Genomic DNA, 115,343 nt, shown 5'->3' on the forward strand with positions numbered 1-115,343 from the left:
TGCTCATTGCTTCAGCAATTAAAGCGCCGATAACCTCATCGTTATTTGCTGAGATAGATGCAACTTGTTTAATTTTATTGTTGTCATCACCAACCGCCTGCGATTGAGATTTTAAGTTTTCTACAACTGCAGCAACTGCTTTGTCGATACCACGTTTTAAATCCATTGGATTTGCACCGGCAGCAACGTTTTTAATACCTGTTGTAATAATTGCCTGAGCTAAAACGGTTGCAGTAGTTGTACCATCACCAGCAATATCGGCTGTTTTTGAAGCTACTTCTTTAACCATTTGAGCACCCATGTTTTCAACCGCATCTTTCAATTCGATTTCTTTAGCAACTGTAACACCATCCTTAGTAATGGCTGGAGAACCGAATTTTTTATCAATAATTACGTTACGTCCTTTTGGACCTAAAGTTACTTTTACTGCATTCGCAAGAATATCTACACCTCTTTTCAGGGCGTCACGAGCTTCTACGTTATATTTTACTTGTTTTGACATTTTTAAGGAATTATTTTAAAGTTTTCATGTTGGAAAGCTGAAACATTTCAACCCTCCGCTTTATATTATTGCAACGTTTAAGGTTACAACATTAGATTTTTACCCAACGATTGCGTAAATATCAGTTTCACGCATAATTAAGTAATCTTTACCTTCGATAGGAAGTTCTGTACCACCGTATTTACCATATAAAACTACGTCACCAACTTTAACACTTGGTTTTTTTCCTTCAGAATCTTCTTCAGAAACAGAAACTACAGTTCCTTTAGATGGTTTTTCTTTAGCAGTATCAGGAATATACAAACCTGATGCAGTTTTTTCTTCTGCCGCAGCCGGCTCCACTATTACTCTGTTCGAACTGCCAGCAATTGGTTTAAGGTTTAACGCCATAACTTTTATTATTTTTTATTTTGATTTGAGTTTTTTACTAAACATACAATTAACACATTTTATGCCAAGTGCTTTTCAGGGACAAATTTGCACCTGTACTGTCAATTTTATAAACAAACCAAGAATCTTATTAAAAAATGGTGTCAGCTTGGCAGGCAGGATTTTGGTTTTTCGCCAGCACCAACCAAAATCAGTGTTTACGCCTGGAATAAGTGATTGCTCAAAATTTGCAGAAACTGCATATACTTTGGGGTTTAAACAAAAAAAGCTTTCCCTTTTGAGGAAAGCTTTTCAATACCGACTGGGTATAATTATTTTTTAGTTGTATCTGTTGTTGCCGGAGCAGGTGCTGCCGGTTTAGTGTTGTTTAAAGAACCGCCACCAATTGCAGATGGTGTAGGTGTTTTATTTAAACGCTCCTGAATTTCAGTATTACCTACCGCAGCAGAACCGCCAGTTTTAGCAATTGTAGTAATTGATAAGGTTAATACAACAATTGCCGCTAACAATACCCACGATCCTTTTTCTAAAACATCGCCTGTACGTTGTACGCCAAACATATTGCTACCGCCGCCGCCTGTTGCCAAACCACCACCTTTAGGATTTTGTATCAACACAAATAAGCCCAAGGCTACACATACAATAATTAATAAAATGATTAAAAAGGTTATCATGGTTAAATATATTTTAAAATTTCTTTTCTATAGATTGGATAAGGTCGGCAAAGTAACGGCTTTTTTCTGGATATTTCAAACTTAATTTTTTATAAGTATCTATGGCTTTGTGGTAAAGCATTTGCTCGATATAAATTTTAGCTAAAGTTTCCGAAACAAGGTCGTAATGATCTTCTGCACTCTTTTTGGCTTTATTTTCGTTATCAATCTGCTCTGGTTTAGGTGGCTTAATGGTTGGGTCTTCTTTTAAAAACTTATCAATAATCTCTGCTCCCTTTGCATCTTTCAGTTCTGCTGTTGGATATTCGGCTAAATGATCGGCAACTTCAAATGGCGTTTGAATGTGAAAAATATGCTCTACATACTGTTGTTGAAACTCAGCGCCTCCGCTTTGTTTTTGTACAGGTGGTTGCTGTTTTTCTAAACCTGGTTTTGGTTGCGCATAAGGCTGAAAAATTTGTTCATGCTCTTTGCGGGTTTTGGCCAGCCACCATAAAAAAGTATACGGAAGCTGATCGTCATCGTACCTGGAAACAAAATTTATTTCAGGTTCATCTGGTACAACCGTTTCAATTTCCGGTGCTTCAGCAATTACATCTGTGCTTAATTTTTGTTCAAAAGCAAAGAAATCCGTTGCCACTACACTTTCTACAAACGTATCTTCCAGAGGAGGACTATCCATTAAATGCTGGTCTGTTCCCGGCAAATTGTTGGGTGTTTCGATATGGATATTTCGAGTGAGGTCAGTTTTAGCTACCGAAGGCTCAATAATATCCTGATCAAGTTCTCTTATTTCTTCAAAAACCTCCTCTTCATTATTTTCTTCAACCAAAATATCTTCCTGCTCTGAAACATCGCTGTCAGCAGTAGTTTGAAGAATGGAATATAAAATGTTTCGGTTGCTGTATAAAGCAGCTTTGGAAATAAACTGAGCATCGGCTTTAGCCAAAAGCACATGTATTACCTGTGCATAAGGATATTGCACCAGCATTTCCTGCAACATAGGCACATGCTCCGGCCTTACCTTTTCAGGTTTTGCTATTAAATTTGCCAGTAGCTGTTTGTTATCCATTATTGAGGTTTGCTGCTAAGTTAGAAATGTAAGTGGTTTTTTCCAAAAGTTTCTACCTTGATGAGGATGCTATCCTAAGCATCAGGCTGTAAGTTTTTCTCTAAATAAATTTCAGACGAAGAATTATTCCTTTAAAAAATTGCAACCCTACCATTGTGCAAAGGCACGGTTAAACACATCGTCCGTTAGTTGCTTGTTAATGGTTTCTATTGCGGCAGGCAATAAGGATTGAATAGGTGCACCGTTAAGGAAATCATAATAACGGGTAAAACTTTCTTCAAAGCTTTCTTTCTCATGATCTTTAATGGTATTGGTATATTTGACAGAAACCGTAATGGTTAACCTGTTGGCCGCAGCTGTTGGGGTGCTGTTTGATTGTAATGCAGTAGGTTTAATTTCATAACCGGTAATACGTCCTTCAAATATAGCCTGACCTTCGGTTGGTACAATACTTAAACGGGTTTGGTTACGGATTTTGGTTTTTACAGCTTCGGTAAACTGATTGCTCAGTCCCGGCACCACCAATGGCGCATTATTTTCGAAAACTCTAACGGTTACCGTTTTCATATCCGGAGGGATAGACGCCCCGCTAAATTTATAAGAACAAGAATAACTTAGAGCAGCAATAATCAGTAATCCAAATAGTTTAATCTTCATAATGATAAAGGAAATTTTCGTAGTTAAACGACCTTATAAATTTAATTCTTTAATTTTTCTGTAGAGGGTACGTTCAGATATTCCCAATTCCTGAGCGGCAAATTTACGCTTGCCTTTATGCTTTTTCAATGCTTTTTTTATCAGATCGGATTCTTTATCAACCAATGACAATGATTCTTCCACTTCTTCTGCATCATGCGCATAATTGTAATCCGCATTATTATTGCTGTTGTTATTCGGCGTTGCATGCTGAATGGTAAAGGCGTGTTCCTGTCCGGCGGGTAACTCCACATCTCTGTAAAGCTGGTTAATATATTGAGGATTATCAGCCAAAACTGTTGCGGTGTTTCCCCCATGCTGAATAATTTCGGCAACCAGTTTTTTAAGTTCTACCATATCCTTTTTCATATCAAACAAAACTTTATACAAAATATCTCTTTCTGTAAAATCTTCTTTTGATGATGAATTAATCGCCATTGGCAAATTGCTGCCGGCTTCGTTCGGAATATAGTTTAAGATGGCTTGTCCGGTTACGTTACGATCTTTTTCAAGCACACAAATTTGCTCAGCAATATTTTTTAACTGGCGCACATTACCCGGCCAGCTGTAGTTTGTTAAAATCTGTATGGCTTCTGGTTCCAGGTTTAACCCCGGACTCCGGTATTTATCGCTAAAATCGGCAGAAAATTTCCTGAATAACAGGTAAATATCTTCTTTACGTTCTTTTAACGCCGGAATACGCAAAGGAACTGTATTTAACCTGTAGTATAAATCTTCGCGAAACTTCCCGCTTTTTACGCGGTTATATACATCAACGTTGGTTGCTGCAATAATACGAACATCCGTTTTTTGAACTTTAGAAGAGCCTACACGCAGGTATTCGCCACTTTCTAAAATCCTCAGTAAACGGGCCTGGGTACCCAATGGTAATTCTGCTACCTCATCTAAAAATATTGTTCCACCGTTTGCAACTTCAAAATAACCTTTACGTGCTTCATGTGCACCGGTAAACGACCCTTTTTCGTGTCCAAACAATTCAGAATCAATTGTTCCTTCAGGAATGGCACCGCAATTTACTGCAATAAAAGCACCATGTTTGCGGGCACTTAACTGATGAATAATTTGCGAGAAAACTTCTTTACCGCTACCACTTTCGCCTGTAATTAACACCGACATATCTGTTGGCGCTACCTGACCGGCAATATCTATAGCGCGGTTAAGCAATGGCGAATTACCAATAATGCCGAACCGCTGTTTAATATTTTGTGTATCCATTTATTCCGTTTTCAATAGGTAAAGTGTTTAGCAATCCTAATGTTTTCTACTATACAATCTTTCCGATCAGCGTGGCTGAAGTACATTTTTCTATGTAAACATTTGCATACTGACCAGGTTTTACGCCATCAATTACAGGAAAAATGGCCATCGCACCACTATCTCCCCTTCCGCAATAATCTTTATCTGACTTTTTTGATGTTCCTTCAATTAAAACTCTAACCGTTTTACCTACCCACTCCTTCAAACGCATTAATGAGTGGGCTTGTTGTTTAGCTAAAATTTCGGCTAAACGACGTTTTTTAACTTCTTCAGGAATATCATCTTCCAGTTTTCTGGCTGCTAAAGTTCCGGGTCTTTCCGAATAAGTGAAATTATAAGCAAAGTCATATTGTACATAATCCATCATGCTTAATGTTTCTTCGTGTTCTTCTTCTGTTTCGGTGCAAAAACCCGCAATAATATCGGTAGAAATGGCGCAACCCGGGATAATTTTACGGATGGCATCAATGCGGTTGATGTACCACTCTCGGGTGTAAGTACGGTTCATGAGTTCCAATACACGGGTATTACCTGATTGAACCGGTAAGTGAATGTAATTACAAATGTTATCGTATTTTGCTATGGTATATAAAACCTCATCGGTAATATCTTTAGGATGTGAAGTAGAGAAACGTACACGCAAATCAGGGCTAACCAAAGCGGTTTGTTCTAATAAATGGGCAAAATTTACGGTTTCTGTACCATCTTCTGATGTCCAGGTGTAAGAATCTACATTTTGACCTAAAAGTGTAACCTCACGGTAACCGGCATCAAATAAACTCTGAGCTTCTGCAATAATTGAATGTGCATCTCTGCTGCGCTCGCGACCACGGGTAAAGGGCACTACACAGAAAGAACACATGTTGTTGCAGCCACGGGTAATGGAAATAAATGCAGTAATTCCGTTGCTGTTTAAACGAACGGGGCTAATATCTGCATAAGTTTCTTCACGTGATAAAAGTACATTTACCGCTTTATGTCCGGTTTCTACCTGTTCAATTAAGTTAGGTAAATCCCGGTAAGCATCCGGACCCACTACCACATCAACCAAACGTTCTTCTTCTAAAAATTTAGATTTTAAACGTTCTGCCATACAACCCAAAACTCCAACGATTAATTTAGGATTACGCCGTTTTTCAACCCCAAACTGCGATAGGCGATTTCTAACCCGTGTTTCTGCATTCTCGCGAATGGAGCATGTATTGATAAAAATAACATCAGCCTGATGATAATCATTGGTGGTTTCAAATCCTGTTTCTGATAGAATGGAGGCTACAATTTCGCTATCCGCAAAATTCATCGCACAACCATAACTCTCAATATATAATTTACGTCCATCGGCTTTTTCCGGGGTATCTAAAATTAAAGCTTCACCCTGCCGAGCCTCATCGTGTGTCTTATCCTGTACTTGTAAATCAATCATTATTTAAAAAGATTTTGGGATTGCAAAAATACATAAATAAAATTAAAAATGACAGTTTGACATGTTTGGGCCTGATCATTACTTAAAACTGACGATTAACTTTGTTTTTCGGAGAAAATTGTTTTAAAAACCTTTTCTACCAGAATCTGTTTTATAGCGATAAACAAATCAGACAAATGACAAATAAGAGAAAAAAATTATGGCTTTGGATTACCGGAATAACAGGTGCTTTAATTTTAATTGTCTCGGTAGCGGCCATAATTTTATCTGCTACATGGAAACCATTACTGACTGAAAAAATTAAGGCTGGTGTTTACAATGGCTCTCACCATCTTTATAAAATTGATTTCAAAAATATTAACCTGAATATAATTACCGGAAGTTTAGCCTTGCACGAGGTTACGCTTACACCCGACTCTGCAGTATTTGACAGTTTAAAAATGAAAGGGTTAGCGCCACCTAATCTTTTTCTGCTCAAGCTTAAAAAGTTACAGATTTCACGTGTGGGTATTTTAACCGCTTATTTTAAAAAACATGCTGAAGTGGGTTCTATTGTACTGGAAAAACCCTCCATAAACATGATTTTTAACAAAGTACCCAAGAAACCGGATGCTGTTGAACCTGAAAAAACATTATACGATCAAATATCCGGTACATTAAAAGCCATCCACGTTAAAAATATAAAAATTGTAGATGCTGATTTCGACTACATCAATAAAAGTACTTCAAAAACGACTATCAATTCTATAAAGCATCTTAATGTAAACATCAAAGATTTTCTGCTGGATTCTCTTTCTCAAAGCGATACCACCCGATTTTATTACACGAAGGATATTTCTTTTGAAATTGCAGGATATAAGTCTTTAACCAAGGATAAAATGTACACCATGAAAGTAGATACCATTAGTGGTTCTGCTGCTTCAAAAAAGATTAATATCAAGGGGTTTAAATTAATTCCGATGTATCCGGAGTTAGCTTTTGCCCGGAAATATAACGTGCAGAAAGACCGTTATAATTTAGCTTTTGACCGGATTGAATTTGCAGGTGTAGATTTTACAGGCCTTAGTAATGATCAAAAAATATATGCCAAATCGTTAAAAATTGGTCCGGCTAAAGTAGAAGTATTCATGAGCAGGGAGTCTCCTCCGCCACCAGGTTTGGATAAAGGCCGGAATTTTCCGCACATGGCCTTAAAAAGATTAAACATTCAAACTTTAATAGATACGGTTAAAATTAGAAACATTGATGTTAAATATGGCGAATACAATCCGGCAAGTAAGAAAATTGGTTCCGTAGAATTTAAAAATCTAACGGGTAATATTCTCAATGTAACTAACGACAGTACCCAGCTGACTAAAAACAATTATGCCCATGCAGATTTAAATAGTTTGCTGATGGGATCGGGTAAGTTGAATGTAAAAATAGATTTTAATTTAACGGCAAATAATGGCGCCTTCGGTTATAGCGGAAGTTTGGGCGCTTTTAATTTCAAACAGTTAAATCCATTATCGGTTGCATTGGGTCTTGTGGAAATAGAAAGCGGCCAGGTACAACATATAGATTTTAAAGCCAATGGAAATTTACACAGTGCAACAGGTTCGATAAATATGCTTTACACCAATTTAAAGGTTAAACTCCTGTCGGATAATATTGATGGCGAAGGCACCAAAGAAAAAGGTTTATTGTCATTCCTTGCAAATTCTATTTTGGTAAAAGATCAGAATCCGACCAGGGGTGAGGCACCAAGAACAGCCACAATGACCAATACAAGGATCAATTCGGCCTCTTTCTTTAATTTGATGTGGAAGACTATTTTTACCGGCATCAGAGACATTACCGGTGTTGGAATTGTTCCGGTAAAAGATCCGGTAAAACAGCAAAAGGTAATTGCTAAAAAAATAAGGGAACAAAAAAGAGCCGATAGAAAAGCAGCAAGGCAGGCAAAAAGAGATAAAAACTAGCAACACATCTTTAACAAATACGTTTATAAATGTATATTGCTAATCAAATCCCATACTTTTTAAATGCCAGAGAAAAAAAGATACCGATATAAAGTAATAAAATGGATTGGAGCTGTGCTACTAATCCTTTTTATCATACTGGCCGGGATAGCATGGTATTTAAATTATAAATCTAAACCTGCCATCAGCGAACAAATTAAATCTTTGATTTACAAATCAACTGATCGTTTGTATACCATTAGTTTTACCAATATTACAACCAATATTTTAACAGGGCATGCGGTATTAAGAAATGTAAAAATAACACCTGATACCAATCGTTATCACCAGCTGATAGCCTTAAAAAGAGCACCCAATAACTTATACGAGGTTTCGCTAAAGAAATTGGTAATCAAAAATTTCCACCCTTTTACTGTATACCGTGAGCATAAGCTACAAATTGACGAAGTACTTTTTGATAAGCCCGATGTTTCCATGATGAACAAGCAGTTCGATTTTAATGAAAACCGTCCGCCGAGACCCATACAATCGCCTTATACTTTCATTAGTAAACTGCTTAAAGAATTCAGCATTCAAACCATATTATTTAAAGATGCCAGCTTTAAATACATCAATAAAAACCTGCCCAAGGCAGAAATATTTTCTATAAAAGACCTCAACATCACACTAACTGATTTATTAATCGATTCTACTTCAGCGCAGGATCCTAAACGTTTATACCTGTTAAAAGATGTGCTGATTAATTTAAACGATTATACCTATCCTACTCCGGATAAAATGTACGATATTAAGTTAAGCCAGCTGGATTTCAGGGCCTCGACAGGAAAATTAAGGATCAAAAAATTTGCTTTAGTGCCCTTATATGATGAAATGAAATTTGGATCTGTTGCAGGCTATGCGAAAGATCGTTTCAACATCCAAATGAGCGATATTCTTTTAAACGGTATAGATTTACCTTTATACATTAAAAAACAGGAATTAAGGGCTAAGGAAATGGCTATTGCCAACGGCTTTGTATCTGTTTTTAATAACCGCAACCTTCCAAAACGGGAAAAAGAAAATAGAATCGGCCGCTTTCCACACCAACTTCTTCAAAAGTTGGAAGCCCCAATCTTGGTCGAAAAAATCATTTTAAAAGAAATAAATATAAATTACTCTGTATTTGATGACCAAAGCAAACAAAAAGGAAGAATTTCGTTCGATCATACCTCAGGTACCATTACCAATGCCACCAATATAGAAAAGGTGAAGGCAGTACAGCCAATTATGGAATCTAAACTGAGTACCTATTTAATGGGACAGGGCAAGCTGGATGTTGATTTTAAGTTTGATTTGCAGGCAAAAAATGGAGCTTTCTCTTACGCAGGCGTATTGCACAGCACCAATGCCAGAACGCTAAACCAAATTACCAGACCACTGGGCCTGGTACAAATTAACCGGGGCTATGTAGATAAACTTGATTTTAATTTCAGCGCAAATGATTCTACCTCAAAGGGAAAGGTAAATTTTTCATACTACGATCTTTCTGTTGCCTTAATGCGAAATGACCCTGAAAAAGGTCATTTGGTTAAACGTGGCTTTCTTTCCTTTTTAGCAAATGCTTTAATTATTAATTCGGAGAATCCTGACCGGAACGGCAAATTTATTTCTGCTGATGTAGTGTACAGTCGTCCTGCAAATACCTCATTTTTTAATCTGATCTGGAGAAGTCTTTTTATTGGCATTAAGCATAGTGTTGGCCTTACCGAAGAAAAGCAGAATGAAGTACGGGAGCATATTGCAAAGTTTAAAGCCATAAAAGCGAGTCGTAAAGAACGGAAGCAAAAAAGGATCGAACGCAGAAGACAAAGAGCGCAGGAAGAAAGAGAAGAAAAGCGTTAGGCTTAATTAATTACTTTATTATATTTACCTAACTATATTAAACTCACATTATGATCATTGCCATCGTTATTATCGGACTCCTTTTCATCATTGGTATTGTTATCTATAACTCGCTTATTGGTAAGAAAAACCAGGTAACCAACGCCTTTTCTGCCATAGATGTAATGCTTAAAAAGCGTTTCGATTTAATTCCAAATCTTGTAGAAGTGGTCAAACAATACACCACTTACGAACAGAGTACCCTGACTAAAATTGTAGAACTGAGGGCAAAAGCAACCTCAGGAAACATTAGCGATACCGAACGTGCTACACTTGATGCACAATTAAGCAGCAGCATTAAAGGTTTAATGGTTAATGTTGAGAATTATCCGGATTTAAAAGCAAACGAGAATTTTATTAACCTGCAAAGTACCTGGACAGAAAGCGAAGAGCAAATTGCAGCGGCAAGAAGAGCCTACAATGCTTCGGTTACCGATTACAATAATGCAATTATGATGTTTCCTGGAAGTATTTTTGCCGGAATGTTAAATTTTCAGCCGGTAACGGTACTTGCTACGGCAGAAGAAGAACGTAAAAACATTAGTGCGAAGGATCTTTTTAACAGTTAATGCAGGCTGAATTTGAAAATAACGCCGCCTTTCAAAGTGTACTGGCAACGTTAGAAGTTGAGCGCAAAAAAATTGCTTCTACAAAAACCAAAGGTTATATTTTTATTGGAAGTGGAATAGCATTTGGGATTCTGGGTGCAGTATTAGGTATTCCAATGCCCTCCATACTGATTGGTTTGGGCGGTGTTATTTATGGAGGAATTTTACTTTACCGCATCACGGAGCAATCGCGGGCCTACGCAGGTGCTTTTAAGCGTGATGTGATTGGCTCTGCATTAAAATCTTTAGATCAAAGCCTCACCATTGAACCATATAGCGGAATAGTGGATGATGAATTTGTTTCTTCACAGCTTTTTACAACTAATCCTGACCGTTATCATACTGAAGACCTGGTTAGTGGACAGGCCGGGAAAACCAGATTTTATTTTGCCGAGGTGCACGCGGAATATAAAACAGAAGAACAAACCAAAGACGGTCGTCGTGTAAACTGGCACGAAATATTCAAGGGAATTATTTTTGTAGCCGATTTTAACAAAAATTTTAACGGTGTAACGGTTGTTAGGCCTAAAGGAATTACTGCGGCCTTTGGTGTGTGGTTTTCTAAAAACATCTTTTCCTTTGGTGATAAGGATGCGATCTTACTCGAAAACCCCGAGTTTAACAAAACGTTTGTAACTTATGGTAATGATCAGGTAGAGGCCCGCTATATTTTAACCCCGGCTATGATGGACAGAATATTTTCTCTGAACCGAAAAAGCGCAAGTGCGATTTCATTATCCTTTATAAACTCACGAATGTATATTGCATTCCCGCTGCAAAGGAATTATTTTGAAGCGCCTGTTTTCAAAACTTTATTAAATCCGGCACTTTTAAATGAAGATATTTCTGTAATCCGGTTTATGTATGATATTGTAAATGAGCTGGATTTAAATACCCGCATTTGGGGTAAAAATTAAAATGAAATAATAGCTAGCTCAGGTGTTTTTTCACAATTTCTTCCAGGGCCGAAATATCAAATGGTTTAGACAGGTAGCTATCTGCACCGGCTTCGCTGGCAAGTGATGAAATATCATTATTTGCTGAAAAATAAATAACAGGAATGTGTTTTAAGTCGGGGTGCCTTTTAAGTGCTTTTGTAGCCTGAATACCACCTAAATCGGGTAGCCAGTTATCCATAAAAATAATATCAGGCATATATTCTGCCACTTGCTGCTCAATATTTTTGGCGCTTTCAGAGGTTTTAATTTCATACCCTGCATCTTCCAGAATGAAGGTACAAAGATCCAGGATATCCTTATTATCATCAAAAATAAATATTCTCTTAGTTACCATTTCCATTTAATTTTGAAGGGCAGTTGTAAGCCTAATCAATTAATTTATTTATAAAATCTGCCATTTCAGTGGCATCCAAAACAACACTGTCTTCAATGTTTGTTACGGCTTGTAATGGCATATAAGGCATCAGCGCTGTATCCGGGTTTTGTATAACCACTTTCCCCCCAAAATTGTTTACCGCTTTTAAGCCTTCTACCCCATCAGCGTTAGAACCTGATAATAAAATACAAACCAGGCCGCTTTTAAAAACCTCAGCTGCAGATTGAAAGGTTACATCTATTGACGGGCGGGAGTAATTAATTTTTTCAGAGTAATCTAAAGAAAAGGTTTTGTCTTCTTCAATCAATAAATGATAATCAGCGGGTGCAATATAAACCTTACCTGCCAGTATCCTTTCTTTTTCTTCTACTTCTGCAACCCTCAGCGTTGTTCTGCTTTGTAATAAATCACTTAGTAAAGATTCATTTCCTGATTTACGATGGGTAACTAAAATAATCGGAAAATTAAGGTCAGCATTAAGCCCGGGAAAAATTTCCAGCAAAACGTCTAAACTACCGGCCGAACCACCAATAATTAAGGCATTGCACTTAGCTGACGTTATAGTTTCCGCCATATTTTCTCTGTTTTAATTCGCCTGTATTCTTTTGCTCTTGGCCAAAAATCCAAACTTTCCTTGCTTCCCAAAGCCAAATAGCCTAGTTTTTCGATGCTGCTATCAAATAAATTAAATACTTTATGCTGCAAATCCTTATCAAAATAAATCAGTACGTTTCTGCACAATATAAGCTGAAATTCATTAAATGAGTGATCGGATACCAGATTATGTGTAGAAAAAATCATTTTTCCGCTTAAAGACTCATCAAATTTAGCCAAAGAATAGTTGGCGGTATAATAAGTAGAAAAATCTTTAGACCCGTCTGATTGCAAATAGTTTTCTGAATATTGTTTAAGGTAATTTAACGGGAACATCCCTTTTTTTGCTTTCTCCAAAACCAAAGGGTTAATATCTGTTGCATAAATCAATGATTTGTGCAACAGGTTAAGTTCTTTTAATACAATAGCAAGCGAATAAGCCTCTTCTCCGGTTGAGCAGCCTGCAACCCAGATCCTGATAAACGGATACGTGCCTAATACCGGCAAAACCTCATTACGTAAAGCCCGGTAAAAAGAAGGGTCGCGAAACATCTCCGTCACATTAACCGTAATTTCTTCTAAAAAACGTTTAAAATATTGTTTATCTGATTTTATTGTATACCTAAACTCCGCAAAGCTTACAAAATTATCCAAAGCATAGAGCCTGGATATTCTGCGTTTGATAGAGGCATGTGAATATTCCAGAAAATCATAACCATGATTTTCTAAAACATCGTTAAGCAGTATCTCCAGCTGTTCGTTATCTATTGCTTCGTTAATCACTTCTATGTTGTAACTTCTTCTATCTGAACCAATAATTCATCCACATTTATAGGCTTAGATACATACCCGGAAGCTCCAGCGCTTAAACATCTTTCTTTATCGCCAACCATAGCCTGCGCAGTAACCGCAAGCACCGGAATATTTTGCATTTTTTCTGATTTTTTCATAACCGAAATCGCCTGATAGCCATCCATATCCGGCATCATCATATCCATTAAAACAACAGCAATTGCGGCGTTTTCTTCCAGAATGGCAAATCCATCCTTTGCACTGGTTGAAGATAAACAATCGAAACCCTTTGCTTTTAAAACAGCTTTAAGTGCGAAAATGTTTCGATTATCATCATCTATAATAAGTATTGTTTTTTTTAACATGTTAATTTAAGGGCATTAAGATTTATGATGATTTTCGTATAACCAAACACGTAAAAGAGAAACCAGCTGATCCATATCTACCGGTTTGCTGATGTAATCAGATGCACCCGCAGCAATACACTTTTCGCGGTCGCCCATCATGGCTTTAGCGGTTACAGCTAAAATTGGCAGGTTCCGGTACTTAATATTCTGTCGTATCGCAGTGGTGGTTTCATAACCATCTAACTCGGGCATCATCATGTCCATTAATACTACATCAACCTTTTTATTTTCATTTAGCAGTTTAAGGGCTTCTTTTCCGTCTATAGCCGTTAAAACTTTCATTTGATGCTGCTCCAGCATTTTTGTTAAAGAGAAAATATTCCGCACATCATCATCAGCAACCAACACGGTTTTATCTTTCAAAACATCCTGCAATTCCGAAAACTTTTTTGGTGTTTTGTTTGCATCCTTATTTTTTTCTTCCACAAGGTGAAGAAATAAACCAGCTTCATCTAAAATCCTTTGATAAGAATGCGCCGTTTTTACTACGATAGAATCTGCATATTGTTTAATTCTATTTTCTTCTCCTTTTGAAAGATTTTTACCTGTGAAAATAATAATCGGTAAATTTTCCAATCCGGGTGTTTTCTTTACAACTTCTAATGTTTCGTAGGCATGTTTATCCGGAATACCCATATCTAATATTACACAGTTAACTTCTGGTTTGTGTAAGGCAGAAACACTTTCATTTACCTGATTAACAATTTCTGTTTGAATATTAAAGTTGCCCAGGAAATAACTTAGTGCTTTTGCATGTTGCTCATTTTCTTCTACAATGAGTACTTTTTTAGGGTGACGGCTTAAAGCATGCTCCAGTTTAGAGAAAATCTCCTGCATGTGCTCGAAAGCAAAAGGCTTATTTATAAAATCAACGGCTCCCTTTAATAAACTTTCTTTTTTAACCTGCAAAGAAGACATAATATGAACCGGAATAGGCCGCGTAGCCGGATCAGATTTTAACTCTTCCATAACCTGCCATCCATCTTTAACCGGCAGTTGAATATCCAATAAGATGGCAACAGGTTTAAATGCTTTTGCCATTTCTATACCTACGTCGCCACGCACCGCTACCAAACCTTTATAATTCCGTTTTCGGGTAAAATCGAGCAATGTTTTTGCAAAAGGCGTATCATCTTCCACAATTAGAATTACTTTATCATCCGGCTGAATGTTATCCCGGTCGTCTTCAATTTCCTGAGGAATGTTGGAAACGGTCAAATCTTTCACTTTTTTCGGTAAAACCTCAAGTGTTTCCTGCGGTTTTTCTACAGCAATTTCTTCAAAGCCTTTATTTTTATCGATTGGCAAGGTTAATGTAAAAATACTTCCCGTACCTTCTTCACTTTTTAAATCGATATACCCGCCCAGTAACTTAGCCAATTCGCGGCTGATGGAAAGCCCCAGACCAGTACCTCCAAATTTACGTCTGGTTGACCCGTCAGCTTGCTGAAAAGCTTCAAATACCATTGCTTGTTTTTCTGCTGCAATACCTACTCCCGTATCTGTTACCTTAAAAACAAGTGCATTAAGTTTCTCATTTTTGGTAACGTTTAATGTAACCGAGCCCTGAGTGGTAAATTTAACTGCGTTGGAAAGCAGATTTTTTAAAATTTGCTCCAACCGCATTTTATCGGTATGGAAATATTCAGGAACATCTGCAGCGGTATCGATAATTAATTCCAGGTTTTTATCCTTTGCCACCGGATTAAATAAAGAGCGCATACCACTGGTTATCTCCTCAATTTTAATATTAGCCCTGTCGAGCTCCATTTTTCCGGCTTCAATTTTCGAAAGATCAAGGATCTCGTCGATTAAACTCAAAAGCCCCTGACCTGAACTTTGAATCACTTCGGCATATTCCTGATACTCCCGATCCATCTTTTCATTTTCTGCCATTAATCTGGATAAAAGTAAAATGGAATTTAATGGGGTACGCAACTCATGAGACATATTGGCCAAAAACTCTGATTTGTACCGGGTACTTAATTCTAAAGCTTCGGCTTTCTGCTGAATTTCAATATTTCGTTCTTCAATCAGTTCATTTTTTTCTTCCAGCAAACTGCTTCGCTCTTCCAGTTCCTGGTTACTTTGTAATAACTCTTCCTGCTGCACCCTAAGTTCTTCTTCTGATGCTTGTAATTTTTGCGATTGGGCTTCCAATTCAGCATTCATGCCCTCAAGTTCATTGTGCTGCACTTGTAACTCTTCCGATTGTGCCTGGGTTTCTTCCAATAATTGCTGTAATTTTTGTCGGTTTTGGGCACCCAACAGCGCTGTTCCAACATCAGACAAAATTAGATTTAAGAAGTGTAACTCTAATTGGCTATAGTGCCCGATGGTACCCAATTCCATTCCACCAATAGAAATTCCATTTCTGATAATAGGCAGAACGATTAATTGTGCAGGTTTAATTTTTCCAGATGCAAAGCTGATGGTTAAATCATTTTGCGGTACCTCGTCCAGCAAAATTTGTTTACCCGATTTAACAACCTGGCCAATAAGCCCCTGACCAATTTCTAATACTTCATCTAAACTTTGTTTTTGTAAAGCGTATTTGCCCTTTAAATGCAGGTATCCATCATCTTTAAATAAATAAATGGCCCCCATCTGGCTTTTTGTATATGCCGCCAGAAATTCTATGATATCATCTGCCAAATGGAAAACGTCTTTTTCGCCAACCATTTTTACGTTTAAATTGGCTACGCCAGTTTGTAGCCATTCGTTTTCTTCAAGCGTATCAAAAGATTTTTTTAAAGACAAGGACATATTGTTAAGCGACTCGGAAAGTTCGCCTAAATCATCTCCGGAAACACTGTCCAGCAGCACACCATAATTACCTTTTGAAATTTGAGCAGCAATTTCTTTTATGGCGGTAATTCTTGTATCCATTTCCCGTTTCTTATCTTCCAGCTCTTGTTGTAATTTAACCCGTTCATCAAAATCGACAGAAACCTTTCTATAAAAAAATAGGGTAATCAATATGGCTAAAATGGCGGCAATTAAAATTAAAACCGGAGTATAAGCTGTTAGTTTATTTAATTCGACGGTTCGTTGTTCCAGCAATCTTTTTTCTTCGGCTACCATCCGTTTCACAATTACCCTGGCCTGATCCATGTAGGTTTTGCCCTGAAATAAAACAGTTGGATCTACTACGCCTCCAAGTGATTTAATTTCGACCGTTGATCTTAAAATATCCATCCGGCGTCCCATAATATCGCGTAATGCAGCAATATTCTTCTGCTGAACAGGGTTATCTTTGGTATTTACGGCTACGCGATTTAAAATTGCTGTGGCGGTATCGCTGGCACCGATATAAGGATCCAGAAAAACTTTATTCCCAGTCAAAAGATATCCTCTTTGTCCGGTTTCAGCATCTTTTAATATAGAAATGATATTTTCTGAGTTAAGGATAATTTCATCACTGTGCTTAACCAGATCTGTATTCTTAATCAGGTTTTTAATGCTTACATAGGATGCAAGCGAACTGATAAAAAGGATGATAAGCGACAAGCCGAGACCTAAACGCAAATTGTTTTTAAGAGTTGTTTTCATTAAAGATAATATGCTTTTGAGATGTAATAAATTTGGTTAAACAGATTTTATTTAACCTTCAACCGTTGCTTCCTGCTGTGTTTTTAAAATTGTCTCTTCCGCTGTTGGAATGATAAAATAAAACTCAGACCCCTCGTCCGGTACGCTGTTAACACCAACAATACCTCCATGTCTTTTAATAATTTCCGAACAGATGTACAAACCTATTCCCAAACCATTAAAACGGTTGCTGTTTTCTTCTACCCGATAAAATTTTTCGAATATTTTATGCTGTTGTTCTTTCGAAATCCCAATGCCAAAATCCTTTACTGATAAATATAACTTACCATCTTTAATATTGGTAGTTACATTTACCTGGTTAGTGCCCGGAGCATACTTAATCGCATTGGTAATAAAATTAATTACGACCTGTTCAAGACGCATTTCATCACCATAAATGGTTTCGCTGGTTTTGCCAAGCTTGGTGATTTTGAAATCAGGATTGGATTGCTGCAACATTTCAATGGCGTTGCTCACCATATTATCGACGCAAAAGTTTTGCATATTAAACTTAAGTTTGCCACTTTCTATTTTAGAAATGTCCAGCAAATCAACAATAAGTTCGTTTAGTTTTTCCAGCTGAATGCTTGCCTTCTCTAAATGCTTTTGAGCTGTTGTTTTATCATCTTTATTCAAACTGCGTTGCAACAGCTGAATATATCCTTTTACACTGGTTAGTGGTGTTTTTAATTCGTGACTGGCAATACTGATAAATTCATCTTTTTTGTGTTCTGCTTCCTTTCTGAATTCAATTTCTTCCAGCAACTTTTCCTGTACTTCATTAAGCTTTCTGCTTTGCTCATAAATGCGGTAAAAAGTTTTTATTTTCAATAAAAGCACATTAATATCAACAGGTTTGGTGATGTAATCCAATCCTCCGCTCATGTACCCTTTGGTAATAAACTTTAGCTCAGTGTTTACAGCAGACAGGAATATAATTGCAGTATCTTTGGCTTTGCTAAAACCAGAAATAGCCTCAGCAACTTCAAAGCCATCCATATCGGGCATTTGAACATCAAGAATAATTAAGACGTAATTATTTTTAAGAACCTTTTTAAGGGCCTCCTCGCCTGACGAAGCCGTATCGACCTCAAAATTGTGCGCCTGGAGTACTTTCTGCAAAGAAATCAGGTTTTCAGGCCTGTCATCAACAATGAGGATCATGTTTATTAAACAAATAAGAATCTTGGGATGTGATTTAATTCAGTTGCGGGAAATATAAATCTCCCGCAACTGTAAACAAACAGTGTTGTTTTAAAAAAGTTTTGCCTTTTATAAATTATTTGAATTAAAGGTGTCGCCTTGTCTGATATCTCCGGTTTCAAAACCTTTTTTAAACCAGTACATACGTTGTTGGGATGTGCCGTGTGTAAAGGAATCTGGTTTAACATCTCCGGTAGCTTCTCTCTGCAGTTTATCATCACCAATTGCATTGGCTGCAGTTAAAGCTTCTTCAATGTCACCAGCATCTAATCTAAAATCTTTTAAGTTTTGAGCATTATGCGCCCAAAGGCCTGCAAAAAAATCGGCTTGTAATTCTAATTTAACTGATAAACGATTGTATTCGGCTTCGCTTACGCGACCACGGGCCTGATCTAATTTTTCTGAAATGCCTAATAAGTTTTGAACATGGTGACCAACTTCATGTGCTATAACATAAGCCTGAGCGAAATCTCCGGCGGCCCCAAAACGGCTTTTTAGTTCATCGTAAAACGATAAGTCAATATAAACTTTATGATCGCCCGGGCAATAAAATGGCCCAACTGCGGCACTAGCATTACCACAAGCGGTTTGAACTCCCTCTCTGAAAAGTCTCAGTTTTGGCTGTTCGTATTGTTTACCCAATGCCTGAAATTCTTTATCCCAAACCTGTTCAGTGGATTCTAGTACACCTGACACAAATTTTGCCTGCGCATCATTTTCAGGAACCCCCTGCTTAACCTCTGTATTATTATCTGCAGAAAGTGGCATCTGGCTTACCAAACCCGTTAAGTCTTTTCCAAAAAACAGACCTAAAACTACGATTATAATACCTATACCACCACCTACAGCCGTGCGGCCACCGCCACCGCTTCTTCCGTCTTCTACATTATTACTTCCTTTGCCAAACCATTGCATATCTAAATCATTTTAATTTACTGAATAAAATTTTATCAGGAATTGTTATACTAAAGTATAAATTATTTTTGTTGAAAAAATGAATATTATTCTTTTGAGTTTATACTCAAAGAAAAGGCCAGACTTTATGCCTGACCTGCTTTTATCCTATTTAAGTTTAGCTGTTAAAAACTGTAATTGCCTTTTCAATTCTGTTTTTAGTTTCTCCGGCACCGAATAAAACAGCAATATCAAATACGCCCGGTCCAAATTTACCACCAACCAACATAATTCTGAATGGCAACATTAATTCTCCTGGTTTAAACCCTTTTTCTTCTGCCAATGCTTTAAAAGCGAGTTCAGCAGATGTGGCATCTGATAAATTCTGATTCAACCCTTCAGCATAAGCCGTAAAAAATGCGGCTTTCTCCTCCGTCCATTTTGGTTTAACTGCGGCTTCATCATACGTTGCCGGTGAAGTAAAGAAATAGCTGCTTTGTGCAACAAAATCAGTTAATAAAGTACAACGGTCTTTAATTAAATCAATAACCGTATTTAAAAATGTATTGTCTTTAACTTCTATATTATTTTCAGCTAATAACTGTTTAACCGTTGATTGAAGTTTATCTGCTGATGCATTTTTAATCCATTCGTGGTTATACCATTTTGCCTTTTCGAAATCGAATTTAGCTCCCGCTTTACTAATTCTTTCAATAGAGAATTTTTCTTCCAGTTCGGCCAGGCTAAAAATTTCCTGCTCCGTACCATCATTCCAGCCCAATAAAGCAAGCATATTAATAAAGGCTTCCGGCAGGAAACCCATTTCTTTAAATCCTTTAGTTACATCGCCGGTTTTTGGATCTGTCCAGTTCATTGCATAAACCGGAAAACCTAAACGGTCGCCATCCCGTTTACTGAGCTTACCATGTCCATCAGGTTTTAAAATTAACGGAAGATGCGCCCACTGTGGCATTTCACTTTCCCAGCCCAAGTATTTCCAAAGTAAAATATGGATCGGTGCCGATGGCAACCACTCTTCTCCTCTAAAAGCATGGGTAATTTCCATGGCTTTATCATCAACCACAACAGCCAGGTGATAGGTTGGCATTCCATCCGCTTTAAGCAAAACTTTATCATCAACCAAAGAGGTTTCAAAGCTCACATCACCACGAATAAGATCGTTAAAATGCACATTTTCGTTTTCAGGAACTTTTATCCGGATTACATGTGGCGTTTTAGCTGCTAAAAGTTCTTCAACTTCATTTATGGTCAGGGTTAAAGAGTTGCGCATGTCCATTCTTGACGCCTGCCCATATTGGAAATTTGGTATTTCTTTACGTTTAGCCTCTAAATCTTCAGGAGTATCAAAAGCATAATAGGCATAACCATCGTGAATAAGCTGTTCAGCAAATTTTCTATAACCTGGTTTGCGCTCACTTTGACGGTATGGGCCATAAATGCCTGGGTTAACCGGGCTTTCATCGGGCGTAATGCCGCACCAGTTTAAACAATCAGCAATATATTGTTCAGCGCCTTCAACAAAACGATTCTGATCGGTATCTTCTACACGTAAAACGAAAGTTCCGTTGTGCTTTCTGGCAAATAAATAATTAAACAGGGCGGTACGAACACCTCCTAAATGCAAGCCTCCTGTTGGGCTTGGGGCAAATCTAACTCTAACTTTTTTATCCATGATTGGGTTGTTGAACAATAAGTGATGATAATAAGTGCTAAAACACCTGCATCATCCACATATCGCGTAGCGGTACAAAGATATGTTTTTTATGATTTTTTCGTTTTGTTATTGTATTTTGGCAAACCAAAGCATGAACCCTTACGAAAAAAAACGCCGCTGGAAATTTTTCCTCCTTTTTTTTGCCATACTAATCGGCATAGCATCAGTATTTTACACTGATTCTTTTGTTAAAAAAATGGAGCGTGAAGAAGCCGATCAATTTCACCTTTGGGTAAGAATACAGGAACGATCGATGTTATTATACGATAATGATGATTTTCGAACGATTGTTGAAACCGTTAGAAAAAACACCAAAACACCCGTTATCATGGTCGATTCTGCCGGAAGTATCAGTTCCTTTTTTGGGCTCGACAGCACAAAAACTAATTATCCTACGGATTCAAAATTAACTTACGATAGTTTATATTTTGTCCATCAGCTGGCAAAAATGAAAGCACAGCACTATCCGGATGAGATGAATATAATTGGCCGGAAATTTAAAGCCTATTATCGCGATTCCTTTATTTTAACCCAGTTAAGATACTTTCCATACATTCAAATGGGGGTGATTTTCCTTTTCCTGTTAACGGCTTATGCCGCGTTCAGTTCCTCGCGGAGAGCAGAACAAGACCATGTTTGGGTTGGTTTAGCAAAAGAAACGGCGCACCAGCTGGGTACACCAATATCTTCATTAATGGCCTGGACAGAGCTCATGAAATCTAAATTTGATGCTGAAGATGATCCATTGATTGCCGAAATGGAAAATGACATTAAGCGACTGGAAATTATTACTGACCGTTTTTCTAAAATTGGTTCCAAACCCATTCTGGAAGACCATACCGTTTATATTGTCATCAGTAATTTTATTAGCTATTTCAAAGTAAGAACATCGGATAAAGTGAAATTTTCAATTACCGGGGATGAGCAGGTTCGGGCAATGTTAAATGTTCCGTTATTTGACTGGGTAATTGAAAACCTGCTTAAAAATGCGGCCAATGCCATCGAAAATGAGGGTTCTATTTCGGTTAATATTATTGAAAATTTAGCCAAAGAGCAGGTTTTTATTGATGTGACCGATACCGGAAAAGGGATTCCAAGATCTAAGTTTGATGCGGTATTTCAACCGGGCTACACGACCCGGAAACGCGGCTGGGGCCTGGGTTTATCTTTAACCAAACGTATTGTTGAGAATTATCACAGTGGAGAAATTTTTGTAAAGGAATCAGAAATTGGGAAAGGCACAACATTTAGAATTATATTAAAAAGTAGTTTAACATATGAACCGACCACTGCCTAACGAATACCCGGCTTGGGGAGAAACTTATATCGGAAAAGTTGACGGAGACATTTTCCAGGTTTTGAATGATCAGATTACCAGCATTCCTGACCTATTTAGAAACAATGCTGGCAAAGAAAATTATGCCTATGCTGAAGGCAAATGGACTTTAAAAGAAATGTTGGGACATATTATAGATACGGAACGTATTTTGGTGTATCGACTGACTTGTTTCGCCAGAAATGATCAACAACCTTTACCTGGTTTTGAAGAAGATGATTATGTGATTAATGCCCGTTTTCATCAAAGGGAATTAGAAGATCTTCTTGAAGAATTTGTGGCACTGCGTAAAGCAAATCTTTATCTTTTTAAATCTTTAAATGAGGTAGAATTGAATAGAAAAGGAACTGCATCGAACAGAGAAATCAATGTAAAATCCATTTTATTTATCGTTGCAGGTCACATTATTCATCACGTAAGCATATTAAAAGAGCGTTATCATGTGGTTTAAAAAGTATACGCCTGAAGAATTAAACAACTGGCCCAAAAATAACATCGGCGGAACGCTGGACATCAGGTATACTGAAATAACGGAGGATTCTATTTCGGGTACAATGCCTGTTGATGAGCGTACGCATCAGCCCTTCGGGATTTTGCATGGTGGCGCCTCAGTAGTGCTTGCTGAAAGTTTGGGTAGCATTGCTTCTTTTATGTGCATTGACCCGGAGAAATACCTTGCAGTTGGTTTAGAAGTAAATGCAAACCACCTGCGTCCGGTTAAAAGCGGATTGGTTACAGGCGTTTGTAAACCATTGCATATTGGTTCTAAAACGCACGTTTGGGAAATAAAAATTTACAATGATCGTGGCAAAATGAGTTGCATTAGTCGTTTAACGGTTGCGGTAATTAACAATATCCAAAAAGGCCAATAATTTTCGGATATTTATTACATTTAAGTTAATCTACTAAATATCCTCCTATTATGAAAAGTGTCCTTCTTATTTTATCTATTGCATTAATTTGGAGCTGTAATCCAAAAACATCAAGCAAAACTCCATCTCAGGATACCGTTGTGGTCGCAAAAACTCCGGCAATAGGTGGGGCAAAAGACGAACATGGCTGTTTAATAGCAGCCGGCTATACCTGGTCTGTTCTTAAAAATGAATGCATCCGAACTTTTGAACAAAACAAGCTTCTGCCTGTAGAAAATAAGGAAAGCTATATTTTAGCAGCTTATTTTTTATTTAACAGCGACCAGACCAAAGCTGAATTATTTCTTCCGAAGGAAAAGCAAAGCATCATTTTGGAAAGAAGCGGAACTGAAGGAAATTACATCTGGAAAAAAGACGACTTACAAATCTTTGGCTGGAAAGGTTATGCCTTAAGCAAAAATGGTAAGGTGATTTACCATAGCGAATAAAATAAAAAAGCCTGTTCCTAACTACTTGAAACAGGCTAACAACTAAACTAAATTTTTATTGTTGTTTATCAAGCCATCTTTTTTCAAAAACGTAAGATAATACAAGACCTAAACCGCCAAATATTCCAATTGCTCCAAAATAAATGGCTACTGCTTGTCCTTTTTGACCGTATTCCAGCTCTGGACCTAAAACACCGCGAACCGTAAATAATGCGACAATAAGACCTAAACCAATACCGATTAGCAGTAAACCAAACTTTAAACTTAAAAAAGGTTGGGGGGCTGATTTGGATAATCCCGGATCAATGCCACGCTCAATCATGGCCATTTTTTCTTTGTTTGATAAATAACGTATTCCAAATATCATGGCGAATGCTCCTAAAAACATTGTTATCGCGACTAATTCTCCTGGCATAATTATAATTTTTAATGTTAATATTATTTTAATTTCTTTGAACCGTGTTCTGTGTATTATGACAACATGATTTTTAATCAGGTTACACCCTTACTAAAAAAAGTTTTTAATAGCTTTATCGCATTAAAAAAAGAAATTGCAAAATCAGCTTAAAAATATCCCTGTCTTTTCTATGCTCAGCAATTCTTCTTTATTGCTTCTGGCTCCTCATTTTAAAATAATAGAGATGCAAAAGGGTGATGTATTAATTAAAGCGGATAATACAGAAGCATACTTTTATATTATTGACGAAGGTATTGCCCGTGCATATTCGCATGGAGAAAATCAGCAGATTACCTTTTGGTTTGGTCAAAAAGGCGATGCTTTATTTTCTTACAACAGCTATATTAATGGCAAACCGGGGTACGAAAACATTGAACTTTTAGAAGATTGCCGCTTATTCAGGATTAAAACGAAAGATTTACTCTCTTTATATTCTACTCATATTGAGATTGCCAACTGGGGCAGAAAAATTGCCGAAAAGGAATTAATCGCTACAGAAAAACGGTTAATAGACCGCCTGTTTAAAACGGCAACGGAACGTTATCTGGAGTTTCTGCACCAATCTCCTCAACTGGCCAAAAAGGTTGCGTTAAAACACATTGCCTCTTATTTAGGGGTTACCCAGGTTACTTTAAGCAGAATAAGAGCCGATATTAAATGAATCATTTTTTAACATTTGTAAAATTGAATGCAACTTCCCAGGCCTACCTTTGCATCAAATAACAAAAACATGAACTGGATTATATTAATTATTGCGGGATTATTTGAGGTTGGTTTCACTACTTGTTTAAAATTATCAAACAACTTTACAAACTTAAAATGGAGCCTTGGTTTTTTTATAGCCATTACCCTAAGCTTCGTTTTACTTAATAAAGCGGCGCAAACCTTGCCAATGGGTACTGCATATGCCGTTTGGACGGGCATTGGAGCGGTAGGAACCGTAATTATCGGGATTGTTTATTTTAATGAGCCAGCTACCTTTTGGCGTATCTTTTTTATCTGCACCCTTATTGCATCTATAGCCGGATTAAAGTTTTTTGCATCTCATTAAGATAAATCTGTAACCTGTTTGCCCCTGATGTTGTCTTACCACTAAGCATGGTGCAAAAATTTACTGATTTAGAGTTGATACAAAATATATTGAACGGCCAGACCGAACAGTATGCTTTGCTGGTAAAACAACACCAGCGCTTTGTATTTACCCTGGCTTTAAGATTTGCAAAAAACAGAGAAGATGCTGAAGAAATTGCGCAGGATTGTTTTGTTAAAGCCTATAAAGCTTTGGGTACATTTAAACAAACCTCAAAATTTAGTACCTGGCTGTATACAATTACCTATACAACCGCAATGACTTTTTTAAGGAAAAAACGTTTAGATACTTCTTCTATCAGTGATGAAGAGACTTTTATCCAATTAGAAAATCATACTTCGGCGTTTAATGCAAATGTTTATGAACAACAAAACAGCCATGTGTTTTTAAATGAAGCCATTAACATGTTGCTGCCAGACGATGCGGTAATTATTTCCTTATTTTACAAAGGTGAACAAAGTCTTGAGGAGATAGGAGAAGCGTTGAACATGGAGCCGAATACCATTAAAGTAAAATTGCACAGGGCCAGACAAAGGCTTAAAGAAAAATTGCAATATTTGTTAAAAGATGAAGTAAAGGAGTTACTATGAATACAATAGAACAACAGCTTTGGGATTATATTGATGGAAACCTCAATGACGACCAAATCAAAAACATCCGAAAAAAAATTGAATCCGATCATTCAGTTCAACTGCAATATGAAGAATTGCTGAAGCTTAATGCTGCTTTTTCTGAAATGGAGCTTGATGAACCGTCTATGTCTTTTACCCGTAATGTGATGGAAGATGTTGCAATTCTTCCGGCTCCGGTAGCGTTGAAAACGAAGGTTGATCAAAGAATTATTTATAGCATTGCGGGGTTTTTCGGTCTGGCCCTTGTTGTAGTGTTTGGTTATATTTTATACAATTCTACCTTTAGCTTTAAGGAAATAGATTTTAACTTTAAGATTGATTTAAAGTTTAATCAGTTTTTAGATTCAACCGGAATTTATATCTTTTTATTTGCAGATTTAATTATTGGATTGGTTTTTCTGGATTATATTATAAGGAAAAAAACTGCAGATAAAGCCAGTTAAATAAATAAAAAACCTTTTTGTTATCAAAAAAAAGGGCTGCTTTCTTGCGATAGCAGCCCTTTCTTGTAAATATGATAATAAATTAAATTACTTTCACATTAACGGCGTTTAAGCCTTTTTTACCGTTAGCAACTTCGTACTGTACTTTGTCGTTTTCACGGATTTCGTCGATAAGACCTGTTGAATGAACAAAAATTTCGCTATCGCCATTCGCAGGGATAATAAAGCCAAAACCTTTAGTTACATTGAAGAATTTTACTGTGCCTTCTTGCATTGTATTAAATATTAAAAATTAAGTGTGCAAGGTAAGTTTTATATTTTAAAATCAAAATATTTTTTAACATTATTTTAACGTTAATACTTTGTAAACAGCGGGTTACTGTTACTTTTTAATTGCTTTACCTACAATGTTTAACGTAATTTCGCTGTTGTGTGCTATGCCCAATGTGGTTCCAGGTATAACCGTAAAAAGGTTCCTTAAATAAATATCTGCCACACCCTGAATGATCTTTTTTCTGGGCGCCATATCCTCCGGCAATACACCATATACATTCTGCACTCTTATTGTTCCTTTTGCATCAACAACGGCTGAGCATTGATAGGCAAAATCTTTATAAGCCCTGTTGATTACAATTTTATATTGCGGATACATATAATCGTAAGCTTCGGTACGTTTTAACAATTTATCTACAGTACTTAGTTTCTCCGCAGTAACGATTTTACTATTAGGTATAAACTGAACAGGGCTAGTTGCGGCGAATGCACTATCGCTATTTAAATTAACTTCCGCAGCACGCTTTTGGATAAATAAAGTATCGGCCTTCGTTGTTTGTTGTAGTTTTTCTGCAAGTACTTTTAGCTTATCTTTAATGTAACGCTGCGCATAAAAGGTCATGTTCACATCCGACCTTATATCGGCCGCAATTACTTTGCCATCTACCTGCACACGCTGAAAAACTAAACTATCCTTACTAATGTGTTTTACCTTAAAAAACTCTTCAGCAAAATTGTAAACATTACCATGATCGTATTGCAGATAAAACTTTTGCATAATTTGTTTCTGCGGGCTCCAGGCCATCATCGTATCCTCAGCAGCGACCTCAATAATCCAGGATGGTTTTTGCATAAAGCCATCCTTATTAAAAGAAAGACCATCGCTAAAACGGCGCTTTACCTCTTCATATCTGATTCCTTTAACGGGTGCAAAAGTAAAGTCTCTTAAAGTAGCATCGGTAGACTTTGTTTTATTATTGCAAGCCAGCAAGCTAAACAATGCTAAACACAGACACAAATTTCTTATCATACAGGTATAACGTCGTAAATTAAATTTTGCGCTAAAATAATTATTTCTTCTTAACCAGTATTACATTGGCTACTTTCCTTTCGCCTTCATGATCCCAATTTTTATTATCCGTGGGATAGTTAATAACACCTGCGTTATTTATCCATAAAGTTGTAGAACCTCCACCATCAAAATTTATAGCACTTGTACAGCCCAGCCAACGCATTAATTTGGTCAGTTCAAATAAACTCATACCTGCCGAATTTTCATTCCGGCCATCAACAGTTAACAAAATGATTCTTCCGTTTGGCTTTACACCTACACAGGTTCTGGGGTGACGAAGCCTGTTAAACGCAGTGGTATCTAAATCTTCTTTTATTCCGTTTAAAAAAAGTAAGGGACCATTAAGCAATACATTTTGTTCGGTTAATTTATTCTCCCAATCTGTGGTTACATCCCACTTCTTTATTGCAAGTTTACCGCTTTCAATAACTACTGCAGCTTGCTGATGTCTTGCCCGGTTTCCACTTTTTTCCAGTCGGTTTTGATTTATAATTTTTCCGTTCAGCTTTACAAAATCAACTGAACCTCCATTTTTTACATCAAAGAAATTTCCGTTTATGGCTACAATTGCAGAATCTCTTTTCCCAAAATTACTGGTAGTTATCAATTCTTTTTCTTCGGCATCAAGTGCGAAAACCGCCTTCCTCCCGGTATTTTTTACCTCTACAAAAGAGATATTTTCATTTGCTCCGAATAGGTTTTTATCCTTGAAATGATGGTTAAATAATAAAACCTTTCTGGCTATTCTTGTTTTTTGCCACTTCGTTTTCTGCACCAGTATAGAATCCTGGTTTTGGGCAAAACCTGTTAAGCTAAGCGCAAGTAATACAGTAAAAAATGAAATTTGTTTAAGCATGGAATGTCTGTTTAACATAAAGGTAAAAAAACGGAGCAGCCAATTAAGACTGCTCCGTTTTATAATCTTGAATCACAAAGAATTTACTTTTTAGGATCTAAGATGTCTTTAATTCTAACACTCAAATCATCGTAATGCGCTTTGGTTATTGCATCACCTGCAGCCGATCTGGCTTTAATTGTTGTCAATAAAGTTTTAAGCTCAGCCCTAACTAAAGGTCTGATATCTGATAAACTTACATTAATAGGAGTTAAACCATAATTTGCCGCTGCCTCAACCGGAAAACCTGGCGGAAGATCAGCATTATCGGTCATTAAATAACCCAACCGATCTACATAAGCCCGTTGTAAATTACGTTTAAAAGCATCGGCTCTGCCGGCTGCAAAAACGGATGTATTTAGATCGGCAAATAAATCTGGTAATGTATAAGCTTTAGCTGTTCCATTTTTGGTCTCGTTGTCTAATAAACGGGCAATTCGTGGTGCAGATAAAAGATTTACCAGCGTGTTTGCCTGAACCGATTTAATGCGGTTTAACAATGTACCGTTATCAAATTTGCTTAACTGATCGTTATTAATTAACCAAAGCGGCGTAGTAAATAACTGTTGACCAAAAAAGGTAACGGCTTCTTTTTGTTTGGCTTTCGGTAAATATGCATAAACCGGGCCTGCCTGGTCATAAGTTTTAAAGTTTTCACTCATTCCACCTACATTGGTTAGTACATGCCCCATATAACGGTTATACTGACCAACAATTTCCGTATATATCTCTTTTAAATCACTGTAATCTTTCCCTTTTTGAAAAGTCCATTTCTCCACGTTAGGAAGAATACGCTTTAAATTTTCAATACCATACGTACTGGCTTTCATGGCATTATCACCCAAGTCTTCACTCTGTAAACGTGGATCTAAAGATGTACCCTGGCGGCCATAGAAATAAAGTGGATTGCCTGCATTTTTAAGTACCCATTGATTTAAAACTTCTCTTTCCTGTTCAGCAGTTTTATCTCCGGGAATCCAGGAATAGCCCCATTTAATTGCCCATTTATCGTATTCGCCAATTTGAGGATATAATTTAGTTACGCCATCACCAGGCTGCGCAATGTAGTTAAAACGGGCATAATCCATAATTGATGGTGCGGTACCATGTTTATCGGTAAATGCTTTTGAACGTAAAGAATCAACCGGGTAAGCATAGCTTGAGCCAAAGTTGTGCGGTAAGCCTAATGTATGACCGATTTCATGTGAAGAAACAAAGCGGATTAATTCACCCATTTGTGTATCACTAAACTTTGCTTTGCGTACCTCAGGATTAATTGCTGCGGTTTGTACAAAGTACCAGTTGCGCAATAAGTTCATTACGTTGTGGTACCAGCCAATATGAGTTTCCAAAATTTGTCCGGTGCGTGGGTCGCTAACATGCGGTCCGTAAGCATTTGCAATATCTGACGCAAAATAGCGAACAACAGAATATCTTGAATCCTCTACACTAAATTCAGGATCTTGCTGTGGTGTAGGCGCTTCTTTACCGATGATTGCATTTTTAAATCCTGCTGCTTCAAAAGCAACCTGCCAGTCATTAATGCCCTGAATTAGGTATGGCACCCATTTTTTTGGGGTTGCCGGGTCAATATAAATTATAATTGGCTTTACCGGCTCTACCAGTTCGCCACGCTTATAAGCATTGGTATCTTTTGGAACTAAATTCCACCTGTGAATATATGCAGTACGTTCTGCTTTTTGTGCATCGGTTCCGTAATCAATTTGCGACTGACCAAAGTATCCTACACGGCTATCCATGATTCTGGCTTTTACAGGAACTCTTGGCAATAAAAGCATAGAGGTATTAAACTCAAAAGTAACGGCACCATTGCTGTTATCCGTTGGAGATTCTGCTGCACGATAAGTTTTTGCAGTTTTAACCTCTACATTAATCGGAAATGTTTTTACCGTATCAATATAAGAACGACCTGCATCGTATGTGGTAATTTTATAGGCCTTACGGATTGCATCAGTTGCACCAATAGCCATAATGTCTCCATTATAAAAATCCGTCACATCAATTACCACACCTGTAGTATCTTTATTATACGATTTAATTTCGAAATTTGCCAAAATTTGGGCCAGGTTTGAGTTTTGTACAGATTCATACATATCGCTGTTTGCATCTGCTTTTGTAGCATAACTCGGTATGCGAATATATACTTGTTTACCTCTGCGTTCCCATTTCCAAACTTGTTCATTTAATTGCTCACCCCCATATTGCTGATTGCCCACTTTAACTCCAACCGGCGATTTAGCCAGGCGTGTTACCACAAGCATTTCGCGGTTTAATAAGGAGTCAGGAATCTCAAAATACCATTTGTCATCAACCTTATGTGTTTTAAATAACCCATTGGTTGTTCTGGCTTTAGCCGTTATAATTTCTGAGTAAGGTTTTATTCCTTCTTTTTTAGCCGCAGGAGCAGCTGATGCCGGAGCCGCAGCTGGTGTTTTACCTGACTGGGTTTTTGATTTTTTTTGAGCGTTTGCCACATTGGAACCGACCATACCAAAAGCGACAATACCTGCTACCGCAAGTACTTTAATCTTTTTATTCATATATGCTTAAAATGGTTTATTTTGCTTGATAATAAGAGCCTAAAGGTAAATGCTTGTTACAGGGATTTTTTTTTGTAACTAGAAAATTACCACGAGGCTTATATTCGTTGTTCAAGCTTAACCACTTTAAAGAATATTTTATTATCACGATAAATCTCCAGTATAATATTACGTTCTGATTTTGACTTAAAAAGATTAGTCAGATCATTTAAGGTATAAACATCAACAGGGCTGAAATTCACACTTAAAATCTCATCATCCTGACATAATCCCGCCTTTTCGGCAGGCGAGTCTTCGTCAATTTCTCCAATAATAACCTTTTTATATTTATTCTGATCAAGATAGATTACCATCCCAACCATATCGTGTTCAAATGGTTGTTTGCTATAGCTATTAGGCTTAATGCAGATAAAATTTTCACGGTAGTTGAATTGAATATCAAACTTACGCAACACATCTGCCCCAATATTACCATTACGGCTGGTTAAATCTATTTTTTCAGAAATAGATTTAAAATCCGGAAAACCCGCCACAACATTCTTAAATGTATATTTTCCAATATAGAGTTCTTTTATTCGGCCGATATAACCTTTAATCTGGCCGCTAAGCGTCATCCCTAAATTGGCTTTAATTTTAACATCCGGTTTTGGAAATTCGCCGCCGTTTAACATTTCCATGGATAAAGCATGACTGGCTCCTGTATCCATTAAAAACTTAGTCTTCACCCGTCCTTCGGGTAAACCCACCTCAGCAGTAACATAGGGTTTCAGGTTTTCTATTTCAATCGGAATCTTCGTTCCTCGGTATTTAATCTTCGCATCAGGATCGTAAAAAATAATTCTATTCTCACTATAACGAACATCAACCACGAAGCTGTTAAAAAAGCTGAAACCAATAATGCCGTATATTTTTAACCCTAAATGACCCGATAAATTAAAAAGATCCTCTTTTAAAATGGCTGTTGGAATTCTTGAAATTGTAGCTGCGCCAATTTTAACACTGATGCTTTGAGACACAAATGCTTCAACGGTTTCTAAACCCAAACCAGAAACTTTTATTTTACGTAATGCATTAAAATTTAAAGAGTCGATGATTGATGGATCAGTAATAATCATCGGACCTACACCGGTATCTAAAACAAAATTATAAGGGCCTTTTCCATTAACAAATAAAGGAATGATAATCAGATTTTTAATACTTTTAAAGCTCAGCGATTCCCTTGTTCGTTTATTCGGGAAACTAAATTCCTGCCCATAAGTATGGCTAAAAAAAAGTAAAAATAAGCTGGCGCAAAGTGTTAATTTACGAAGGGTAAATGGGAGGATCAGCTTATATTTGGTTAACATTAAATTAAATTTAATAATTTAGTTTGTAATATCACGTACATCAACGAAACATGATTCAAGCCATCCGTTCAAAATTTTTACAAACTGCGCCATTATTAATAATTGCCCTGCTTTGGAGCTGCTCTGCAGATAAAATCATTTCCCATAAAGTAGCCCGTCAATTCAAAAATTCTGAAGTAATTAAGCAGTACAATGTGGGCTTTGCTCTATATAATATTGGTCATAAAAAAATGCTTTTTCAAAAAGATGCTGACAAATATTTTACACCGGCATCCAATACTAAATTATACACGTTTTATGCAAGCTTAAAGATGCTCCCCGGGTCCATTCCTGCCTTAAAATATATTGAACAGGGTGATTCTTTAATCTTTTGGGGAACAGGCGACCCCTCATTTTTGCAAACTGAATTAAAAGATAAAACCGTTTATAATTTCCTTTCCGGCTCTAATAAAAGTTTATTTTTTGCTCCAGGCAGATATTCCGGTAATTTTTTTGGCAGTGGCTGGTCTTGGGATGATTATAACGACTACTATCAGGCAGAAATTAACGAATTGCCTATTTTTGATAACACTGTTTGGGTAAAGGCAACTGGCAACGGACGGTTTTCTGTCTCTCCTAAAAATTTCTGGAGTTGTTTTACTGCAGACAGCACCAAAACAAGCGATGACTTTTTTGTGAAAAGAAAGTACAATACCAATGAATTTGTCTATAATTCGGCAACCCCAAAAGCAAATTATAATCAACAGATCCCATTTAAAGTGAGTACTGCAACCACGCTAAGTTTACTTGCCGATACGCTGCATAAAACGGTTGGCCTCATTAATTTGAAAATACCAAAGAATGTTAAAACCATTTATAGTGCCAACCGGGATTCAGTGTTAAGGCATATGCTTCAACCTAGTGATAATTTTATTGCTGAACAGTTGTTGCTTCTTTGTTCGGATCAAATTAGCGATACTTTAAGTACTGAAAAAGCAATTGACTATGTACTTAAAAACTACCTTTCTTCACTTCCGGATAAACCGAGATGGGTAGACGGTTCAGGACTATCGAGAATGAATTTATTTACGCCAAGAGATATGGTTAAACTTTTGGATCTAATTTACGAAGAGATTAAAGACGAGAAAAAGCTATTTTCTATGCTGGCTGCTGGTGGGCAAAGCGGAACACTGAAATATGCTTATCCCAAAACAAATAATCCTTTTGTATTTGCAAAAACGGGATCGTTAACGGGTATTCACAATCAAAGTGGTTATGTTATTACTAAAAAAGGGAATACTTATATTTATTCTTTTATGAACAACAACTTTGTACTGCCTACTGCTGATGTTAAGAAAGAAATGGTTAGAATAGTCACTTATATTCACGATAATTTTTAAGCAGATTAGTCTTAAATATGAAAGCACTTTTTACGATTGTGATTGCCTTTTTTTGTTTTTCTGCTCTGGCGCAAAAGCAAATCATCTTTAATTCTAAAAATTTGCCTCAGGCCGATACAACCTGGGTTTTCGCCCCAAAAAAGTTGAATAAAAAACAGAAAGTGCCCACTGTAATTTTACTGCATGGATATGGAGGAAATTATAAACAGTGGAATAAGATTATGAATGCCCAAAAATATGCTGATGAATATGGGTATATTTTAATTTGTCCTGATGGTTTATTTAAAAGCTGGTACTTAAACAGTCCGGCTAAAACTGACTGGCAATATGAAACTTTCTTTTTTGACGAATTATTGCCAAAAATAAAATCAGATTTTCCAATAGACACTACAAACTTATTTATTACCGGATTGAGTATGGGTGGGCATGGTGCCCTGTGGCTTTTCTTAAAACAACCAGATCAGTTTAAAAGTGCTGGCAGCACCAGTGGAGGGATCAATCTTCGTGATGCAATTGGTAAATTTGGTGTTCCTGAACTTTTGGGCAATCCGGACAAAGACAGCAACATCTGGTCAGATTATTCAGTAATAAAAAACATTGACAAACTTAGTGGCAATAAAAAGGAGATCATTTTCGACTGCGGATCTTCCGATTTCTTTTATCAATCCAATAATGCCTTAAAGCAAAAGTGCGACAGTCTAAAAATTAATGCGACTTACACCTCTCAGCCGGGATCTCATAATGCATCTTATTGGAAGAAATCTATTAAGCAACAGTTCGAATTTTTTAAAACACAAGTTTCATCTATACCCAAAAGTTAATTGTATGTAATCTAATCAAACACCAACTTCTATGAAAAAAATCTATCTTTTATTCAGCATGTCTACTTTGCTGTTTATCGTTTCCTGTAAAAAAGATGCTGTTTTAGAACCAGACAAACCAACGACTCCAGAAGTTTCCACCACACCTTACGTTCCAGATAACAGCTTCAAAATCGTGTCTTACTTTCCAAGTTACCGCGATCCTGAAGGTGTAAATATTTCAAAATATAAAATGCTGACGCATTTGTTTTATGCTTTTCTTAATCCAAATCCCGACGGATCTTTAGCAACGCTGGAGCAGCCTGCCCGTTTCAATCTGGTGATGCAAAGAGCAAAGGCAAACGGAGTTAAAACAGGCATTTCAGTTTCGGGCACCAAAAGCATTTTCGTAACCATGGCCAGTGCGGCTACTTCAAGAAATCTTTTCGTTAAGAATGTACTTGCTTTTGCCAAAACGAACAATTTGGATGGTGTAGATATGGATTGGGAATACCCGAGCACAAGTGACGGATCTGCCGACAACTATGTTTTGCTAATGAAAGAATTATCAGATTCGCTGCATAAATATCATAAATTTTTAAGTGCTGCGATTACACCGGGTGTTTATGCAGGCAGCATTAGGGACGGTTTAAAAAATGAGGTGTTTCCAGCGGTAGATTTCTTTAATATTATGGTTTATGATGGTGTTGGCTGGGATAAAAATGATCCTGTTCAGCATGCGTCGTATGATATGGCTACATACAGCATGAATTACTGGCTAAATACGCGGGGCATGCCTAAAGAAAAAGCCGTTTTAGGAATTCCTGCATATGGTAAAAATGCGGCTAACAGTTCAAAAGCTTATCGTGATTTTGTTGCAATAAATGCAAATACAGCTTTGGATTCGGCTTCGATTGCCGGGGTAAAATATTATTTTAATGGAACAACAACAACGAAGAAAAAAGCTAAACTTGCAAAAGATGTTGGCAATGGCATTATGTTTTGGGAGTTCTATCACGATGATAACGGAACAAAATCAATCATAAAAGCCGCCAACGATACGCTGGGCAGAAGTTATAACTAAAAATGAAATCAGAATTCAGATCAATTTATAAACCCTTTTCTAATCAAATTAATATTGAAGAAAAATCTTACCTCTACTTTGGGGGTACCGCTTATCTGGGCATTCCTCAAAATAAGGATTTTATAGATTTATTTATTGAAGGCATTAAAAAATTTGGATTAAACAATGGTACCAGCCGCAATAACAACATTCAGCTTGGTATTTACAACGATGCGGAACGTGCCGCAGCCCAAAGGTATGGCGCTGAGCACGCTCTCATTACCTCAAGTGGTTATCTTGCAGCCCAGCTTGTTGTAAAAGCGTTGAGTAAAGCAGGAAAAGTAATTTATGCTCCTGCAACGCACCCGTCACTCTGGCTGGAAAATGAACAGTTTTTGAATAAATCTTTTTCCGCATGGGCAGAAGAAACCGTCAGCTTTATCAATCAATCCAAACAGAAAAATTGGGTATTGATCAGCAATTCAATGAACAATCTTTTTCCTGAGATTTATAATTTTAATTTTTTAAAACAAGTTAGTCAGGATAAAGAAATTATTTTAATTGCAGATGATTCTCATGGAATTGGAGTTGTTAATAATGGTTTAAGTGCTTTTTCTACCTTACCCAGACAAAAAAATATTCAATGCGTACTTGTTGCATCTATGGCCAAAGGCCTGGGTGTAGATGCGGGTTTGGTTTTAAGTTCTGAAGAAATTATTAACCAACTTAAACAAACCAATGAATTTTCGGGTGCATCGCCGGGTGCCGCAGCAGGTTTGTACGCCTTTATGGGCGCAGAAGAAATATATCGAAAAGCATGGATCAGGCTACAGGAAAATATAAACTTATTCGGTTCTGCCTTAAGCCCGTTATGGAAATTTGAGCCGGGTTTTCCTGCATTCCAGATTAATGATCCTGATTTAGCAAATAAACTTCTTCCGCAACAGATTTTAGTTTCATCCTTTCCCTATCCGGGCGTAAACGATGCGCCGGTAAATCGTATTATTTTAAGCAGTTGGCACACGGAGGAAGATATAAATCATTTAATCGAAGTGCTAAATCAAAACCAGGCCATTTAATTATTCACAATTGATAAAATTAACCCTATATTTATTTTCAGCTAACATTAACCAAATAGTTTTGAGCCAACAACGTGTCAAACTATATCCAAAATATAAAAGAGGGAGATCATATATCTTTTGAAATAGTTTTTAAGCTATGGCATAAGAAGATTTTTGCCTATTTTTTTAAAAAAACGGCATCCGAAGATCAGGCCCAGGAGTTAACACAGCTCGCTTTTATCAAACTTTGGCGCTTTAAACATACCTTATCTGAAGAACTTGCCTTAGACCTGCAGTTATTTAAGATTGCTAAAACAACTTTACTGGACTATTTTAAAAAACTGGCTAATGAAGAACGTAATCTTAATGTTTACTATCAGGAGGTCCAAACAGAAGCCACGCAGCAAAGTGAGGTTTTTGAATACAAACAGCAGTTGGAAGTTGCCTTAAACTGTTTGCCCCCTACCCGCAAAAAGGTTTTTCTGCTTAACCGTCTCCACGGTTACAGTTATAAAGAAATTTCTGAACAACTTTCAATTTCTCCCCGTACGGTAGAAAAACACATCTCCCTGGCCATGAAACAACTAAATGGCTACGCTTATCTTCCTGCAATTATTTTTCTGGTCGATTTTCTGAATTAATTTAAAATTTATTTTTTTTCCATTACGGGTTTATGCCCGGTTCAATCGTATTAATAAGTATGAGTATATCTGATGAGTTATTGGATAAATATTTAAAAGGACAATGCAGCCCGGAAGAAAAACTTTTGGTGCTTCAGTATTTGGATAAAATTGATGAATTACCCGAGCATTTGTTAAGCAAAAACGAATGGGATAATACTACAGATGCAATAATAGATGATGCCAAAACAGAAGAAATGTTTAATGTGGTTAATAAACATACCACGGTAAAGGTTTCGAAATTAAAATGGTTAAAAATCTCTGCTGTTGCCGCAGTATTTTTGGCTGTTTTAACCTTTGGATTTTTGAAGATAAAGCAGAATCAGCCAAAAGCAGATTTTGCCCGACATATAAGTTTAGATCAAAACAAAAAGAGTGCTATTAATTGGAAATCGGTTATGAATTACACAGACCACACTCAATTATTAACCTTACCGGACCAATCTACAGTGCAACTATACCCGGGTGGAGAACTGAGGTATGCCCTTCCTTTTATAAAAACCAAAAGAGAAGTTTACCTGAATGGAAAAAGCTTTTTTCAGGTGACGAAAGATAAAAAACATCCCTTTGTAGTTTATGCAAAGGGAGTATCGACTACTGCCTTGGGGACCTCGTTTACCATTACCGCATTAGAAAAAAGCAAGGAAATTAAAGTAGAGCTTCATACCGGAAAGGTTTGGGTTAAAAACATAGATTCTACATTACATGTTTTGCCGTTCAGTAAAATTTTAATGCCGGGGAATGAGCTGGTTTATAATCAAGCCATAAATAAAGTGAAAGTAACTGATGTAAAACTTTTGGTTAAACAAGCAGACCCGGTTAAAGAATTAAATTTTACGCAGGCCTCCTTAGTTAATGTTTTTGCTCAACTACAACAGCATTACAAAATAAAAATCATCTATAACCCTGCTGATTTACAGGAAATGTCGTTTACCGGAAATTTAAAATTAACGCTGTCAATAGATGCCATACTAGAAGAAATAGCTGAATTAAATAAACTAAACAAAATCAAAACAACCGAAGGTTACCTGATTAGAAAATAAAACCATATCCATATTACAATGAACTTAACTCGTCAAAAAAGCGTGAAAGGGAATGCTTTTGCCAAAAAACAACCAAATAAAACAATATAATATGCTTAGAAAACTTACTACACACTTGTTCATTTGCCTGTTTCTGATATCAGTTGCGGCAAAGACCCGGGCTCAAACATCAGAGATTACCGGAATTGTAAAAGATGAAACCGGGCAACCATTGTTAGGTGCTTCCATACTTTTACTCAATACCAAAACCAATGAAAAGAAGGGAATAATGGTCAATACGGAGGGCAAATTTATCATTAGTGGCCTTTCTGCAAATGTTCCTTACAGCATTAGTGCTTCTTATATTGGTTATACCACCAAAACCATTGATAATTACGTATTAAAAGCCGGCGAACAGGCTACTTTACTGATTCAGCTTAATCCGGCTTCTGCATCGTTAACAGATGTTGTGGTAGTAGGTTACGGCAGTCAGAAAAAGAAAGATGTAACCACTTCAATTGCCAGCATTAAGGCTTCGGATCTTGAAAATCAACCTATAAATAATGCCGCCGAAGCTATGGTTGGTAAAATGGCCGGGGTTCAGGTTTCGCAGGGCTCAGGAACTCCTGGTGGTGCGTTAGCCATTAAAGTACGTGGTGTAGGTACCATTACAGCTGGTTCTAATCCGCTATATGTAATTGATGGTGTCCCAATTTCTAATGATAACATCAATACTTTAAACACGAATGATATTGCTTCAATTGAGGTCCTTAAGGATGCTTCCTCAGCTGCTATTTATGGATCAAGGGGATCAAATGGTGTGGTTTTAATCACAACAAAACAAGGTAAAAGCGGCAAGGCCACCATTAGCGCAAATAGCTACGCGGGCTGGCAAACACTTGGGCATAAAATTGATATGATGGATGCCTATCAGTATGCGCAAATGACGCTGGAATCCAGAAATAATACTTATGCCGATCAGATGGATCAGATTAACAGAAAAAATATTTCTCTGGGTTTACCCATCGTTAATTACAGTCCAAATGATAACAACAGTACCCGGTTGGTTAATGCCGGTATTAACTCTACCAGCGCCCTTATTCCTTTAGAGATTTTTCCTTATTTGCAAGGGCAACAGGGTTTAACCAATACAGACTGGCAAAATGAGATTTTTAGAACGGCTCCTATTCAAAGTCATTCAGTGTCTGCTTCCGGTGGAGGCGAAAATCTGAAATATTATGCTTCTATGGAGTATTTTGATCAGGATGGTATTATTTTAAATAGTGGTTTTAAGCGTTATAGCGGCAGGTTAAATCTGGAAGGGAACAGAGGTGTATTCAGGTATGGCGTAAATTTAAGCCCATCTTCCATTAAAGAAAACAGGGTAAATGCCAATGGTGCATATAGCACTAATGGAGGGGGTATTGTGTCTTCAGCATTACATTATTCGCCAATATTTCCAGTTTACAATACAGACGGGACTTATAGTTTTGCTCAAAACTCATGGAGTCCGGGAACCATAACTACATTGCCTGGAGGCGCTACCCAAACAGGTAACGGCGAAACACAGGCCTGGAATCCTGTTGCGCTTGCAATGCTTCAAAAAGACGATGTCCGGTCAAACCGGTTAACTGGTAGTGCCTTTGTAGAAGCCTCAATTCTTAAAGAACTAAAATATAAAATTCAACTAGGTATTGATTTGTTCAATAGCTCAGAGGATACTTTTCGTCCTTCCATTATACCGCAATCTAATTTCGCGGATAACCGCTTATCAGATGCCTCGGGATCATCAAGAACCATAAGAGAAAGTAACTGGCTGCTTGAACAGACTTTAAATTACAATAAAAGCTTTGGCGACCATAACATTAATGCCTTATTGGGATGGTCGACCCAAAAAGATGATTTAAGTGGAAACTATGCGCTGGCTACAAAAGGTTTTATCAGTGATCAGGTAGAATATTTGAATGCGGGTATTGTAACCAGCGGAACTTCAACCAGACAACAATGGAGTCTGGCATCGGGCATTGCAAGGTTACAGTATAGCTATAAAGGAAAATACCTTTTTACTGGTTCGGTAAGGGCTGATGGATCTTCAAAATTTGGAACAAACAATAAATGGGGTTACTTTCCATCTGCATCAATTGGCTGGAGACTTTCAGAAGAAGATTTTCTTAAGAATTCTAAATCTGTTTCTGATTTAAAACTTAGAGCCAGTTATGGTTTAACCGGAAATTTTAACATTCCAAATTATGCCGCTCAGGGATATGTTGGCAATTATGCTTATGTTTTTGGAGGCTCAACTCCTGGTGTAGTTAACGGAGCGGCACCATTAACACAACCAAATGATGATTTAAGATGGGAGAAAACGGCACAGTTAAATATAGGTTTCGATGCTGCTTTTTTCAGAAACCAGCTTACCCTTTCTGTTGATGTTTACAACAGTAACACAAACGATTTATTGTTAAACGTTCCCGTTCCTTTATCAACGGGGTTCTCAACTGAACTTAAAAACATTGGAAAAGTAAATAATAAAGGTATTGACATCAATTTAGGCACCCAGCAACAATTTGGGGCTGTAAAATGGACCGCCAATGCAAACTTCTCTAAAAACAAAAACAAGGTCGTTGAGCTTGGTTCTGGTGTTAACGAATTTATCAGAACAGGATCAGTTGCAAACGCTTACTTTTTAACAAGAGTTGGCGAACCAATCGGATCTTATTATTTACCTGTTGTTTTGGGAGTATTTAAGAATCAGGCAGAAGTTAATGCCTACCCGCATTATACAGATACACCGGGCAGTTTTGACTTAAATACGGCTAAACCGGGAGATTTCAAATTTAAAGATGTAGATGGCGACGGTGCAATTGATTTAACAAAAGACCGGGAAATCGTTGGAAATTACCTGCCTAAATTTACTTATGGTTTTTCAACAGCTGCCGAATATAAGGGCATTGATTTAAATGTAGCATTGCAGGGCGTTTATGGTAACAAAATTTTGAATCTTTCCCGCAGGTATTTTGCCAATAAAGAAGGAAATATGAATAACATGATCAGCTCATTAGACAGATGGGTATCAGAAAGCAATCCAGGAAGCGGACAAGATGTTAGAGCCAACCGTGTAGCAAAGGGAAGTAACGGAACAACTTCAACCTGGCATGTGGAAGATGGTTCTTACCTGAGAATCCGGAACATTGCTGTGGGTTATACATTTCCAGCAGATTTAGTAAAGAAAATTGCTTTAACCAAAGTAAGATTATATGTTGCCATGCAAAATCCTTTCACCTTTACTAAATATACAGGTTACAATCCGGAGGTTACCAACCGGTCAGAAGCCACTACAAACGGAGAAGATTATGGCGTATATCCTACGGCCAAAACAACATCAATTGGATTGAACATTACTTTATAAAATTAAGACCATGAAAAAATACATTATACCAATTATAATCTGTGGCTTAATTGTCACAGCATCATCCTGCAAAAAATTTCTGGATTTAAAGCCATTGGATTCCTACACCGAGAATACTTTTTATGTTGACGAAAAAGGCTTGCAAGGCGGTTTAGTTAGTTGCTACGATGCGCTTCAAACAGATAGTCTTTATGGAAATAATTTCTTAACACTCGGCGAAATCAGAGGTGATAACGTTACAGATAACGACCCTGGATCTGGTGCAGGCGTTCGCAATTCAATCGAAGTTTTTTCGGAAACTTCTGCAAATAATATTTTAGCAACGTCGTGGCAAGGGCACTATAAAGCAATTTACCGGAGCAATATTATTCTGGACAGAGCGCCGGGCATTAGCATGAATGAAACAACTAAAAATCAAATCATTGGACAGGCAAAATTTATAAGGGCACTAAGCTATTTTAATTTAACCCGCTTATGGGGTAATGTTCCTTTAGTGCTTACTGTGCAAAAAACGGAGCAAGCACGGGAAAATGTACGTGCAACTTCAGAGCAAGTGTATCAACAGATCATAAATGACCTGACCGATGCGGCGTCAAAACTACCCCCAACCTGGGCTGATGCTCAACGTAGCCGTGCAACAAGTTATGCCGCCTCTGCATTATTGGCTAAAGTGTATTTGTACCAAAAGAAATATGATTTGGTGGTTTCTACTTTACAGCCTCTCGTAACTTCAATTTATGCAGGAACGGTATTATCTGTAGTTCCTCAAACGACAACTTTCCCTAATGGTCTTAAAACCAGTAAAGACGTTATTTTTGCAGTATTATACTTAAACGGAGGGGTTAAAGAGTCTGTAAATCCAGATAATCGTTACAGAAATAACAATAATACAAACACCATAACCATTTCGCAGAGTTTATTTGAAGCTTCTGATAATCGTAAAGCATTGGTTGCATTAACGGGTACTGGTGTTCGCCCGGGAAAATTCAATAGCCCTGCATCACCTGCAACTGAAATTAGCGGAGACTTTCCTATCCTTCGCTGTGCAGATGTATTGCTTATGTATGCCGAAGCATTAAATGAAGTAGCTTACGGAAATACTGAAGCTTTTAAAGCACTTAATGCGGTTCGTACTAATGCAGCAGCATCTATAAAAACACCGGCCATGCTTACTTCACAAGCTGATTTTAGAACAGCGGTGTATTTAGAGCGTCGCTTAGAACTGGCTTTAGAAGCAGATCGTTGGTTTGACATTGTTAGAACTAACCAAATGGCAACTATTTTCCCTGGGATTCCGGCTTTCAGAAGCATATACCCTGTTCCACAGGCAGAAATTGATAATGTTAACAATAAAACTGGCTGGCAAAATACAGGTTACTAAAATTGTTAATAAGTTTAGGCCGTTACTATTTGGTAACGGCCTTTTCTTTTAAGCCTTTAAGGTTCATCATTCTACATTATGAAAATATATTGCTTACTGCTTTTCAGTTTAGTTATTTCGCTAAACTCATTGGCACAAAATAAACCTCAAAAGGGCTACCAGCTGCAAAGCACTAGTAACGCCGTTCAATATAAAAACTATTATCTGCTTACTTTATTTCAAAAAGACCCCGCAGTAAAAAAGTTGCTCCAAAATGATGCTGAACTTAGCAATTTCCTTAAAAATAAAAGAGCCAAAATTACAGCAGCCATAACAAACTGTACAAATGATATTGGTTGTTTTACCAATGTTATTAAGTTTAGTGATGATGAAATTGATCTGGTGGGTAAACATCTGGCGGATTTGTATAAGCAACAAAATGAACTAGGCCTGCTGGTTAAAAATCATCTGATCGCATCCGGTTGTTATGCCCTTTATGAAAATTTAGCGTCAAAAGAAATACTGCAAAAAGCCTGGGTGCAAGATGCCAAAGCAATTAATTACGCCATAAATGTTTATGTTGAAGGGCAAAAACCCAATTATCCAAAAATAGATTCTATTGGCTTTAATGTGAAGGATAAAAGCTATGCTGAGCTGGTAAACACAAATGCCTTATTAAGTCTGGATGCTAAAAATACTTTATTTTTTGAGCCTGCTTTGCAATTTGCATTGGTAGCCCTTGAAATTAATGAAAGAAATGATGCAGCAGATTACGAACCCATGATAAGCACCGTAAATAAAGCTGCGCTTTTAGCCATCAGAAAAACAAATTTTTCTGCTTACAAATATAGTTTAATATTAGTACCAGGTGAAGGGCCGGAAGAAGAAGCTACTGCATTAAGTGCCGGAGGCATGTTGCGTTGCAGACTTGCCGCCGAACAATTTAGAAAAGGTTTGGCGCCATTTATTATGGTTTCCGGAGGAAGAGTCCATCCTTTTAAAACCAAATATAGCGAGGCTTTTGAAATGAAAGTATTTTTGATGAAAAATCTGCAAATCCCGGAAAGCGCTATTATTATGGAACCTCACGCCAGGCATACAACTACAAATTTACGCAATGCGGCAAGGCTTATTTTCAGGTATAATATGCCTGTGGAGAAACCTGGTCTTATAATCACTGTTAAATCGCAAAGCACGTACATTAGCGACGTGATGTTACAACGATGCACTAAAGAACTGGGTTATGAGCCTTATAGAAATGGCAAACGCTTATCAGATACGGCACTTGAATTTTATCCAGATGCGATGTCGCTGCAAATCGATTTTGACGAACCCCTTGACCCTTAATTAATCTTAAATTAAATTTTACGGATATATTTTTCAATATTTATACCATGAAGTCATTAGAAAACATTGCTTCTGATAGCTTCGCTACCATTGAAAATCAAATTATATTCCCATGAAAAAGCTTTTATTATTCCTTTCGATCACGCTCCTGTTTACTCGGTTTACAATTGCACAAACAACCGAAGTTTGGATTGTAAGACATGCTGAAAAGGATAAAACGAATCCCTCTGATAAAAATCCGGGTTTATCTGAAGAAGGAAAAATAAGGGCCGGTGATTTAAATACTTTCCTGAAAAAAGAAAAATTGGATGCCGCTTTCAGTACTCCATTTAACAGAACACATCAAACTTTAGATTCTTTAATTGCTAAAAATAAAATAACCGTAACGGATTATAATGTAACAGAGCCAAAGGATTTGGTTGAAAACATCAAAAAGAATTTTGCTGGCAAAACCGTTATTGTAGCAGGTCATTCGAATACCGTTTTAGAACTTATTGAAGCCTTTGGTGGCAAAAGACCAAAAGAAGAATTAACCGATGATGATTATGACTATATCTTTCATCTAACTTTAAAAGGAGACAAAGCAAGGGTTAAGATGGATCAGTATGGCAGACCGCATCATTTATAATTTTTCAAATGGAATATCCATTAAATTATAATTCTGCCAGCCATTAAAATCAAAATGCCACCATTCATTAGACAGCACTTTGAAGCCATGTTTTTGCATTGCTGTGATTAAAAAATTCCGGTTCCTTTTTAGTTCAGGACTTACATTTTCGTAATTAGCTGCTGCTGCTGCCGCAAAGCTGTCGTATGAGGTGGGCATAGCAATTTCTTCGCCTGTTTTTAGGTTAATCAGAGTTAAATCGACTGCACAGCCGCGGTTGTGTTTCGAGCCCTTATTTGGGTTTGCCACAAAATTTTTATCGCTTGCCTTTTTATAAAAGGCTACTGTAATGGCATAAGGACGGTAGCCATCAAAAATTTTCAAGCCATACCCTTTTTTATTTAAATCTCTCTGAATTCTTTTTAAGGATTCTACAACTGGTTTCCTGGCAAAAGCCCTCGCCTGATTATACATTACCTGTTGCATAAAATTATCATTGGTCGCGTAACGAATATCCAATTTTATATCGGGAATAGACTTCGTAATTTCCACCAACTCATTGTTGGGGTTGGTTTTAACAGAGGCTAAATATTGATTATAAGAACTTACAACAACAAGTTTTTGAATAGGCTTAGGTCGCCCCTGTGCAAAGGTTATTATTGGAAAGAACAGTGTAAGCAGCAAGATTTTCATAAAAGAAAAAGAATATACGCCCATTATTGATTTGATACGACTAACAATTCCAAGTCTTTAAAGGGCAGGTTAAACATATCAGCAAGGTCTTTATTGGTTACGTTGCCCTGGTAAATGTATAAAGCCTCCCGAATCCCCGGATTATTCCAGATCATATTTACTAAACCTCCTGAATCGCCGATTTCCAATAATATTGGAGCAAAGATATTTGTAAGTGCGTAAGATGCCGTTCTGGGAACCCTTGAAGCAATATTAGGTACACAATAATGAATTACATCGTACTTTCTAAAAACCGGATTGGTATGGTTCGTTACCTCGGAGGTTTCAAAACATCCACCCTGATCAATGCTTACATCAATCACAACAGAATGTGGTTTCATTCGGGCAACCGTTTCTTCCATTACAATACAAGGACTTCTGCCATGGCTTGCTCTAATGGCTCCAATCACCACATCGCAGGTTACTATTGCTTTATTTAAAACAATGGGCTGCATAACAGAAGTAAACACCCGGCTATTGCCTAAATTATTTTGTAATCTGCGTAAGCGATAAATAGAACTATCAAAAACTTTAACCTCTGCACCTAAAGCAAGCGCTGTTCTGGCGGCATATTCGCCTACTGTTCCGGCACCTAAAATTACGATTTCGGTTGGCGGCACTCCGGTAAATCCGCCAAGCATTAAGCCTTTTCCTCCGGTTACATTACTCAGGTATTCAGCCGCAATTAATATGGATGTTGAACCCACAATTTCACTCATTGCCCTCACTACACTCAATACATTGCCTTCATCCCGCAAGTGCTCAAAACATAAAGCATTAATTTTTTTATGCATCAGCGCCTTCAGGTAATCCTGTTTTAAGGTTCCGGTTTGTAAAGAAGAAATTAAGGTTTGCCCCTTATGCATCATGGCAATTTCTTCGAGCATAGGCGGCGCAATTTTAACCAGGATATCGGAATCAAAAACTTCCTTTTTATCGTAGGCAATTTTAGCCCCCTGTTCGGCATATTCGCTATCCGTAAAATTAGCAGCAATGCCAGCTCCGCTTTCCAATATAACCCGGTGTCCGTTATTAACCAATAGCGCTACAGATAAAGGCGTTAGTGCAATCCGGTTTTCCTGAAAAGAAATTTCTTTAGGGATACCTATATTAAGATGATTTTTTTTGTTTTTGGTTTCCAGTGTCGCTTCCTGAGTTTGAAGTAAACCCTGACGAGCTATATCGGCCATTCCTTCTCTTAATCCTGTAGCCATGATTGAGTAATGTTCTTTTAGTTTTTAGGTTGATGAAGATACGGAAATTCTCCTAAAATTTGGATAACTAAATAGCAATCAACCTAATGTTAACAATTAAATTGACGAAAAGACGATAGTCCTGTGACTTTCATCAATAATTGCAATTTGTATTTTAATAAAATGATCAGTCAATAACTCTTCTACCCTTTCCGGCCATTCGATTAAGCAAATTCCATTGCCATAAAAATATTCTTCATAACCTAAATCGTAGGCTTCCTGAATATCCTTTATTCTGTAAAAATCAAAATGGTATACCGGGCCATCAGCGCCTTCGTATTCATTTACAATTGAATATGTCGGGCTCGAAACTACCTCCTTTACCCCCAAAACTTCACAAAAAGCTTTTATAAATGTGGTTTTGCCGGCCCCCATGTCACCCTCAAAGATGAATGTCTTTTGATTGCCTGCAAAATTTAAGAGTTGACGTGCAACTTTTGGTAAATCTGCCAGGCTTTTAACTTCTAGTTTCATTTAAAAAAATATTCACAAAAATAAAAAAGTTAACCACGGAAATAATAGAAAAGACTTTTTAATTCCATATTACTCCATGCTTCGCTGGCAAATTAATTAGCTGGCAAAAGAAAAACACAGATTAAAATTTTAATCTGTGTTCATCTGTAAAATATGTGGTTAAATAAGCCTAGTTTCTCGGCGAATAGGTTACTACCGGAATAATCATTTCTTCCAGCGAAATTCCTCCATGCTGAAAGGTTTCGTTATAATAATTTACAAATTGATTGTAATTGTTCGGGTAAACGAAATAACTATCTTCCCTTGCAAAAATATAACTGCTGCTGATGTTAATTTTTGGCAACAAGGCATCATGTGGGTTTTTAATCAGGAAAACGTCTTTAGCATTAAAATTCAGATTCCGGCCTTGTTTATACCTCAAATTGGTATTCGTACTTCTATCTCCAATTACCTTAACCGGCTTTTTAACACGAATGGTTCCGTGATCTGTAGTGATAATTACTTTAACTTTTTTCTGAGAGATTTTCTTCAATAAATCGAATAAAGGAGAATGTTCAAACCATGATAAAGTTAACGAACGGTAAGCGGCGTCATCATTGGCCAGCTCCCGAATCATTTGCATATCCGTACGGGCATGACTCAGCATATCAACAAAGTTGAAAACAATTGCATTAAAATCATTTTTTAGCAGGTTATTAGTTTGATCAACCAAATCTTTACCCTGCTCAAAGGTTAAAATTTTATTATAACTGAACTTACAATCTTTTCTCAGGCTACGCTTAATATTATCAGCCAGAAAAGCTTCTTCGTGCATATTTTTTCCACCTTCATCATCGTCATTTTGCCACAAGCCTGGGAAACGTTTCTCCATATCCAAAGGCATCAAACCAGAAAAAATTGCATTACGGGCATATTGTGTTGCCGTAGGCAAAATACTGGTATACATATCCTCTTCATCAATACGGAAATACTCGGAAATTAATGGGTTTATAATTTTCCACTGATCATAGCGCAGATTATCAATCAAAATAAAAAACACTGGCGTCGTTTCATTAATATGCGGAAATGCTTTTTTCTTTAATAGCTCATTAGAAAGCAACGGCGCCTTATCTTTTTCCTTAATCCAATTTAAATAATGCTCTTCAATAAATTTAGAAAACTGTGTATTGGCCTCTTGTTTTTGCATGGTTAAAATCTCATGCATTTGTGGATCATCTAACTTTTCAAGCTCCAGCTCCCAGAAAACAATTTTTTTATAAACCTCAACCCACTCTTCATAACTCAGCTTATCGCCTAGGGTCATACCCAAACGTCTAAAATCCTGCTGATAAGCCATAGACGTTTTTTCACTTACCAAACGTTTATTATCAATCAGTTTTTTAATGGTCAATAAAACCTGTTTTGGGTTTACAGGCTTAATCAGGTAGTCATCAATTTTGCTCCCAATAGCATCTTCCATCAAATTCTCTTCCTCGCTTTTGGTAATCAAAACCACGGGAACGTCGGGATTTAAGTTTTTAATAGCAGAAAGCGTTTCAATACCACTCATTCCCGGCATATTTTCATCTAAAAAAACAAGATCAAAATGTGTTTTGCCAAAGGCTTCGAGCGCATCATTACCGTTAGTAAAAGTGGTTACGTTGTAACCTTTATCATTCAGTAATAATATATGAGGTTTTAACAGGTCGATTTCATCATCAGCCCATAAAATTTTAGTTTCTTGCATGTTTTTGTAAAAATAGGTGATTATTGCCGTTATATATTTACAGGCAAATCAAAGTATAAATAAAAATAGCAATTTTTGTACCGTATCTGTCTATTTAACTATTTTTAACGATTGAATAAGAAGAAAATAATAAATGATCCGGTTTACGGATTCATAAGCATTCCGTCTGAATTGGTTTACGATGTAATCTCACATCCGTATTTTCAGCGTTTGCGCTATATTAAGCAGCTGGGCATGACTCATCTGGTTTATCCGGGTGCGCTGCATACGCGTTTTCATCACGCCTTGGGGGCTATGCATTTGATGGGACTGGCTTTAGAAATATTAAGAAGCAAAGGCCATTCCATAACTGCCGGAGAAGAAGAAGCAGCCATTTTAGCCATTTTACTACACGACATCGGTCATGGTCCTTTTTCGCATGCACTTGAACATTCTTTAGTTACCGGTATAAAACACGAAGACATTTCTGCCAGACTGATGCAGGAGTTGAATGAGCATTTTGGAGGAAGATTAACCCATGCGATTGAAGTTTTTAATGGCACCTATCCTAAAAAGTTTCTTCATCAGTTAATTTCCGGTCAGTTGGATTTGGACAGAATGGACTATTTAAACCGGGACAGCTTTTTTACCGGAGTAAGCGAAGGGGTAATCAGTTTCGACAGAATCATTAAGATGTTTAATGTATACGATGATGATTTGGTTATTGAAGAAAAAGGAATTTACTCCATCGAAAAATTTTTAATTGCCCGCAGATTGATGTATTGGCAGGTTTACCTTCATAAAACGGTAATTTCAGGAGAAATGCTGTTGGTTAAACTTCTTGAAAGAGCTAAACAATTATCAGTTGGCGGCGAAGACCTTTTTGCTTCCCCATCTTTAAATCATTTCCTCAAAAACAATATTAACGAAGACGATTTCTTTAAAGATCAGATTCATTTAGAGCATTTTACTAATTTAGATGATCAGGATATTTACGCCGCAGTAAAAGTTTGGGTTAAACATCCGGATAAGATTTTATCTACGCTGTGCCGAATGCTGACTTCAAGAAACTTATACAAGGTAGAGATGGGAAATGAAATGGCTGATGAGGACCGGATTCAGTTTTTGCAAAATGCAGCTGTTAATTTGCTTGAGATTCGTCCGGAAGAAGCCCGTTATTTCGTCTTTACCGAGTCGATTAAAAACAGAGCTTACAATGCCGGAGTTGGAAATATTAAAATTTTAATGAAAAATAACGATATTGTAGATATTGCAAAAGCTTCGGACTTATCCAATCTGGAATCGCTGCAAAAAACGGTAGAGAAATACATTCTTTGCTACCCTAGAGGGATTTAAGCCTTTTTAACAAAATATTTAACTTTAACTGCCGTTTTTAGTCTTATTATTGTGTAAAATATACACTTATTAACCTTAACAGGTTTTTTTGTTCATATCAATTTAACATTTACCTTTGTACGATGCAATTTACTGCCAAGCAGATAAGCGAGTTTTTGAATGGTTCCATTGATGGCAACCCGGATGTAGCTGTAACAGAACTCTCTAAGATAGAAGATGGGAAAGAAGGCTCTTTGTCTTTTCTTTCCAATCCTAAATATGAAAACTTCCTGTACTCTACGCAGGCATCTGTTGTTATTGTATCTAAGGATTTTAGCCCAACTCAGGAATATACAAGTACATTAATACGTGTTGATAATCCTTATAGTTCTTTTACCATTTTACTGGATAAATATAATGAAGCTATAAATGCTCAGACAGAACAATCGGGTATTGATAAACTGGCTTATGTAGATCCAACGGCTAAGATTGGCAAAAATGTATTTATTGGTGCTTTTTCTTACATTGCTGAAAACGTTGAAATTGCGGACGGAACCAAGATAAAAACACAAATTTTTATTGGTGCTAATTCTAAAATTGGTGGTAACTGTACTTTTTTCCCGGGTGTTAAAATTTATCACAATTCCATCATAGGAGATCGGGTGGTTATCCATTCTAACACCGTAATTGGCAGCGATGGTTTTGGCTTTGCTCCACAAAAAGATGGCACTTACAATAAAATACCTCAAATCGGTAATGTAATTATTGAAGATGATGTTGAAATTGGTGCCAATACAACGGTTGACAGGGCAACAATGGGCTCTACAACCATTAAAAAAGGTGCAAAAATTGATAACCTGATTCAAATTGCACATAATGCCGAAATTGGCGAAAACACAGTTTTAGCTGCTCAATCTGGCGTATCCGGAAGTACAAAAATTGGTGCAAATAGTGTAATTGGTGGCCAGGTAGGTATTGCGGGGCATTTAACCTTAGCAAAAGGCACTCAAATTGGTGCCCAGGCCGGAATTAATTTTAATATAACAGAAGAAAATAAACAATGGCACGGTAGCCCTGCCCAACCTTTACGTAACTGGATGCGTGCCTCAGTAATTTTTAAACATCTGCCGGATGTAGAAAAAAGAATCAACGCACTTGAGGAAGAACTCAAAAAACTTACATCCGAGTTGGAAAAGAATACAATACACAATGAACGTTAGACAAAGAACGATTAAAAAAGAAACATCTGTATCCGGAGTTGGTTTACATACCGGGGCAAATGTTACCCTTACCTTTTGCCCGGCGCCAGAGAATCATGGCTTTAAATTTCAGCGTATTGATCTTGATGGGCATCCCATTATAGAGGCTGATGCGGATAACGTAACCGATACTTCACGCGGAACTACAATTACTCAAAATGGTGCCAGCGTAAGTACCGTAGAGCACGTTATGGCTTCATTAGTAGGTATGGACCTTGACAACGTTTTAATTAAGCTTGATGGTCCTGAAACACCAATTATGGATGGAAGCTCTATTCAGTTTATTGATTTACTGGAAGAAGTTGGCACTATTGAGCAAAACACCGACCGCGAGTATTTCACCATTCCACACAACATTACCTATACCGAAGCAGATAGAAAAGTAGAAATCGTGGCCATGCCATTAGATGACTATCGTTTTACCTGCATGATCGATTATAATTCTCCTGTTTTGGGCAGTCAGCACGCTGGCATCAGCACCATTGCGGAGTTTAAAAAGGAAATTGCTTCCTGCCGCACATTCTGTTTCTTACACGAACTGGAATATCAGTTGCAACACAACTTAATTAAAGGCGGCGATTTAAATAATGCCATTGTTATTGTTGATAAAGAAGTAACCAAAGATGAGTTAAACCATCTTGCAAAATTATTTAACCGTGCCGATATTGATGTAGCTCCACAGGGTATATTAAACAACATGGAGTTGCGCTACCAAAATGAACCTGCCCGTCATAAACTACTGGATATGATTGGTGATTTAGCTTTGGTGGGTATGCACCTTAAAGGCCATATCATGGCTGCACGCCCGGGCCATGCGGCAAATGTTGCTTTTGCTAAAAAGATAAAAGCAGCAATTAAAAAAGAAAAAAACAAAAAAATACAAAAAGTGTACGATCCAAGCGCAAAACCATTGTACGACGTTGTTCAGATTATGGACATTTTGCCGCATCGTCAGCCATTTTTATTTGTAGATAAAATTTTAGAACTCTCAAAAAATCACGTAGTGGGCGTTAAAAACGTAACCATGAACGAAGAGTTTTTTAAGGGCCATTTCCCTGGTGCTCCGGTTTTTCCCGGGGTTATCCAAATAGAAGCCATGGCACAGGTAGGCGGAATTTTAGTTTTAAGTACCGTACCTGATCCAAGAAATTATTTAACTTACTTTTTAAAAATAGACAACGTACGATTCAGAGCTCAGGTACTTCCCGGAGATACCATTGTTTTCCGTTGCGATTTATTAGAACCAATTAGAAGAGGTATTGCACAAATGAAAGGCGTGGGTATGGTTGGCGAAAAGATTGTTGTAGAGGCCGAAATGATGGCCCAAATTTCTAAAATAAAACAAACAGAACCTGCACAATAATGATACAACCATTAGCATATATACATCCTCAGGCCAAAATTGCCGAAAACGTAGTAATTGAGCCCTTTGTTGTAATACACAAAGATGTTGAGATTGGCGAGGGCACATGGATTGGTTCTAACGTAACCATTATGGATGGCGCACGTATTGGTAAAAATTGCCGTATTTTTCCTGGCGCTGTGATTTCCGGCGAACCGCAGGATTTAAAATTTGCAGGTGAAGTAACTACAGCCGAAATTGGCGACAATACCACCATCAGAGAGTGTGTAACCATTAATCGTGGTACAAAAGATAAATGGAAAACAACAATTGGAAGCAACTGTTTAATTCAGGCGTATTCTCACATTGCGCACGATTGTGAAGTAGGCAATAATTGTATTTTCTCAAACAGCACAACCTTAGCCGGGCACATCACTATTGGTAATAATGTGGTTTTGGCAGGTTTGGTTGCTATCCATCAGTTCGTTAAAGTAGGTTCTTATGCTTTTGTAACCGGTGGTTCATTGGTTCGTAAAGATGTCCCTCCTTATGTTAAAGCCGCCCGCGAGCCCCTTTCTTATGCAGGGATTAACTCGGTAGGTTTACGCAGAAGAGGCTTTACAAACGAGCAGATTGACGAAATTCAGGAGATTTACCGTGTCCTTTTTGTAAAACACAACAATGTAACCAAAGCTTTGGATATGATTGAGGCCGAATTTAAGCCAACTGAAATTCGGGATGAAATTGTAGATTTTATCCGCAATTCAAACCGTGGCGTAATGAAGGGCTTTGGCATGGGCAGCTAATCCCTAAACTTTTATATTCATGAGCACTGTAACGCTAATCAGAACGGATTCAAATCATCCTGGCTTTAAAGACCTCGTTGTTTTGCTGGATAAAGATTTAAGCATTAGAGATGGCGAAGAACATGCTTTTTATGCACAGTTTAATAAGATAGACACCATAAAAGAAGTTGTTGTTGCTTATAAAAATGACATTCCGGTTGGCTGCGGCGCAATTAAACCTTTCTCGGAAACAACTGCTGAAGTTAAACGTATGTTTGTTCACCCTGATCACAGAAATAAGGGCATTGCAGCCATTGTATTAAACGAATTGGAAAGCTGGGCATTATCGCTTGGCTTTACGAGCTGTGTTTTAGAAACGGGTAAAAAACAACCGGAAGCAATTGGCTTGTACCAAAAAACAGGTTATAAAATCGTTCCTAACTACGGGCAATATATTGGTGTTGAGAACAGTGTTTGCATGTCTAAAACACTAAATGCCAAATCTTAACTTTATGAAGATCAGCCTGAATAATGTTGGCAGAAGATTTAATAAAGAGTGGATCTTTAAAAATCTGAGCACAGAATTCGTGACCGGAAAAAGTTATGCCATTTTAGGCCCAAACGGTTCAGGTAAATCTACTTTATTAAGTGTATTAACAGGAAGTTTAACCCCTTCAGAGGGCGAAATTACTTATCAGGCAGAAGAGAATATTCCTGTTGAAGATATTTATCAGCACATTAGCCTTGCAGCACCCTACCTTGAACTGGTTGAAACATTTACCCTAAAAGAAATCATTGATTTTCATTTTAAGTTTAAAAATTTTGCTGCCGGCGTAAATGCAAAGGAATTAATTGCCATACTGGGTTTAGAAAAATCTGCGAACAAGGAAATCAAGTATTTTTCATCAGGAATGAAGCAAAGAACCAAACTTGCTCTTGCCTGTTGCGCCAACACCCCAATTTTATTTTTAGATGAACCAACCAGCAATTTAGACGTTCAGGGTGTAAATTGGTACCTGGAGCTCATTGAAAATTTTGCAAAAGACAGGTTAACAATAATTGGTTCAAATCAAATTCAGGAATACGATTTCTGCACAGAACAGCTTCAAATAGCTGATTATAAGTAAATTAAATAAAAAATCTCTCTTCTTCTAAACGTCTATTTTGTCATACATTTGTATTATAAACAAATTTTTAAAAATTTATTTTGTATTTAAAAAATAGTTCTTACCTTTGCACCACCAAAAAGAGAAACAATTAATTAATTCTCTTCGGGGAAACGAATTTATTTCTGCACTGCAGAATCAAAGATATAGCCGTAAAAGGCAAAAAATTTTTCATAGTTTAGTTTGAGGTTTAGGTTGATTATGCCTTTGGAGTGGTTCCCAAAGGCATTTCTTTTATATAAGCTTTTTTGTTAATTTTTTTACCTTTGCCTTTCAAAAATCAGATCGAAAAAGATTATTTCTAACAAAACATGGCAAAAGCATCAGAAGTAAAAAGCGGAAATGTTCTTCGTTTTAACGGAGAGTTGGTCAGTGTAGAAGAGTATATCCACCGCACGCCTGGAAATTTAAGAGCCTTTTATCAGGCCCGCATGAGAAATGTGAAAACAGGCAAAATTGTCGAGTATCGTTTCCGTACAGATGAAGAGGTTACCATTTGCCGCGTTGAAACAAATGACTATCAGTACTTATATGAAGATGGTGATTATCTAGTGGTGATGGACAATAACACTTTTGAGCAATACAATATTCCTAAACTCCTTTTCGGCTCCGCAGTAAAATTTCTTAAAGAAGGCATGAATGTAACCATCGCCTTTGAAAGCGAGGAGCCGATTGTTGCGCAATTGCCCAACAGCGTTGAACTGGAAATTACCTATACAGAACCTGCTGTTAAAGGCGATACCTCAACCAGTGCGCAAAAATATGCTACTGTTGAAACAGGTGCCGAAATCAGGGTGCCCTTATTTATTAACCAGGGCGATAAAGTTAAGGTGGATACAAAAACCGGCGACTACATGGAACGTGTAAAATAAAAATTAAAAATCATTGATATTCCTTGTCATTCTGAACGTAGTGAAGAATCTCCAGAATTGTTGCAAAAAGAAACAACATGGCTTTCCAAATCCTTATAAACAGGCTATAAAAGTAAAAATCGATTCAAATTTATATTCTGCGTAACCTTCAAAAATCGTAGTGCTTTTTTATTAAAATAGTTTTTACCTTTGCCATCACGAAAAATAAAGAACTATAAAAAATCCAATTCAGGATAACACAATATGGCAAAAGCATCAGAAATAAAAAATGGCAACATCCTGCGTATAAACGGGGAATTGGTTACTGTTGACGAATGGAATCACCGCACACCGGGTAAAGGTGGCGCATTTTACACTGGTAAATTTCGTAACATTAAATCAGGCAGAATTGTTGAGGCTCGTATGAACACCGATGAAGCTGTAGAAATCTGCAGAGTAGAAACCAACGATTATCAATATTTATACGAAGAAGGCGACTATTTAGTGGTGATGGACAACAACACCTACGAGCAGTTTAATGTCGATAAAGCTTTATTTGGTTCGGCTATTAAGTTTTTAAAAGAAGGCATGAATGTTTTAGTTTCCTTAGAAAGCGAAGAAGCTATTATGGCTCAATTACCAAACTTTGCTGAATTCGAAATTACTTATTCAGAACCTGCTGTTAAAGGCGATACTTCTACCAACGCATTAAAAGCGGCCACACTTGAAAATGGTGTTGAGGTAAAAGTTCCAATGTTCGTTAATCAGGGCGATAAAATTAAAATCGATACCCGCACAGGTGACTATGTAGAGCGTGTAAAATAATATTCTTTAACTAAGATTAAGCCTTTGAATTAACTTTCAGAGGCTTTTTTTATTTATTTTTTTCGATCCAAACGGAGTTTCGGATTTTCTCAATAAAAAATTTCTTGATTTTCGTGTTTTCCGTGACAATAATTCTCCTTTTTTGAAAGCAAAACATAAATTTGAGTTCTATGTTAAAAGCAGAAATCAGAAAACAAGCTTTAAAAGAAAGATTATCTTTAAGTGATGAAGATTACAATCGCTTATGTAATCAGCTGTTAAATCAATTTAAAACCCTGGATTTCGACAAAATTAAAACGCTACATATCTTTTTACCAATAATTGAGAAAAGGGAGCCAAATACCTTTGCCTTGATTGAATGGCTGCAGCAAAATTATCCTCAAATTAAAATCATTGTACCAAGAGCCGATTTTGAAACTTCTTTACTAACAAATCATGAATACATTGACTTTGATGATTTAAAGAAAAATCTTTACAACATTTTAGAACCGCAAAAAGGAAATGTTCATAACGGCGAAATAGACATGGTGATTATTCCTTTATTAGCGTTTGATAAGCGTGGTTACCGGGTTGGCTATGGAAAGGGTTTTTACGACCGGTTTTTACAAAATGTAAATGCTCAAAAAATAGGCTTATCTTTGAGCCCGGCAACAGACAAAATAGATGATGTTCATGAAAATGACATTCGTTTAGATTTTTGCCTTACGCCAACAGAAATAATTGCATTTTAACACAGTCATGGAAAAAGAAATCGTCATTAAAACCGAAAAACAATACGAAGACAATATGATTGCGGTTTTCGAGCTACAGGAAAAAGAGGAATTAACCGCTGAAGACTTAAAGCAAATTGAACTGATGTTAAAAGCCGGCGAAAAATACGAAGCGGAGCATTTGTAAGCTATTTCTATTAATAACTCTATAGTAAGCCCTGAATTTATTGCGCCTTCATAAAATCACTGACCAAATAAGCAATCAGTTTAGAAGTTAATTTATCTACCCGCCCATCCAGCATTCTCGATGCGCCTTCTGTTAAGTGCAGATAAGTATATTTTTTATTTCCGGCCAATATCAATTTCCGAATGTCGTTTACAGCAAATCCCGAAGGCGTTTCGGCACTTGAAAGCACATTTTGAATACAATCTAAATCGATCTCTAAACCTGGATGTTCGCTTAAGCCAGCCAATAAATCCTGATAATCCACCCCTTTTAAAACATCATCAAAAAATACGGCCTTTAATTTTGGGTTTTCTTCAATCTGATTTAAAATGGCTTCGTTGTTATAATTTTGATGTAAGCCAAAAATGCTGTACCTATTTAAAAATCCGTCATTTAATGCGTAAGAAAATCCATTACCACTGTGCCTGCCCTCAAGCGTTCGTAAATCAGCGTGTGCATCAATATTGAGCACATCAATTGGTTTTTTTAAAGCAATGGAAGCGCCTTTAATAATTGGATAAGCATTATTATGCCCGCCACCAATTATAATGGGAACTTTTCCTGCAGCAACAATTTTTTCTATAACAGGATAAACCAGGTCATCAATTTCCGATACTTTATCTCTTAAGCCCTCAACAGATCCCTCTTTAGGCTCTTCTATTTCAAAATGACCTAAAACCAAAAGTTCATCACCGCGAAGAAATTTATTGCTTTGAATATTTAAAATGGCAACCAACCCGGGTTTCCAGGTTGATGCTGCCCCGGCAATGCCATAATTTGCCCTTACTCCAATATCTTCAGGAATGCCCAATAAAACAAATTTAGCAGCGGAAGATTTCATTTCATCCAGCGATTTTACCACCTGTACTTTTTCAGCAAGCTTAACCTCTCCCGCTCTGCGAATAAGAAGTTTATCGATATCTTCCTGCTTATAGAGTTTAAAACTATCCATTGTAAATTTTCCCGTTTAAAATAACAGTTTCTATTTGGGGCTGTCCGAAACTATAAGGCAAGTAAGCCACAGATGACATGGGTTTGGTTATAAATAAATTTGCCTTTTTGCCAATGGCAATGCTTCCAAAATCTTCGCTAATCTCCATTGCTGCTGCACCGTTTATTGTAGCTGCATTTATAGCCTGCTCAGGCAATATTTTCATTTTTATACAAGCTAATGAAACTACAAAATTCATATTTCCTGACGGCGTTGATCCCGGGTTGTAATCTGTGGCCAAAGCAACAGGTAAATCTGCTGCAATTAGCCCTTTTGCATTTGCAAACGGAATCCCCAGGTAAAACGAGCATGAAGGCAATAAGGTTACAATGGTATCAGAGTTTTTTAAACTATTAATTACATTTTCATCTGTTTCTTCAAGATGATCTACTGAAACTGCATCATTTTTTACTCCAACTTCCACTCCTCCTGAAACAGACAATTGATTTGCATGAATTTTAGGTTTAAGGCCATATTTTGCCCCAGCCTGTAAGATAAGATCAGTTTCTTCAACAGAGAAGAAACCTTTTTCACAAAAAACATCTATATAATCGGCAAGTTTTCCGGCAGCAATTTGGGGTAACATTTCATTAATAATTAAATCAATGTAGCCCTGATGATTTTCTTTGTATTCAGCTGGATAAGCATGGGCGGCTAAAAATGTCGCCTTAACCGGAATAGGAAACTGTTGCTTTAAGCGGCGGATAACCCTCAACATTTTCAACTCGCTCTCGACAGTTAAACCATAACCGCTTTTAATTTCAATGGCCCCGGTTCCCATCATAATCATTTGTTGTAAACGATTAGATGCACGCTTAAATAATTCGTCTTCTGTTGCTTGCTGCAATTTACGGGCAGAATTTAAAATCCCGCCACCAGCAGCAGCAATTTCTTCGTAGCTTTTGCCTTCAATTTTCATGGCAAACTCTTCTTCGCGTGAGGCTGCAAAAACAATATGGGTATGGCTATCGCACCAGGAAGGGAAAACGTATTTCTCCTGTACATCAATGGTAGGAAGGCTGGAAACAGCAGGCGGCATTTCGTCCATGCGTCCAAAATCTTTAATTAAATCGTTTTCGATTAAAAGCCAGGCGTTTTCTAAAACAGGTAAACTGGCCATTTCATTTCCACGAATAACCAGTTTATCTTTAGGATGTAAGCCAACAAGGCCTTTAATATTTACGATTAGCATTTTTGGTCAGTTAATTGATCAACTGGTTAACCGATTTAAACAATTAACCTTTCTAATTAAATTTTATTCTAACTCCAATAAAACCGGACAATGGTCAGAATGTATGGCATCGGCTAAAATTCTAACATTTTTTAAACGGCTCTCCATTGGTTTTGTTGCCAGATGATAATCGATACGCCAGCCCAGGTTTTTACCTCTTGAACCAGCCCTGTAACTCCACCAGGTATAATGATGCGGATCTTTATTAAAATGACGGAAAGCATCTATAAAGCCATTTTCTAAAAATAACTGCATCCATTCCCGTTCTTCCGGTAAAAAACCTGAAGAATTTGCATTCGATTTCGGGTTATGGATATCTATTGGAGTATGGCAAATATTGTAATCGCCACTTACAATTAAATTTGGAATTTCTTTACGCAGCTCTCCGATATAATCATCAAAGAAACGCATAAACTCGTATTTCTTAACCTGTCTTTCGTCTCCGCTAGAGCCCGAAGGCATGTACAAGCTCATTAAAGAAAAATCATCAAAGTCAGCCCTCAATATTCTTCCTTCTTTATCTATCCATTCTTCTCCGCAACCATACTCTACATGATTGGGTTTTACTCTGGTTAAAATGGCTACACCACTATACCCCTTTTTTTCTGCAGGAAACCAGTAATGATGGTAACCCAATTGCTCAATTAAAGCAATAATTTCAGGAATTTGCACCGGTAAGGCTTTAACTTCCTGCAGGCAAATCATATCAGCATTTGTTGCTTGTAACCAGCCGAAAAAGTTTTTGGTACTTGCGGCACGAATGCCATTAACATTGTAAGAGATTATTTTCATTTAAATCATTCCGGCTTAAGATTTAATTAGGGTACCTTGCAAAAGCTGTTTTTCAAGCTTTTTAGCTTCTCTTTTTTTGAGTATTGTAATTTCCATTTTTACATCCTCTTTTGGTCTGTTGTTTTTATCCGTTGCCAAAACTGCAATTTTATCAACTACATCTAAACCGGCAACAATTTCGCCATAAACGGTATAATTCCGGTCAAGGTGCGGTGTTCCACCAATGGTTTTATAAACCTGTCTTTGCCAGTCGGGGATTTTAAATTTCAAGCGGTTTTGCTCCAGACTGTTCAATTGCTCATCTGTAAAAACCTTGCCCTGCACCAGATAAAACTGGCATCCGCTAGACTCTTTTCCAGGATTATTATCCCTTGCCGCAGCCAATACACCCTTTTTATGGAATAAGCTGTCCCGAAATTCAGCAGGAATTTTATACCCAACATCCCCATTACCTAAAAGTGAATCTGGTTTTACCGTTTTTGAATCGGGATCGCCACCTTGAATCATAAAGTCTTTAATTACCCTGTGAAATAGGGTTCCGTTATAAAAGCCTGATTTGGTTAGCTTAAGGAAATTATCCCTGTGCAAAGGCGTTTCGTTATATAATTTAACAATACATTCTCCGTATTGCGTTTTTATTCTGACATACTGATTTTTAGGTTTTACAGCAAAAGCAGAAAGCACAGAAAATGTGCATAAGAACAATAATAATCGCTTCATTTTAATTGTGTTTTGGCTAAATTAAATTAAAAAATGAAATTCAGTAAATAAATAGCATACTTATTAGCTATTTTTTCACATACCTTTGTATTAATGAAAGTTAAACAAAAAATAGCACTGTCTATGGCTGTATTTTATGCAGTTAGTGTTATTGGTTTGGCTGTGAGTTTGCATTTTTGTGGTGGAAAACTGGCTAATGTTCACTTCTTTAGCAGCGAAATTGCCTGTAAACTTTGCAAGGATATTCCGGTATCTAAAAAAGATGATGGCTGTTGCCAAAACACAGCCGTAAATGTTAAAGTAAAGGATAGCCACCAGAGTGAAGCGCAGTTGCAAATGCCCAAGTTGTTTTCAATCCAGCTTTTTTTACATCCTCCGGTTTTAAACTTTCTCCAAAACATTACCCCGCAATTTTTTAGTAAAATTGCAAACAAGACGCCGCCATTATCAACGCGGCTCTCCCTTCATATTTTCAATTGCATTTTTAGGAATTAGGATTGTCAGATCAATCCATTTCGCTGAATAAATCAGCAATGTTTTGCTATACCGCTGTGAATAAATCACTTGCGTTATTGGCTTAAAATTTAATTCTAATTTCAAAAATCATGAAAGCAATCAAAATACTTAGCATTTTTATGCTGTTCTTTGCCGTAAAAGTATCGGCGCAACAAATTTCTACAGCAGATTTACAAGTAACAGGTTTAACCTGTTCAATGTGTTCAAATGCTACTGAAAAATCATTGAAAACCCTCAATTTTATTGGTTCCATTAAAACTGATTTAAATAAAAACATCTTTGTTTTAACTTTTAAAAAAGGTGCAGATATCAATTTAGATCTGGTTCGTAAAAAAGTACAGGATGCTGGTTTTTCGGTAGGAAATCTAACGGCCAATTTCAATTTTAACCAGGTTAAAGTTGATGATAAGGGACAAGCCATTGTTGATGGAAATGTTTATCGTTTTGTAAATGCAAAAAATAAAACGCTAAACGGAATTGTAAAAGCAACTATTATTGATAAGGATTTTCTATCGGGTTCTCAATTTAAGAAACAAGCTTCCTCTGTTAATTCTGATGCCTATGCCAGCGGTACAGGTATTGTAAACGGTAAAAAAACCAGAATTTATCATTTAAGCATTTCTTAATGATGAAAAAATTATGCGTAATGGCGTTGATTATTACCGGCGCCTTTACAACCGCTTTTAGTCAGGAACTTTATGTTTTTACGGAGCCAGCAAGTAATATGCCTTCCAAATCAATTGGTGTTAGAATTACCAATGAGGGCATGTTTAATAATCCTGGTTTTGTAAGTCGTACCATTCCGGAAGTTATGATTGGGTTCAACAAAAATCTGATGATGCATGCCCAGGCTTTCCTGTCTGACATGGATGGAAACTACAGATTGGAAGGCGGAAGTTTATATGCCAAATACAGATTTATTTCTTTGGATGAAGCTCAAAGCCATTTCAGGGCTTCTGCATTTGGAAGAATCAGCACCAGCAAGCGACCAACCTACACAAAGGATATAAACCTGGAAGGCGATAATAGCGGGCTTCAGGGTGGTTTAATTTTTACACAACTGCTTCATAAGCTTGCGCTGTCTGCTACTTTGGGCTATGCTCATGCCTTTCAAAATAATGAAAGACAGGTAGTTGGTATGCCGCAGCCAAAGAACATGCTTTCGTATAGTTTATCCTCTGGTTATCTGGTTTTACCGGTGGTTTACAAAGATTATAAACAACCCAATTTTAATGTTTATCTTGAATTGCTGGGCAAAACCGATCCCCAAAGTGGAAAATCTTATTTGGATTTAGCGCCAGCAGTTCAAATGATTTTAAACAGCACAACCCGTATTGATTTAGGCTACCGCTTTCAGGCAGCCGGAAATTTAGAGGGACGATACACGAAAAACATGTACATGATCCGTGCTGAGTTTAACTTTTTTAATGTTTTAAAATAAAAATTATACAAATGAAAAAAATATTATTTACGATGGCTTTTATTGCCATCTTCTCGACAAAATTTACTTTCGCACAAAGCAAAACTGATGCTGCTTTTAATCAGGTATTAACTGCTTATTATGATGTTAAAAATGCTTTAGCTACAGATAAGAAAGATGTAGCGGTTGAAAAATCAAAAGTTTTACTGGCAAAAGTTGAGGCGGTTCCGCATACAGACATACCTGATGCAGCGCATAAAATCTGGATGGAACAGGCAGCCATTATTAAAACAAATGCCAAAAGTTTATCGGCTTCAAAGGATATTAAAGTCCAAAGAAAATCATTTGAAAACATTTCATATGCGATGATTAAAACTTTAAAAGCGGTAAAATTTAATTCTGCAACTGTTTATGTGCAGCATTGCCCAATGGCAAAAGCAAGCTGGTTGAACGAAAAGGAAAACATCGAAAATCCGTACTATGGAAAAATGATGTTCGATTGTGGAGATGTAAGCGAAACCATAAAAGCTAAATAATGAAATTGCATATCAAAAATATGGTATGTAACCGTTGTAAAATGGTGGTTAAAGCCGAGCTCGAAAAGCTTGACTTTAAACCGCTATCGGTTCAATTGGGAGAAGTTACGCTTCTGGAAAACATTAATGCTGAGGATAAAGAAAAGATTTCAAACCGTTTAAAACCAATGGGCTTTGATTTATTGGAGGATAAAAAAACCCAGATTGCCGAACAGGTTAAAACACTTATTATTAATTTGGTTCATTATAGTCTGGAACCCTTAAAAGTAAATTTATCTGCTTATTTAAGCGATCAGCTTAACGCAGAATATAACTACATAAGCACCATTTTTTCTGAAATAGAAAATCAAACCATTGAAAAATATTTCATTGCTCAAAAAATAGAAAAAGCAAAAGAAATGCTCAGCTACGGCGAACTTACACTTAGTCAGATTGCCTACCAGCTTAACTATAGCAGTGTTGCACATCTTTCTGCACAGTTTAAAAAAGTTTCAGGTACGACACCTTCCGTTTATAAAATGGCCTCAAGGGATCAACGCAAAACTTTAGACGAAATTTAATGTTATTTAAACGCGTTTAATTTTACCTTTTCTTATCATACATCAAGACTCAAACTGCTTGTATTGCAGTACTTTTGCTTTACATTATTAAACCCGAAAAGGCATGAGCTACCACCTCCTTTTCACAAAAAAAATCCACTATGAAAAAATTATTCTTATTCCTGATTGCTGCTTCAATGAGTGTGGCATCATTTGCACAAACGAACTGGAAAATAGATCCGATGCACTCTTTTGTAAATTTCTCGGTTAAACACATGGGCATCTCATTTGTTGATGGGTCATTTAAAAAATTCGACGGAACAGTTACAGCTTCCAGTCCCGATTTAACAGATGCTAAAATTAGTTTTACCGTTGATGTAAACAGCATCACCACTGGTGTGGATATGAGGGATAACCACTTAAAAACTGACGACTTTTTTAATGCAGAAAAATTCCCTCAAATGAAATTTGAAAGTACTTCTTTCAAAAAAGTTGCGGTAAAAATGAAAGGTCAGCAAACCAACAGATACATTTTAAAAGGTAAGTTAACCATTCGCGATGTAACGAAAGATGTAAGCTTTTTTGTTGAATATGGTGGAACCGCTAAAGATCAGCAGGGTAATACTAAAGCTGGTTTTGCTGCAACAACAACCATAAACCGTTTAGATTACAACATTAAATACGATCCAACAGGTGCTGGTGTTGCTAAAGATGTTTCCATAAAATTAAACCTTGAATTTGTTCAGGGAAAATAAAAATATAAGATCGTTATTCTGGGCTTGTCCCGGAATCTTTCCTTTATTACGGATCCTGAAACAAGTTCAGGATGACGGGTTTCTTTAAAAAACAATATGTCAGCATTATCTCAATTCAGAAATTTTAGTCAGGGCTTAAGTCAAACCGATTTAATGCCTGCGTTATTTATCGGCCATGGTTCGCCCATGAACGGAATCGAAGTAAATGAGTTTAGTAAGAGTTGGGCAGATCTGGCAAAAAACATCCCGGTTCCAAAGGCTGTACTTGTTGTTTCGGCACATTGGTACACCCATGGAACTTTTGTTACCGCCATGGATTTCCCTTCTACCATCCACGATTTTGGAGGGTTTCCGCAACAACTCTTTGATGTTCAATACCCTGCTCCCGGTGATGCGAAACTGGCAGCAGAAATTCCGGATTTGATCCATTCTACCAATGTTGGTTTGGATCACGACTGGGGCTTGGATCATGGGGCCTGGACTGTAGTTCGTCACATGTATCCGGAAGCAAATATTCCTGTTTTACAGTTGAGTATTGATTACACAAAATCACCAGAGCAGCATTACGAAATCGCCAAAGAAATTTATGCACTCCGCAAAAAAGGGATTTTGGTTTTAGGCAGTGGCAATATGGTGCACAATTTGCGCATGTTAAGCTGGGAAATGATTAATGGCGGGGGCTACGACTGGGCCATTGAGATGAATGATAAATTTAAAAGTCTGATTGCAAATGGCGATCATAAACCATTAATCAATTACCGTAATCTGGGGCCTGAAGCTATGCTTGCCATTCCTACTCCCGAACATTATCTGCCGTTAATTTACACTCTTGGCTTAAAAAATGAAAAGGAAGAGTTATCTTTTTTTAATGATAAAGCGGTGGGCGGCTCTTTAACCATGACTTCTGTTCAGGTCGGATAAAATTCTATAATACTTTATGGTTATTCTATAACATTTACCCATGCTTTATAAGGTAAATTTGCCTAAAGATTTTAATTATGACACATACCTATCAACTAAACGGAATGACCTGCGGTAGTTGCGAAAATAAAGTAAAAAGTAATTTACTGGTGCTGCCTGATGTAACTTCTGTTGAAGTTTCTAAGGATACGAATTCAGCAACCATAAGCATGAACAAACACATTAGCCTGGATGCTTTGCAACAAGCTTTAGGCGGGGCGAACAGTAAATATCAGATCTCTGCTGTATCACATAGCGAAGCTTTGGAGCAAACTAAATCCTGGTTTGAAACCTATAAACCAATCGTTTTAATTTTTGGCTACATCATCGCAATTTCTTCCATTGCTTCCTGGCAAAATGGGGGCCTAAATTTTATGGGATTTATGCGTGTTTTTATGGCTGGCTTTTTTCTTACTTTTTCTTTTTTTAAAATGCTCAATTTAAAAGCATTTGCAGAGAGTTATGCCATGTATGATCTGGTTGCTAAAAAATTTGGTGCATGGGGTTATATTTATGCTTTTATTGAACTCGGATTAGGTTTGGCCTTTGCCTTAAATGCTTCTCCGCTAATTGTAAACTGGGTAACCTTAATTGTAATGACTGTTAGCATTTTGGGGGTTTTAGAAAGTGTGATCAATAAGAAGAAAATTCAATGTGCATGCTTAGGCGCTGTTTTTAATCTACCGATGAGCACCGTAACCATTGTGGAAGATGCGTTAATGATAGCCATGAGTGCGGCAATGCTAATATTAATGTAAACTAAATCCGCTTGTACTTAAACTCCGATTTCTTGTTTTGACCATTTATGGCACCCTCTATCCAGGCTAATAAATGATCTTTACCTTGATTCTGATAAACAATTCGCTGAGGAAAATCATGGGTTAAGTTTTCGAAAATATAGGTGTTTTGTTTGGTAGAAATTAATTTAAAACAAACTTCTTTACCATCATTTTGCCCGGTAACAGTCGAACAATAAAACACCTCTTTACCGATTTTTTTAATGGTAAGGGTTTCAGTTAATAAACTGTCTCCCTTTATATTTATTCTATAACTCTCCCCTTTTAAGTTTTGATCTGTATTTATTTTCCAGTGTTCAATAATTTTTCCTTTAGAGGTCTGCATTTCCCATGAGCCCAAAAGAAAATTAAATGCTTTAGGTAAACGATTCTGTGCCTTTGCCCCTAAAGTCACATAGAAAATTAATAATAAAAACAGGTTTAAGGTTTTCTTTTTCATTTCCCGATGGTGTTGGTAATGTGCGCCAGGTGATGTTTTCCGTGCCAGGCATAAGTTCCAAGCATATTGGCCAGGCTTAGCTCTTTTCCAATGGCTGGATGAATATATTTTCGTTGATAATCTTCCTGCTTTAATGTTTTAAGAAAAGCAACCCAGCGTTGATGTAGCACTGTTAACAATTCGATTGAGATTTTAATATCTCCGTTTTTGGCTTCTTCTGTTTCTGCCCAACGTTCTTCATAATAAGGCCTTATAACCGGAACATCTTCCGTTATCGCCTGCTTAAACCGGATGTATGCATTCAAATGGCTATCCGGAATGTGGTGTACAACCTGCTTTAATGTCCAGCCATCGGGCCGGTAAGTTTGGTTTAACTGCACTTCGCTTAAGTTTTCGGTAGCTTGTTTTATTTGACTGGGTAAAGCTTCAATTTCTGAAATCCAGATTTCGGTTTGGCGTTCATCAAAAATTTCAGGCATCAGGAATTGTCCAATTGGGTATTTAAGTTTTTCTAAATCCATTACTTAAAATTACATCAATTTCTTTAACCATTTTAATAATCCCTGTTTTTCTTTATAGGGTGGATAAATCATCTTCGTTACCCCTAGTTTGGATTGAAAAACAACCGCTCTTTCATGAGAGAAATTTTTGAACCCGAAAATTCCGTGGCAACTCCCCATCCCACTGCTGTTTACGCCGCCAAAAGGTAAATTAGGATTGCCAATGTGCACCAACACATCGTTAACACATGTACCCCCGGCACTGGTTTCTGTAATGATTTTTTCTTTGTTTTCAGCACTATCGCTAAAAATATAAAGGGCCAGAGGTTTATCTTTTGCATTAATAAAATCTATGGCTTCCTGCAAATTTTTGTAACGTACAACAGGTAAAACCGGACCAAAAATTTCCTCCTGCATAATTGGGTTTCCAGCATTTACTGATATTAAAATGGTTGGATTTATTGTAAGATTCTCTTCATTGGTCTCTCCTCCCCAAGCCAGTTCAGCACCTTCTTTTAAAGCCTTTTTTAACAGCGTATTTAAACGGTGAAATTGTTTTTCATTAATTATTTTCCCATATACTTCCTCATTAATTCCTTTCCCTGTAAAAAACATTTTTTCTGTCGCTAACTTATAATGCCTTACAAAATCAGCTTCCAGTTTTTCGTCAATTAAAACATAATCTGGTGCAATACAGGTTTGTCCGGCATTAACCAGCTTGCCCCAGGCAATTTTCTCTGCAGCTTTTTTCAGATCGGTTGTATTGTCAATAACCGCAGGAGATTTCCCCCCAAGTTCCAGCGTAACAGAGGTTAAATTTTTGGCCGCAGCCTCCATCACTACTTTTCCAATTGCTGTACTTCCGGTAAAAAATATATGATCAAATGGCAACTTCAACAAAGCAGTAGAAACTTCCGCATCACCTTCGAAACAAGCAATTTCCTCCGGATTAAACGTTTCTGAAATCAGTTTATGAATCACCCTGGCTGTTGTATTGCTTACTTCAGAAGGCTTCAAAATCACACAATTTCCGGCGGCAATAGCGGATACCAATGGACTCATGATTAATTGTAAGGGGTAATTCCAGGGCGCAATAATTAAACACACACCCTTAGGCTCATAATAAATCTTGTTGCTTGCGAAAAAGTTGCTTAAAGTTTTAGCTGCAGATTTGGGCTTCATCCAGTTCCGCAATTTTTTAACAGCATGATCTATTTCTGCATAAGTAAAAAACAATTCGGTTACAGCAGTTTCAAAACGGCTTTTGCGCAAATCTATCTGTAAAGCAGCATAAATTTCATCTTCAAAACTTTCGAGTGCTTTTTTTAATCTTTTAAGTTTGGCAATTCTGGTTTTAGCATCTGTTTTACGCAGTGCGAATTTGTGTTGCTGTTGTCTGGCAAAAACTAACTTTATTTCTTCTTCCATTTTATTTGTTGTCATCTCAAATTTTGCTAAACACTTGAACAGGTTTTCGGTAAATTCAGACAGACATAACTAAGGTGCGAGTTAAATTTAGTTAAAATGAACTCATTTCATTAAAAATTCATTCATTTAAAGCATATTGCAGTTAATTTTAAATCCCACGAATGAAGAAATTGTTTTTTGTTTTGGTATTACTAATCCCCTTGATTATAAATGCGCAAACGATTAAAACAGATGTATTGGTTTTAGGCAACAAAGAAGCTGCCTTTGCTGCCGGCGTACAGGCATCAGAATCGGGTGTAAATTGTATTGTTTTTACGCAAAGCGATGGCTTTAAAATAGAAAACCTTAATCGCTACAAAACAAACGGAGTAATTAAAGCATTTGAAAAAAGGGCAAGAAAATCTTTAAAAATTGCCGATAGCTTAGCCCTTCCGGTAATGTCCAATCAAATTACAAATGCGGTAATAAAAAACTGGGCTGACAGCTCAAAGCTTTTTGATGTAATGAATAATGTACCTTATCAGGAAATTAAACGTACTGGAAATGGTTGGGAAATAAAGTTAACAACTGAAAAAAGCATAAAAGCAAGGGTTCTTGTAATTGCGGATGGTTTGGATAAAGTGATGGCTGCCTTAAAAATGACTCCATTAAAACCTGCCGAAACTAAATCCTTGAATTACAATGAAACTTTTTACCGGACTACGCTTGCCGGAACAACCGGTAAAGCAGAATTTCTATCTCTTTACGACCTCCTTATTCCCAATCAGGAAAATTTATTATACATCCCTGCTGATCATTTAGAACTCGGGCAAGCGGCGGGAGCAACTGCAGCCTATGCCGCATTTTATCAGAAAAAAACAAGTGAATCTGTTTTAAAAGCAATTCAGGGAGAATTGCTGAGTTATAAACTTTCGTTAATGCCTTTTGATGATGTTGAAATTGCAGATTCAAACTGGCTTGCCATGCAAAAAATTGGCATCACCGGAATGATTAAAGCTGAATTAAAAAATGGAAAGGCATATTTTAATCCTGCACAAGCGGTTACTTACGACGAAATTAAACAACCCTTAAAAGATTATTACTATAAAGCACAAATTTGGCTCGATGACCATAAAAATGAGCTCATTAATTTAGAAAATGTAATCTCTCTGGTTTGCTATGTTGGCAATAAATCAGTAGACGCAACGAAGGCTGAACTTGAAAAAAAGTGGAACAAATCTTATAAATTCGATTCAAAATATGACTTAAAGAAGGTATTAAACCGCCGCGAATTTTCGGTTATTATAAACGAATACTTAAAACCATTTGACACTGTAAATGTAGACAAAATGGGGCGGGTTATTCGATAGGCCTTTGCCTCTGAAGATGATATCAGGTATATTTTTGGTAATTTCAGTAGCTCCGTGGCAATTCTTTTATTCATTAACTGGTGTAACATTTCCATTTCCTTACTGATTTAATTTCTGCATTATCTAAATTGCGTTATCCAAACTAAATTTCATGAAGAAATATTTACTTTTCCTTTTGCTCTGCCCGGGCGGGTATGCTTTTGCACAACAGATTGCCCCGCTTACTGTTGATAAGATTATGCGTGATCCAAAATGGATGGGCGTTGCACCAACCAATTACCGCTGGACAGCCGATAGCAAAACCCTGTATTTTAACTGGAATCCTGAAAACAAAACCAAAGAAGAGTTATACAAGGTTTCAGTAAATTCAACAAAACCTGTAAAAGCTACAGAAAAAGAGGACGAAAAATTATTAAGCTTAAACTACGTTTACAATAAAGAAAATACTCTTGGTCTGGTTGAAAAAAGTGGAGATATTTATCTTCAAAACTTGAAAACCAATAAAGAAACCCGCTTAACCAATACGCTTGAACGGGAAAGTAATCCGGTTTTTTTAACCAATGGAAATATCGTTTTTCAAAAAGAAGATAATCTTTACGAAGTTGATCTTCAATCTGCAGAAACCAAACAACTAACCAATTTTGTTAAAGGAAAAAAGCCTTCAAAAACTGATGGTAAAATATCTGAACAGGATAAATGGTTAAAAGCAGAACAAACTGATCTTTTCGATATTATTAAAAAAAGAAATGCCGAAGCCAAAGATAAACCCAGAAATGCGAGAGGGCGTTTTGCCGCGGACACAAAATCACTAAAAGAAATTTATACCGAAGAAAAGTTTTTAAATGGTGTGGTTATTAGTCCTGATGGGCATTTCATTACCTACAAACTCATCAGTCCCGCTCAAAATAACCACAACACCATCGTACCTAATTATGTTACCTCATCGGGTTATACAGAAGATATTCCCGGACGAACAAAGGTTGGAGAAAATGAGGGTACTTCGCAAAGTTTTATCTACGATACACAAAAAGACACCGTTTATGTGATTCAAACAGCTACCATTCCCGGAATAAAAGATTTACCGGATTATCTAAAGGATTATCCTAAAGCACAGGAAGAGGCTAAAAAGAAAAATGAAGATCGTAATGTAAACCTTTTTGGCCCCATATGGAATGAAAACGGAAGCACGGGAATTATGATTGCCGTTTCTACGGATAATAAAGACCGCTGGATTTTAAAACTCGATGCACCAACAGGTAACCTTTCTTTAGTTAACCGCCAAAGAGATGAAGCCTGGATTGGAGGTCCTGGAATTGGGAGTTACTACTCCGGAAACGTTGGTTGGATAGACAATAACCGTTTTTATTATCAAAGTGAGGCTACGGGGTATTCACATTTATATGTTGCAAACCTTTCAACCGGAGAACAGAAACAATTAACTTCAGGAAAATGGGAAGTACAAACATTAAAACTATCTAAAGATAAAAGTACCTTTTATTTTACCGCCAATAAAGAACATCCGGGAATAACCAATTTCTTTAAAATTGGGGTAAACGGAGGCGAGCCAATCCAAATTACCAGCATGAAAGGCTTAAATGAAATCACACTTTCTCCTGACGAAAAGTGGATTGCCATTAATTATTCTTTTATGGATAAGCCATGGGAACTATATCTGCAAGCGAATAATGCGGGAGCAAATGCCGTTAAAATTACTCAATCTACGTCAACAGAATTTAATTCATATAAATGGCGTCAGCCCGAGTTGGTTAGTTTTAAAAACCGATACGGTGCCGACGTGTATGCAAGAATTTATAAATCTGAAAATCCAGATCCCAATCGTCCTGCGGTTGTTTTTGTTCATGGCGCTGGTTATCTTCAGAATGTGCATTATGGCTGGAGTCAGTATTTCCGCGAATATATGTTTAACAACTTGCTTGCAGACAATGGTTACACTGTAATTGACATTGATTACACCGGAAGTTCAGGGTATGGCCGCGACCATCGTACGGGGATTTACCGCCACATGGGTGGAAAAGATTTAACCGATCAGGTAGATGGCGTGAAGCTTTTAGTAGAAAAATATGGGGTTAACCCCAAGCATGTGGGTTTATATGGCGGCTCTTACGGCGGATTTATTACCCTGATGGCTATGTTTAATGAGCCGGATGTATTTACAAGCGGAGCCGCATTAAGATCGGTAACCGATTGGGCACATTACAACTACGGTTATACTTCGAACATCTTAAATGAACCATTTAATGATCCGATTGCCTACAAACAAAGCTCCCCCATCTATTTTGCGGATAAGCTGAAGGGAAATTTATTAATGGCCCACGGAATGGTTGATGTAAACGTTCATTTTCAGGACATTGTAAGAATTACGCAACGCTTTATTGAGCTGGGCAAAAACAATTGGGAACTGGCTGTTTATCCGGTAGAAGATCATGGTTTTATTGAACCCAGCAGCTGGACAGATGAATACAAGCGAATTTTTAAGCTGTACGAAAATACATTGAAGAAATAACTTAGCGCCCAAATACTGTCATACTGAGGTACGAAGCATCTGAAACAAATGAAACAGATACTTCGTACCTTAGGTGTGACAAAAACCTACAAAATACCGAAATAGAAATCTATTATAAGTTTTTTAATAAATATAGTTTTCATCTATATTAATATCAATAAATACAATGAACTATTAATAAAACCGGGTTGATTGGCAAGTGATTTAGCCTTACCTTTGTGCCACAAAATTAAAGACAAAAAATTATGGCAATAGTAGGTAAAAAATTCCCAAGTGTTAGTATTGATGCAATGTCAGATATGGGTGATGACTTGAAAATCAATGTATTTGAAGAAGCTGTAAATAAAAACAGTAAAGTATTATTATTCTGGTATCCAAAAGACTTTACTTTCGTTTGCCCTACAGAGTTACACGCTTTTCAGGCAGCATTACCTGAGTTCGAAAAAAGAAATACAATTGTTATCGGTGCTTCATGCGATACAAACGAAGTCCACTTCGCATGGTTAAATACTCCAAAAGATAATGGTGGTATTGAAGGTGTAACTTATCCAATTTTAGCGGATACACACAGACATTTATCTAACATTTTAGGTATTCTTGATCAGGAAGTTGAATATGATGAAGAAGGAAATGAAGTGTTTACAGGTTCAAACGTTTCTTTCAGAGCAACTTATTTAATTGACGAAACTGGTAAAGTTTTCCACGAAAGTGTAAACGATATGCCGCTTGGCAGAAACGTGAAAGAATATTTACGTTTAATTGATGCTTATGCTCACGTTCAAAAACATGGCGAAGTTTGTCCTGCAAACTGGGAAGAAGGAAAAGAAGCAATGAATGCAAACAGAACTGGCGTTGCTGAATATTTAGCCGCTAACTAATTAAAACAACCATTATGTTTTTAGAATTAACAGAAGATAATCTTCAACAATATCTGGCCGATAATAGCAAGGTAATGGTTCAGTATGCTGCATCATGGTGTGGTAACTGCAGAATCATGAAACCGAAGTTTAAAAAGTTGGCTTCAGAAAATGAAGATGTTGCTTTCTTAATTGTTGATGCTGAAAAATTTCCAGGCTCCCGCAAATTTGCCAACGTAGATAACTTGCCAACATTTGCAGCCTTTGAAGGCGGATCTTTGGTTGATCAGGTACAAACCAACAAAGCAGAAGGTTTAGTAGAATTATTTAATAAAATAAAGTAATGAAGATTCCAGTAATAAGACAATTATTTCAAAATACAACCCCTGAACAACTTGAAACAACTTTGGAGGTTTTAGAGGCCTTTTGTGAGTTTAGAGGCGTTAGCGAAGCAGAAGTTGATGTAGCCGGCGAGATGATCACTAATATTTGTGGTGCGCTTGAGGTACACCAAATGGTGAAAGATGGTGCTGTAGAAAAAGATGCGCTTAATGCATTCGGACAAAAAGTAATGGGGTCTATTGACAGGTAAGCGATCTTAAAACTGATTTACTTTTATTAAAATATAAACCCTCGCAGATGAAAATTTTCGGGGGTTTTTTAATGGCATTCTTTTTAACCAACTATAGTTTGATTTTTATAACTTTACTAAATGAAAACGGAAACTATAGAGGATTTTTACAGTCGCATTTCGCCGGGTTATTCATTAGGGCAGCGTTATAAGCCTCAACAATTTAATGTACAGCCCCGTAATTATAATTGCGGGACCTCTGCAACCGCTTATAACCGCCGTGATTTTTATAAAATATCATTTGTCATTGGCGAAGGGACACTTTATTACGCCAATAAAGGCATAAAGATTGATCGCCCAGCATTAATGTTTTCCAATCCAATGATTCCTTATGCATGGGAACCGTCATCGGAAGAACAAAGGGGTTATTTTTGTTTATTTACTGAAAGTTTTATTCATACTGAAAGCCATCAAAACAGCGTTTTAGAATCTCCTCTTTTTAAAGTAGGTAGCGACCCGGTATTTTTTCTGGATGCAAAGCAGGAAGAAAAGGTAAGTTCTATTTACGAATCCATGATGCAGGAAATAGAAACGGATTACCTGCATAAAACCGAGCTTTTAAGGTCTTATGTGCATTTGTTAATCCATGAAGCATTAAAAATGCAACCCGCACAAAGTTATTTTAAACATGCAAATGCCACTTCCAGGATCACCAATCTTTTTCTTGAGCTTTTAGAGCGGCAATTTCCGATTGATACGCCAAAACATTATTTATCACTTAAGACCCCAAATGATTTTGCACTTAAACTGTCTGTCCATGTTAATCATTTAAACCGGGCGGTAAAACAGATTACCGGAAAAACAACGGGATTACATATTGCAGATAGAATTATGTCTGAAGCCAAGGCGTTACTTAAACATACCGACTGGAATGTAGCAGAAATTGCAAATTGCCTGGGCTTTGAATACCCTGCCTATTTTAACAATTTTTTCAAAAAACACGCCTCAATCACGCCAAGCTCTTTCAGGTTTCAATAGTTTGATTTTTATAACTTTTGGTTAGATTAGCTTAATTCGCTTCTTCCTGTTGTGCTGTAAATTTGTTTAATCAAAAACAAAGAAAATACAACGATTATGAAATACAAAAAATTAGGTAAAACAGATGAGCAGCTTTCAGCATTGGGCTTAGGTTGTATGGGCATGAGTTTCGCTTATGGTCCAACGGATGATGACGAATCCATTGCCACGTTACACAAAGCACTGGATTTAGGCATAAATTTTTGGGATACAGCCGATATGTATGCAAACGGCGATAATGAAAGTCTTATTTCAAAAGTATTGGTTCCAAACCGTGATAAAATTTTTATTGCCACAAAATTTGGATTCCGTTTTAAAGGAGATGAAGCAAGCCCAAGTAGCTCTGCAAACACTTATTTTGATGGTTCTCCGGCTTATATCAAAATTGCTGTAGAAAAAAGCTTAAAAAGGCTTAAAATAGAGACCATAGATCTTTATTACGCACACAGAATAGATCCAAATGTGCCGGTTGAAGATATGGTAGGTGCAATGGCAGAATTGGTGAAAGAAGGGAAAGTGCGTTATTTAGGCCTTTCAGAAGCTTCTCCTGCCTCAATCCGGAAAGCACAAGCCGTTCATCCCATCGCGGCATTGCAAAGTGAGTATTCTTTATTAACCCGGGATGTTGAAGGCGAAATTCTGTCAACGGTAAGAGAGTTGGGCATCAGTTTAATTCCATACAGCCCACTGGCCCGCGGCTTGGTTACCAATACCTTTACCAATGTAGCTGATTTAGCCGAAACTGATTTCAGAAGAACATTACCCCGATATCAGCAAGAGTATGCCGATAACAATAAAAAACTGGTTGAAGGTTTCGCGGCTATTGCAAACAATAAAAATTGTACCCCAGCTCAACTGGCTTTGGCGTGGGTATTGGCTCAGGGTGATGATATTATTCCTATTCCGGGAACTAAAAAAAGAAAATACCTGGAAGAAAATGCAGGTGCTATCGATGTGAATTTATCCGCAACTGATTTTAAAGCTATCGATGACCTTTTAAATCAGTTTCCGGATACGGGAGCCAGATATAGCGAAGGCGCCTTGAAATTAGTTGATAAATAATTGATTTTGAGAGAGGGTTTATTTTACATAAACTCTCTCTCAAAATCGTTTTTATTACATAAATTATAAAGAATCTATACCATGAACAGAAGAAATTTAATTAAGAAAAGTCTTTTTGCAGGAGCATTATCTTTAGCTCCTTTTAAAAAAATTTTGGCCCAAACTCCATCAAAGCCTATTATTTCGGGTAATAATTTGGGTGGATTTAAAAAAATAAATTTTGGCGAAATTGAACTATATATTTTAACGGATGGGCACATTTTGCAAAGCCCTGTTCAACCTTTTATGGCACCAAAAGCAAGTTCTGATGACGTAAATAAAATTCTTGAAGAAAATTTTAGGTCTACAACAGATATAGATTTGGCCATGAATGTATTACTTGTTAAAAGCCAGGATAAGTTGATTTTAATTGATGCCGGGATGGGGATTTTTGCGGATAATAATACTGGTATTTTATTACAAAGTATTGCTAAGGCTGGATTTAGCCCTGATGACATCACTGATATTTTAATTTCACACGCTCATCCCGACCATATCGGCGGTTTAGTTGATAGAAAAAATGAGCTGATATACCCCAATGCAAAATATTTTATTTCGAAAATAGAGCACAATTTTTGGGAAAAAGCAACAATTGACGATTTCAAAAACAGCGAATTAAGAAAACAACCCGATTTGCTTAATCAGCTTATTCCGGGTTTAAAAAATGTGCTTAAAATCATACAACCTAAGCTTAACTATTACAATTTTGATAAGCCCCTATATAACTTATTTAGCTTTCAACTTGCGCCCGGCCATACTCCCGGCTTAACCTTAATTACCTTACACTCTGGTAAAGAAAAATTAATTTACATTGCCGATTTAATACATTCAGATATATTGCTGTTTCCACATCCGGACTGGGGTTTTTCTGGTGATACTGATATTGATTTGGCTACCACAACCCGTAAAAAAGTATTACTTCAGTTAGCTGATACAAAAATAAAAGCTTTTGCTTACCATTTACCCTGGCCGGGCTTAGGTTATACTAAAAAAAGTGGCGGTGCCTACCAGTGGATACCAGAAATTTTTCAAACGCCATAACAGGATTCGTTTTTTAAGGGTATACATGCCTTAGAAAATGATATTTGATGATGGCACTTAAATCGTTCTGTTCTTTATCCCTAAGCCAAATTTCTACCAGCATTTACAATACCGAAAACCGTTCTAACCGCTAATTTTTCTAATGCCTGTTGTTCTTTTTCGGTATGGTTGTGCTGTAATTTTTCTAACGCAAAATGTTGAATCAATACTAAAGGAAGAATAATTCTTTCGCGAGTAGCGATGGATTTTTTATCTACCGGATAATTAGCCATTAAAGTTGGTTGTCCTGACAGTTTTAAGAGCATCTCCTTTGCTAATTCAAACTCATCGTGTAGTTGAGTCCAAAAAGCTCCAAACTCCTTATCGTTGGCCAAATGGGCCGTAATGGTAAAGTCTGATTTACTCATACTCATCATACAATTATCTACAATAGTTTTTAAGTAATCGGAATCCTGGTAAACTTTAACCACTTTATTCCAGTTGCCGGCCTTCTCCTGGTTTTTTAAAGAAGTTCCCATACCATAAAATCCTGGCACATTTTGTTTCAGCATACTCCAGGCCGTAACAAAGCTAATGGCCCTTAAGTCTTCCAGTTTCATTTCGCCGCCACCATTTCTTTTTACAGGCCTGCTGCTGATGTTTACCTGAGACAATAATTTTAATGGCGATAATTTTTCCAGATAACTTACAAATAGCGGGTGTTCGCGTAAATCAACAAAGGCTTTATAACTGTCTTCAGCCATTTCATCTAAAAGGGTTTTATTTTCTTCGTCCAAAAGAATGTTGTGTTTTTCTTTTAAACCAGAGGTAAGTCCCGCATTAATCAATTGTTCAATGTTAAACTCTGCACTTTCTACCGATCCGTATTGCGAACTGATGGTTTGCCCCTGAACGGTTAATTGCATATTTTTATTGGCAATTTCTTTACCCATTGAAGCATAAAAACGATGCGTTTTTCCTCCTCCACGTGCAGGCGGGCCACCACGACCATCAAAAAATGCCAGTTGAATGTTGTGTTTTTCTGCAACTGCTGTTAAAGAGGTTTTACCATTAAATATAGACCAGTTGGCCATTAAATAACCACCATCTTTTGTACTGTCAGAATAACCAAGCATAATGTGTTGCTTGTTTCCCCTATTGGCCAAATGTGCTTTATAAAATGGGTTACTGTAAAGGGTATCCATAATTTTTGCAGCGCCTTTTAAATCGGTTACGGTTTCAAAAAGTGGTACAAAATCAATTGTTAAATTATCTTTACTCCAGCCGTTCCAAAGGAATAATTCAATAAGCTGAAGAATATCACTGGCTTGCTGACAATTACTGATGATAAACCTGTGGCAGGCTTTTTCGCCATTGCGCTTTTGAATGCCTCTAATTTCTTTAATCGTTTGGATGGTATCCGTAATCAAATCGTCCGCTTCTGTGGCCTCATTGATTGTTGCTTCTTTAAACGAAATGCTTTTTAGCTTTTCTTCTTCTGAAAACTGATCATAATCCGCAGGATAAAGTGATGAAATAGGCTTGTTTTGTCTGCAATAACGGTGCACGTTACGCAATACGCGGCTATCCTGACGAATATCAAGTGAAGCAAAGTAATTGCCGTACAAATCAATCTTTCTGATTAAATCATTCACCAGGTCTACAAATAAACCATCATGCTCGACCAGTAAAGTATCTTTTATTTTGTTCAGGTTTTCTCTTAATGCATCCGAAATGTCTTCTATTTCGCAAGTTTGATCAAAAGCATTTTTGTAAAGCACATCGTGTAAAATGGCAATATTTTCTTCAACCCCTCTAAAGGTAATACGGCGTTTAATTACCCTGAAATCACGGTAGTAGCAACGGAAAAGGATCTGGCGCAGCATTTTAGAAACCTCTAATGTGGTATCAGCATGAATGTTTGGATTACCATCTCTATCACCGCCTGGCCAAAAACCCAGTTCTAAAATTTTCTTGGTTTCTAAATTATATTCATCCAGGTTTTGATCAATTTCTTCCTGAATATTAGCCGCAGCAAAATAAAAGGTGTTTTCTAAAAACCAGGCTAAATTTAGGGCTTCATCAACTGGTGTTGGCGATTTTTTATTGAAAAACGGTGTTTTACCCAATTGCTGTAAAAGGGAGTTCATAACCGTAATGTTATTGTCTCTTATCGCCGAAGTTAAATCGGTAATAATAGCCAAAACACTGCCTGGATAAAATTGTGTTGGGTGTGCGGTTAATACCAAACGCAAAGACAGTTCATCAATAAGCTTCTCTATTTTAGCCAGCATGGGTTTATTTTCGGCATTCTTTTTCAAAATAAAAGAAAGCGTACTCTGTTCGTCGGTGGTGTTAAGTTTAGTAAAAGAAGCATCTTCAACTGCATCAAAAAGTACCACCTGGCGCTCTATATATTGTATAAAACGGAACAGTAAATCAATAATATCGGTGCGATCCTTATAACTGGTGTATTTCGCAAAAAACTCTTCAATAATTTGTGCCGGCTTCTGGTCTTGTTTGATTCCTTCTTCGCAACTCTTAAAAAACAAAGGCAACAATGTTCCCGTATCTTTAATTTTGTAAAAGGGAAGGGTTAGAAAAAGACTGTTAAAAAGCTCAAATTTAGAGATCACCTCATTGTTAAAAATGGATTCCCGCTGAGTTGTTAAACGAAGTTTAGGCATAGCTTAATCGAAAGTTTTGTATATGGTAATACTACAAAAAATGCGTAAACTATTAAAATTACCGGGCTTACAATTTGGATTATTGTAGAATAAATTTTAATTTTAGAATCTTATTTGGGTATTTGGTACCTGAATAAGAACATTTGCAATGTTTAAGGGCATTGCATTGATTGTTAATTTTTTGGGTTAAAACAGCCGATCTAATAAAATAGACCGGCTGTTTTTGTTTTTTGCCAATATTTATGGCTTTTCGTTGCCAACTTTAGTGTACATCGGCAGGAATTTCTACATTTTTCTTAAACTTCTGAAGATATAATAAAGGAATTGAGAATAACATAATTAATCCTGCAACCCAATAAGCATCATCATAAGTTAACAACATGGTTTGCCTGGTTACAATTCCTTCCATTGCTTTAGCGGCCATGATTTTTGCATCCATAAAACTTTGCCCTTTTGCCATAAATCCTTTAATCAGAATATTAAAGCGCTCTACAAAAGCCGGGTTATAATCGTTTACATTACTCAACAGGTTACTTCTGTGAAAACCCGAACGGATGTGGATTAAAGTTGTTAAAGCTGCAATACCAAATGAACCACCTAACTGGCGCATCATATTATTTAAACCTGAACCCTGACCAATTTCGGCACCCTTCAAATCCTGAATCGCCAGTGTGGTTAAAGGCACAAATAATAGCGCCATACCAACACCTCTAATAACCAAAGGCCAAAAGAAATCACCTGTTCCCGACTGCAGGGTTGAATTGCTTAACATCCAGCAGAATATAAAGAAAGCCAGCATTCCAAACGTTGCCATAAACTGAGCCGGCACACCTTTTTTAAGCATAATACCAATAAAAGGCATCATGATAATGGTACATAATCCACCCGGAAACAAAATTTCTCCGGTTTGCAATGGCGAGAAACCCAGTAAGTTTTGACAGAAAACCGGAAATACAAACACTGATCCGTATAAACCGAAACCTAAAATAAATGAGGTAAACATACCCACAGAGAAACTTCTGTGCCTCATAATTTTAAAATTCACAATCGGGTGATCGGTTGTCATCTCTCTCCAGATAAAAAGCAATAATCCGAATACTGAAGCAACGGCCAGTGCTGTAATGTATGGCGTAGAGAACCAATCTTCACTCTCTCCTTTTTCCAACAAGGTTTGCAAACTGCCTACTGCAATTGCAAGCAATGCGATGCCCCACCAGTCGACAGGTTGACCCTGCCCTTCTTTAGGGGTGGCTCTGACGAACGTGTACGTACAGTAGGCCGCGAGGATTCCGACGGGAATATTTACATAAAAAATCCATGGCCAGGAGCTGATTTCTAAAATATATCCCCCAATGGTTGGACCAACAGTTGGACCAACAACTGCACCTAAACCAAATAAGGCCGTTGCAATTCCTACATCTTCGCGTGGCCAGGTTTCAATTAAAATAGCTTGTGCCGTTGATATTAAACCTCCACCAGCCAAACCTTGTATAATCCTGAATAAAATAAGTTCGTTTAGTGAGGTAGCATTACCGCATAAAAACGAAACGAGTGTAAAAACAATAATGGAGGTTAGAAAATAATTTTTCCTACCAAATCGGTTTCCCAACCAGCCGGACATAGGCAATACGATAACGTTTGCTACCGCATAGCCGGTAGAAAGCCAGGCTACATCCTCCAATGTGGCGCCCAGGTTTCCCTGTATTTGTGGAATTGCCACGTTTACGATGGTGGTATCAATCAGCTCCAATAAGGAAGCCGTGATCACCGTAAAGGTAATAATCCACTTTTTTAAACCTACTTCGGCCATTTTAAATATTAATTAGTAGATACTGAAGCTTTAACACTCATTCCGGGACGTAGTTTAGCCAGTAATTCTTTTGATGGATGAATTTTAATTTTTACCGGAATACGTTGAACTACTTTAACGAAGTTACCTGTCGCATTATCAGGAGGCAATAAGGATCCTTTTGCACCAGTAATTGGTGAGAAATTATAAACTTCTCCTTCAATTTTCTCCTTTGGATAAGCATCAACTTCGATCTCCACTTTTGATCCGGTTTTAATTTTCTCCAGTTGAGTTTCTTTAAAATTTGCAGTCACGTAAATACTTCCATCATTAACGATAGAGAATAAAGACTGGCCAGCCTGAACCAATTGCCCTTTTTGAACATTCTTTTTAGAAACAATACCCGAAGCCGGAGCTTTAATGTCGGTATACGATAATTGAAGTTTTGCAAAATCGATATCGCTTTGACGCTGACTGATTACGTTGCTGCTAACCGCTAATTGAGATTGAGTGGTACCAACTTGTTTAACCGCCGCATTGTATTGATCCTGCGCACCCTGATATGCGGCTTGTGCGGCTTGTTTAGCTGCTTCTGCTGCTTCTTTAGATGCCTTTGACTGATCGAAAGCTTGTTGGGTTATAGAACCATCTTTAACTAAGTTTGCATAGCGGTTAAAATCTTTCTGCGCTAAATTTAATTTAACAACCGCAGCTTGAACATTTGCTTTAGCGGTTTCTACATTGGCTTTTGCTGTACTTGTATTTGCCTGTGTGGCAACAATTTGAGATTGAGCTACGCCAACGCCTGCGCTCGCCCCTTTTTGACCAGATTGGGCTTGTTCTAACTTAACTTTATAATCGTTGTCATCCAGTTTAACCAAAATCTGCCCTTCGCCAACATGTGTATTTTCTTCAAAATTAATATCCTTAACGTAACCGCCAACACGCGCAACAACAGGACTGATATCGCCGTCAATCTGAGCATCATCCGTATCTACATGTTTGCTATAATAATTCCACTCGGTGATACCAAATATCACACCTATTACTAGTAAAACACCTAAAATGATGGGTACTACTATGTTCTTTTTTTTCTTTTCAGTTGTCATTGCTGTATTTATTGCGTTATTTTTCCTGTTGATTTTAGTAATGTATAGTAAGCCAAACCTGCATCGGCTTTTGCGATTTCTAAGTTTATTTTTGCCTGGTACAATAAAGTTTCTGCATCAATACGATCGGTAACAGAAGCCACATTGTTTTTATATTTTGAGGCCAATAATTTATCGTTTTCAGTGGCCTGGGCAATCGATGTTTCTAAAACCTTAATCTTATCTATTGCAACCTGGTAGTTTTGATAGTTTTTATTGATATCAGTTTTTACCTGATCAGATAAAATATCTTTCTGAATGCTAATTTCGCTCTGCTGAATTTTTGCTTCGGATACTTTATTTTTGTTCGTCCATATACTACCGATATTCCAGCTAACCGTTGCACCCAAAGTAACCGGAAGCAAGTATTGATTTACTGGTGGAATAAAACTGCCGCTTGGATTAATGTAGTAAAGATTTGCACCCACACCTACAGTAGGTAAAGTGTTTGCCTTTATCGTTTTAATGTTGTAATCCGCAACTTTGTTTTGCACATCAAGCTGTTTTAGCTCCTGGCGGTTTGCCATAGCCAAACCAATGTATTCGTTTAAGGATCCTGCTACTTTTAAACCTCCGTCCGGATCAGCAATTTTAACTTCAGTATCTTCCGGTAAGCCCAACAAAATATCTAAATTGTAATTGATGATTTTACGGTTGCTTTCAATATCCATTCCGGTAAGTGAAACGTTTGCCTGTTGCAATTGAAAACGCAAAACATCGTTCTTCGTTACAATACCCTGATCGAAAAAGCGCTGAGCCTGTTTAATCTGAGCAGCAATCGACTCTAAGTTTTGATTAACTACTTTTTTGCTTTGCAATACTTTGTATAAAGAATAATAAGTATTGATGACTGCATAAGTAATTTCTTCTTTGCTTTTATCAGCATCTAAACGAGCTACATCTGCCAGCAATTTGGTTGATTCTTTAGCGTATTTTAATTTACCGCCACCATAAACCAGTTCCTGTACCGCTGCTGTACCCACAAAAGCATCTGCTCTTTTTGGCAAATGGAAGGCACTGCTTCCTTCGCCTAAACTAAATGTGTTGGTTGGAATTTCTGCATGATTATACATGAAACTTGCATTGGCCGTAGGTAAAACGTTGTCTTTTACAACCTCCAGCTGCGCAATAGCCTGATCAATTTTGTTTTGGGAGAGTTTTAAATTTTTACTATTGGCTATGCCAAGTTCTATTGCCTGGTTAATGTTTAATTCCTTTGTGCTTTGTGCAAATAAGGCTGCAGGAATTAATGACGCCGCAAGCATTAATCTAATTGATTTGGGTATCATCTTTTTGTTGTTAAATAAACGGTAGTTAAATCTTGTAAATGGGCTATTGCACGCTCTTTAATCATTTTTTTGTCTTTCGGGTTGTTCAAATCGAAGTTAGAGCAAGGCATTACCTTGTTTGGCGCAATAACAATATTGGTAATGGTGCCCATAATCGTCGCAATTACCATTCGCACATCAACCTTATTAAAGCTGCCATCCTCTATACCATCAGTTATAATCCGGTCAATCAGCTTCATATTCTGGCTCATTGCGTCCTTAATTTTATCGTACATTTCCGGTCTTTGGGTTAATGACAGTTCTCTGTGCATCATTTTATGAAATGCCGGATTACTCATGATTCTGTTAACATAACCTTCAATAACTTTGTGCAATTTTTCCAATGACGAAATCTTATCTTCATTGATGATTTTTAGCTGAGAAGCAAAGCCGGCAATACGCCCGTTCATAATCTCAACAAAAACACCTTCTTTAGAACCGAAATAGTAATTTATCATCGCCATATTCGCTCCAGATTCTTTTGCAATCTGACGGGTAGAAGTACCTTCATACCCGGTTTCACAAAACAGCTTTTCTGCTGCTTCAAGAATGGCTTGTTTTTTATCTATCTTTTCTGTTTTCATTTCTTTTTAACAGCGCAAAATTAATCAAACGATTGATTAATTTCCAAATGTTTTGATACATCTTTTACATTTCCTTGATAAAAGCCTAATTTTAGAACAAATAATCTCCTTGTTATGAAAATTAGTTACGGGTATTTCTTCGTTTTTATCTTATTTATAATCGCCTTCTCTTCTTTTAAACGTAAAGAAAAAGATCAGCAAAGCTGGATTAGAATAAATTTACTGGGCTATCCTACCCAATCCGGTAAAGTCGCCGTTTGGGCAAGTAAAACCGATCAGATTCCGGATCGCTTTGAGATTATAGAAAAGGAAAGTGCCAAAGTTGTTTACTCCTCAACAAATATTAAAAGTTTTGGTGCTTATGGGCCATTTACTAAAACCGCCAGACTGAATTTTTCTGATTTTAAACAGAATGGTCAGTTTTTTATCAGAGCCAATGGTGTTATATCTCCTTTGCTATTAATCAATAACGATGTTTATAAAGGGGCCGCAGATTTTTGCCTGCGTTATATGCGCCAGCAACGCAGTGGATTTAATCCTTATTTAAAAGACAGTTGTCATACTCATGACGGTTTTGTTTTGTATGGACAAAAAGCCGGGATAAAAGACAGTACTCATTTCGATGCTTCGGGTGGCTGGCACGATGCGAGTGATTACCTTCAGTACAGCACCACCTCAGCCAATGCTGCTTATCACTTACTAATGGCTTACCGCGATTTTCCTCAAGTATTTGGAGATGAAAAACAGGCTAACGGACTGGATGGCAAAAACGGAACCGCTGATGTTTTGGATGAAGCCAAATGGGGCCTTGACTGGTTGTTAAAAATGCATCCGGAGAAAGACATTATGTTTAATCAGCTGGCCGATGACCGCGATCATGTTAATATGCGCATTCCGAAGGAAGATAACCAATACGGAAAGGGGTTTGAACGCCCGTTGTATTTTATTTCCGGTGAGCCACAGCAAAGAGGAAAATTTATGAATAATACAACCGGGACAAGTTCTACCGCAGCCAAATTTAGCAGTGCTTTTAATCTGGGTGCCGTTTTATTTAAAAGTCAGGATACCCATTATTCAAAAATACTCAGTCAAAAAGCTAAAACGGCCTGGCGATTTGCCCTAAAGAAACCAGGTGTTACTCAAACTGCTTCAGTCAAATCGCCTTACATTTATGCGGAAGACAACTGGGTTGACGATATAGAACTGGCCGCAGCTTTAAATTTTAAGAATGCTAAAAACGATGCGCTAAAATATGCGGAGCTGGAAAAAACTACGCCCTGGATGTTAAAAGATACAGCTGCTCATTATCAATATTATCCATTTATAAACCTAGGCCATTACGAACTGGCAAAACAACTGGACGGAGAAGAGAAAAATAAAATTACAGGTTATTATAAACAAGGGATTGAGCAGGTTTGGAACCGGGCAAAAACAAATGCTTTTTATAGGGGCATCCCGTTTATCTGGTGCAGCAATAATTTAACGGTTGCCTTTGCCATGCAGTGTAACTGGTATGCTGGTTTAACAAATGATGACTCTTTTACTGAACTGGAACAGGCAAATTTTGATTGGATTTTTGGCTGTAATCCCTGGGGAACCAGCATGGTTTATGGTTTGCCCAACTGGGGCGATACACCTGTTGATCCGCACTCGGCCTTTACACATTTAAAAAACTATCCTATTGATGGTGGTTTGGTTGATGGTCCGGTTTACACCAACATTTACAAAGGATTAATTGGCATTAAACTTTCGGAAGCAGATGAATATTCAGACTTTCAAAGTGATTTGGCCGTTTATCATGACGATTACGGTGATTATAGCACCAACGAGCCCACAATGGACGGAACGGCTTCTTTAATTTATTTATTGGCCGCAAAGGAGGCACAGTCGAAGCCAAAAAAGCATTAGCCTCCGGCACAGGGGGCAAAACCATCAGTTTGGGCGCAACCATTCGAGGAGATTCCTTAATGAAAAAAATTGCTCTGGTTTTTACCGGAGATGAATTTGCGGATGGTGCTGAAATAATTACTAAAACGCTGCAGACAGAAAAAGTAAAGGCTTCTTTCTTTTTAACCGGCAACTTTTATAGAAATGCCAGCTTCAGGTCTTTAATTACAAATTTGAAAAAAGACGGGCACTATTTAGGGGCCCACTCTGACAAACATTTACTGTATTGCGACTGGACCAAACGTGATAGCTTACTGGTTACACAAACAGAATTTGAAGAGGATTTAAATGCAAATTACCGGGAAATGGCAAAGTTCGGAATAAGTAAGGCAGATGCTTCGTTTTTTCTCCCTCCCTACGAATGGTATAATAAAACCGTTGCCTCCTGGACGAAGAAGGAAAATTTAAATCTGATTAATTTTACACCGGGAACCCGTTCAAATGCCGATTATACTGATCCGGAAATGGGTAAAAGTTACCGCAGCAGCGATGAAATTTTTCAGTCGATAGTTAAATACAACGAAACAAAGCCAAATGGCCTAAACGGTTTTATTTTATTGTTACATATTGGAACGGATTCAAAAAGAACAGATAAATTTTACGATCAGCTTCCTAAATTGCTTCGCTATTTAAAAACCAATGGTTACGAATTGGTTCGGATCGATAATTTATTAAAGGATTAACGATTATCTCAAATTAAAATTTAAAATAAATATTAACTTTGCCTCCAAATAATAAAAAACATGAGTGTACAAGAAAACAGCAACAACAATTTCAACTGGCTTTACTATGCTTTGGGCTTAATTTTCGGTGTTTTAACCGCAGTAATTATTACACAGAGTTACATTTTTGCATTTGTAGGTGCTATATTGGGCTTGTTAACAGCGGGTTTATTTTTAAACGCCATTGTAAAAGGCAGAAAATACTAATTCGTTAGTATTCAAATCAGAGGTTGCTTACCTCCTCTATTTCACCATTTTATAAAATAATTCACAGCAGATGAGGAATATCTTAATTGTTGTTTTTGGTTTTTTATGCCTTGGATTAAAGGCTCAGGAAGCTATAAAAGAAGAAGTTAAATTTGCTGCTCCGGATGCAAGTCCTGCAGACATTGTTTACTTCCCGTTAAACGCACACAAATCTAAAGACGATAACCTTTCTAAACCTGTAATAAAAGTTATTTATTCACGTCCACAAAAAAAAGGCCGTGAAATTTTTGGCGTTTTAGAACAATATGGTAAAGTTTGGCGTTTTGGAGCTAATGAAAACACCGAAATCAAGTTTTTTGAAAAGGTGAACATTGGCGATAAAAAAATTAAAGCTGGTTCTTATAGTCTGTTTGCCATTCCGGATAAGAATAAATGGGTGATTATCATCAATAGCCAAACCGATAAATGGGGTGCTTTTTCTTATGATCAGTCAAAAGATATTGTTCGTGTAGAAGTTCCGGTTCAAACGCTAACTAAACCAATTGAATATTTCTCTGTAACTTTTATTAAAACAGACAAAGGTGCGAACTTAGTTGCTGCATGGGATAAGGTGCAGATTCAACTTCCAATATCCTTTTAAAGTTCTTTCCTTTTGTAACTGTTTTTCAATATTATAAGTTATACTCATCAAGCGATTGATATAAAAACAAAGCCTTTGGAATTCCAAAGGCTTTGTTTTTTACTGAATTTCTCCGGCCATAAACGGATCCGTAGTGGTTATTTCTCCGGTTTCTATTTTACCAGCGTAACGATGTTTAAATATAGCATTGCTAGTTTGTAAAATGCTAAAGTCGTACCAATTGGCATTTTTAGCCAGATTTAATACAACCATCAGATTCGACTTCGGTTTTAAAACTACATTTTGAGTAGTCGCTTTATATTTATTATCTACAATTTGTAAAGTAATGGGCAAAGCACCTTTGTTATCAAAAGAAAAAACGAGGCTTCCGGTTAATTTTTTAGTCACCAACCCATTTTGCTCCGGAAAAGCTTTAATTCCTAACTGAGCACTTTTTTTGTCGCTTTTAAAAAATCTATAAAAACCATTTGGCCCTGTAATGGCAAAATCATAAATATTGCTATCAAAATCATCCAGGTTAATTTTATCCTTGAGCATATCTCCACCTTTAACTGCATAGTCCCACACCTTACCATCAACTCCCTTAAATTTTGAAGCAGTATTCATGGTAAATGGAGCGCCAATGGTTTCCGTTGCATTTCCAAATAAGGTTTTAACAGATTGAAAGGTAATTTCAACTTCGTTATTAATTAAACTGGCATCAACATTTAAATGATAAGGCAAAGCGCAGGCAGGCTTAGCACCATGCTCCTGTTTAGGCAGGTATGCAGAAGTTTGCACTGAAAATGCTTCGTATTTATTAATTTTAGCAACTTCGCTGCGGTTTAAAGCTGTTGGGCCAACCTGAGCGGGTTTATTTTTTGCATTGCCGATATTAGTTACAACAACTTCGCGTTTTAATGGTTGAGGAGATTTTATTTCATCACCCTGGTAAGGCCTGAAAACAGAGGTTAAATCTCCTGAAACGGCTCTCCTCCAATCGCTGATGTTATTACTTTTTATATTTTTCCCCGTTTTTTTGCTCAGCCATTTTTCCATAAACATCAACGACGAGGTGTGATCCAAAACCTGCGAATTTACAAAACCGCCTTTGCTCCATGGTGAAGCCACCACTAAAGGTACACGGTAGCCCATTCCGATTGGACTGCCTTTTCTTGGTTCAAAATCTGTGGCGTAGTTAATTCCTTCAGATACTTTCCCGCTTGACGGATCATTCGGGTTTGGAACAACAAAAGGTGGCTGGTGGTCAAAATAGCCATCGTTTTCGTCGTAAGTTAAAATGAAGATCGTTTTCTTCCAAACTTCCGGGTTTTTAGTTAAAATATCCAAAGCTTCGCTTACGTACCAGGTGCCATACAGAGGAGAACTGGTATGATCAGAAAAACGTTGTGGAGCAACCAGCCAGGATACCGGCGGTAGTTTGCCGTTGTCAACGTCTTTTCTAAACTGGTGAAAAATGTCTCCTTTCGGGATATTTATCGTTTCAGATTCGCCCTTGTCATTTGTAAATGTAAAGGGAGCAAGCTCCAGATAATCCGATTCGTTAATATTGGTTTGAAAAGCCTTATCAATTAAGTTTTTTTCTTTTTGGGAAAGCTTATCATATTTCGCCTGAACTTCTTTCGCACTCAGCGGGGGTTTAACCGTATTATCTCCATTCTTTCTGAAATAAGCCGATAACTTAACATTATGCCTGCTGATGTATTCCAGTGGATTATCTCCATAATTACCCAGCCAATCATCCACCTCACCCTCAGGAAGTTTCGAGGTCCAGAGTTCATTTTGGTAAACTCTCCAATCGATGTCGCTGTCTTCCAGTGTTTCCTGAAAGGTAGGCCAATCTACAAATACATTGTTTTGTGATTCTGCCTGATCGTTATTTACCACGGCGATTTTATTTTCGCTTTTTTCACCTCTAACTGTACCGGTAAAGAAAAACAACCTGTTGGGTGTTGTTCCGGTTAACGACGAACAAAAATGCTGATCACAGACGGTAAAAGCATCAGCCATGGCGTAATAGAAAGGAATATCATTCCGGTCATAATGCGCTAAGGTCATTGGCGATTTTACAGGCAGCCATTTATCATAACGCCCTCCGTTTCTGGCCGCCACCTGATCATTCCATGAATGCGGCAAACCACCCTGCCAGGTAATTTTGGTTTTGTTAATGTCTACATGAAAAGGGGCATAAGTATAGCCTGCCAGATCTTTTTGCAGCCAAACCTTGTTGCCATCGGGCTGAATGTGTGGATGCGGATCATTAAATCCCCTAACCCCTTTCATTGTACCAAACATGTGGTCGAATGACCGGTTTTCCTGCATTAGAAATACAATGTGTTCCGCATCGTAAAACGTGCTTCCGGGTTCGGGATTGATTGACATGGCTTTGAGTACCGAACCGGGCAGGGCATTGGCCATACCCGTAGCACCGGCAAACAGTGCTGCCTTTTTTAAAAATTCTCTACGTGAGTCCATAATTTATACAATATAGCTTAGATATTGCAATTTAGATAAAGGCAATCAATTAATAAAGAAGTAATGAGATTGATGCAAATTCTGTTGGCAATCCAGGTAAAAAGTTACCTTTTGGTGGTCCAACAGTGCTGTTAAATCCTATATGTTACTTATCGTTGAAACACCCTTACATAATCAACTTTCATGGTTGCCGGGTATGCAGACTCGTCTATTCCCTTTTTTCCACCCCAGTTGCCTCCAACAGCAAGGTTTAGGATGACGTGAAAGTTTTGATCAAATGGCCATTCGCCGGCTCCTTTTCCCGAATTTTTAAAGGTCAGGTACTTTTGATCATCTACATAAAAGTCGATTTTATCTTTAAACCATTCAACAGCATACACATGATAAGCCGTATAAAGGTTTTCTATTTTAATTCCTTTGGTAACCTGAGTATGGATAACATGGTTAAATTTTTCAGTATGCACACTCCCATAAACGGTGTCCGGGTCAAAACCAACGTGCTCCATAATGTCTATTTCGCCACTTTTTGGCCAGCCCCCATATTTCCAATCGGTTGGCAACATCCATATAGCTGGCCAAAGCCCTTTACCTTTTGGCAAAATAGCCCTTACTTCTACCCTTCCGTATTTAAAGTCGAATTTATTTTTGCTCACCAGGCGGGCCGAGGTATAGTGATTTTTTTCTTTATCCGTTTTATTTGCGATAATGTTCAGGTTGCCTTTTTTAACATTTGTATTTGTCGTGTCGGCACTGGTATAGTATTGAAGTTCGTTATTTCCCCAGCCATCTCCTCCAACATCATAATTCCAGTTTTTTGTTAATGGCAAACCATTATCGTTAAACTCATCTGCCCATTTAAGTTTCCAGCCTGAAGCAACTGGTCCTTTTTTAATTTCTTCGAAAAGCAATTCGGGCTCATTTGTGGTAATGTATTCAACTTTATGCGCTAAAAGCCATTGCATTTCAGGAACCGTATTTACTGTCCATGCATTTACGGTTAGCCCTAATTTTTGTGCATTTTCTATCCAGCTGTCTTTCTGATAAACGCTGAAATAATAATCTGCACCGGTTAATTTATCTTCTTTTAGTTGTTCGGCGGTTTTATCTCCGTTTAAATAAGCAACCTTAGCTTTTGGTAATACTTCTAAAATACGTTTGCAATAATCATAATCGAAACTGATGTATTCTACCCAATCAATAGCCTTTAGTTTCTGAACCATTTCTATACACTTATTCGTCAACTCAATACCCCGTTCTTTACTAATTTTAGATGGCTTTATTTCCAGAATAAGTTTGGTTGTTTTTTGCTTTTTACCGGCCAGTAAATAACTTTCTAATGTTGGAATTTTTTCTCCGTTAGACATTGTTTTAGTCAGCAAATCAGCATAGTTTACTTTTTCTATGGTCAATCCCTGAAATTCCGGATCATGATTTACAACCAGAACATGATCTGCGGTCATCCAAACATCAAATTCAGAACCATAGCAGCCAATACGAACCGCCTCATTTAAAGAAGCGATTGAGTTTTGCGGAAAATTATTCTTTTTCCAGGCACCCCGGTGTGCAATAACCTGGTTTTTATTCCAGTTAAATTTTTGAGCAAAAGATGCTGATGTTACCATCATGATTAATAAAAGAGTAGAAAAAGATTTCATCGTATTTTGGATCATTCAATAAAATCAAAAATAGGCTATTTATGTAAATCCGAAGTTAACTTTTCGATGTTGTTACATTAATGCCGAAATTATCATTAAAAAGGGCTATCCATCCGGATAAACCCTTTACTAACTAATCATTAACTAACTGCTTCTACCCAGCTGCTAACACCTTATTTTAAGAAATGGAGACAATTTTTAAAAGACCAGCCGTTTAATATTCGTCTATGCCTTTTTTAATATAATCTGTTTTTTACCGTCCTGATTGTACTCTATGTTAAAGTTTGAGCCTGCCGGCAAACGGATAATTTTATCCCGTTTTAGTGGCTCCTTTAGTATTTCCTGACTACTAATGCCATTAATTTTTTCAATTTCGTCTCCTTTTTTAATTGGAAGCGTTTCGGTCAATACCCGGATAATCCCCTGCACAACCAGTTTACCCGTTTCGTTAAAACCCAGCAGATAATTGTTTAGAGTAAAGTCTAATGGATTTTTAAAGCTGCTATTCGGCATCAGGTGAATTTCGTTTTTCTTTCTGTTAATGGTAAAATTGTACCGGCTAATTAAGCGCATCCCGATAGAACCATCAAAACCCGGAGTCCAGCTCTCACTTTGTCCGCCGCCCGCCATTAATGTAATGGGCATGGCTTTAATTTTAGGCATGGCATTAAAAGAAAAAGAAGCTGCCTGACCTGAAAAAGTTGGTGTACTTATACCCATACTGGTAGTACTGCCCTGGTATTCAGGTTTAAAACCATTAACCAGCAAGCGGTTTTGTTTTACAAAAGGCCTGAAACAAATTAAGTAATAAGAGGCACCGGTATCAAAAATAAAGTGTCCTTCGTTTGTTTTTTCTGCCGAAATATTTACAGATCCGGGAATGCTGTAAACACCTGAAAAGTTAACCGGAACTGCTGTTCCTCCTTTTTCGTATTGATAACCATCAAAATCATAAAGGCTAAGTATTTTATTATCAAAATCGATTTTAGTGATAAAACTGCTGGTCATGCTATTACCGATAATTCCATCCGTTTCCTGGTCTAATTTTTTAAATATGGCTATACTTTGATTCTTCAGCACAAAAGAGTCGAGGTGAACATCATTGCCTGTCGAAATGGAGATTTCCATGTTACCTCCCACAACAGAGGTACTTTGCTTTCTGCTTATTTTTAAGCCCAGAGAGTCTGCAAGGGCTTCGCTTAAAGCCATGCCATCTGCACCGGTATCGAATAAAAGTTTCAAAGGCTTTTGGCTCTGATTGATCTTTACGGATAAGATTATAGATCCGTTTTTCATTTCAAATGGAATTTTGAGCCTAAGCTTTGATTGTGCCCAAAGTTGTTGATTGGCAATTAAAATCAGCAGGGTTAAAATGCTGTATAGTTTATATTTGATTTGCATTAATTAAAGGGTGATAAAAAAGTACAGACAGGGATAAGCCTATCCCGTACTTTCGGGTTGTAAAACAAGAGGAAAACTGCTTTTGATTATTTATTTAATGTTTTTTCCAGTAATGCTTTTAAAGCAGGTTGCGATGGTCTTGGCGAATCTACCGTTACAATTTTACCTTCTTTATCAAAAACCATAAATCTCGGAATACCATTAATTTTATAATATTTACTGATGTCGTTTGAAGCTGAAGCAAATAACTGCATACCACCAAGATTTTCTTCTTCAATCATTTTAAGCCACTTCGCTTTATCTTTAACGTCATCTACCGATATACTTACAATTTGTACATCTTTACCCTTCATTTCTTCTTCCAGCTTTTTCAGGTGTGGAATTTCTACTTTACATGGGCCGCACCAGGTTGCCCAAACATCAACTAAAACCACTTTTCCTTTCAAATCTGCAAGGGTTACGGTTTTTCCATTCTTATCAGGATACGAAAAATTTAATCCCTGATCGCCTTCTTTCAATAAGGCCAAAGGTGTAAGAATATCAAGGTCTTTCTTTTGCTGACTTTTAGTTAAAATGTATTTTCCATAAGTCTCTTTTAACAGTTTATAGTCTGCAAAAGCTTTATATCTTTCTGCTGTTTCTAAAATTAAATCCCCCTTCAAAGTATCATTTGGCACTAAGTTGGTTTGTATTTTAACCCACTCTAATCCAGGTACATACTTCACATTGTTCTTTCTAAGCTCTACACTTATTATGCTTGACAGTGTTCTGATTCCCCATGGATAGTTGTAAATTAAACTTGTATTTTTTGAGAGTCCTGCCGTGTTTAAACCCGCATAATAATCGCTGTACTCTTCAACAGAAGGATGTGCTGACCGCGGTGTGTTTAAAAAGCTGGTTGCATAACTTGTCATGTCCATTTGCATAGTTGACTTAATCTGCTGGTCGAATTTTTTATTCCCCGTTGCTTTTCCGTTTAAAAAGGTTTTTGATTTAGCTGCCAGCGTTTCCAGCTCCGGGAAAAAATCTACATAGGTACTGTTAACTTTCATAAAATTAATAGACTTTCTTTCTACTGAATAAGCCAGGTTATGCCACTGGGTTAGTACTGTATTCTCTTTGCTGTTTAAAATACCGCTTAAAGTGTAGGTTGAATCGTTAAGCACCAGGTTTAATTTATCGCCCGGCTTAAAATAAAACTTATAGTTATCGGCAGCGCTTAAAGCATTACCTGTGCCTAAAACATATAAACCTTCGTATTCGGGATAAAACTTAAAACCAAACTGGCCCAGGCTATTGGTTTGGCTTGAAGCAATTTCTTGTGTTTTGCCTTCGACTACCGAAAAAAGCTTAATCGCTGATTTACGTGTTCTTTTAAATACACCTGTAATTTCAGCGGGTGCTTGTGCATTAGCTCCCAGAGATATAAGCGCTAAAAGGATTAGTGTTAAATTTCTTGTTATGTTCATGTGTGTGATTATTTTAATTATCTTTCTCTATACGCCAGGCTTTGTACTTTTCCAAATCCCGAAAACGTAGAAAGCGGTACAAGGTCTGCGTTAATAGTTGGCACAGTAAATATTTCCATTTTGCCATTTTCTCCTTCTGGTAAAGTCGTATCGTAACTGCAAACAATTAATTTATTGCCATCCGGATATTTTATTTCGGCTTTAAATACATTAAACTTTAAAAGGGAGATTTTTTGATTGCCTTTATCCAGCATTAATTTTGAGGTTTTAAGAAACATATCGTATTCATAAACTTTTCCCCCTACAGTATAAAATAGGTAACCTAAATCGGGGCTTATGGCATAATGTTCGGCCTTATCGAAATCTGTTCCCAAAATTTCACTATAGTAAGATTGAATATTGTTTGAATTGTTAAACCTTGCTAAATAGCGTTTTCCTGTTGCAGGATCTTTTAAAATCGAAAACACTTCTCCTCCATTATATTTTACCCAATCCATATAAAGCAAATCTTTACCCGTTGAAAAACTGAATAATTTTAAGGCGCCTGAAGGATCAGGGATAACGGTGCATGAAGAAGCCGAACCAACATGCTTTACAAAGCGGCGATTATCTGTATCATAAAAAATTCCTGGTGTAGTTGTGGTTTCGCTCGTCGCGATAAAAGGTGCTATGGCAAATTCTTTTTTCTCAGCATCTATATAATTAATTGGCGCACTGTAATATGTATTAACGGGCCGATCATATACATATGCCGCACTCTTACCAAGCATATAAGCCGTATTACCGTATCTGGTTTTAATCTGATCTGCATAAAAACCTGCCGGAATTGCGCCATACATTTCATATTTCAACCCCATAGTTGGGGTCCATTTAAATGTATTAGGCTCAATTTTTTCTGTGGTTTGATTGGTGCCAATATACATTCCGTAATTCAACTTGTCCGGCCCTGCCAGCACTCCGGTACTATACATATAAATCATAACTGGCTTGCCACTTAAAACCAAACCCGATCCTGTTTGCCCCAAAAGATCATTTGCCAAGCGAAATGTGCCATTATTATCTTTATACAACATATCTAAGCGGGCAACTCCTTTAACATCACACATCAGCATCCAGCCTTCGTTAATCTCATTGGTTACTTTTACGGTAAAAATCTTACGGTAATTTACGCCCGATTCTTTATCTGTTATGGTATAAAAAAAAGTATAATTTCCAGCAACTAATGACATGGTTATATCGAGGTCTTTAGTATTTGCCAAAGAATAAATTTCCTGACTGCTGCCTGAACTTGTAAAGCCAATGTAAGACCAATTGTATTTGTACTTTGTGGTATCGTTTCCTTTATCCTTTGTGAAGGAAACCACTGGTTTTATAATCAACCGTTTCCCATACAAAGCTGAAATGTTATCGAATGCGGTACCAAAGTCACTGGCAGCATTTAATTCTTTATAATCATAATTGCCCAGGTCTTTTTTACAAGCTGCAAAAACAAGAGCAATTAAAACCGTTATAAGGTATATTTTTTTCATAATTGTGCGTTCTAATGTTTAGGTTATTGACTTGAAGGACCCATAGCCATCTCAGTTCCATCCTCTTCGTAAATGGTATTGCCTGCGTTTTTTTGTTCGTTTAAATAACGTTGCATATACTTGCCATAGGCTGCAACCTCTCCAACCGCAACCGATTTATCTAAATAGATCGGATCTAGGTTGATAACCTGAGCCATCAGCATCAATTTTTTCTTAGAAAACGTTCCCAGATAAGTATCCAGCCATCGGCCAGGCTTTTTCAAAATATCATTTATATAAAGTCGATATTTAATAAAGCTCATTTTCTTACCGGATAATTTATCGATGATCTTGTCTTTCATTTCAGTTACAAAATTCTGATTAGGCTCGAGGTTAAAGAACAGCGTTACACCAGTAGTTTGAATATCAGCGGTTCTGATTAGTTTTAACGGAATGGTATCCCTCACCTTGTTTTTTTTAATCGTAAAGGATTGTGGCAATGCCACATAGTGTTTTCCAGCAATGGCAGTTGATGCTGGGTCAATTACCATTTTATACTCCCGGTCTTCATTAACCGGTGCACCGGTTGCTGCAATAATAATGGGCTGAATAGAATCCTGTGCTTTCGATAATGAAAACGAGATGGCCACAGAGTCTGTAAGTATTTCGCCCTGAGATTTTTGCAATCTGGCCGTTTCGTTAAAATAAATGTCTGGTAATCCATGATAAGGTTCCAAACTTTTCTCGCAGGAAAGTATGGATACTAAAATCAGCAGTGCTGAAATACGATATAAATTCTTTTTCATGTCTAAGGTTTATGGTCTATATTGACTTTCGGACAATGGCAATGGTAAAACGGCTCCCATAACTACGGTTCCTGATGTTGCCATTCCATTCGGAATAGAGGTGATGTTTTTACGTTTGTAGTAGTAAAATAACTGTCCTTCTCCAAAAAACTCTTTTTGATATTCCTTTTGTAATTCTGTATTAATATTTACGGTTGAGGCCAGGTTTAATAATCCCCTGTTTACACGAACGGTATTTAAATAGCCTACTGCCGTTGTTGCATCAGGTTCACATTCTGCAGCGATATAATACATTTCACTTATTTTAACCAGCGGAATTGTAAACCTGAAGTTTACTTTATCCTTATTTACAACATCAGCATATTTGTAAAAGGTCCGGTAAGTTTTTCCTCCATTTGATGGTACGGTCCAGTTTAAGTTATACCTGAAATCATTTTCGTTTGTTTCAAAAACAGTTGCCAGTCTGCTCGCTAAAGGAGCCAAAATAACATTATCTGCCAGAGAAGGATTAAACAGTGCATCGTAACGATTGTATAAATCTGAATTTTGAACGCCCAGAATCATCTCTGTGGTAAATACCCGGTCAGGATCGGTTTTTTCGTTTAATGCATTATTACTTGTTGTCCATTTAAATTTATCCGCATTTTGAATCAGCAATTTAGCTGCAGCAAGTGCTGAAACTTTATCGCCACGATAAAGGTGTACGCGGGCCTGTAAAGCTTTTATTGCATAATAATTCATCCGATAATTTCTGCTGCTGGTTAAAAAGTTAGCCGGATCACCTATTGCAGGAATCATTGTTCCGTTTTTAATAACCGGATCGTTTTTTAACATTTGTTCTGCTGCAGCCAAATCATTAATGACCATTACGATTGCTTTATTGGCTGGTAATAATTCATTTATACTTGATTTTGTTGTGCTGTAATAGGGAATAGAGGCTTTGAGAGAATCGGCCGTGCTGTAACGGGGGCCAAATAAACGCAACATGTCAAAATGCAACATTGCACGAATACCCAATGCTTCACCTCTGTATATAGAATCTGTTTTTCCATCTATTACATTGGGATATTTATCCAGATTGTTTAAAAATTCGTTGACATTTAAAATCCCAGTATAGGCTCCGGTCCACATTGCATCAATCTTTTCTACTATTGGTTTATCCGCGTAAGCGTAGGTTGCTGCCTTGTAAAGATCGTGAGAGGAAGCAATGTTGTAGCGCTGCGCTAAAATATCAACGGTAGAAAGGGTTAAGTTTTCGCCATATAGGTTTTTATTCGTTAAGCTGATATACAAACCATTTAAAGCACTGTTTATTCCTTGCTTATTGGAAAATAAAGCACCTTCAAGTACTTTATCCTCCGGTTGCACATTAAGGTATTTTTTACATGAAAAAATCGTTGATAGAGCAAAGAGCGCTAATAATATATTTTTGATTGGTGTTTTCATCATCATGTCAGTTAAAAAGATGCTCTTAAACTAAAAGATACTGTTCTCGCAAAGGGGTAATCAATACCACGCTCCCGTTTAACGGTCGAGATTCTAAAAATTTCGTTGGTAACGGCATTAATATTTAAACTGCTCATGCCTATTTTACGCATCCAGTTTTTGTTATTAAAAGTATAGCCGAGGTTCAAAGATTCTCCGGTTAAGGTGTTTTCTCTTTGAACAAATCTTGAAGACATTGGCGTTACCTGGGTTTGAGAAATCGCTTTAAACAGGGCAATATCTCCTGGTTTCTTCCACCTGTCGTATAAAGCCCTCTTATCCTGATTTAAGGAAATCCCTGAATAGGTAATATTTTCTACTTTGTTGTATAAAGCGGTATTAAAAACGTCCCCGCCAGTGCGGTATCTTAAGTTGATTCCTAAATTAAAGCCTTTGTAAACCAGCGTGCTGGTTAAAACACCTTCGGCAACCGGGGTCGTGTTTCCTACAGCCTGTAAATTTGCAGTGTTGTAATCGAAGGTATATTGCCCGTCTGAAGCTACAAATACCTCTCTTCCGGTTGCAGGATCAATTCCGAGTGATTTGGCAGCCCAAATATCATCAGGACTGTAACCATCGAAATAACGAATTAGCGATTTGTTGATTTCCTGCTGCTTATTTAAAGAGGCAAGTTTGTTTTCAAATCCGTCATATTTACTTTTATACAAGCTTGCTGTTAGGCTTAGGGTCCACACGACTCTGTTTTCAGGGTGATAAATGGGAGAAAATCCGATTTTAACCTCCGCACCCTTGTAAGTTAAATTACCTGCATTTAGAGGGTAATTAAACACCCCTGTTGACGAGGGCAAATCAACGGGAACCACTAACGGATCTGTTCGTTTCATATAAGCATTTAAATAACCCGTTAAGCGGTTACCCAACAAAGAAAAATCTAATCCGGTACTGATTTGTACTGTTTTTTGAGGTTCCAAGTCAGGATTTCCCAGCGAACTTAGAGTAACACCCTGGCCAAATTGGTTATAATTTGTATTAGTATTATAATCATACACCGAAACTGATGTAATTGTGCCATAATTTTGATTTCCGGTTACACCGATATTCGCAAATAATTTTAACCTGTTTAACCATTCTTTGTTTTTAGCAAAAGATTCCTGATGAATATTCCAGCCAATGCCGGTTGACCAGTATGGGGAAAACTGGTTGTTTTTTCCAAATGCTGTAGAACCATCCAAACGATAAGAAAAATCAAACAAGTAACGGCTATCGAACGCGTAATTGGCCGAAAGTGTTGCACTGGCTGTTCTATAGGTATTTAAAGAAGCGGTTGGCGCAGCATTGGGCAAATAACCATAGGCAAACTTAGGATTGCCCGTACTGCCTTCGGGAAAACCAACTGCTGTATATGATTTTGTACTGTTTTCGCTATTTGTAATTTCTGCCCTTGCATTGGCCGTAACAGAATGTTTTTGGGCAAAAACTTTTCCGTAGGTTAATAAAAGGTTTGCCTGATAAGAGAAATTGCTCAGGATAGAGTTTACATACTTTCCTTTTTGCAATATAGGCGTACTTTCAAATTGTGTATTTTCAGGCGCTGCAAAACTTTCGTTTGTTGTATTTCCTTTTACCATTTGCAAGCCTGCCCTTAGTCTTAAATCCGAAGTAAAATCATAGTTAACACTCAGGTTATTCTGCACCTCCAGGTTTTTCCCGGTATTGTAATTTGGTAAGCTCGCATTATACAATGGGTTCGCAACCTTCAACCTGATATATTGAGACGTAAAAGTGTCTTCCAGATAACGATTTTCTGATTCTTTTACATAATATGGATTCGCATTTACAAAGTTTGAAAAACTACCGTAAGGAGATTCTACTGAAGAATAGCCCCGTACATACAAAATGTTATTAATGTTTAATTTTGCTTTTCTATAAGTCAGGTTAATATTTCCACTCCAGGAGTCTCTTCCTGATCCTTTTAAAGCACCGTCTTTATTTTTGTAATTAAGACCAACGCCATAGATTAAAGATTCGTCTCCTCCCTCTGCAAAAATGGAGGCATTATTTGAAAAACCATTTTGCACTGGATCATTTAACCAATAACTATCTACGCCCCGCTTAACTGCTGCCAGGTGATCATTATAAAGCTGATCCATGTACAACTGACTGGTTGGCTGACCGTTGGTTACTATATATCTTCCCGAAAGCCTTTCAAATTCTAGTTTCTCTGCGGCATTCATCATATTGTAACCAGACAAATCTGCTATTTCAAGGGATACATCATTTGAATAAGAAAATCTAAGCTGACCCGGTTTGGGTCTGATCGTTTCAATGACAACCACCCCATTGGAAGCCCTTGCACCATACAAAGCAGTAGATGCTGCATCTTTTAAAATCGTTACTGAACCTACTCTGTTCATATCCAAATCCACCACGGTTTGAAGCGTTGTTTCAAACCCATCTAAAATAAATAAAGGTTGGTTCGGATCCTGACCGTACTGATCTCTAAGCGTAGCTGATGGAACACTTGTTTTCCCCCTCACTTCTATCTGCGGCAAAACATTTGGGTTCGATCCGGCCAGATTGTTTTCAAATAAAATAAACGATGGATCTACTGTTCTTAAGCTTTGAATTACATTGTTGGTTCCCAGCATTTTTAGCTGATCGCCAGAAAATGTAGCTGTAGAACCTGTAAAGCTATTTTTATTTCTTGTAATCCCGGTACCCGTAATAATTACGTCTTTATCAAGTGTTGTACTGCCCTCTTTTAAAACAACAGACAAAGAAAAAGTACCACCATCTTTAACATCTCCAACCATAACTTTAGGGTCGTAACCCACAAAAGTGATAGTGAAAGTGTATTTTCCTGAAGGAAGCCTAAAAAAGGAAAACACACCATTTTTGTCTGTTGTGGCAACAGCTTTTGCTTTGGTTGCTTGATTTTGAGCAGTTATGGTTGCCCCAACGATGGTTACCTTTCCGTCTTTAACAACCCCGGTAACTGCCGGCATTTGTGCCATAATGCTTAATCCGGTGCATATTAAAATGCATAAGAACAAAAGCCGTTTACGTACATTTTTTTTAGTAAATAGTTTAATCATATAGTTTGTTTGGTTGGTATAGTTCTTTTTTGGAGTATTATCTGGTCCTGATTACATATCCTTTCTCTGTTTTTTCTACGGTTAAACCATTAATAAAAGTCAGGGTAGTTAAAAACTCATCTGCATCATCTCTGCCAAATTCATATTGACCAGAAAATGTCTTTTTATTAACCAGTTTTGGGTTGTAGGCAATAGAAATGTTTAATTTTTGTTCCAGCGCTTTAAACACTTCAGATAAAGGCTGATTGTTAAAAATCATTGCACTTTCTGTAATCAATACACTGCCTTTATTTATTTTAGCAATAATGGTTTCTTGTGGTTTAGCAAAATCTTTTACTACGGCGGCGTAATTTTCCATATTCACCGTAAATGATTTTCCCGGGGTTAAATACACCATTTTTACACCTGCATTTAACAAGATATTTTGTGGTTTAACCACCACTTTTCCTTCCAATAATTTAACGCTTGTGTATTTATTATTTGCAAAAGCACTCACCCTGAATATGGTACCCAGTGCTGTTGTTGCTAGATTATTCCCGTAAACGGTAAAGGGCCTGGCTTTATCTTTATGAACCCTGAATAAAGCTTCTCCTCTTAGTTTTATATCTCTTTTTTGGTTAAAGGGTAAAAAGCTGATCTCACTTTTAGGTTCAAGCTCTACAATTGAACCATCAGGTAGTGTGTAACTTCTTTTTATAGCCAAATCATTTTTATAAATGGTTTCGGCTACCTCTTTTATTAATTCTTTTTGTTTATTGGTGCTTACATTAAGGTCTGTGTTTTTATTTCCCGATAGAGAAACGAACAAACCAACAGAAACCACAACAGCAATAGTTGCGGCATAAGCAAGATATTTTAAGCGTTTAACCCTAGCTTCTTTCTGATCATAAATGTGACTTATAATCTCTGAATTCATTTTTTTAGAAAGCGCCTCGGGCAATTCTTCTTTCATTTTAAATGCATTCCAATCTTCAAGATCCCAGTGCTTTTCAAAGTGCTCCTGGTTTTCTAAAAATTTGCTAACCATGCAGGCTTCATCAGCCGAACATTTGCCTGCAAAAAACTTTTCAATAAGCTTTTGATCTACTTGCATAACTCCATTACGTTTTTGAGAAGGGATAACCCCTACTCTGTTAAATTTTTTAATTAATCTTTAGGAAATATTTATCCTGTCTATAGAAAAGCGGATTTTTGAACAATAAATTTCTGGTTAGCGGTTAATAAGGAAAGAAAATACCGCTACAATTGAAAAAAAAGAAGACAAAGCTGCTCTTAATTGTTTTAATGCTTTTGAAATGTGGTTTTCTACTGTTTTTGGAGAAATAGAAAGCTCCTCGGCGATTTCTTTATACGAATAGCCTTCGATTTTACTAAGCTTAAAAACTTTTTTCCGCATTGGGGCCATCTGATTGATTGCCAATTCAAGGTTTTGGGCATTTTCAGATTGCTCGTCTATATGCAGAATTTCCATCGGAACAATTTCTTTGAGGTGTTTTTTCGATACCGCCTCTTTGCGCAGCTGATCAATTAAAATACTTCCGCCCATTTTAAATATTTGCGCCGCAAGTGAATAATCTAAAGACAGATTTTGCCGCTTTTCCCATAAACGAATAAAGGTTAACTGAACAACCTCTTCAGCTAAATATGCTGATCCGGTTTTTTTCAATATATAAGCATACAATTTGCCATGATGCAACTGATAGGCGCTTTGAAAAGCTTGCAAACTGCCTGATTTTATACCAAAAATTTGTTCCATCTGCGGTTCGTCTTCAGAGAAAGGAAAGACAAGTTCGTTTTTTATAATAAGGGTTGATAAGATGACAAATATATTTTACTAAAACTTAATAATCAATACATTACAAAACACTTTAACTTTACAAAATCCGTTTTATTAAATTAAAGCGGTAAACAAACGATTGTCTTAATTTTTTAAAGTTCATTTTTATTTGATTTAAAACCAAATTTTAATTTTACAAAAGCCTATTTTACCTTAAAAACAGAATAATGTTTTGTGCTTGTCTGATGTTTTTCTTTTTATGCCGTTATATATTTTTTTACATTTACACATATGGCCGGCAATAATTATAATGAGCTGATTAAAAAGATAGATGAGTTTATCCGAAAGTTTTACCTCAATAAAATTTTACGGGGAAGCATTTACGTAGCCGCTATTTTATTGGCCTTGTACCTGCTTGTTTTTTTAAGTTTATATTATTTAAATCCCGGAGCCGGTTTTAAAACCTTTATTTTCTTTGCTTACCTTTTAACAGGCGCTTTTCTAATCAGTATTTTAATTGTGAAACCCTTATTATCAATGCTAAAACTAGGGAAGCACATTTCTTTTGATGAAGCTTCGGTAATTATTGGAAACCATTTTTCTGATATTAAAGATAAACTGTTAAATACCCTGCAACTTCACAAACAGGCAGAAAAATTACCTGAAAACAATCAGTTAATTTTGGCCAGCATTGATCAAAAAATACACGAATTAAAGCCGGTGCCTTTTTATACTGCTGTTAGAATTAACGACAATAAAAAATATTTAAAATACCTGTTTATTCCGCTTTCTATTATTTTACTTATCGGCATTATTGCCCCTGCTATTTTAAGAGAAGGAACCAGTAGCTTTTTAAAATACAATGAATACATTGCACCAAAAGCTCCGTTTGATTTCAGTTTGTTGAATAAAAAATTAACCGTTACACAGGGTGACGATTTAACCTTAAACTTAAAACTAAAGGGGAACGAATTACCTCAGGAAGTGTATGTTGAAGATGGAAAAAACACCTATAAACTTGAAAAAATAAACATTAGCCAGTTTAATTATCTTATTAAAAATATCCAGGCCGATAAAAAATTAATTTTCAAAGGCGGCGGTTTCAGTTCTTCAGCTTTTACCATTACAGTTAAACCCCGCCCTGAATTATTGAACGTTACTGCTACCTTAAATTATCCTGCATACCTGGGCAAAAAGAATGAAGAAATTACCAATGTTGGTGATATGCTTTTACCTGAGGGAACCCGGGTAAGCTGGAATTTTAAAACTGCCAAAAGCAACGAGCTTTTATTTACCTTAAATGGAACCGAACACCTTTTAAGTGTGAAGGACAATGAATCTGTGTTTAGTACCACACTAAAAAATAATTCGAAATACAGCATTACACCCAAGAATGAATTTACAACACTAAGCGATTCCCTATCTCATTTAATTACAGTGATCAAAGATCAGTCGCCAGGTATTTCTGTTGAAGAAAAGCCCGATTCCGTAAGCAATAAGGCTTTATATTTTTCAGGACAAGTTACGGATGACTATGGGTTCAGTCGTTTGAGTTTTAAATATAACATTAAAGAAAATAATAAAATTGTGGGCACCGTAGCTAAAAATATTCCGATAAAAAGTAATGTGCCCGAAAATCGTTTTTTCTATTTCTGGGATTTAAAATCGGCAGCACTAAAGCCTGGCCAAACGCTGGAATATTATTTTGAAGTTGCAGATAATGATGCTGTAAACGGAGCCAAAATAACACGTTCTGAAATTAAAACATTTAAACAACCCACCAAAACAGAAACGGCTGAACAGATAAATGCTAACAATCAGGCTTTAAAACAAAAAATGCAATCTGCCATTCGTTTGGCATCTACCATAGAAAAAGAAAGTAAAAAGGTTGCTGAAAGTTTAATTGATAAAAAACAGATTTCTTTTGAAGATAAAAAGCAAATTGAACAATTGCTGGATAAGCAAAAACAACTGGAGGAAGCGGTTAAAGAGATTAAAGATTTAAATGAGAAAAATGGTCAGCAAAAACAAGAAGACCAGCAACAAACGGAAGAGCTTTTAGAAAAGCAAAAACAAATTAAAGACTTGTTTGACAATGTTTTGGATGATAAAACCAAAGCGTTATTGCAAAAACTGCAAAATTTGATGAATGAGCAGAATAAAGATCAAACGCAAAACGAGCTTTCGAAAATGCAGCTGGATAATAAAACGCTTAAAAATGAGCTGGACAGAATTTTGGAGCTTTATAAACAGCTGGAATTTGAACAAAATCTTCAAAATGACATCGATAGGTTAAATGATCTTGCCAAACAACAAAAGGGATTGGCTGAACAAACCAAAAATAAAAAACAAGAGAATAGTGCTTTAAAAGAAAAACAAGAGGCTTTAAATAAAGAGCTTAACGACCTTAAAAAAGACATTAAAGACCTGGAGAAAAAGAATGAAGGTTTGGAGCGACCAAATCCATTTGAAAACCCCGAAAAGGATTTACAGGAAATTCAAAAAGAACAACAGGACAGTAAAGAGGCTTTAGATAATAAGGATTCAAAAGGTGCGAGTCAAAAACAACAAAAAGCAGCTGAACAAATGGAAAAACTCTCTAAAAAGATGAGTGACATGCAACAGCAAGGCGAGGAAATGGAAAATAACCTCAATGCTAAAGAGTTGCGCCGTTTACTGGAAAATCTTTTAAATACTTCTTTTGAGCAGGAAAAAGTAATGCTTACCCTGAAAAAAATGACTGTAGCAGACCCTTCTTATATTGGCAATGTGCAAAAACAACGCAGTATTAAAGATAATCTTAAAACCATCGCCGATAGTTTATACGCTTTGAGCAAAAGGGTGCCACAAATAGAATCGACGGTTAATGAGGAAATGAATAAAATTAACTTCAACCTGGATAAAAGTTTAGAAAGTTTAGGCGAAAGAAGAACACCAGAAGCCAATCGTTATCAGCAATTTACAATGACTTCGATTAACAATTTAACTTTAATGTTGAGTGAAGCTTTAAATCAATTGCAAAACATGTCTAAAAACTCTAAGGGAGGTAAAGGCAAACAAAAGCAAAGCATGAAACAGCTTTCGCAAATGCAGGAACAGCTGAATAAAAGTATGCAAAAAGCCAGAGAACAAATGCAAAAGTCTGGCAATCAGGGCACTGTTGGTAAAGGAGAAATGAGTAAAGAGTTTGGAAAAATGGCTCAGCAACAGCAAATGATTCGTCAGGCACTGGAAAAAATTAACCGGGAAGACAATAAAGACGGTACGGGTAAAATGGGTAACCTGAACGAAGCCATTAAAGAGATGAAGCAAACCGAAAGTGATTTGGTTAATAAGCGATTACAACAGGAAACCCTGCAACGCCAAAAAGAACTGCTGACTAAATTATTAGATGCTGAAAAAGCAGAACGGGAGCAGGATGAGGACAATAAAAGAGAAAGTAAAGCGGCAAAAGAATTTCCGCCTTCGTATCAAAAAATGATCGACCAATATAAAAAGCAGCAACAAAACGGAACGGATATGTTGCAAAAGCTTCCGCCAACTTTAAATTATTACTACAAAAATAAAATTGCTGAATATTTAAAATCTTTAAAAGCAGTGCAGTAACCCTCGGGGCAGCCATAAAATATTAATTGCTAAATTTGTGCGCTTAAATAGATCAATATGCCTGCAATACAATTTTTCTCAGAAGACATAAGTTATAATCTGCCACAAAAGATTAAAATCAGAAAATGGCTTAAAACTTCCATAGAAAAAGAAGGTTATCAATTACAGGAACTCAATTTCATTTTTTGCAGCGACGAATATTTGCTGGGTATTAATCAGCAATATTTAAACCACGATACTTATACAGACATTATTACTTTTGACAATTCTGAAGAAGAAAAACAAATTATAAGTGATATTTTTATCAGTATTGACCGGGTTAAAGAAAATGCCACCACTTTTAAAACAACTCCTTTTGATGAGGTTTGCAGGATTATGATCCACGGAACCCTTCACTTACTCGGCTACAAGGATAAAGGAAAAGCTGCAAAAACCTTAATGACTCAAAAAGAAGATGAGCATTTGGCTTATAGAAACGAGGCTGGATTAATGTGATTACCACCGAAATCTGGCCAGACTTAAATAAACCCAATTATACAAATACCTCTCTTAACTGCAATAATATCGAATCTGGTGTCATGCTTCGTGCCTCAGCATGACATTAATTTTTAAAAATTGAAGTAAAAGCACTGTTTTCTCCAATTATTTCTTCAGAAATTGCTTTCTGATTAAATTTTTCCTTCCTGTTTGTCTAATAGTTAAGGGCGTTCGTCGATAATTAGCTCTAGCTGGTATAATACGGCCAAATCTGCTGAAACGTTTCCTGTCAATCAACGTCTTATATTCAAAACAACAACAAAAAGATTTAAAAAATTAAAAATATACCGTTATGAAAACTTCTATTAAAACATTATTCGCAGCAGCTTTAACTACAATCATTTTAAGTTCTGCAACGATAGCAAATGCAACTGAAACCCGTTCAAATTATACCAATTTAACTTCAGTAAAAAATATCAGTAAAATCAAAATTAGTGGCAACGTTAAATTAATCCTGGTACAGGATGCAAAGGAAAGTGTAATGGTTTATGATAACTACTACTCAAAAAATGCTTTGGTACAACAACAAGATGGTGAGCTTCGCATTAGCTCTTTCAATAAAGAACCGCTTACAGTTATTGCTCATGTAAATAACATTTCATCAATAGAGGCCTCAAATACCTCCAGTGTAAGCACAAGTGGCAGTTTTAACCTGATTAGCTTAAAAGTTGCCTTACACGATTTAGCCACTGCCAATATTAATGCCAACACGGTTAATTTAAATACAACAGTTAACAACGGCGCTTCTTTAAGTTTAAGTGGTTATACAGATAGTTATACAGCCATTTTAGGTACGGTTGCTAAAGTAAATATGAATAATTTTTCTGCTGCTGACAGCAATGTAAGCACTGCTCCGGTTTATTCTTACAATGCATCACGTTACGAAGATTTAAAAGTTGATTTATTAGAGTCTTTATTCTAATAATCCATATAAAGATAAAGTTTAGTTTTAGTTAATGATTGAACAGCGGCGGAGCGATTCCTACCGCTGTTTCTTATTTTAAGGTCTATTTAAAGTAGTTGATTTGTAATAAGCGTTTTCCGGGTTTCTATATCCAAATATTTTATACTTACTTTTGCAATAATTTTCTTTTATAAAATCCGAAACACAAAAAACTTTGAGCACTTTAATTGCGGCAGAAGGCTTAGGTCATGGTTACCATGACGAATGGCTATTTAAAAATTTAACCCTGGGTATTAATTCCGGACAACGCGTTGCGCTTGTAGGTATTAATGGTGCGGGTAAGAGTACCTTATTGAAATTACTTGCCGAAAGATTCCCTCCCCTCGAAGGTAAAATTGTAAAAAATAAAGCCGTTAAAATTGGCTTTTTAGATCAGGACCCTCAATTTAATGAAGGCGATTCTATAAGTGATTTTATATTTTCTTTAGAAAACAAACAACAACAGTTAATTAAAGAATATGAGGAGTTAATTGAAGATCCTAATCCCGATGAAAGATCGCTTAATCGTTTATACGAAGAATTAAGCGAACACAATGCATGGGAATATGAGCATGAGATTAAAACCATTTTAAGCAGAATGGGCATTACCCGTTTGCAGCAAAAAATATCAACCCTTTCCGGTGGACAAAAGAAACGTTTGGCCCTTGCTAAACTTTTAATTGAAGATCCGGAGATTTTAGTACTGGATGAGCCAACCAATCATTTGGATATTGATACGATTGAATGGTTAGAAAAATTATTAACGACCGGGCAAAAAACCATTTTACTGGTTACGCATGACCGGTACTTTTTAGATAATGTTTGCAATACTATAGTGGAATTAGACCGGGGTAAGATTTATAATTACAACGGAAATTATGCTTACTTCTTAGAAAAGAAAGCTGAAAGGGAAGCCACAGATGCAACAGTTTTACATAAGAACCAACAGCTATTAAAGAAAGAATTAGAATGGATGCGCAGGATGCCACAGGCTCGTGCGACAAAATCTCAGGCCAGGATTGATGCTTTTTATGATTTAGAAGAAAAATCAAAGAAAAAGTCTGATAATCAGAGTATTACGTTAAAAGTTAAGATGTCTCGTCAAGGTGGGAAGATTATTGAGTTAGATCATGTTAAACAATCTTTTGATGGCCGTAATATTATAAATGATTTTAGCTACACCTTTAAAAAAGCGGATAGAATTGGTCTTGCCGGAAAAAACGGAACTGGAAAATCTACTTTATTAAATATTATTACAAGTCATTTAGTACCCGATGGTGGTAAAGTAGAAACCGGTGAAACGACTGTTTTTGGATATTACAAACAGGGTGGTTTAACTTTCGATCCGAAAGAAAGAGTAATTGATATTGTAAAATCAGATGCCGAGTACATAAAAATGGCAGATGGTTCAATCATTACCGCCTCTCAATTACTAACCTTATTTCTCTTTCCGCCCAAGAAACAACATGGTATGGTAGAGAAATTAAGTGGAGGAGAAAAGAAACGTTTACACTTAATGAAAGTGTTAATGCAGAATCCGAACTTCTTAATTTTGGATGAACCGACCAACGATTTAGATATTGACACCTTAAATGTTTTGGAAGAATTTTTAGAGAATTTTCCGGGCGTTTTAATGTTGGTTTCTCACGACAGGTACTTGCTTGATAAAATGAGTGACCAGCTTTTCATTATGGAAGGCGAAGGGGTGGTTAAAATATACAATGGAAATTATTCGGAATACCGGATTAGTTTAGATCAGCCAAAGGTTAAGGTTGAAACAAAAAAGGCTCCCGCCCTCGCTGTTGAAGCTCCGGTTAAAGCTGTAAAAAAATTAAGTTTCAAGGAGCAAAAAGAATTAGAGGATAGTGAAAAGTCAATGGCTTTAATAGAAGAAAAGATAGCGGCTTTAACAGAAAGTTTAATTAAAATTGATGCTGCCGATTATATTAAGATTCAGGAAGTGACAAAAGAAATTGACTCTTTAAAAGCCGAACTGGATGAATATACATTACGCTGGCTGGAACTATCTGAATAAAAAGATTAACAATTCTAAACCTGTTTTCACGTTTATGTTTCACGTGAAACATTAGAATTTGATTAAATAATTACAACAAAAAACAAATTGTTTCACGTGGAACAATTAAGGAATTAAAGAAAATGTTTTCAAAATACGATTTAATTGTAGTTGGTGCCGGACATGCGGGCTGTGAAGCTGCTGCTGCCGCTGCTAACCTGGGCTCATCTGTTTTATTAATTACAATGAATATGGGCACCATTGCTCAGATGAGTTGTAACCCGGCTATGGGCGGTGTTGCCAAAGGACAAATCGTTCGTGAGGTAGATGCCCTGGGTGGATATTCTGGTATTATTTCAGATAAAACAACCATTCAATTCAGAATGCTTAATCAATCTAAAGGCCCTGCGATGTGGAGCCCAAGGGCACAAATTGATAGAATGCGTTTTGCTGAAGAATGGCGTTTAGCTTTAGAAAGAACTCCAAATTTAGATCTGTGGCAGGATAACGTGGTAGGCTTACTAGTAAAAGATGATACCGTATATGGTGTAAAAACATCGCTGGGTATTGAAATAGAGAGTAAAGCTGTGGTACTAACCAACGGAACATTTCTTAATGGAATAATTCATATAGGAGAAAAGAAATTTGGTGGAGGCCGTACAGCAGAAAGATCATCAACAGGTATTACCGAACAACTGGTAGAATTAGGGATGGAAGCTGGCCGAATGAAAACCGGTACCCCACCCCGTGTAGATGGAAGAAGTTTGGATTATACCAAAATGGATGAACAATGGGGTGATCAGGATCGTGGTAAATTCTCTTTTACCGATACCGAATTACCAACCGATCAACGTTGTTGCTGGATTACCTATACCAACAGTGAGGTGCACGAAACTTTGAAAGAAGGCTTCGAAAAATCTCCAATGTTTACAGGTCGCATTAAAGGATTAGGCCCGAGATATTGTCCATCAATTGAAGATAAAATTAATCGTTTCGCGGAGCGTGACAGACATCAGATTTTTGTAGAACCTGAAGGATGGAATACTTGTGAAATTTATGTAAACGGTTTTTCTACTTCCTTACCTGAGGATGTACAATTTAAAGCATTAAGACAAATTCCAGGATTTGAACAGGCAAAAATGTTCAGGCCGGGTTATGCCATTGAATACGATTTCTTTCCACCTACCCAATTATCTTTAACCTTAGAAACTAAATTAATTAATAATTTATTCTTAGCAGGTCAGATTAATGGGACTACTGGTTATGAAGAAGCCGCTTGCCAGGGATTCATGGCAGGTATAAATGCGCATCAAAAAATAAATGATAAACACGAACTGATCATGAAAAGATCAGAAAGTTATATCGGCGTATTAATTGATGATTTAGTTACTAAAGGTACTGAAGAACCTTATCGCATGTTTACTTCAAGAGCGGAGCACAGGTTATTATTAAGACAGGATAATGCTGATATTCGCTTATCTCCTATTGGCCATCAATTGGGATTAATTAGTGATGAACGTTTAGAAAAAGTGAATCAAAAAATAGCGAATGCAGATGCATTAGTTAAATTTACCAGAACACAGGGTATAGAAATGGCAGACGCAAATCCAATGCTTGAAAGTTTAGGATCAAGTGAATTAAATCAAAATGTAAAATTGCACAGTTTGGTTAGCCGTCCGCAGGTAGGTCTTTTAGATTTAATCAAAGTGAGCAAACCACTGGCTGAAAAAACTTCAACATTAGATAAAGAAACGATAGAGCAAGCTGAAATAAAAATTAAATACGAAAGCTATTTTGAAAAGGAAAATGAGATCGTAGATAAAATGATGAGAATGGAAGACAAAGAAATCAATCCCGATTTTGACTATAATAAAATTGTTTCCATTTCAAAAGAAGCCCGAGAAAAATTATTTAAAATAAAACCGCGTACTTTAGGTCAGGCATCCAGAATTTCAGGTGTTTCACCTTCAGATATTTCGGTTTTAATGATATATATTAATAAGTAGCTGATAATCAGTATTTTAAACATTTATTAATTGACTTAAAATAAAGCGATTTAAGAAAGAAAAAATATTTTTTAATCATATTATTCAAAAAACAATAAAAATTAAACAGAACGTTTAAAAAATGCCAAATTTAAGACACCAGTATTTTAGCCCTGTTAATTTTGTAGTTGTAATCACCCTGCTCCTACTTTCTGCTTGTGCAAGTATCCAAACGCCCCAGGGCGGACCAAAAGATACCACGCCTCCCAAAATTTTGAGTATGACTCCTAAAAATCAAACGTTGAATTTTAAGGACAAAAAAATTGTAATTGAATTTGATGAATACTTTAACATCAAAGATGAATTTAAAGAGTTTTCAATTTCTCCGGATCAGGAAAGAGCGCCACTTTTAAAAAAGCGTCAAAAAAGATTAGAAATTACTTTACAGGATTCTTTAGAAAAAAATACTACCTATACTTTAAACTTTGGTAAATCAATTGCTGATGTTAATGAAAACAATGTGGTTAAAAATTTATCTTATGTATTTTCTACCGGACCAGAAATTGATTCTTTAACAATAAGCGGAAAAGTAACAAGTGCATTAACTGCAGAAGTAGAGAAAGAAGTAACTGTATTTATTCTGCCCCTTGAAAAAGATACCTTATTTGGAAAAAAACGTCCATCTATTTATACCTTAACAGACAGCTCTGGTAATTATAAGTTGAATAATTTAAGAAAAGGCAAGTATAAAATTTATGCAGTTAAGGAAGCCAGTGGTGGTGGTGACAAAATATACCAGCAGATTTCAGACGAAATTGGTTTTCAAAAAGAACCTTTAACTCTGGAAAAAAATATGGAAAATGTTAATCTGGAAACATTTAAAGAACTTGCACCTGAATTTAGGGTAATAGAAAGAAGGCTGAATAACGACGGCAGCATTTTATTAACTTTTAACCAGCAATTAAAAAGCCCGAAACTGACTGTTACAGATCCGCCGGCAGTTGATGCAGACAAAAAGGTTTTCTTTAATAAAACCAACGACACGGCTAAAGTTTGGCTTAATGATTTGAGTTTCGATTCTGTAAAAGTTGCCATTCAGGATCAGGGTAAAGTTTTACAAACTGTTAATTTTACACGGGCTAAAAAAGATACTTATACCAGAGATCTTATAGCATCTGATAATTTAACCAACGGTAAATTAAATCCTTTTCAATCTTATACTTTAACCTTTGGTTTTCCAATCACTGCTGCTGATGCAACAAAAGTTACTTTATTGGAGGATTCTGTAAAAAGAACCAATTTTGAACTGGTAAAAGACAGCATCGATTTTTTAAAATACCACGTAAAATTTCCATGGAAACAAAAAAGAACTTACGAACTTAGCTTTGCCCCTGGTGCTTTTACCGCCATTTTTAATGTTAAAAATAAAGAATTTAAGAAAACCTTTAAACTGGAAACAGCCGATAGTTATGGTACCTTATCTTTAAAAATAGAAGTTCCTGATACCACTAAAAGTTATA

The 115,343-nt window shown here is 36.9% G+C and carries 105 protein-coding genes (2 of these 105 only partly in view); 58 read left to right on the forward strand and 47 right to left on the reverse strand.

Annotated elements, in window-relative coordinates; genetic code table 11:
- The 7 genes from groL to miaB all read right to left on the reverse strand — a co-directional run.
- Positions 1 to 502 carry the 5' portion of a chaperonin GroEL gene (gene groL / locus O0955_RS03645; protein WP_269426162.1) on the reverse strand. 1,136 nt of this gene lie to the left of the window's left edge, so 502 of the gene's 1,638 nt are visible here — the first part of the coding sequence; its start codon is at positions 500 to 502; the stop codon falls past the left edge of the window.
- Positions 503 to 601: 99 nt separating this feature from the next.
- Positions 602 to 892 (reverse strand): co-chaperone GroES, encoded by a 291-nt coding sequence (locus O0955_RS03650; protein ID WP_131539428.1) that lies wholly within the window; start codon positions 890 to 892, stop codon positions 602 to 604.
- A gap of 311 nt (positions 893 to 1,203) precedes the next feature.
- The gene (secG, locus tag O0955_RS03655) at positions 1,204 to 1,566 is read right to left on the reverse strand and encodes a preprotein translocase subunit SecG (RefSeq protein ID WP_269426163.1); all 363 of its coding nucleotides are present in this window, start codon (positions 1,564 to 1,566) and stop codon (positions 1,204 to 1,206) included.
- A gap of 13 nt (positions 1,567 to 1,579) precedes the next feature.
- Entirely contained in the window at positions 1,580 to 2,638 is a 1,059-nt protein-coding gene (locus tag O0955_RS03660) for a hypothetical protein (protein WP_269426164.1), read from the reverse strand.
- Positions 2,639 to 2,785: 147 nt separating this feature from the next.
- Positions 2,786 to 3,295: an LptE family protein gene (locus tag O0955_RS03665; RefSeq protein WP_269426165.1), complete on the reverse strand. Its 510-nt coding sequence runs from the start codon at positions 3,293 to 3,295 to the stop codon at positions 2,786 to 2,788.
- A 33-nt stretch (positions 3,296 to 3,328) separates the two neighbouring features.
- Complete coding sequence (locus O0955_RS03670) at positions 3,329 to 4,570, reverse strand: sigma-54 interaction domain-containing protein (protein ID WP_269426166.1); 1,242 nt, start codon at positions 4,568 to 4,570, stop codon at positions 3,329 to 3,331.
- A 49-nt stretch (positions 4,571 to 4,619) separates the two neighbouring features.
- On the reverse strand, positions 4,620 to 6,035 hold the full coding sequence (miaB, locus tag O0955_RS03675) for a tRNA (N6-isopentenyl adenosine(37)-C2)-methylthiotransferase MiaB (protein ID WP_269426167.1): 1,416 nt from the start codon (positions 6,033 to 6,035) through the stop codon (positions 4,620 to 4,622).
- Between the two features lie 176 nt (positions 6,036 to 6,211).
- On the opposite strand from miaB, the gene O0955_RS03680 reads away from it, so the two are divergent.
- The 4 genes from O0955_RS03680 to O0955_RS03695 all read left to right on the forward strand — a co-directional run bounded on the left by O0955_RS03680 (position 6,212) and on the right by O0955_RS03695 (position 11,441).
- The gene (locus O0955_RS03680) at positions 6,212 to 7,996 is read left to right on the forward strand and encodes an AsmA family protein (protein ID WP_269426168.1); all 1,785 of its coding nucleotides are present in this window, start codon (positions 6,212 to 6,214) and stop codon (positions 7,994 to 7,996) included.
- A 63-nt stretch (positions 7,997 to 8,059) separates the two neighbouring features.
- Positions 8,060 to 9,877 (forward strand): hypothetical protein, encoded by a 1,818-nt coding sequence (locus O0955_RS03685; RefSeq protein ID WP_269426169.1) that lies wholly within the window; start codon positions 8,060 to 8,062, stop codon positions 9,875 to 9,877.
- A gap of 50 nt (positions 9,878 to 9,927) precedes the next feature.
- The gene (locus O0955_RS03690; RefSeq protein WP_269426170.1) at positions 9,928 to 10,485 is read left to right on the forward strand and encodes a LemA family protein; all 558 of its coding nucleotides are present in this window, start codon (positions 9,928 to 9,930) and stop codon (positions 10,483 to 10,485) included.
- Complete coding sequence (locus tag O0955_RS03695; protein WP_269426171.1) at positions 10,485 to 11,441, forward strand: DUF3137 domain-containing protein; 957 nt, start codon at positions 10,485 to 10,487, stop codon at positions 11,439 to 11,441. The genes O0955_RS03690 and O0955_RS03695 overlap by 1 nt, the downstream gene beginning before the upstream one ends.
- Before the next feature lie 13 nt (positions 11,442 to 11,454).
- Here the strand turns inward: O0955_RS03695 and O0955_RS03700 are convergent, their stop codons facing one another.
- The 8 genes from O0955_RS03700 to gltX all read right to left on the reverse strand — a co-directional run bounded on the left by O0955_RS03700 (position 11,455) and on the right by gltX (position 21,033).
- A complete protein-coding gene (locus tag O0955_RS03700; protein ID WP_269426172.1) occupies positions 11,455 to 11,817 on the reverse strand; it encodes a response regulator in 363 nt (120 codons plus the stop codon).
- Positions 11,818 to 11,848: 31 nt separating this feature from the next.
- Positions 11,849 to 12,433: a chemotaxis protein CheB gene (locus O0955_RS03705; RefSeq protein WP_269426173.1), complete on the reverse strand. Its 585-nt coding sequence runs from the start codon at positions 12,431 to 12,433 to the stop codon at positions 11,849 to 11,851.
- The gene (locus O0955_RS03710) at positions 12,418 to 13,236 is read right to left on the reverse strand and encodes a CheR family methyltransferase (protein WP_269426174.1); all 819 of its coding nucleotides are present in this window, start codon (positions 13,234 to 13,236) and stop codon (positions 12,418 to 12,420) included. Before O0955_RS03710 ends, O0955_RS03705 begins: the two co-directional genes overlap by 16 nt.
- A gap of 2 nt (positions 13,237 to 13,238) precedes the next feature.
- Positions 13,239 to 13,610 carry a response regulator gene (locus O0955_RS03715; RefSeq protein WP_269426175.1) on the reverse strand — a complete coding sequence of 124 codons (372 nt, stop codon included), beginning with the start codon at positions 13,608 to 13,610 and terminating at the stop codon, positions 13,239 to 13,241.
- Positions 13,611 to 13,625: 15 nt separating this feature from the next.
- On the reverse strand, positions 13,626 to 17,204 hold the full coding sequence (locus O0955_RS03720) for a response regulator (protein ID WP_269426176.1): 3,579 nt from the start codon (positions 17,202 to 17,204) through the stop codon (positions 13,626 to 13,628).
- A gap of 51 nt (positions 17,205 to 17,255) precedes the next feature.
- Positions 17,256 to 18,407 (reverse strand): hybrid sensor histidine kinase/response regulator, encoded by a 1,152-nt coding sequence (locus O0955_RS03725; RefSeq protein ID WP_269426177.1) that lies wholly within the window; start codon positions 18,405 to 18,407, stop codon positions 17,256 to 17,258.
- A 108-nt stretch (positions 18,408 to 18,515) separates the two neighbouring features.
- Positions 18,516 to 19,361, reverse strand: a complete 846-nt coding sequence (gene ypfJ / locus O0955_RS03730; RefSeq protein WP_269426178.1) for a KPN_02809 family neutral zinc metallopeptidase — start codon at positions 19,359 to 19,361, stop codon at positions 18,516 to 18,518.
- Between the two features lie 157 nt (positions 19,362 to 19,518).
- Positions 19,519 to 21,033: a glutamate--tRNA ligase gene (gene gltX, locus O0955_RS03735; protein ID WP_269426179.1), complete on the reverse strand. Its 1,515-nt coding sequence runs from the start codon at positions 21,031 to 21,033 to the stop codon at positions 19,519 to 19,521.
- Between the two features lie 133 nt (positions 21,034 to 21,166).
- Between gltX and O0955_RS03740 the strand changes: the two genes are divergently transcribed.
- Genes O0955_RS03740 through O0955_RS03755 form a run of 4 tightly spaced genes read left to right on the forward strand, consistent with a single transcriptional unit; the run spans position 21,167 to position 23,771 of the window.
- Entirely contained in the window at positions 21,167 to 22,372 is a 1,206-nt protein-coding gene (locus O0955_RS03740) for a sensor histidine kinase (RefSeq protein WP_269426180.1), read from the forward strand.
- A complete protein-coding gene (locus O0955_RS03745; protein WP_269426181.1) occupies positions 22,353 to 22,862 on the forward strand; it encodes a DinB family protein in 510 nt (169 codons plus the stop codon). Before O0955_RS03740 ends, O0955_RS03745 begins: the two co-directional genes overlap by 20 nt.
- Entirely contained in the window at positions 22,852 to 23,283 is a 432-nt protein-coding gene (locus O0955_RS03750) for a hotdog fold thioesterase (RefSeq protein WP_269426182.1), read from the forward strand. The genes O0955_RS03745 and O0955_RS03750 overlap by 11 nt, the downstream gene beginning before the upstream one ends.
- Before the next feature lie 50 nt (positions 23,284 to 23,333).
- A complete protein-coding gene (locus O0955_RS03755; RefSeq protein WP_269426183.1) occupies positions 23,334 to 23,771 on the forward strand; it encodes a hypothetical protein in 438 nt (145 codons plus the stop codon).
- Positions 23,772 to 23,826: 55 nt separating this feature from the next.
- Here O0955_RS03755 and O0955_RS03760 read toward each other — a convergent pair whose 3' ends face one another.
- Entirely contained in the window at positions 23,827 to 24,186 is a 360-nt protein-coding gene (locus tag O0955_RS03760; protein ID WP_269426184.1) for a DUF6249 domain-containing protein, read from the reverse strand.
- Between the two features lie 136 nt (positions 24,187 to 24,322).
- On the opposite strand from O0955_RS03760, the gene O0955_RS03765 reads away from it, so the two are divergent.
- The 4 genes from O0955_RS03765 to O0955_RS03780 all read left to right on the forward strand — a co-directional run bounded on the left by O0955_RS03765 (position 24,323) and on the right by O0955_RS03780 (position 26,393).
- On the forward strand, positions 24,323 to 24,889 hold the full coding sequence (locus O0955_RS03765) for a Crp/Fnr family transcriptional regulator (protein ID WP_269426185.1): 567 nt from the start codon (positions 24,323 to 24,325) through the stop codon (positions 24,887 to 24,889).
- Between the two features lie 69 nt (positions 24,890 to 24,958).
- Entirely contained in the window at positions 24,959 to 25,279 is a 321-nt protein-coding gene (locus O0955_RS03770) for a DMT family transporter (RefSeq protein WP_269426186.1), read from the forward strand.
- 47 nt (positions 25,280 to 25,326) lie between these two features.
- Positions 25,327 to 25,908: an RNA polymerase sigma factor gene (locus O0955_RS03775; RefSeq protein WP_269426187.1), complete on the forward strand. Its 582-nt coding sequence runs from the start codon at positions 25,327 to 25,329 to the stop codon at positions 25,906 to 25,908.
- Positions 25,905 to 26,393, forward strand: a complete 489-nt coding sequence (locus O0955_RS03780; RefSeq protein WP_269426188.1) for an anti-sigma factor — start codon at positions 25,905 to 25,907, stop codon at positions 26,391 to 26,393. The genes O0955_RS03775 and O0955_RS03780 overlap by 4 nt, the downstream gene beginning before the upstream one ends.
- Positions 26,394 to 26,475: 82 nt before the next feature.
- On the opposite strand, the gene O0955_RS03785 is transcribed toward O0955_RS03780, so the two are convergent.
- The 5 genes from O0955_RS03785 to O0955_RS03805 form a co-directional block, all read right to left on the reverse strand.
- Entirely contained in the window at positions 26,476 to 26,667 is a 192-nt protein-coding gene (locus O0955_RS03785) for a cold-shock protein (protein WP_010599196.1), read from the reverse strand.
- Positions 26,668 to 26,775: 108 nt separating this feature from the next.
- Entirely contained in the window at positions 26,776 to 27,696 is a 921-nt protein-coding gene (locus tag O0955_RS03790) for a hypothetical protein (protein WP_269426189.1), read from the reverse strand.
- Positions 27,697 to 27,736: 40 nt separating this feature from the next.
- A complete protein-coding gene (locus O0955_RS03795) occupies positions 27,737 to 28,594 on the reverse strand; it encodes a phosphodiester glycosidase family protein (RefSeq protein WP_269426190.1) in 858 nt (285 codons plus the stop codon).
- Between the two features lie 83 nt (positions 28,595 to 28,677).
- Positions 28,678 to 31,194 carry a zinc-dependent metalloprotease gene (locus tag O0955_RS03800; RefSeq protein ID WP_269426191.1) on the reverse strand — a complete coding sequence of 839 codons (2,517 nt, stop codon included), beginning with the start codon at positions 31,192 to 31,194 and terminating at the stop codon, positions 28,678 to 28,680.
- A 98-nt stretch (positions 31,195 to 31,292) separates the two neighbouring features.
- Complete coding sequence (locus O0955_RS03805) at positions 31,293 to 32,540, reverse strand: aspartyl protease family protein (protein ID WP_269426192.1); 1,248 nt, start codon at positions 32,538 to 32,540, stop codon at positions 31,293 to 31,295.
- A 50-nt stretch (positions 32,541 to 32,590) separates the two neighbouring features.
- Here O0955_RS03805 and O0955_RS03810 point away from each other — a divergent pair, with 50 nt between their 5' ends.
- The 10 genes from O0955_RS03810 (at position 32,591) to O0955_RS03855 (ending at position 45,289) form a co-directional block, all read left to right on the forward strand.
- Complete coding sequence (locus O0955_RS03810; protein ID WP_269426193.1) at positions 32,591 to 33,919, forward strand: D-alanyl-D-alanine carboxypeptidase/D-alanyl-D-alanine-endopeptidase; 1,329 nt, start codon at positions 32,591 to 32,593, stop codon at positions 33,917 to 33,919.
- Positions 33,920 to 33,936: 17 nt separating this feature from the next.
- Positions 33,937 to 34,740 carry an alpha/beta hydrolase gene (locus tag O0955_RS03815; RefSeq protein ID WP_269426194.1) on the forward strand — a complete coding sequence of 268 codons (804 nt, stop codon included), beginning with the start codon at positions 33,937 to 33,939 and terminating at the stop codon, positions 34,738 to 34,740.
- Positions 34,741 to 34,771: 31 nt separating this feature from the next.
- Positions 34,772 to 35,803, forward strand: coding sequence for a glycoside hydrolase family 18 protein (locus tag O0955_RS03820; RefSeq protein ID WP_269426195.1), 1,032 nt, complete (start codon positions 34,772 to 34,774; stop codon positions 35,801 to 35,803).
- Positions 35,804 to 35,805: 2 nt separating this feature from the next.
- Positions 35,806 to 36,861, forward strand: coding sequence for an aminotransferase class I/II-fold pyridoxal phosphate-dependent enzyme (locus O0955_RS03825; RefSeq protein WP_269426196.1), 1,056 nt, complete (start codon positions 35,806 to 35,808; stop codon positions 36,859 to 36,861).
- Between the two features lie 74 nt (positions 36,862 to 36,935).
- Positions 36,936 to 37,484 carry an RNA polymerase sigma factor gene (locus tag O0955_RS03830; protein WP_269426197.1) on the forward strand — a complete coding sequence of 183 codons (549 nt, stop codon included), beginning with the start codon at positions 36,936 to 36,938 and terminating at the stop codon, positions 37,482 to 37,484.
- A gap of 59 nt (positions 37,485 to 37,543) precedes the next feature.
- Positions 37,544 to 38,566 (forward strand): FecR family protein, encoded by a 1,023-nt coding sequence (locus O0955_RS03835; RefSeq protein ID WP_269426198.1) that lies wholly within the window; start codon positions 37,544 to 37,546, stop codon positions 38,564 to 38,566.
- Positions 38,567 to 38,657: 91 nt separating this feature from the next.
- Complete coding sequence (locus O0955_RS03840; protein WP_269426199.1) at positions 38,658 to 41,954, forward strand: SusC/RagA family TonB-linked outer membrane protein; 3,297 nt, start codon at positions 38,658 to 38,660, stop codon at positions 41,952 to 41,954.
- Between the two features lie 10 nt (positions 41,955 to 41,964).
- Positions 41,965 to 43,335 (forward strand): RagB/SusD family nutrient uptake outer membrane protein, encoded by a 1,371-nt coding sequence (locus tag O0955_RS03845; RefSeq protein ID WP_269426200.1) that lies wholly within the window; start codon positions 41,965 to 41,967, stop codon positions 43,333 to 43,335.
- 78 nt (positions 43,336 to 43,413) lie between these two features.
- Complete coding sequence (locus O0955_RS03850) at positions 43,414 to 44,661, forward strand: YdcF family protein (RefSeq protein WP_269426201.1); 1,248 nt, start codon at positions 43,414 to 43,416, stop codon at positions 44,659 to 44,661.
- A 112-nt stretch (positions 44,662 to 44,773) separates the two neighbouring features.
- The gene (locus tag O0955_RS03855) at positions 44,774 to 45,289 is read left to right on the forward strand and encodes a SixA phosphatase family protein (protein WP_269426202.1); all 516 of its coding nucleotides are present in this window, start codon (positions 44,774 to 44,776) and stop codon (positions 45,287 to 45,289) included.
- Here O0955_RS03855 and O0955_RS03860 read toward each other — a convergent pair.
- The 4 genes from O0955_RS03860 to porX form a co-directional block, all read right to left on the reverse strand.
- Positions 45,284 to 45,961 carry a M15 family metallopeptidase gene (locus tag O0955_RS03860; RefSeq protein WP_269426203.1) on the reverse strand — a complete coding sequence of 226 codons (678 nt, stop codon included), beginning with the start codon at positions 45,959 to 45,961 and terminating at the stop codon, positions 45,284 to 45,286. The two genes, O0955_RS03855 and O0955_RS03860, sit on opposite strands and share 6 nt — an antisense overlap.
- Positions 45,962 to 45,984: 23 nt before the next feature.
- Complete coding sequence (locus O0955_RS03865) at positions 45,985 to 47,214, reverse strand: alanine dehydrogenase (protein WP_269426204.1); 1,230 nt, start codon at positions 47,212 to 47,214, stop codon at positions 45,985 to 45,987.
- A 96-nt stretch (positions 47,215 to 47,310) separates the two neighbouring features.
- Positions 47,311 to 47,727, reverse strand: a complete 417-nt coding sequence (gene tsaE / locus O0955_RS03870; RefSeq protein ID WP_269426205.1) for a tRNA (adenosine(37)-N6)-threonylcarbamoyltransferase complex ATPase subunit type 1 TsaE — start codon at positions 47,725 to 47,727, stop codon at positions 47,311 to 47,313.
- A gap of 169 nt (positions 47,728 to 47,896) precedes the next feature.
- On the reverse strand, positions 47,897 to 49,453 hold the full coding sequence (gene porX, locus O0955_RS03875; RefSeq protein ID WP_269426206.1) for a T9SS response regulator signal transducer PorX: 1,557 nt from the start codon (positions 49,451 to 49,453) through the stop codon (positions 47,897 to 47,899).
- A 111-nt stretch (positions 49,454 to 49,564) separates the two neighbouring features.
- Here porX and O0955_RS03880 point away from each other — a divergent pair, with 111 nt between their 5' ends.
- From O0955_RS03880 to O0955_RS03925, 10 genes are all read left to right on the forward strand, one after another.
- Positions 49,565 to 50,788, forward strand: coding sequence for an HD domain-containing protein (locus tag O0955_RS03880; RefSeq protein ID WP_269426207.1), 1,224 nt, complete (start codon positions 49,565 to 49,567; stop codon positions 50,786 to 50,788).
- Positions 50,789 to 50,910: 122 nt separating this feature from the next.
- Positions 50,911 to 51,987 (forward strand): UDP-3-O-(3-hydroxymyristoyl)glucosamine N-acyltransferase, encoded by a 1,077-nt coding sequence (lpxD, locus tag O0955_RS03885; RefSeq protein WP_269426208.1) that lies wholly within the window; start codon positions 50,911 to 50,913, stop codon positions 51,985 to 51,987.
- Positions 51,977 to 53,389, forward strand: coding sequence for a bifunctional UDP-3-O-[3-hydroxymyristoyl] N-acetylglucosamine deacetylase/3-hydroxyacyl-ACP dehydratase (locus tag O0955_RS03890; RefSeq protein WP_269426209.1), 1,413 nt, complete (start codon positions 51,977 to 51,979; stop codon positions 53,387 to 53,389). The genes lpxD and O0955_RS03890 overlap by 11 nt, the downstream gene beginning before the upstream one ends.
- On the forward strand, positions 53,389 to 54,174 hold the full coding sequence (gene lpxA, locus O0955_RS03895) for an acyl-ACP--UDP-N-acetylglucosamine O-acyltransferase (protein ID WP_131538271.1): 786 nt from the start codon (positions 53,389 to 53,391) through the stop codon (positions 54,172 to 54,174). The genes O0955_RS03890 and lpxA overlap by 1 nt, the downstream gene beginning before the upstream one ends.
- Before the next feature lie 19 nt (positions 54,175 to 54,193).
- Positions 54,194 to 54,661, forward strand: coding sequence for a GNAT family N-acetyltransferase (locus O0955_RS03900; protein ID WP_269426210.1), 468 nt, complete (start codon positions 54,194 to 54,196; stop codon positions 54,659 to 54,661).
- A gap of 4 nt (positions 54,662 to 54,665) precedes the next feature.
- Complete coding sequence (locus O0955_RS03905) at positions 54,666 to 55,280, forward strand: ABC transporter ATP-binding protein (protein WP_269426211.1); 615 nt, start codon at positions 54,666 to 54,668, stop codon at positions 55,278 to 55,280.
- Between the two features lie 350 nt (positions 55,281 to 55,630).
- Entirely contained in the window at positions 55,631 to 56,191 is a 561-nt protein-coding gene (gene efp, locus O0955_RS03910) for an elongation factor P (protein ID WP_269426212.1), read from the forward strand.
- Positions 56,192 to 56,434: 243 nt separating this feature from the next.
- Entirely contained in the window at positions 56,435 to 56,995 is a 561-nt protein-coding gene (gene efp, locus O0955_RS03915) for an elongation factor P (protein ID WP_269426213.1), read from the forward strand.
- Positions 56,996 to 57,165: 170 nt separating this feature from the next.
- On the forward strand, positions 57,166 to 57,726 hold the full coding sequence (locus tag O0955_RS03920; protein WP_269426214.1) for a 5-formyltetrahydrofolate cyclo-ligase: 561 nt from the start codon (positions 57,166 to 57,168) through the stop codon (positions 57,724 to 57,726).
- Between the two features lie 7 nt (positions 57,727 to 57,733).
- Positions 57,734 to 57,892, forward strand: a complete 159-nt coding sequence (locus O0955_RS03925; RefSeq protein WP_269426215.1) for a hypothetical protein — start codon at positions 57,734 to 57,736, stop codon at positions 57,890 to 57,892.
- A 37-nt stretch (positions 57,893 to 57,929) separates the two neighbouring features.
- Here O0955_RS03925 and O0955_RS03930 read toward each other — a convergent pair whose 3' ends face one another.
- The 4 genes from O0955_RS03930 to O0955_RS03945 form a co-directional block, all read right to left on the reverse strand.
- Positions 57,930 to 58,883 (reverse strand): formimidoylglutamase, encoded by a 954-nt coding sequence (locus O0955_RS03930; RefSeq protein ID WP_269426216.1) that lies wholly within the window; start codon positions 58,881 to 58,883, stop codon positions 57,930 to 57,932.
- A complete protein-coding gene (gene hutI / locus O0955_RS03935; protein ID WP_269426217.1) occupies positions 58,876 to 60,114 on the reverse strand; it encodes an imidazolonepropionase in 1,239 nt (412 codons plus the stop codon). The genes O0955_RS03930 and hutI overlap by 8 nt, the downstream gene beginning before the upstream one ends.
- A 63-nt stretch (positions 60,115 to 60,177) precedes the next feature.
- Positions 60,178 to 60,945 (reverse strand): exodeoxyribonuclease III, encoded by a 768-nt coding sequence (locus O0955_RS03940; RefSeq protein ID WP_269426218.1) that lies wholly within the window; start codon positions 60,943 to 60,945, stop codon positions 60,178 to 60,180.
- Positions 60,946 to 60,960: 15 nt separating this feature from the next.
- Complete coding sequence (locus tag O0955_RS03945) at positions 60,961 to 61,665, reverse strand: peptidylprolyl isomerase (protein WP_269426219.1); 705 nt, start codon at positions 61,663 to 61,665, stop codon at positions 60,961 to 60,963.
- Between the two features lie 93 nt (positions 61,666 to 61,758).
- On the opposite strand from O0955_RS03945, the gene O0955_RS03950 reads away from it, so the two are divergent.
- The 8 genes from O0955_RS03950 to O0955_RS03985 all read left to right on the forward strand — a co-directional run bounded on the left by O0955_RS03950 (position 61,759) and on the right by O0955_RS03985 (position 67,149).
- The gene (locus O0955_RS03950; RefSeq protein WP_269426220.1) at positions 61,759 to 62,160 is read left to right on the forward strand and encodes an HYC_CC_PP family protein; all 402 of its coding nucleotides are present in this window, start codon (positions 61,759 to 61,761) and stop codon (positions 62,158 to 62,160) included.
- A 110-nt stretch (positions 62,161 to 62,270) separates the two neighbouring features.
- Positions 62,271 to 62,807, forward strand: coding sequence for a heavy-metal-associated domain-containing protein (locus O0955_RS03955; RefSeq protein WP_269426221.1), 537 nt, complete (start codon positions 62,271 to 62,273; stop codon positions 62,805 to 62,807).
- A complete protein-coding gene (locus O0955_RS03960; RefSeq protein ID WP_269426222.1) occupies positions 62,807 to 63,622 on the forward strand; it encodes a hypothetical protein in 816 nt (271 codons plus the stop codon). Before O0955_RS03955 ends, O0955_RS03960 begins: the two co-directional genes overlap by 1 nt.
- A gap of 11 nt (positions 63,623 to 63,633) precedes the next feature.
- Positions 63,634 to 64,137, forward strand: a complete 504-nt coding sequence (locus tag O0955_RS03965) for a DUF3347 domain-containing protein (protein WP_269426223.1) — start codon at positions 63,634 to 63,636, stop codon at positions 64,135 to 64,137.
- Positions 64,137 to 64,697, forward strand: coding sequence for a helix-turn-helix domain-containing protein (locus O0955_RS03970; protein ID WP_269426224.1), 561 nt, complete (start codon positions 64,137 to 64,139; stop codon positions 64,695 to 64,697). The genes O0955_RS03965 and O0955_RS03970 overlap by 1 nt, the downstream gene beginning before the upstream one ends.
- Before the next feature lie 140 nt (positions 64,698 to 64,837).
- The gene (locus O0955_RS03975; protein ID WP_269426225.1) at positions 64,838 to 65,431 is read left to right on the forward strand and encodes a YceI family protein; all 594 of its coding nucleotides are present in this window, start codon (positions 64,838 to 64,840) and stop codon (positions 65,429 to 65,431) included.
- A 96-nt stretch (positions 65,432 to 65,527) separates the two neighbouring features.
- Positions 65,528 to 66,352: a 4,5-DOPA-extradiol-dioxygenase gene (gene ygiD / locus O0955_RS03980; RefSeq protein ID WP_269426226.1), complete on the forward strand. Its 825-nt coding sequence runs from the start codon at positions 65,528 to 65,530 to the stop codon at positions 66,350 to 66,352.
- 77 nt (positions 66,353 to 66,429) lie between these two features.
- Positions 66,430 to 67,149 (forward strand): heavy-metal-associated domain-containing protein, encoded by a 720-nt coding sequence (locus O0955_RS03985; RefSeq protein ID WP_269426227.1) that lies wholly within the window; start codon positions 66,430 to 66,432, stop codon positions 67,147 to 67,149.
- Between the two features lies 1 nt (position 67,150).
- On the opposite strand, the gene O0955_RS03990 is transcribed toward O0955_RS03985, so the two are convergent.
- From O0955_RS03990 to O0955_RS04000, 3 genes are read right to left on the reverse strand one after another with little or no spacing between them, the layout of a single operon-like run.
- On the reverse strand, positions 67,151 to 67,627 hold the full coding sequence (locus O0955_RS03990; protein ID WP_269426228.1) for a DUF6265 family protein: 477 nt from the start codon (positions 67,625 to 67,627) through the stop codon (positions 67,151 to 67,153).
- Complete coding sequence (locus O0955_RS03995; protein WP_269426229.1) at positions 67,624 to 68,148, reverse strand: YfiT family bacillithiol transferase; 525 nt, start codon at positions 68,146 to 68,148, stop codon at positions 67,624 to 67,626. Before O0955_RS03995 ends, O0955_RS03990 begins: the two co-directional genes overlap by 4 nt.
- Positions 68,149 to 68,157: 9 nt before the next feature.
- The gene (locus O0955_RS04000; RefSeq protein ID WP_269426230.1) at positions 68,158 to 69,570 is read right to left on the reverse strand and encodes an aldehyde dehydrogenase family protein; all 1,413 of its coding nucleotides are present in this window, start codon (positions 69,568 to 69,570) and stop codon (positions 68,158 to 68,160) included.
- Positions 69,571 to 69,716: 146 nt separating this feature from the next.
- Here O0955_RS04000 and O0955_RS04005 point away from each other — a divergent pair, with 146 nt between their 5' ends.
- The 8 genes from O0955_RS04005 (at position 69,717) to O0955_RS04040 (ending at position 78,075) form a co-directional block, all read left to right on the forward strand.
- Positions 69,717 to 70,904 (forward strand): hypothetical protein, encoded by a 1,188-nt coding sequence (locus O0955_RS04005; protein WP_269426231.1) that lies wholly within the window; start codon positions 69,717 to 69,719, stop codon positions 70,902 to 70,904.
- Between the two features lie 151 nt (positions 70,905 to 71,055).
- Entirely contained in the window at positions 71,056 to 73,428 is a 2,373-nt protein-coding gene (locus O0955_RS04010) for a S9 family peptidase (RefSeq protein WP_269426232.1), read from the forward strand.
- Positions 73,429 to 73,673: 245 nt separating this feature from the next.
- The gene (locus O0955_RS04015) at positions 73,674 to 74,306 is read left to right on the forward strand and encodes a peroxiredoxin (RefSeq protein WP_131538251.1); all 633 of its coding nucleotides are present in this window, start codon (positions 73,674 to 73,676) and stop codon (positions 74,304 to 74,306) included.
- Between the two features lie 14 nt (positions 74,307 to 74,320).
- Positions 74,321 to 74,629 carry a thioredoxin family protein gene (locus O0955_RS04020; RefSeq protein WP_269426233.1) on the forward strand — a complete coding sequence of 103 codons (309 nt, stop codon included), beginning with the start codon at positions 74,321 to 74,323 and terminating at the stop codon, positions 74,627 to 74,629.
- The gene (locus O0955_RS04025; protein WP_269426234.1) at positions 74,629 to 74,877 is read left to right on the forward strand and encodes a DUF6952 family protein; all 249 of its coding nucleotides are present in this window, start codon (positions 74,629 to 74,631) and stop codon (positions 74,875 to 74,877) included. The genes O0955_RS04020 and O0955_RS04025 overlap by 1 nt, the downstream gene beginning before the upstream one ends.
- Before the next feature lie 120 nt (positions 74,878 to 74,997).
- The gene (locus tag O0955_RS04030) at positions 74,998 to 75,894 is read left to right on the forward strand and encodes a helix-turn-helix domain-containing protein (RefSeq protein ID WP_269426235.1); all 897 of its coding nucleotides are present in this window, start codon (positions 74,998 to 75,000) and stop codon (positions 75,892 to 75,894) included.
- Between the two features lie 96 nt (positions 75,895 to 75,990).
- Positions 75,991 to 76,995 carry an aldo/keto reductase gene (locus O0955_RS04035; RefSeq protein ID WP_269426236.1) on the forward strand — a complete coding sequence of 335 codons (1,005 nt, stop codon included), beginning with the start codon at positions 75,991 to 75,993 and terminating at the stop codon, positions 76,993 to 76,995.
- Positions 76,996 to 77,076: 81 nt separating this feature from the next.
- Positions 77,077 to 78,075 carry an MBL fold metallo-hydrolase gene (locus O0955_RS04040; protein ID WP_269426237.1) on the forward strand — a complete coding sequence of 333 codons (999 nt, stop codon included), beginning with the start codon at positions 77,077 to 77,079 and terminating at the stop codon, positions 78,073 to 78,075.
- An 80-nt stretch (positions 78,076 to 78,155) separates the two neighbouring features.
- Here O0955_RS04040 and O0955_RS04045 read toward each other — a convergent pair whose 3' ends face one another.
- The 5 genes from O0955_RS04045 to O0955_RS04065 all read right to left on the reverse strand — a co-directional run bounded on the left by O0955_RS04045 (position 78,156) and on the right by O0955_RS04065 (position 85,590).
- Positions 78,156 to 80,741: a phosphoenolpyruvate carboxylase gene (locus O0955_RS04045; RefSeq protein WP_269426238.1), complete on the reverse strand. Its 2,586-nt coding sequence runs from the start codon at positions 80,739 to 80,741 to the stop codon at positions 78,156 to 78,158.
- Between the two features lie 262 nt (positions 80,742 to 81,003).
- Positions 81,004 to 82,551: a DHA2 family efflux MFS transporter permease subunit gene (locus O0955_RS04050; RefSeq protein WP_269426239.1), complete on the reverse strand. Its 1,548-nt coding sequence runs from the start codon at positions 82,549 to 82,551 to the stop codon at positions 81,004 to 81,006.
- Positions 82,552 to 82,559: 8 nt separating this feature from the next.
- A complete protein-coding gene (locus O0955_RS04055; RefSeq protein ID WP_269426240.1) occupies positions 82,560 to 83,639 on the reverse strand; it encodes an HlyD family secretion protein in 1,080 nt (359 codons plus the stop codon).
- Between the two features lie 8 nt (positions 83,640 to 83,647).
- Positions 83,648 to 84,967 carry a TolC family protein gene (locus O0955_RS04060; RefSeq protein WP_269426241.1) on the reverse strand — a complete coding sequence of 440 codons (1,320 nt, stop codon included), beginning with the start codon at positions 84,965 to 84,967 and terminating at the stop codon, positions 83,648 to 83,650.
- Positions 84,964 to 85,590, reverse strand: coding sequence for a TetR/AcrR family transcriptional regulator (locus tag O0955_RS04065; RefSeq protein WP_269426242.1), 627 nt, complete (start codon positions 85,588 to 85,590; stop codon positions 84,964 to 84,966). Before O0955_RS04065 ends, O0955_RS04060 begins: the two co-directional genes overlap by 4 nt.
- 114 nt (positions 85,591 to 85,704) lie before the next feature.
- Here O0955_RS04065 and O0955_RS04070 point away from each other — a divergent pair, with 114 nt between their 5' ends.
- The 4 genes from O0955_RS04070 (at position 85,705) to O0955_RS04085 (ending at position 89,106) form a co-directional block, all read left to right on the forward strand.
- Positions 85,705 to 87,498: a glycoside hydrolase family 9 protein gene (locus O0955_RS04070; protein WP_269426243.1), complete on the forward strand. Its 1,794-nt coding sequence runs from the start codon at positions 85,705 to 85,707 to the stop codon at positions 87,496 to 87,498.
- A 59-nt stretch (positions 87,499 to 87,557) separates the two neighbouring features.
- Positions 87,558 to 88,220, forward strand: coding sequence for a polysaccharide deacetylase family protein (locus O0955_RS04075; RefSeq protein ID WP_269426244.1), 663 nt, complete (start codon positions 87,558 to 87,560; stop codon positions 88,218 to 88,220).
- Between the two features lie 60 nt (positions 88,221 to 88,280).
- A complete protein-coding gene (locus O0955_RS04080; RefSeq protein ID WP_269426245.1) occupies positions 88,281 to 88,466 on the forward strand; it encodes a hypothetical protein in 186 nt (61 codons plus the stop codon).
- Positions 88,467 to 88,536: 70 nt separating this feature from the next.
- On the forward strand, positions 88,537 to 89,106 hold the full coding sequence (locus O0955_RS04085) for a DUF2911 domain-containing protein (RefSeq protein WP_269426246.1): 570 nt from the start codon (positions 88,537 to 88,539) through the stop codon (positions 89,104 to 89,106).
- A 99-nt stretch (positions 89,107 to 89,205) separates the two neighbouring features.
- On the opposite strand, the gene O0955_RS04090 is transcribed toward O0955_RS04085, so the two are convergent.
- The 10 genes from O0955_RS04090 to O0955_RS04135 all read right to left on the reverse strand — a co-directional run bounded on the left by O0955_RS04090 (position 89,206) and on the right by O0955_RS04135 (position 104,717).
- Positions 89,206 to 91,581 (reverse strand): phosphocholine-specific phospholipase C, encoded by a 2,376-nt coding sequence (locus O0955_RS04090; RefSeq protein ID WP_269426247.1) that lies wholly within the window; start codon positions 91,579 to 91,581, stop codon positions 89,206 to 89,208.
- 149 nt (positions 91,582 to 91,730) lie between these two features.
- Complete coding sequence (locus O0955_RS04095) at positions 91,731 to 93,206, reverse strand: family 16 glycosylhydrolase (RefSeq protein ID WP_269426248.1); 1,476 nt, start codon at positions 93,204 to 93,206, stop codon at positions 91,731 to 91,733.
- Positions 93,207 to 93,461: 255 nt separating this feature from the next.
- The gene (locus tag O0955_RS04100; RefSeq protein ID WP_269426249.1) at positions 93,462 to 94,637 is read right to left on the reverse strand and encodes a retropepsin-like aspartic protease; all 1,176 of its coding nucleotides are present in this window, start codon (positions 94,635 to 94,637) and stop codon (positions 93,462 to 93,464) included.
- Positions 94,638 to 94,723: 86 nt separating this feature from the next.
- Positions 94,724 to 96,106 (reverse strand): TlpA family protein disulfide reductase, encoded by a 1,383-nt coding sequence (locus O0955_RS04105; protein WP_269426250.1) that lies wholly within the window; start codon positions 96,104 to 96,106, stop codon positions 94,724 to 94,726.
- A 17-nt stretch (positions 96,107 to 96,123) separates the two neighbouring features.
- Complete coding sequence (locus O0955_RS04110) at positions 96,124 to 97,635, reverse strand: PKD-like family lipoprotein (protein WP_269426251.1); 1,512 nt, start codon at positions 97,633 to 97,635, stop codon at positions 96,124 to 96,126.
- A 23-nt stretch (positions 97,636 to 97,658) separates the two neighbouring features.
- Positions 97,659 to 98,420, reverse strand: coding sequence for a DUF4843 domain-containing protein (locus O0955_RS04115; RefSeq protein WP_269426252.1), 762 nt, complete (start codon positions 98,418 to 98,420; stop codon positions 97,659 to 97,661).
- 9 nt (positions 98,421 to 98,429) lie between these two features.
- The gene (locus O0955_RS04120) at positions 98,430 to 99,866 is read right to left on the reverse strand and encodes a RagB/SusD family nutrient uptake outer membrane protein (RefSeq protein WP_269426253.1); all 1,437 of its coding nucleotides are present in this window, start codon (positions 99,864 to 99,866) and stop codon (positions 98,430 to 98,432) included.
- An 11-nt stretch (positions 99,867 to 99,877) separates the two neighbouring features.
- Entirely contained in the window at positions 99,878 to 102,961 is a 3,084-nt protein-coding gene (locus O0955_RS04125) for a SusC/RagA family TonB-linked outer membrane protein (protein WP_269426254.1), read from the reverse strand.
- Positions 102,962 to 102,998: 37 nt separating this feature from the next.
- Positions 102,999 to 104,054 (reverse strand): FecR family protein, encoded by a 1,056-nt coding sequence (locus O0955_RS04130; protein WP_269426255.1) that lies wholly within the window; start codon positions 104,052 to 104,054, stop codon positions 102,999 to 103,001.
- A gap of 117 nt (positions 104,055 to 104,171) precedes the next feature.
- The gene (locus O0955_RS04135; protein WP_269426256.1) at positions 104,172 to 104,717 is read right to left on the reverse strand and encodes an RNA polymerase sigma factor; all 546 of its coding nucleotides are present in this window, start codon (positions 104,715 to 104,717) and stop codon (positions 104,172 to 104,174) included.
- 312 nt (positions 104,718 to 105,029) lie between these two features.
- Between O0955_RS04135 and O0955_RS04140 the strand changes: the two genes are divergently transcribed.
- The 6 genes from O0955_RS04140 to O0955_RS04165 form a co-directional block, all read left to right on the forward strand.
- Positions 105,030 to 108,344, forward strand: coding sequence for a DUF4175 family protein (locus O0955_RS04140; RefSeq protein WP_269426257.1), 3,315 nt, complete (start codon positions 105,030 to 105,032; stop codon positions 108,342 to 108,344).
- 57 nt (positions 108,345 to 108,401) lie between these two features.
- Positions 108,402 to 108,839, forward strand: coding sequence for an rRNA maturation RNase YbeY (ybeY, locus tag O0955_RS04145; protein ID WP_269426258.1), 438 nt, complete (start codon positions 108,402 to 108,404; stop codon positions 108,837 to 108,839).
- 334 nt (positions 108,840 to 109,173) lie between these two features.
- Positions 109,174 to 109,803: a GIN domain-containing protein gene (locus O0955_RS04150; RefSeq protein ID WP_269426259.1), complete on the forward strand. Its 630-nt coding sequence runs from the start codon at positions 109,174 to 109,176 to the stop codon at positions 109,801 to 109,803.
- A 196-nt stretch (positions 109,804 to 109,999) separates the two neighbouring features.
- Positions 110,000 to 111,859 carry an ABC-F family ATP-binding cassette domain-containing protein gene (locus tag O0955_RS04155; RefSeq protein ID WP_269426260.1) on the forward strand — a complete coding sequence of 620 codons (1,860 nt, stop codon included), beginning with the start codon at positions 110,000 to 110,002 and terminating at the stop codon, positions 111,857 to 111,859.
- A 122-nt stretch (positions 111,860 to 111,981) separates the two neighbouring features.
- The gene (gene mnmG, locus O0955_RS04160) at positions 111,982 to 113,844 is read left to right on the forward strand and encodes a tRNA uridine-5-carboxymethylaminomethyl(34) synthesis enzyme MnmG (RefSeq protein ID WP_269426261.1); all 1,863 of its coding nucleotides are present in this window, start codon (positions 111,982 to 111,984) and stop codon (positions 113,842 to 113,844) included.
- A gap of 121 nt (positions 113,845 to 113,965) precedes the next feature.
- Positions 113,966 to 115,343 carry the 5' portion of an Ig-like domain-containing protein gene (locus O0955_RS04165; RefSeq protein WP_269426262.1) on the forward strand. Its footprint extends 263 nt past the window's final position, so the window shows 1,378 of its 1,641 coding nt (coding positions 1–1,378); the start codon lies at positions 113,966 to 113,968; the stop codon falls past the right edge of the window.

It is taken from the genome of Pedobacter punctiformis (assembly GCF_027213715.1).
GTDB lineage: Bacteria > Bacteroidota > Bacteroidia > Sphingobacteriales > Sphingobacteriaceae > Pedobacter > Pedobacter punctiformis.

Excerpts from the sequence above, each read along its gene's own strand:
- gltX (WP_269426179.1), bottom strand. The coding sequence starts at position 21,033 with ATGGATAAAAAAGTTAGAGTTAGATTTGCCCCAAGCCCAACAGGAGGC.
- O0955_RS03955 (WP_269426221.1), top strand. The coding sequence starts at position 62,271 with ATGAAAGCAATCAAAATACTTAGCATTTTTATGCTGTTCTTTGCCGTA.
- O0955_RS04010 (WP_269426232.1), top strand. The coding sequence starts at position 71,056 with ATGAAGAAATATTTACTTTTCCTTTTGCTCTGCCCGGGCGGGTATGCT.
- tsaE (WP_269426205.1), bottom strand. The coding sequence starts at position 47,727 with ATGAAACTAGAAGTTAAAAGCCTGGCAGATTTACCAAAAGTTGCACGT.
- O0955_RS03700 (WP_269426172.1), bottom strand. The coding sequence starts at position 11,817 with ATGGTAACTAAGAGAATATTTATTTTTGATGATAATAAGGATATCCTG.
- hutI (WP_269426217.1), bottom strand. The coding sequence starts at position 60,114 with ATGCTAATCGTAAATATTAAAGGCCTTGTTGGCTTACATCCTAAAGAT.
- O0955_RS04095 (WP_269426248.1), bottom strand. The coding sequence starts at position 93,206 with ATGATGGTAACATCAGCATCTTTTGCTCAAAAATTTAACTGGAATAAA.
- O0955_RS04055 (WP_269426240.1), bottom strand. The coding sequence starts at position 83,639 with ATGACAACTGAAAAGAAAAAAAAGAACATAGTAGTACCCATCATTTTA.
- mnmG (WP_269426261.1), top strand. The coding sequence starts at position 111,982 with ATGTTTTCAAAATACGATTTAATTGTAGTTGGTGCCGGACATGCGGGC.
- O0955_RS04000 (WP_269426230.1), bottom strand. The coding sequence starts at position 69,570 with ATGACAACAAATAAAATGGAAGAAGAAATAAAGTTAGTTTTTGCCAGA.
- lpxA (WP_131538271.1), top strand. The coding sequence starts at position 53,389 with ATGATACAACCATTAGCATATATACATCCTCAGGCCAAAATTGCCGAA.
- O0955_RS03810 (WP_269426193.1), top strand. The coding sequence starts at position 32,591 with ATGATTCAAGCCATCCGTTCAAAATTTTTACAAACTGCGCCATTATTA.
- O0955_RS04070 (WP_269426243.1), top strand. The coding sequence starts at position 85,705 with ATGAAAATTAGTTACGGGTATTTCTTCGTTTTTATCTTATTTATAATC.
- O0955_RS03815 (WP_269426194.1), top strand. The coding sequence starts at position 33,937 with ATGAAAGCACTTTTTACGATTGTGATTGCCTTTTTTTGTTTTTCTGCT.
- O0955_RS04105 (WP_269426250.1), bottom strand. The coding sequence starts at position 96,106 with ATGAACATAACAAGAAATTTAACACTAATCCTTTTAGCGCTTATATCT.
- O0955_RS04120 (WP_269426253.1), bottom strand. The coding sequence starts at position 99,866 with ATGAAAACACCAATCAAAAATATATTATTAGCGCTCTTTGCTCTATCA.
- O0955_RS04075 (WP_269426244.1), top strand. The coding sequence starts at position 87,558 with ATGAAAAAAATTGCTCTGGTTTTTACCGGAGATGAATTTGCGGATGGT.
- O0955_RS03660 (WP_269426164.1), bottom strand. The coding sequence starts at position 2,638 with ATGGATAACAAACAGCTACTGGCAAATTTAATAGCAAAACCTGAAAAG.
- O0955_RS03840 (WP_269426199.1), top strand. The coding sequence starts at position 38,658 with ATGCTTAGAAAACTTACTACACACTTGTTCATTTGCCTGTTTCTGATA.
- ypfJ (WP_269426178.1), bottom strand. The coding sequence starts at position 19,361 with ATGCAATGGTTTGGCAAAGGAAGTAATAATGTAGAAGACGGAAGAAGC.
- O0955_RS03650 (WP_131539428.1), bottom strand. The coding sequence starts at position 892 with ATGGCGTTAAACCTTAAACCAATTGCTGGCAGTTCGAACAGAGTAATA.
- O0955_RS04045 (WP_269426238.1), bottom strand. The coding sequence starts at position 80,741 with ATGCCTAAACTTCGTTTAACAACTCAGCGGGAATCCATTTTTAACAAT.
- O0955_RS03995 (WP_269426229.1), bottom strand. The coding sequence starts at position 68,148 with ATGGATTTAGAAAAACTTAAATACCCAATTGGACAATTCCTGATGCCT.
- O0955_RS04110 (WP_269426251.1), bottom strand. The coding sequence starts at position 97,635 with ATGAAAAAAATATACCTTATAACGGTTTTAATTGCTCTTGTTTTTGCA.
- O0955_RS03805 (WP_269426192.1), bottom strand. The coding sequence starts at position 32,540 with ATGTTAACCAAATATAAGCTGATCCTCCCATTTACCCTTCGTAAATTA.
- O0955_RS04150 (WP_269426259.1), top strand. The coding sequence starts at position 109,174 with ATGAAAACTTCTATTAAAACATTATTCGCAGCAGCTTTAACTACAATC.
- O0955_RS04125 (WP_269426254.1), bottom strand. The coding sequence starts at position 102,961 with ATGATTAAACTATTTACTAAAAAAAATGTACGTAAACGGCTTTTGTTC.
- O0955_RS03890 (WP_269426209.1), top strand. The coding sequence starts at position 51,977 with ATGAACGTTAGACAAAGAACGATTAAAAAAGAAACATCTGTATCCGGA.
- O0955_RS03755 (WP_269426183.1), top strand. The coding sequence starts at position 23,334 with ATGAAAAGTGTCCTTCTTATTTTATCTATTGCATTAATTTGGAGCTGT.
- O0955_RS03690 (WP_269426170.1), top strand. The coding sequence starts at position 9,928 with ATGATCATTGCCATCGTTATTATCGGACTCCTTTTCATCATTGGTATT.
- O0955_RS03745 (WP_269426181.1), top strand. The coding sequence starts at position 22,353 with ATGAACCGACCACTGCCTAACGAATACCCGGCTTGGGGAGAAACTTAT.
- O0955_RS03820 (WP_269426195.1), top strand. The coding sequence starts at position 34,772 with ATGAAAAAAATCTATCTTTTATTCAGCATGTCTACTTTGCTGTTTATC.
- O0955_RS04130 (WP_269426255.1), bottom strand. The coding sequence starts at position 104,054 with ATGCAAGTAGATCAAAAGCTTATTGAAAAGTTTTTTGCAGGCAAATGT.
- O0955_RS03780 (WP_269426188.1), top strand. The coding sequence starts at position 25,905 with ATGAATACAATAGAACAACAGCTTTGGGATTATATTGATGGAAACCTC.
- O0955_RS04135 (WP_269426256.1), bottom strand. The coding sequence starts at position 104,717 with ATGGAACAAATTTTTGGTATAAAATCAGGCAGTTTGCAAGCTTTTCAA.
- O0955_RS03945 (WP_269426219.1), bottom strand. The coding sequence starts at position 61,665 with ATGAAGCGATTATTATTGTTCTTATGCACATTTTCTGTGCTTTCTGCT.
- O0955_RS03795 (WP_269426190.1), bottom strand. The coding sequence starts at position 28,594 with ATGCTTAAACAAATTTCATTTTTTACTGTATTACTTGCGCTTAGCTTA.
- O0955_RS03905 (WP_269426211.1), top strand. The coding sequence starts at position 54,666 with ATGAAGATCAGCCTGAATAATGTTGGCAGAAGATTTAATAAAGAGTGG.
- O0955_RS04140 (WP_269426257.1), top strand. The coding sequence starts at position 105,030 with ATGGCCGGCAATAATTATAATGAGCTGATTAAAAAGATAGATGAGTTT.
- O0955_RS04100 (WP_269426249.1), bottom strand. The coding sequence starts at position 94,637 with ATGCAAATCAAATATAAACTATACAGCATTTTAACCCTGCTGATTTTA.
- O0955_RS03725 (WP_269426177.1), bottom strand. The coding sequence starts at position 18,407 with ATGATCCTCATTGTTGATGACAGGCCTGAAAACCTGATTTCTTTGCAG.
- O0955_RS03665 (WP_269426165.1), bottom strand. The coding sequence starts at position 3,295 with ATGAAGATTAAACTATTTGGATTACTGATTATTGCTGCTCTAAGTTAT.
- ygiD (WP_269426226.1), top strand. The coding sequence starts at position 65,528 with ATGTCAGCATTATCTCAATTCAGAAATTTTAGTCAGGGCTTAAGTCAA.
- O0955_RS04090 (WP_269426247.1), bottom strand. The coding sequence starts at position 91,581 with ATGGACTCACGTAGAGAATTTTTAAAAAAGGCAGCACTGTTTGCCGGT.
- O0955_RS03930 (WP_269426216.1), bottom strand. The coding sequence starts at position 58,883 with ATGGATAGTTTTAAACTCTATAAGCAGGAAGATATCGATAAACTTCTT.
- O0955_RS03900 (WP_269426210.1), top strand. The coding sequence starts at position 54,194 with ATGAGCACTGTAACGCTAATCAGAACGGATTCAAATCATCCTGGCTTT.
- secG (WP_269426163.1), bottom strand. The coding sequence starts at position 1,566 with ATGATAACCTTTTTAATCATTTTATTAATTATTGTATGTGTAGCCTTG.
- O0955_RS03940 (WP_269426218.1), bottom strand. The coding sequence starts at position 60,945 with ATGAAAATAATCTCTTACAATGTTAATGGCATTCGTGCCGCAAGTACC.
- O0955_RS03970 (WP_269426224.1), top strand. The coding sequence starts at position 64,137 with ATGAAATTGCATATCAAAAATATGGTATGTAACCGTTGTAAAATGGTG.
- O0955_RS03695 (WP_269426171.1), top strand. The coding sequence starts at position 10,485 with ATGCAGGCTGAATTTGAAAATAACGCCGCCTTTCAAAGTGTACTGGCA.
- O0955_RS03860 (WP_269426203.1), bottom strand. The coding sequence starts at position 45,961 with ATGAAAATCTTGCTGCTTACACTGTTCTTTCCAATAATAACCTTTGCA.
- O0955_RS03965 (WP_269426223.1), top strand. The coding sequence starts at position 63,634 with ATGAAAAAAATATTATTTACGATGGCTTTTATTGCCATCTTCTCGACA.
- O0955_RS04040 (WP_269426237.1), top strand. The coding sequence starts at position 77,077 with ATGAACAGAAGAAATTTAATTAAGAAAAGTCTTTTTGCAGGAGCATTA.
- O0955_RS04020 (WP_269426233.1), top strand. The coding sequence starts at position 74,321 with ATGTTTTTAGAATTAACAGAAGATAATCTTCAACAATATCTGGCCGAT.
- O0955_RS03835 (WP_269426198.1), top strand. The coding sequence starts at position 37,544 with ATGAGTATATCTGATGAGTTATTGGATAAATATTTAAAAGGACAATGC.
- O0955_RS03990 (WP_269426228.1), bottom strand. The coding sequence starts at position 67,627 with ATGAAAAAGAAAACCTTAAACCTGTTTTTATTATTAATTTTCTATGTG.
- O0955_RS03750 (WP_269426182.1), top strand. The coding sequence starts at position 22,852 with ATGTGGTTTAAAAAGTATACGCCTGAAGAATTAAACAACTGGCCCAAA.
- O0955_RS03720 (WP_269426176.1), bottom strand. The coding sequence starts at position 17,204 with ATGAAAACAACTCTTAAAAACAATTTGCGTTTAGGTCTCGGCTTGTCG.
- O0955_RS03740 (WP_269426180.1), top strand. The coding sequence starts at position 21,167 with ATGAACCCTTACGAAAAAAAACGCCGCTGGAAATTTTTCCTCCTTTTT.
- O0955_RS04115 (WP_269426252.1), bottom strand. The coding sequence starts at position 98,420 with ATGAAAAAGAATTTATATCGTATTTCAGCACTGCTGATTTTAGTATCC.
- O0955_RS03670 (WP_269426166.1), bottom strand. The coding sequence starts at position 4,570 with ATGGATACACAAAATATTAAACAGCGGTTCGGCATTATTGGTAATTCG.
- O0955_RS03950 (WP_269426220.1), top strand. The coding sequence starts at position 61,759 with ATGAAAGTTAAACAAAAAATAGCACTGTCTATGGCTGTATTTTATGCA.
- O0955_RS04085 (WP_269426246.1), top strand. The coding sequence starts at position 88,537 with ATGAGGAATATCTTAATTGTTGTTTTTGGTTTTTTATGCCTTGGATTA.
- O0955_RS04035 (WP_269426236.1), top strand. The coding sequence starts at position 75,991 with ATGAAATACAAAAAATTAGGTAAAACAGATGAGCAGCTTTCAGCATTG.
- O0955_RS04080 (WP_269426245.1), top strand. The coding sequence starts at position 88,281 with ATGAGTGTACAAGAAAACAGCAACAACAATTTCAACTGGCTTTACTAT.
- porX (WP_269426206.1), bottom strand. The coding sequence starts at position 49,453 with ATGCAAGAAACTAAAATTTTATGGGCTGATGATGAAATCGACCTGTTA.
- O0955_RS03920 (WP_269426214.1), top strand. The coding sequence starts at position 57,166 with ATGTTAAAAGCAGAAATCAGAAAACAAGCTTTAAAAGAAAGATTATCT.
- O0955_RS03785 (WP_010599196.1), bottom strand. The coding sequence starts at position 26,667 with ATGCAAGAAGGCACAGTAAAATTCTTCAATGTAACTAAAGGTTTTGGC.
- O0955_RS03800 (WP_269426191.1), bottom strand. The coding sequence starts at position 31,194 with ATGAATAAAAAGATTAAAGTACTTGCGGTAGCAGGTATTGTCGCTTTT.
- O0955_RS03775 (WP_269426187.1), top strand. The coding sequence starts at position 25,327 with ATGGTGCAAAAATTTACTGATTTAGAGTTGATACAAAATATATTGAAC.
- O0955_RS03960 (WP_269426222.1), top strand. The coding sequence starts at position 62,807 with ATGATGAAAAAATTATGCGTAATGGCGTTGATTATTACCGGCGCCTTT.
- O0955_RS04025 (WP_269426234.1), top strand. The coding sequence starts at position 74,629 with ATGAAGATTCCAGTAATAAGACAATTATTTCAAAATACAACCCCTGAA.
- O0955_RS03975 (WP_269426225.1), top strand. The coding sequence starts at position 64,838 with ATGAAAAAATTATTCTTATTCCTGATTGCTGCTTCAATGAGTGTGGCA.
- O0955_RS03855 (WP_269426202.1), top strand. The coding sequence starts at position 44,774 with ATGAAAAAGCTTTTATTATTCCTTTCGATCACGCTCCTGTTTACTCGG.
- O0955_RS03985 (WP_269426227.1), top strand. The coding sequence starts at position 66,430 with ATGACACATACCTATCAACTAAACGGAATGACCTGCGGTAGTTGCGAA.
- O0955_RS03850 (WP_269426201.1), top strand. The coding sequence starts at position 43,414 with ATGAAAATATATTGCTTACTGCTTTTCAGTTTAGTTATTTCGCTAAAC.
- O0955_RS03705 (WP_269426173.1), bottom strand. The coding sequence starts at position 12,433 with ATGGCGGAAACTATAACGTCAGCTAAGTGCAATGCCTTAATTATTGGT.
- O0955_RS04030 (WP_269426235.1), top strand. The coding sequence starts at position 74,998 with ATGAAAACGGAAACTATAGAGGATTTTTACAGTCGCATTTCGCCGGGT.
- O0955_RS03685 (WP_269426169.1), top strand. The coding sequence starts at position 8,060 with ATGCCAGAGAAAAAAAGATACCGATATAAAGTAATAAAATGGATTGGA.
- O0955_RS04005 (WP_269426231.1), top strand. The coding sequence starts at position 69,717 with ATGAAGAAATTGTTTTTTGTTTTGGTATTACTAATCCCCTTGATTATA.
- O0955_RS03845 (WP_269426200.1), top strand. The coding sequence starts at position 41,965 with ATGAAAAAATACATTATACCAATTATAATCTGTGGCTTAATTGTCACA.
- O0955_RS04060 (WP_269426241.1), bottom strand. The coding sequence starts at position 84,967 with ATGATACCCAAATCAATTAGATTAATGCTTGCGGCGTCATTAATTCCT.
- O0955_RS04065 (WP_269426242.1), bottom strand. The coding sequence starts at position 85,590 with ATGAAAACAGAAAAGATAGATAAAAAACAAGCCATTCTTGAAGCAGCA.
- O0955_RS03925 (WP_269426215.1), top strand. The coding sequence starts at position 57,734 with ATGGAAAAAGAAATCGTCATTAAAACCGAAAAACAATACGAAGACAAT.
- O0955_RS03825 (WP_269426196.1), top strand. The coding sequence starts at position 35,806 with ATGAAATCAGAATTCAGATCAATTTATAAACCCTTTTCTAATCAAATT.
- O0955_RS03865 (WP_269426204.1), bottom strand. The coding sequence starts at position 47,214 with ATGGCTACAGGATTAAGAGAAGGAATGGCCGATATAGCTCGTCAGGGT.
- miaB (WP_269426167.1), bottom strand. The coding sequence starts at position 6,035 with ATGATTGATTTACAAGTACAGGATAAGACACACGATGAGGCTCGGCAG.
- ybeY (WP_269426258.1), top strand. The coding sequence starts at position 108,402 with ATGCCTGCAATACAATTTTTCTCAGAAGACATAAGTTATAATCTGCCA.
- efp (WP_269426213.1), top strand. The coding sequence starts at position 56,435 with ATGGCAAAAGCATCAGAAATAAAAAATGGCAACATCCTGCGTATAAAC.
- O0955_RS03770 (WP_269426186.1), top strand. The coding sequence starts at position 24,959 with ATGAACTGGATTATATTAATTATTGCGGGATTATTTGAGGTTGGTTTC.
- O0955_RS03790 (WP_269426189.1), bottom strand. The coding sequence starts at position 27,696 with ATGATAAGAAATTTGTGTCTGTGTTTAGCATTGTTTAGCTTGCTGGCT.
- O0955_RS04050 (WP_269426239.1), bottom strand. The coding sequence starts at position 82,551 with ATGGCCGAAGTAGGTTTAAAAAAGTGGATTATTACCTTTACGGTGATC.
- efp (WP_269426212.1), top strand. The coding sequence starts at position 55,631 with ATGGCAAAAGCATCAGAAGTAAAAAGCGGAAATGTTCTTCGTTTTAAC.
- O0955_RS03760 (WP_269426184.1), bottom strand. The coding sequence starts at position 24,186 with ATGCCAGGAGAATTAGTCGCGATAACAATGTTTTTAGGAGCATTCGCC.
- O0955_RS03715 (WP_269426175.1), bottom strand. The coding sequence starts at position 13,610 with ATGTTAAAAAAAACAATACTTATTATAGATGATGATAATCGAAACATT.
- O0955_RS03680 (WP_269426168.1), top strand. The coding sequence starts at position 6,212 with ATGACAAATAAGAGAAAAAAATTATGGCTTTGGATTACCGGAATAACA.
- lpxD (WP_269426208.1), top strand. The coding sequence starts at position 50,911 with ATGCAATTTACTGCCAAGCAGATAAGCGAGTTTTTGAATGGTTCCATT.
- O0955_RS04015 (WP_131538251.1), top strand. The coding sequence starts at position 73,674 with ATGGCAATAGTAGGTAAAAAATTCCCAAGTGTTAGTATTGATGCAATG.